Genomic DNA, 115,343 nt, shown 5'->3' with positions numbered 1-115,343 from the left:
GAATGAGGAATATTCCTATGTTGGTATTTATCAATAAACTCGATCGCGAGGGTAAAGATGCCTTTGATTTATTAGATGAAGTTGAACAAAAGTTACAATTAAGGGTTACACCATTATCTTGGCCCATCGGTATGGGATTAGATTTTCAAGGAATCTTTAATATGTGGGAGAATAATTTTAAATTCTTCACCGAAGAAAAAAAACAAAAAGTAGGAGAGAGTATTGAAATTAAAGATATTAATGATCCAATAGTCAATGAACTTATTGGCGACCAAGCAGCAGAAAATCTAAGGAATGAACAAGAATTAATACACTCGGTTTACCCAAAATTTTCAAAAGAAGAATATTTGAACGGAACCTTACAGCCGGTATTTTTCGGTTCCGCATTAAATAATTTTGGAGTTCAGGAATTATTAGATGCATTCGTTGAAATTGCACCCAATCCGCTACCTAAAATGAGCGATATACGATTAGTTAAACCGGAAGAAACGAGTTTTACGGGATTTGTATTTAAAATTCATGCCAATATGGATCCTAAACATCGGGATCGTTTAGCTTTTGTAAAAATTGTATCCGGAACTTTTAAACGAAATACCAATTATCTGCATGTACGTCAAAATAAAACCATGAAATTTAGCAGTCCTGCAGCCTTTTTTGCCGATAAAAAAGAAGTTGTCGAAGAAAGTTTTCCCGGAGATATTGTTGGTTTGCACGATACCGGTAATTTCAGGATCGGGGACACCTTAACAGAAGGAGAAAAATTAAATTTCAAGGGAATTCCATCGTTTTCACCGGAACATTTCCGTTATATAAATAATGAAGACCCTATGAAAACTAAGCAGTTGGCAAAAGGTATTGATCAATTAATGGATGAAGGAGTTGCACAATTATTCACGTTGGAAATGAATAACAGGAAAATCATAGGAACAGTGGGTGCGCTGCAATTTGAAGTAATACAATATCGTTTAGAACATGAGTATTCAGCAAAATGCAGTTATGAACCAATTCATATACATAAAGCATGTTGGGTTGAAACAGAGGATGAAAAATCATCGGAATTTTTAGAATTTAAGCGGGTGAAACAAAAATTCTTAGCTAAAGATAAGTTTGGGCAATTAGTCTTCTTAGCTGATTCTGCATTTAGTATAACCATGACTCAAGAAAAATTTCCATCGGTAAAACTTCATTTTACGAATGAATTTTAGGTAAAATATATAAAAAGCATTGTAAAAGAGAGCTAAATTTTTTTTAGCTCTCTTTTTTTAACGAACAATAGTATCCGTTACTATTATCTTAAAATATAAAATGCTATGCCTTCATATTGATATTTATTATTGAAAATTAAATTAGGCTTAATATTATCGGTTGTATAAAAATGGTCTGCTTTATAACGATTTTTATAATAACGGTGTACAGGAATTGTGTTAGGTATCTGGGTATTATAAGCATAACCGATTATTCCTTCATAAATCCATCCCTTTTGACCACCACTTTGTAATTCATTCCAATTTATTGTATATAAATGATCTCCATCTTTATAATTATAATATCTAAAAATAGGATAGGCTCCATTAGATGGATTTGATAAAATTTTTCCAAGTATTCCTTGATAATATTTTTTATTAAATTCCTTATAATTAGTACTATAATAATGATGCCCATTTATATAATTATAAAACATGTAGAAATTTTTTGTTTCTACATATACATACCTGCCGGGATACTGTTCAGATATAAATCTTTTATCCATTTCGGAAAGTACGGTATTCCAACCGCTTGACCACCCATTTAAAGTTAAAGATGCAGGAATAGAATATAGCATAATTGATTGACTGTCAAAGGAAGAATAATTAGTTGTAGTTGAATTATATTTATTAAAAACATTACTATCCACATACGCTTGGCTCCAATAATTAGGTTCTCCGGCATAATATTCATATACTTTCTGTCTATTCCACTGAATATTAGCAGCGGGGCTTTGATGCTCATGTTGTAATCCAAGTGCATGTCCGAATTCGTGAATTATTGTCCTTGAAAACTCGTAATCAGGAGTTGAATCTGTAAACCACCCGAAATTCATGGTAGGAATACGTTGGGTAATATATTTAGCATCTGTTCCAACATAAGACCAAGACTGACCACTATTATCAAAATTTATTTTTATATCAGCATATTGATAAGCAGGAACATATTCAAAGTTTAAATTAGCATATTTCAACCATTCACCGGCAAATTGTTTTACTTTATTCTGTAAATAAGAGTTTCCGTTTAAAAATTTAATTTTTATAGTTTGTCCTGTATTCCATTTATTAAATTTATTAATTACTCCATTAGCAATAACTTCTTGAGTTGAATCTTGGGCTTGAATAATGTCATCCGGTAAATAAGCATCTAAACAAAAATGTTCTTTTTGAGCTATATTTTTATCCGGCACAATGTCAGAATTTAATGAATCTTCAGTACAGGAAACCATATATACAAATAGGCTTGCAATTATTAAAAATAAATAGGTAAATTTTTTCATATTTTAAATTTTTTAAGGTTTTATAAATTTTAGATAAATATTTAGGAATATTACTTTGAATAAAGTAATAGGAGTTATATAAAGTGATTTTAAAAATTTATTTACTTCTTGGATATTGCTTAGCAATAAATTTCTTGTCAGTAGAAGATAATTTATAATTGGGTTGACTATGCCAATGATTCAAAGTGAATGAAGCAGGAAATGAAATAAGCATGATAGAATGTTTATCAAAAGCCGAATAATTAGTTAATGCCTTGCTGTATTTATAAAAAATTTCAAAATCCACTTTGTCCTTATTCCAATAATTAGGTGCACCTTCAAAATAAGCATATACTACCGGTTTATTCCATTTTATATTTGAATTAGGGTTTTGATGTTCATGATGTAATCCAAGAACATGACCGAATTCATGAAGAATTGTTTTAGATAATTCATTTTCAGGAGTAAAATCCGTAAACCAACCAAAGTTTAAAGAAGGACTTTGTTGAGAAATGTATTTTGAATCGGTGCCCACATAAGACCATGATTTTCCGCTGTTATCAAAATTGATTTTAATATCGGCATATTGATCCGCAGTAACAAATTTGAATGTTAAATTAGCGAACTGAAGCCATTCACTTGCATATGTTCTGACTTTATCTTGCAAATACGATGAACCATTTAAAAATTTGATTTTAATGGTATCTCCGGGATTCCATTTTTTTATAATGGTGGTTACACCATAACCGGAAACTTCTTTATCCAATTCTGGGGTCTGAAAATTATCTCCGGGTAGAAAGACATCTACACAAAATTTTTCATTTTCTGAGGATTTATTCTCAGGATAAATGTCAGAAGTTAATGATTCCTCATTACAAGAAACCAAGAAAGCAGATGAAAATAATAGTAAAAAAAAAGTAAAATTTTTCATAATCATAATATTTATAAATTTATCAAATATAGGAAAAAATATTTAATTTTATATTCTGAATTAAAATTAAAAGTATATATAATATTGTGATTATGTGATATAATTTTGTTTTTAAATTATTATATGATAATTATATTTGATTAACCAATTGTCTTTTATAAAATTTTAAATACTGCAAAAAGCAGAAGTTGAATAAAAATTTAATTATTTAGATTTTATAAAAAGATAAAAAAATAAGTTTATTATAATTCAAATAATAAGTAAGTTTGCCTATCAGTTTAATAGGAATTAAATTTTGTTGTTTTTTATATTGAATAAAATAATATTGCTTGTGAATAATCAATTATTTAAAATAGATCTTCGATTTTACACTTTGTTTTCTAAATATGTATACGTGCTAATCTTTCTATTTAGTACAACGATTTATCAATCACAAACTCTAAAAAAAGGCGAATTAGCGGTTGGTATTGACCTAACTTATGCTCCTTATGCCTATTTAGAAGGAATTCCCAGAGGGTTTGACCCTGACTTAATGAGATTAATAGGAGAAAAATTAAATCTTAAAGTAGTCTTTAAAGATACCAGAATAGAAAATATAATTATGGGCTTAAATGCAGGACATTATGATCTCATAGCATCTGCATTGTATATTAATCCGCAACGAGCTCAACAAGTTTCGTTTTTACCCTATTTACAAACCGGTGGTGTATTGGTTGTTAGAAAAGACGAATCCTACCGACCGTTATCTTTACAAGACTTATGCGGAAAGAAAATTTCTTCCATGAAAGGGGCGGCATGGATTCCTAAATTGAATGATGTTACCAAGAATTTCTGTTTTAAGAATAATAAACAAGGAATTGAAGTTAAAGAATACCCCAGCGCTCCCGAGGCTTCACATGCGCTATTATCCAAAGGCGTGGACGTACAATATGAAGATGCGGCAGTAGCTAAAATGTTAATTGACAGATTAGGAGATAAATTGATAATTTCTACACACGAAATGATAGATCCCGTATTAATAGGTTTAGCATTTAAAAATGAAAACATAGCCTTAAAAAATAAAATCGCACAAGTTATACAAGAACTAAGGAAATCGGGAGAATATCAGCAGCTGTTGGACAAATATAATTTGGCTTATCCAAGTCAAGAATTACTACATAAATATAAGATAGAAGAAGAATCGATTTCATCTCAAAAAAAGAATACAATTTTCAATTGGAAATATTTTAAAAATCAATTTATTAACACAGATTTTTGGAAAGCTTGTTTAACTGTAATCGAGTTAAGTACATTAACTTGGTGTATAGGAGTAGTTTTAGGCTTTTTAGTAGCATTAATGAGACAGAGTTCTCATTCATTTATAAGAACTATTTCCAAAGGTTATATTTGGTTTTTCAGGAGTTTACCTTTATTGGTATTATTAATATTTATATATAATCTACCTCAAATTTGGCCTCAAAGCTCGATAATACTATCCAATCCCTTCATATCCGGTTTAATAGCTTTAGTTTTAAGTGAAACAGCCTATATAGCGGAAATACATAGAGGAGCATTACAAGCGATACCCAAAGGACAATATGAGGCGGGAAAAGCACTGGGGTTATCCTACTGGGGAATCATGAGATTGATTGTTGCCCCGCAAACATTTAGGATAGCCTTACCGTCACTCGCTAATCAATACGTAACAATAGTTAAGTTAACCTCACTGGTATCGGTGATTTCCTTGACCGAAATATTGATGGTTGGACAGCAATTGTATACACGTAACTTTCTGGTTATGGAAACCCTGTTAGCAGTTGCTATCTATTATATACTAATAGTTACTTTGGTAACATGGATTATTAACAAATTTGAAGCAAAATTTGATGTCCATAAAAAAAGCACAGACATTGATAGTTCAATAAAAGTTGATTTTGAAAAATTAAGAGAATATTCGAACATAAAAAATACGAATAAAGGTTCAACCGCTTTAGAATTAAAAAATATAACAAAAACATTTGGAACTACTTTAGTATTAAATAATATAAGTTTAAGCGTTCCTTGGGGGAAAGTAATTAGTATTATAGGTCCATCTGGATCCGGGAAAAGTACCTTAATAAGATCCATAAACGGTTTAGAAACAGTAGATGAAGGAGATATTGAAATGGGAGAAGTTTCTTTTATATCCAAAAATAAAAGTAAATTTCGTAAATCAAAAAAGAAACTTCAGGAAATGAGGATAGGTATGGTTTTTCAATCGTATAATCTTTTTCCACACAAAACGGTATTAGAAAATGTTATGTTGGCCCCTTTATATCATAAAAAAAGTAAAGATAAAGAACTGCTGCGTATGTATGCATTGGCAATGTTGGATAAAGTAGGCATGTTGCTTCATGCCAATAAATACCCTCACCAATTATCAGGAGGGCAGCAACAGCGGGTAGCCATAGCAAGAGCATTGGCTATAGAGCCCGATATTATGTTATTTGATGAACCAACATCCGCTTTAGATCCCGAATTAGTTCAAGAAGTATTGAAAGTTATAAAAGAATTATCTACTGAAGGCATGACTATGATAATTGTTACTCATGAAATGAAATTCGCATTTGAAGTATCAGATAAAATTGTTTTTATGGAATCAGGAAAAATTTTATACAATGAAGAACCTCAACAAATGAAAAAATCCAAGGATGAAAGATTACTAAAATTCATTGGAAATATTGCTCCCATCGATTATACTATTTAAAATAAACATAAGTAAATACAAGTATGAAGAATCAAAAAGAAGAAATAGGTATTTTACAAAGACGAAAAATTGAAGCAGAAATAATAAAACCTATATACGATATATTAAAGAGAGAGTATGGACTTGAACAGGCAAAATCGATTATTGAAGAAGCCGTAGCTAATGCAGCCATTCAGGCCGGAAAAGATTTTGCCCAAAAAGAAGATGGGCCAACCTCAGTACAAAGCTTTGTAGCTCTCCAATATTTATGGGAAAAAGATGATGCACTTGAAACTGAAGTGGTTGTTAATAATGAGAACCAATATGATTATAACGTGAAAAGATGTCGATATGCAGAAATGTATCATGAAATGGGATTGGGCGAAATTGGATTTTTACTCTCCTGCAACAGAGATGCTAAATTTATTGAAGGATATGCTCCAAATGTAAAATTAACCCGCCCCCATACCATAATGAACGGAGACGGTTTTTGTGATTTTCATTATAAACTAGAAAATGGGAAAACAGATATTTCCAATGAATGATAACTTACATATAAATTCAAAGAGACTACAATCGTGGTTAGCCGATTTCGCTACTATAGGAGCTACACCAAATGGAGGGGTACATCGTTTAACGCTCACAGATTTAGATAAACAAGCTCGTGATTTGTTTGTATCTCTGGCGAAGAAAGCCGGATGTACAATAAAAATAGATGCAATGGGAAACATTTTCGCCAGACGATCCGGTGAAGATAGCCGTTTGAGTCCTGTACTTATTGGTTCTCACATAGATAGTCAGCCCTTAGGAGGTAAGTACGACGGGATATATGGGGTATTAGCAGCCCTGGAAGTTGTTTACTCATTGAATGACCATAATATAAAGACTGATCGCCCCATAGATGTTGTAAGCTGGACCAATGAAGAAGGTTCACGATTCGCTCCTGCCATGATAGGTTCGGCCGTTTTTTCAGGTTTAACTTCTTTACAAGATGGTTGGTCGTGTAGAGATAGTGAAGGAAATACCATTAAACAAGAATTAGAAAGAATCGGATATGATGGAAAAGATAATTTTTCAAATTATAAAATCCATGCTTCACTGGAACTGCATATTGAGCAAGGGCCGATATTAGAAAACCATAATGAATTAATAGGAATAGTTACCGGCGCTTTAGGTCAAAAATGGTACGATGTTGAATTCACCGGGATGGCTTCTCATGCCGGAACAACTCCTATGGAAGTACGCCAAGATGCCTTACTAGGTCTTGCCGAGGCAGTGCTTGAAGTCAACACGATAGGAAAAAATGAAAAACCCGAAGGAAGGGCAACCGTTGGAATGGTAAAAATTACACCCAATTCAAGAAATGTAATTACCGATAAAGCTTGGTTTTCAGTTGAATTTAGACATCCTTCAGAAAAGGGATTACAAAGGATGGATCAACAATTGTTCGAAAAAATTCATCAAATAGCAGAGAAATTAAATCTAACCTATAGCATCCGTCCTATACTATCCTTTCCTCCCTTACCTTTTGATGATACCTGCATTGAAGTGGTACGCCAAGTAACTAAAAATCTAAACTATCCCCATAGAACAATGGTTTCAGGAGCCGGGCATGACTCGTGTAATATTTCTAAAATAGCCCCGACTTCCATGATTTTTATACCTTGTATTAAAGGAATAAGTCATAATGAAAAGGAAGAAATTAAACCGGAATGGATGAGTGCCGGTGCTAATGTTTTATTAAATGCAGTAAAAAATTTATCTAAAAGACAATGAATAAACCAATTTATAGATTAAATAGATTAAGTGGTTAAGGTAGAGTATTAAAGTTCTACCTTTTCAATTATCATTATAGATGAAATTGTAAGGTGAAGTAAAAATGCTTAGACAATATGTCAGCTTGCAAAAAATTAATTATGACAAATGTTTATATAATGCTTCATGGCATAATCATTGAAATTGCATAAACAATTATATAAGTAATAGTAGTATTTAGTATAATTAATAACCATAAGTAATTAAAGAAAAAATATAAACATGAGTAAAATTATAGGAATTGATTTAGGAACAACAAATTCTTGTGTAGCTGTAATGGAAGGTAGCGATCCTACCGTTATTACTAATGCTGAAGGAAAAAGAACTACTCCATCCGTAGTTGCTTTTATGGAAGATGGAGAAATTAAAGTGGGGGACCCTGCTAAAAGACAAGCAGTAACCAATCCACACAATACCGTATATTCCATAAAAAGATTTATGGGTACTAGATTTTCATCAGATGCTGGTGAAATTTCCAGAGTTCCTTATAAAGTAGTAAAAGGTGATTCCGATACTCCAAGAGTAGATATTAACGGAAGATTATATACTCCGCAAGAAATTTCAGCTATGATTCTTCAAAAAATGAAGAAAACAGCAGAAGATTTCTTAGGAGAAACTGTAGATCGAGCAGTAATTACAGTTCCTGCTTATTTTAATGATGCGCAAAGACAAGCAACGAAAGAAGCAGGTGAAATTGCCGGTTTAAAAGTAGAAAGAATTATAAATGAGCCTACCGCGGCAGCCTTGGCTTACGGATTAGATAAAGCTCATAAAGACCAAAAAGTTGCAGTATATGACCTAGGAGGAGGTACTTTTGATATTTCTATTCTTGACTTAGGAGACGGAGTATTTGAAGTATTGTCAACTAATGGAGATACACACTTAGGAGGGGATGATTTTGATGATGTAATAATTAATTGGTTAGCAGAAGAATTTAAATCTGCAGAAGGTGTTGATTTAAAAGCAGATCCAATTGCATTACAAAGATTGAAAGAAGCCGCTGAAAAAGCTAAAGTAGAATTATCTTCATCTACTCAAACAGAGATAAATTTACCTTATATAACCGCTACAGCTTCCGGTCCAAAACATTTGGTAAAAACGTTAACCAGAGCAAGATTTGAACAATTAGCAGCCGATCTTGTTAAAAGATCTATGGAACCTTGTAAAAAAGCGTTAGAAGATGCAGGATTAAAAACTTCAGATATTGATGAAGTATTATTAGTCGGAGGTTCAACACGTATCCCGGTGATCCAAGAAGAAGTTGAAAAATTTTTCGGTAAAAAACCTTCCAAAGGAGTAAACCCTGATGAAGTGGTTGCTATTGGAGCTGCAATTCAAGGAGGTGTATTAACGGGAGATGTAAAAGATGTTTTATTATTAGATGTTACTCCACTTTCCTTAGGAATTGAAACTTACGGAGGTGTATTTACCAAATTAATTGATGCCAATACCACCATTCCAACAAAAAAATCTGAAACATTTTCAACTGCAGCAGATAATCAACCGGCAGTTACTATTAGAGTAGGGCAAGGAGAAAGACCTATGTTCAACGATAATAAAGAAATAGGAAAATTCGATTTAGTGGATATACCACCGGCACCAAGAGGAGTTCCACAAATTGAAGTAACCTTCGATATTGATGCTAACGGTATTTTAAGTGTATCGGCTAAAGATAAAGGAACCGGAAAAGAACAATCCATAAAAATTCAAGCATCTTCCGGATTAAGTGAAGCAGAAATTGAAAAAATGAAGAAAGAAGCAGAAGCTAACGCTGAAGCAGATAAAAAGAGAAAAGAAGAAGTTGAGAAATTAAATACTGCAGATGCAATGATTTTCCAAACAGAAAAACAATTAAAAGAATTTGGAGAAAAATTACCTTCAGAGAAAAAACAACCAATTGAAGATGCGTTGGCAGACTTGAAAAAAGCCCATGAAAGCAAAGACATTCCGGCAATTGAAACAGCAATGGAAAAAATTAATGCTGTATGGGCTTCCGCTTCAGAAGATTTATATAAATCCGGTCAAGCAGCTGAAGGAGCAAATTCGGGAGCTCAAGGCGGAGCAGAAGGATCATCAAGTGGTTCTAATCAAGGAGGAGATAATGTTGAAGATGTAGATTTCGAAGAAGTGAAATAAAAACAAGAATAATACACAGTATAATTGGAAAACCTCAGAATTTTAATTTTGAGGTTTTTTATATATAGGGGAAAAAACAAATTGTATATTATTAATAAATTAAAAAAAGTCGGAAATCCAATCTAGTAAAGGGATTGAATGATTTTTAAAATATTGGCTAGAAAAACAAAATGTACATTTACTACCATTTAAAATGCTTAATACCTCATCTATATTAATAAACATTCTAAAAACCCTTGAATCCTGTAAAGACTAATTTAAAAGGGTTTATTTAATATTTAAAACTAAATAAGAGTATGTTTTATCATAATCTCTCTTTTTTTATTTGTTTTATATGCTAAAGAAAAGTTGGTTAGTCAGATAGTTATTCAAAACATAAAAAACATTATATTAATGCATATTTATTGCTTTAAAATGGTAAAAAAAGCAGAATAATAAATTCTCATCTCATTATTACTATATAAAGTCATAAAACTTTATCTAAAATACAAAATATATTATACAAAAAAAGCCTTTTATTTTTAGGCTTTTTTAGTGTTTTTATGTACAATTTGTTTTTGTAAAATGACACAGTTTGTTTTTCCAATTATAAATTAAAACAAATAAAAAAATGTTAAAAATTGAATTTGGTATATAATCATTTAAAAATGCAGTAATTTTTGTTAAAAAAAATCATTTTAAATTTTTATTTACAAATATTTTTACTTAAAAAATTAATATTAATTTAATAGAAAAAGCAAAATTTGCATGTAAAAAAATAAATTAAGTATCAAATTACTTTATAAGAGAGTATTTATTTATATTTGCATGCTAAATTTAGATATCGTTTATAAAATTATAACTGAATAATTATACAAAGTTAATTTATTTGTATATTGATCCAACATAAATTAATAGAAAATAAGATGTTTTTTTAACATAATGTTAACTTTGGCACGGTATTTAGTATAGTTTTAACACGAAATTAGATAAATTTAGGTTCTACTACGTTTCAAGTGGAAGAATTAGAATTAAATAAATTTTGAATTAAATTATTTTACAAAAAAGAAAATTATGAAAAAGTTAGTGTTGTTTGCAGCAGTAGTTTTTGGATTATCAACTATGAATGCACAAAAAAACAGTATTTTATTAGGAGGTAATGTAGGTTACAACCACACCGAAAACAAATTTGGAGGAAATTCAGGAAAACAAAAATTGGACACTTACGAATGGGCTCCTTATTTAGGATATCAATTTACTGATCATTTAACTATTGGAGCAAAAGTAGCTTTTACAAAAGCGGATTTAGATAGTAAAGCACTTCAAGAATCTAATTTACTTGATGGAGATACCAAAACTTCAAAAATCGGAGGTTTTATACGTTATTCACAACCATTAAGTGAAACTTTTGCAGTATATGCTGATTTGGGTGCAGGTTGGCAAGAGCAAAAAACCAAAGGACACGATGATTTAGCAAAATATGAAAATAAAGCAGATGGATTTTACATAGGATTTAACCCTGCCTTATTCATTAACTTCAAAAATAATTTTGGATTGAATTTTAGCATTGGTGGAGTTGAATTCAACCACTTAAAAGAAAAAGGAACAAAAAATAAATCTAATGGGGTTGATGTAACTTTTGGAAATGCTTTCAATATTGGTATTTCTAAAAACTTTTCACTATAATTTAATTATAGTATAAAATTATTTAACGCAAGTTAATATAACTAATTAAAAAGAAAAAGCATGAAAAAAATTATAATAGCAACCCTTACCCTTTTTAGTGTGTTGTCTGCCCAAGCTCAAAAGAATTCTATCCTTTTGGGTACAGATTTTAGCCTTAAAAGAGTTAATGGTTATAATGACGAAAAAACCAATAATGTTACATTTACACCTGTAATAGCTTATGAAGTAGCTGATAATTGGTTTGTAGGAGCCAAAACCAGCTTATCTTATGATAAACATACTTATGAAAAGCTACCAAATTACAGTGTTCAAGATAAAGCATACGAAAGTAGAATTGGCGGTTTTGTTCGTTATTATAAACCTTTTAGTGAAATTTTTGGTATATACGCAGATTTAGGAGCCGGGTATCAACAATACCGTTCTGACAGCAAAAAAACTCCAAGTAATTCTATCTACAATGAGGCAGATATGTTAGTTGAAAATAGAGTTAGAGGATATGGATATTACATCGATTTTGCCCCTGCTTTATTTATAAACTTTAAAAATAATTTTGGTTTAAATGTTTCTTTTGGAGGAGTTGAATGGAGCGATACAAAAGAAAACGTAGCCTTGGATTACAAAAATTATAACAAGAGCAAAGATTTTGACCTAACGTTTGGAAAATCTATTCACGTAGGAGTTACTAAAAAATTCAGTTTTTAATTTTATAAATTAAAAAAAATAATATAAAAACCTCTGATTTATTTCAGAGGTTTTTTTGTTGATTAAAAGTGATAAATAAGTAAATTTGCTAGTATTATAAATAAATGTATTATGGCATTATCTAAGATTAATCCAACAGAAACCCGCGCTTGGCAATTATTAAAAGAACATTACGACCAAATAAAAGATAAACACCTTCGTCAATGGTTTAAAGAAGATCCTCAAAGATTTGATAAATTTTCAATACAATTTAATGATATTCTTTTTGATTATTCTAAGAACAGAATAGAAGAAAAAACATTAAAATTATTAATTCAACTGGCTGAGGAAACCCATGTTAAAGAAGCAATTGAAAAGCAGTTTAGTGGCGATAAAATAAATGAGACAGAAAATAGAGCAGTTTTACACACAGCATTAAGAAATCGAAAAAATACACCGGTTATAGTTGACGGAGAAGATGTAATGCCTAAGATAAACAAAGTCCTTTTGCAAATGCAAAAATTTTCTGAATCAGTAATTTCAGGCGAATGGAAAGGGTATACAGGAAAAGCAATTACTGACGTGGTTAATATTGGTATCGGCGGTTCTGACTTAGGCCCTTTAATGGTTGTAGAAGGGCTAAAATATTACAAAACCAGGCTGAATTTACATTTTGTATCCAATATTGATGGAACTCACATAGTAGAAACATTAAAACCGTTAAATCCGGAAACAACAATGTTTATTGTGGCATCTAAAACATTTACTACTCAAGAAACTATGACCAATGCTCAAACAGCAAAAGATTGGTTCTTAAAATCAGCAAAATTAGAATCTGAAGTAGCTAAACATTTTGTTGCCCTATCAACCAATCAAGAAGCCGTAACAAAATTTGGAATTAGTCAAGAAAATATGTTTGAATTTTGGGATTGGGTAGGTGGAAGATATTCTATTTGGTCAGCTATTGGATTGAGCATATGTTTAGCTGTAGGATATGACAATTTTACCGAATTATTAGAAGGAGCAAATGAAGTTGATTTACATTTTAGAAATACGGAACTAAATAAAAACATACCGGTAATTTTAGCCCTATTAGGTATTTGGTATAATAACTTTTTTGGCGCGGAAGATGTTGCTTTACTTCCCTATGAACAATATTTACATCGGTTTGCAGCCTATTTTCAACAAGGAGATATGGAATCCAATGGTAAATATATAGACCGAAGCGGTAAAAAAGTTGATTATCAGACCGGACCAATAATTTTCGGAGAACCGGGAACCAATGGACAACATGCATTTTATCAATTGATACATCAAGGAACAAAACTTATTCCTTGTGATTTTTTTGCAGGTGCCCAAACACTAAATAAAGTCTCAGATCATCATGAAAAACTTATATCCAACTTTTTCGCTCAAACAGAAGCTTTAGCTTTTGGTAAAACGGAAGAAGTAGTTTATAAAGAATTAAAAGATCAAGGCAAAAATGAAGAGGAAATTAATAAATTAAAACCATATAAAATATTTGAAGGAAATCGTCCAACCAATTCCTTTTTGTATAAAATTCTAACACCTAAATTACTAGGAAAATTAATTGCTATATATGAGCAAAAAATATTTGTACAAGGAGTTATCTGGAATATTTTCAGTTTCGATCAATGGGGCGTAGAATTAGGCAAACAATTGGCTAACAAAGTGCTGCCTGAATTATCAGGAGATCAAGAAATAACTACACATGATTCATCAACTAATGGGCTGATAAATGCCTATAAAAAAATGAGATAATTTTATATCTGTTTAAATAAAAAAAGATCGTCTCATCAGACGATCTTTTTTTATTCGTAAAATCAAAAGTTTACAGTTCACTATAAAAAACATAATACAGCTTTATCATAGGTTTTTAAAATAATATAGAGTTAAACGCTTTAGGTCTGATATTTGCATTTTATAAGTACAAATCAAATATTAATAAATAGAAGACTAAAAATTTAAAATTATGATCAAAGAACAAAACGTAGTGAAAAGCACGTACAACGACTCTTCAAAAAACAAAAAATTAGGTAAATTTTTTGGTGAAATTTTTTCATATAACAGCAGTTTAAAACTATATCATTGGCAAGTAACCGGCAAAGGAAGTTATGCAACACATATTGCTTTAGATCAGGCTATTGATTCAGTATTAGATGTAATTGACCGCTTGGTTGAAACAGCCTATGCTCAATTTGGAGATATTGAAGTAACTATCAAAGAAACTCCTACGCCTAAAGATATTATTAAACATTGTGAGAATTTTTACCTGTTACTTCAAGACGGTAGAGAATTATTTGTTGATGACTATGCGTTGTCCATTTTTGATGATTATCAAGAAGCCATTCAACAATTATTGTTTAGATTGAAAAGGTTACAATAATCAATTATTTATTATAGAGTACGAAAAACGTATATAACATAAATTTATTTTGAAAACAAAAACCAAAAAACCTGTGTCTGAAAAAGTAAGGCACATAGAAGCCAACATAGGGCTTAGTGAAGAAAATAAACAATTAGTGTCCGATGCACTAAACAGATTGTTAGCCAATGAATATTTTCTTTATACCAAAACCAGAAAATTTCATTGGAATGTAGAAGGTCCACATTTCAGATCTATACATTTATTATTAGAAGAGCAATATAAAGAAATTGCGGAAATTATTGACGAAGTGGCAGAAAGGATAAGGAAATTAGGTCATTATGCGCTGGGATCATTTAAACAATTCAGTGCAGTGGTAGACTTATTAGAACATGACGGGGAAGAAGTGGATGACGAAAAGACTATATTGGTAGAATTATGTCAGGATCATGAAACGATTATCCGTTTAATCCGAGCAGAATTCATACCAACTGCTGACAAAAATAAAGATGATGGAACCAGTGATTTTTTAACCGGAGTTATGGAACAGCACGAATCTATGGCATGGATGCTACGTGCTTCAGCTAAATAATTATAAATTGAGTACAAAAAACCTCTTTTAAAGAGGTTTTTTTTGTTATAAACCCGAATATTTAGCTATAATTTTTTCAAACCACAATTGTGGAATTATGGTTTTAACCCAAATAGATAATTTTTGGATAGTTGTACCAAAATAATAATGGGGTTTTAATTTATTTTTTTGAGTAAATAATTTTTCAATAAAGGGAGCAATAGTTTCGGGGGATAGACCATTTGAAACATCCGCATTCATATGATCATACACCTTATCAAAAACTTTAACATAGTCAACCGAAATATCACTTTTAATCCTATGAGCTGCTATATCTGTTCGTATATCCCCTAAATTTACTGTACAAACTTCAATACCCGAATTTTTTAATTCATAACGTAACGATTCTGTAATCATGTCTAATGCAGATTTAGAACCGGAATAAAAACCTCTGAATGGTAAACCCATTTCACTTCCAATCGATGATATATTAAAAATTTTACCTTTATTACTTTTACGCATAATTGGTAAAACCTTTGAAATCAGATAAGAGGGTGCTACAATATTTAGGGTAAATAAATTTATAATTTCATTTTTTTTAGCGTTTTCAACAGGTCCGACCATACCTTTTCCTGCATTATTGATTAACAGATCAATGGTTGAATTTTTAGCAAGAATTTGATCTAATGCATCATCAACTTCTTTTTCATTAGTTATATCAGTTGGAATAGTAGTAAATTTAGCATTTATAGGTACTGAACGACTCAAACCGTATACGTTGTAACCCTTCTGAAATAAATAATCTCCCAATGCCAATCCCACGCCGGATGAGGTTCCTGTAATTATAATTGTTTTAGACATTTTTATAGTTTAATACTAAACAAAAATAAAATTAATTTTAAAATCTAGCTACCCAAAAAGAAAAAAGGAATGACATACTCATTCCTTTTAAACCAATTAAAATTCAAATTTTAAGTAAGTCTATGAGTACAGATATAGTCAATCAGACCATCAATAGGTCTTCGTAAAGCTATACCTAATTTCATTCCATTTTCAGATAATTTTTTCTCTAATTCATCTTTTAAATAAAAACCGATAGAACCATTAAAATTGATTGGGACTTGAGTACAATTATCGTATTGTTTTATATATAAATCGATAAAGGTTTGAATTTGTTTATCAATGATTTGCTGAATAAATTCATGATCTTTGTTTTGAATAATAAATTTAGCAAATGTGGCTAGATAAGCATTGGGATTAGGTTTTTTGTATAGATTTTCTTTTATAAAATCTATATCCATATTATATTCTTTCGACAATTTTATTGATAATTCATGAGGAAGAGTTTTGAAATTATAGGCACGAATCAAATCTGCTCCTAATTTATTACCGCTGCAATCATCCATTAAAAGATATCCTAGAGATAAAACTTTTTGATGTAAAAGTTCACCGTCATAATAACTGCAATTGGATCCGGTACCTAAGATACATACTATGGCTTGAGTTCCCGGAGGTGTGGTTGCATAAACGGCTCCATAGGTATCTTCTTCAACCACAATTTCTTCAGCATTAGGAAAAGATTCTGTTAAAGCATTTCTTACAATATCTTTCATATTATCAGTTCCACATCCTGCCCCATAAAAAAATATTTTTTTTACCGCGGGTTTATTTTGGTAAATGTCAAAACGTTCATTTAATCTTTTGATCATTTCCTCTTTATTTATGGCTTCGGGACTTAAACCTTTAGTTTGTGTTGAGAATATACGATTGCCATTATTATCAATGGCTATCCAATCGGCTTTAGTAGCACCTGAATCTGCTAGAAGAATCATATTTTTTGTTTTTAATTTTAGTTATGTTTCAAAAGTACAAAATAAAAATATTTATAATAAAAATAAATATTCAATAAATGTTGGTAAAATTATCTTATTAGTAATGGTTAATGTGCTCAATTTATTACAACTAATAAGTATATATACTAATGTTTGAAATAGTTTAACTATCTCTTTACAGACTAAAATTAATAAAAGATATCATTGAAACAGTAAATATTTATCAATAGTTGATTTAAATCATACGATTAGGTATAAAAAATAAAATAAATTTAATTTATACGTATTAAATTTATGGATATCCTGTTCTGCCAATAGAATATAGAGAAATTAAAATTTTGTTAAAAAATTAACATTTACTTCAAATAAGTCAATGAAATGGTAAGATATCCTAGTATCAAAATCACCATTTTAACCTTAATATTAGATAAAATTAGTCATTTCTAAATATGATATTAATCAATTATAATATTGTTAATTATATGATAATGATATATTTAAATATATAATTATTTAAGGTGAGCTTACGTCTCTTTGATAATTTATACTATAATAGGATATTTAATTTATATTTGTATAAACACGTTAAACTTACATGTTTATAGTAATATTTATAAAAAATAAATTAAAAACTACATATATGAGAAGAAAGATTTTTACTACTTTAACAATCTTGTCTCTTTTTTTTTCAAAAGCGCAGCAAAAAGAATTTATTTTAATCGATAATGGAAATGGAGTCAATTTAGGATATTCCCCATTATCAGGTGTAAAAATTATAACTGTTGACGGTTTGAAATTCAAAGACCTTAATAGAAACGGAAAACTTGATAAATATGAAGATTGGAGACTATCCGCAGATGAAAGGGCTAAAGATTTAGTTCAAAAAATGTCCTTGGAACAGATCGCAGGATTAATGCTTTATAGTAATCATCAAGCTATACCTTCAAACGATAGTGGATTCGCATCTGGAACCTATAATGGAAAAATCTTTTCTGCCAGTGGTGCACAACCTTGGGAACTATCAGATGCACAGAAAAAATTTCTGCAAAAGGATAATTTAAGACATATATTAATAACTTCGGTTCAAAGCCCTGAAGTTGCAGCACGATGGAACAATCAAATGCAAGCATACGTGGAGGGGGTGGGATTAGGAATTCCGGGAAATACAAGTTCAGATCCCCGACATTCTGACCAAGTTACCGGAAATATAAAATCTGAATTTAATGCAGGAGCAGGAGGTGCCATATCTCTTTGGCCGGATGGGTTAGGCTTAGGAGCAACATTTGATCCGTCACTTGTACAAAAATTTGGTAATATAGCAGCACAAGAATATAGAGCTTTAGGAATAACTACAGCTTTATCTCCTCAAATAGATTTAGGAACAGAACCCCGATGGTATAGAATCTACATGACATTTGGAGAAAGCCCGGAACTAACTACAGATATGGCCAGGGCCTATATAGATGGTTTCCAAACTTCTTTTGGTAAAGATGAAATTGCAGACGGATGGGGATATAAAAGTGTTAATACTATGGTTAAACATTGGCCGGGTGGAGGACCGGAAGAGGGCGGTAGAGATGCACATTGGGCGTTTGGAAAATATGCAGTATATCCAGGAAATAATTTTGATACACACATGAGCCCTTTTGTTAACGGAGCTTTTAATCTCAATGGAAAAACATCCAAAGCTTCAGCAGTTATGCCTTATTACACCATTTCATATAATCAATCAAAAGACGGAAGTAATTATGCAAATGGCTTCAATAAATATATCATTACCGATTTACTTAGAGATAAGTTTGGGTATGATGGGGTATTATGTACAGATTGGCTGATAACAGCCAATGAGGGTAAAACTCCGGATGAATTTAAAGGTAAGCCATGGGGAGTGGAAAATAAAACCATAGCTCAAAGACATTATATTGCCTTAATGGCCGGAATGGATCAATTTGGAGGCAACAATATTATGCAACCCATATTAGAAGCCTACAAAATGGGAGTAAAGGAATACGGGAATAAATATATGAGAAATCGTTTTGAGCAATCAGGAATACGATTATTAAAAAATATTTTCAGGTTGGGATTGTTTGAAAATCCGTATTTAAACGTTGAGCAAAGCGTTAAAACAGTTGGAAATCCTGAATTTATGCAAGCGGGTTATGAAGCACAAATAAAATCAGTGGTTTTGCTTAAAAATAAAAAACGTATACTACCTATAAAAGATAAAAAAACGGTATATATACCAAAAAACTATCAACCTTCCATAAAAGATTGGTGGGGAAAATGGTCTGAACCAAAATTAGATTATTCGGTTAATATCGAATTAGTTAAGAAATATTATCATGTTACAGAAGATCCTGAAAAAGCAGATTTTTCCATAGTCTTTGTTTCAAGCCCTCAAACTAACAACGATGGAGGGGGATATGATATAGCCGATAGAAATAATGGAGGGAATGGATACGTTCCCATCTCCTTACAATATAACAGCTATACGGCTACAAATGCGCGTGAGCACAGTATAGCAGCAGGAGACCCCGTAATAGACCCTTCAATTAAAGATCGAAGTTACAAAGATAAAACAGTGACCGTTTCCAATTCATCCGATCTATCTACCATATTAACTACTAAAAGTCAAATGGGAAATAAACCGGTCATAGTAGTAGTAAATATCAGTCGACCTATGATTTTTAATGAATTTGAATCTAGAGTGGATGTGATAATAGCAAGATTTGGAATTGGAGAACAAGCCATAATGGATATTATTTCCGGGAAATACGAACCCTCCGGATTATTACCCCTTCAAATGCCTGCAAATATGAACACAGTTGAAAAACAGAAAGAAGATATTCCTTTTGACATGGAATGTCATCAAGACAGCGAAGGGAATGTCTATAATTTTGGTTTTGGTTTAGATTGGAAAGGTGTTATCAAAGATTCTAGGACCGCAAAATACGGTATAAAAAAATAAATATAAATTTAGGTTAATAATATGCTATAAATAAAAAAAACAAATTATAATGATATAAAATATAAAGTCATAATTAAACTAAAACCACAAAAAGATTAATTAAGTATGAGAAGAGCAGTTAAGTCTCTTAGTGCTATTATGATTGTTTCTACTATGAATTTGATACAGGCACAAGAGAATAAATCTGATAGTTTAAAAACTAAAACAGATTTGAAAAAAGATCAGAACACTTCCGTGATGTTAAATGCCTCAGCCGATAACGGGCCAAGAAATGTAAACATTGGTTTACCGGCAAGTGTGGGAGGAACTACTATTTTAGAAAATGGGTTACCGGTTGTGATGGACTACGTCGTACAAATGCCCGTGAGGGCATGGAGGTCAGATTCCAGTTTTGAAAAGATGGACGTATTAGATGTTGCAAAGACCGCTATAAGCGTAGGGGATGTGGGAGTATCAGTAAATACTTATACCAATAAAGGAACAGATAAATTACAAGGTAAAGGTGAATTTGTCACCAATTCTTACGGATTATTAAGAGGAAGCTTTAATGTAAGCGGACCGATGAAAAACGGATTTTATTATTCGGTTAGTGCTTATGCTAATATGGATCCCGGAACATTTACATCTGCCTTTTCGCAATTTTTAGATAAAACTCAAATTTATAAAGTATTTATAAATAAAAAATACAATGACGGAAAAGGAGAAATTGGAGTACAATATAAATTTATCAGTTCACAAGCGATAACAACTAAACAAAATCCTTATTATTATCGTTCCAACGGAAAAGTAGATGCAGTAGAAGGATTCAAATTAGGCAGAGATTCCTATCTGGAAAAATCCGGATTGGTGCATTATATAGATCCGCTTTCAGGAGAATATACTACTCGAGATATAATGAAAGGAAGTGGAGGAGAAAATCATATTTTCGATATCATCGGAAAAAATAGCCTTACAAATGGGATGAAGCTGGATTACATTTTTAGATATCAATATGCTGAATCCGGATATTTTAATCCGTACTATTCATCAATAAGTAACCCGGTTGAAGGTAAGACACGTTTCCGTTATATAGGTTCCGATAACATTTATAATGGAAAAGTACAATCGGTTTTAATGCTTTTCACCCCCCGAGCTCCATTCAATACTTATATGAGCCGCGTGGAATTAAGCAAAAAAACGTCTAAACACAATTGGAATATCGGATTTAATGAATGGTATTACCACATAAACAATTATAATACGGCTTCTTATTCCTATTACCATGAAGTGACTCCAAATCCGTCACTGTTAATTCAAGAAAATTACGATCCACTTACCGGCACTTGGACGCCAAGAAAAGGTTCAGACGAATTCGGAGGATATAATCATAACGGCGCTATGCAATACTATACCGGTGGAGAAAACAAAATGGCTGTGTATGGTACTGAAAAATGGACGCCTTCCGATAAAATACAAGTGGGAGGAGGTGTGAGATTAGAATGGCAAAATATTAACGGAGAATGGTATAAAGGGGAAGACAGAAAATTAGCCGGAACAAATTGGGTATCCGGAAATAAAACAAAAGTTAAAAAAGATTGGATTAATAAAACTTTTACAGTCAATGCACTGTGGAAAATCATGCCTTCATTTGGACTTCAAGGAGAAGCAACCTATGGAGAATTAGGTGGAAAATTAAGTAGTTATGCAGGTGCAGATGATCCGGGAATTAAAAAGTCAAAAATACCAGGAGCTTCTTTCGGAGTATACTTTAACCATGCTTTGGTAAGAGTAGTATCTAAAGTTACTTACATTCAGAGAAGTAATTTTACGAATAATTCCACTTTTACCAATCCAAAAGATCCAACCGATTACATGAAAAAAACTATTAGCTATGATGTTAAAACCATAGGATGGACAACCGATGCTTTAGTTTCACCATTTAAAAATTTTCAATTTCATATGTTACTTACCTTACAAAATCCCGAATACAAAAATTACAAATTTGAAGCGTATGATGTAAAATATGATTACGATGGGAATATAGCAAGAAGCGTATCAAAAACCATAATAGAATTAGATCCAAGCTATAATTGGAAGAAATTTAAATTTTGGGGAAGTGCGAGATATTTCAGTAAAGAATATGCTAATTATACCAATTCATTGTTTTTTGCAGGAAGATGGGAAACGTTTGCGGGTATAGATTTTAAATACAACAGTAACCTGAGTTTTGGAGTAAGTGCGGTTAACTTATTAAATCAAAGTGGAGCACAAGGCTCTATATCTGGAACTAATACAGCTATAGATCCTACTCCTTATTATAATAAACCGGTAGCAGGAACTTACATTCGACCTTTTACTCTGGAATTTAAAACTAAGTTTAAATTTTAAAAAATAAAAAATGAGCAAGTATTGGATTTATTTTAAATATAGGTTGGTTTTCTTTTTATTCCTTCTAATTCCTTTAAGCCATATTCATGCACAAGGCAGTACCAAAAAGAAAATAATAAAGCTGATTAGCTATAATGTATACTGGGGAATGAAACAGGACTCAACTAAAGATAAATCCAAATTTGCTGAATGGATTCGTAAACAAGATCCGGATATTTTAGCCTTACAGGAAATGAATGGATTTACTGCAGGAATTTATGAGTTTGCCCCTGAAGGAGCGAATCCAAAAAATTTAAGAAAATTAGCTGAAAGTTATGGTCACCCTTATTGTGTTATTGTCAGAGAACCTTCTACCGATGGCTCTGTAACTTTTCCGGTGGCTATAACTTCAAAATACCCGATTGTAAATATTCATCGGGTATTAGATAATAATATTCATGGATATATAGAAGCTGAAATTGAAGGATATCATTTTATAGTTACTCATTTTCACCCATTTTCATCTGAGAAAAGAGGCTATGAAGTGGATCAAATTTTAGCTACCATCCAATCCAAACCATCTAATGATAAATGGTTGTTTATGGGGGATTTAAATTCAGTTTCTCCATTGGATAAAAGTGCATATAAAGATAATAAACTCAGAAATTTTATACGGGAAGACACAAAGAAAAGACCGTTTAATTTGAATTTAGGCAAAGACAATGAGTTAGATTATACTATCCAGCAAAAAATTCTTGATTTTGGATTTATAGATGCACTTCGTTTATTCCATCCTGAATTTGAAGCGACCGCGCCAACAAAATTATTTTATGATCAATCTAAATCTCCCGTAAGATATGATTATCTCTATGTAAGCGGAAATATGAAAAAAGATCTTGTAAAATGTGATGTAATTAAAGATGAATTTACGGATATCTATTCAGATCATTATCCGGTGGTGTTGTATTTTAATAATTAAATAAATAAAATGTAAATAAATGAAAAACTCTGTACTACTAAACGTTAAGTTGATAGTTTTCATGCTATTGACCGTATCAATTAACCCAAAAGTTTATGGGCAAAATAAAAAATCAACGAAACAAGATAAGACGGTAATCTTATATGTTACTCGCCATGGTAAGACTATATTGAATACCATGGATAGAGTGCAAGGTTGGGCAGACACCCCTTTAACACCCGAAGGAGTGGAAGTGGCTAAGTTTCTAGGGGAAGGAATTAAAGATGTAAATTTTAAAGCAGCTTATTCCAGTGACTTAGGACGGGCCAGACAAACAGCTCGTATAGTCTTAGATACTAAAGGTCAAGAAAAATTAGCAATAACAGAAGTACCTCAACTAAGGGAAACCAATTTTGGTAGCTACGAAGGTGATTTAAACTCGAAAATGTGGGGGGATGCGGCTCTCTACTTACATTATAAATCATCAAAAGAACTTTTTGCCGATATGGCAAAAAATCCTGAAATATTAAAGAAAGCCATGAACACATTTAAAACGTTAGAAACCTTAGGAATAGGAGAAAATTATGAAGATGTTAAAGCGAGAGGACAGAAAGCCATTCGTGAAATAGCAGAAAAAGAGGCTTTATCAGGAGGAGGAAACATATTATTAGTCGCTCATGGAATGGCAATTAGCGTTTTTCTTTCAGATTTAGACAGTAGCGGTAAAAAAATAACAGGTACACATATGGGAAATGCAGCAGTTTCCAAGGTAATCTACAAAGACGGAAAATTTACGATTGAATCTTTTGGAGATATGAGTTATGTGGAAAAAGGAAAAAAGGTATTAGGCAATTAAAAATAAATCAAGTAAGAAGTTAAAGAACAACTAAAATTTACTGCATTCTAAATAATTGAATAAGATGTTTTATACGCATTTACATAATAGTATAAATACTTTAATTTATTTGTAATATATGGTTTTCATGAAAAACTATCATTAAGTCGGCTTAAAAAATTTTTAGTGTTTGATACTGTTATAATTCATCAATTTCAAAGAACATAAAACTCTGTGTATATAAAAAAGAGCAGAGCACGTAACCACTGAAATAAAATTTATAAAAGATGAGAAATAAAAATAGTATATATTCATTGTCAGTACTTTTATTACTGATTAGTACCAATGAAATATATAGTCAAAATCAAACGAAAAATGATACGATAAAAGTAGACATAGAACAGAAAAATGATAGGAATGTCATGTTAAATGCAGCAAATAGTACCGGTCCCAGGGATGTAAATATCGGTTTACCTGCTTCAGTAGGAGGTACTACTATTCTTGAGAATGGTCTGCCGGTAGTATTCCACTATTGGCCGGAACTACCTACTAAAGCATGGAGATCCGATGTTACGCTTAATCGTACGGGTTTGTTTGACTTAGGACAAACCTTTATCAATATTGGAGATGTAGGTTTTTCCTTAAATACGTTTGATAATCTAGGCACAGATAAGCTTCAAGGTATAATTAACCTGGAATCCAATCATTTTGGATTAATGAGAGGAAGTGCAAATGTGAGCGGACCTATAAATACTAAGGGACTTAAATATTCAGCCGGTGCTTATCTGAGCTTTGACCCGGGAACTTTTAAACCATCAATTATAGATAAATATTATGCCGATAAAACTCAAATGTATAAAATGGCCTTAACTCAAGACTATAAATACAGAGGAGGAGAAGGCTCTGTTTCAGTATTATATAAATATGTTAATGTTAAAAATCTAACGTATAATTACAGCCCTTTTATGTATGGAAAAGATGGGGATGTAAGTGAAATATCGGGATTTAAAATTGGGCGGAAATCGTATCATGAAAGATCCGGAAAAATAACATTAATGGATGCTTTTACCGGAAACTTGGTAGAAAAAGATATATTAGACGATTTCGGAACAGAATCTCATACAGTTGATCTACTGGGTAATAACAAATTTGATAATGGATTTTATTTAAATTACATGGTTCGTTACCATTCATCCAAAGTGGGAATTTACATACCTATTATGGCAGGAGTTTCCGAAGCGAAACCGGGAGAGTATGTATATGCTGATACGGGAGAAGCTTATATGGGAAATAACGCACAAGGAGTATTAATATTAGCAACCAGAAAAACTCCTGTTAAATCTATAACGGGTACTGTTGAATTAGGTAAAAAGATAGGAAACCACGATTTGAAAGTTGGTTTAAACGAATGGCATTATAAAGTGGATAAATATGCTACAGAATCTGCTATGTATTTTCAAGAGGTGGCACCGAATCCAAGAAAATTAATTCAAGTAGGAGGTACGGCAAATGCCAATGGAGATTTTAATTTAAATCAAGGATTAGAATATCATAATGGAAATGAAAATAAATTAGCATTATATATATTAGATAAATGGTTATTGGCCGATAAATTAGAATTAAATTTGGGTGGACGTATTGAGTATCAAGCATTACGGGGAGATTACCAGGACAGAAATTTAGGATTGCAAACATTAACAGGACCTAAAATTGATATTGATAAAGATTGGGTTAATCAATCCTACATGTTAAATGCGGTATATAAAATGACCCCTAAATTTGGTTTACTAGGTGAGGTTAATTACAATGAACAAGCCGGACACCTAGAATATTATAACATTGGAGTTGATCCTAAAATCAAAAAATCTAAAATACCAACTGCAGGGTTTGGAGTATATTTCAATCATCCATTAGCAAGTATAGTTTCTAAGGCAACCTATATCACCCGTAATGAATATCGTTCAACAGTAAATTTTTCCAATCCTAATAATCCGGGAGAAGTGAAAAGAGAAACCACTAATTATGATATTGAAACCATAGGATGGACTACAGATATCATATCAAAACCCATAAAAAACTTTGAATTACACTTTTTGATCACTTTACAAAGTCCAAAATATAAAAATTTTGTCGGAGAAGTTAAATTTAAAGACGGTGCAGCAGCTAAATACGATTTCACAGACAAATATGTAACGGGTATTTCTAAAGTTTTATTAGAGATTGATCCGAGTTATGTTTGGAAAGATTTAAGGATTTGGGCGAGTGCAAGATATTTTAGTAAACAATATGCCAATAGACCGAATACAATATATTTTGCAAGTCGTTGGGAAACTTTTGCCGGTTTACAATATGCTATTACCAAAAACTTAAGTTTCTCTTCAACTGTGATAAATTTATTCAATCAAAGGGGAGCTAAAGGAGATATGGGGGATTCTGATTTGATCTTAACTTCCGAAGAAGCTAAAAAGAAGGAAGGAACTATTCTTTCAGGAACATACATCCGTCCTTTTACAGTTGAGTTTGGTCTTAAATACTCTTTTTAACCTATAATAATAATTAAAAATAATACTAAATATGACTAATAAAGAAAAAAATTACGCATTACCTATAGCAATGATGTTTGCCCTGTTTTTTATGATTTCATTTGTAACAGGCTTACAAAATCCGATGGGAATAATTGTCAAAAATCAATTTGGGGCATCCAACTTTATGTCTCAACTAGGTAATGCTGCAAACTTTATAGCCTATGCATTTATGGGTATTCCGGCGGGTATGCTGTTACAAAAAATAGGATATAAAAAAACAGCCTTAGTAGCCATTGTGGTTGGATTTTTAGGCGTTGGAATTCAATACTTATCCGGAGGAATGGAAAGTTTTGTTGCCTATTTAATCGGAGCTTTTGTTTCCGGTTTCTCTATGTGTATGTTAAATACCGTTGTAAATCCTATGTTAAATACGTTAGGAGGAGGAGGTAAAAAAGGGAATATTTTGCTACAATTAGGCGGTTCAATAAATTCAATGGGAGCAACTATTGTACCTGTGTTGGTAGGATATTTAATCGGAAATGCATCTCGAGCAACCATAAAAGAAGCGAATCCCGCTCTTTTCTTGGCTATGGGGATTTTTGTCCTTGCCTTTATCGTGTTGTTGTTGGTAAATATACCGGAACCTTTTTTAGATAAAAAAGAAAAAATTGAAGGAAAATATAGCGCATTTTCATTTAGACATTTTTGTTTAGGAGTAGTAGCCATATTTATATATGTAGGTATTGAAGTAGGAATTCCCAATACCGCCAATTTATTTATGACTTCTGCACCAGACAAAGGAGGTTTAGGTATTGATACAACTGTGGCTGGAACGGTGGTAGGAACCTATTGGTTTTTAATGCTCATTGGTCGATTAATAGGAGCATCACTTGGGGCTCGTATATCCAGTAAGGCTATGTTGGCCTTTACCTCACTTCTAGGGTTAATATTCATAATTTTAGCAATTATTAGTCCTATTTCTTCTACGGTAAGTATGCCAGTATTTAAATCGGATATATCTATAGGTTTTGCAGAATTACCTATTACCATCGTATTTTTTGTACTGTGTGGTTTGTGTACTTCCGTAATGTGGGGAGGTATATTTAATTTAGCGGTAGAAGGATTAGGAAAATACACATCAGCAGCATCCGGAATTTTTATGATGATGGTATGTGGAGGAGGAATTTTGCCCCTCATACAAAATTATTTTGCTGATTTATTCGGCTTTTTATCCAGTTATTGGTTAATTATCATAGAATTTGCTTATATCCTTTATTATGCATTAATCGGAAGTAAAAATGTAAATAAAGATATACCCGTCAACTAATCATATTTTTATATAAAGATCAATTCCCCTAACATTTTAGGGGAATTTTTTATAGGTAAAACCGCATATTTTAAACTACAGAAATTAAAAAACCTACGAACATTCCACTAAATACTAAAAGTAATTTTTGCCAATTTAAGGAATGCTTCTCATTACTTTCAAATATAATCACAGAAGAAATATGTAAAAAAATTCCGGCTACGATACCCAACAATTTAGGATAAATATGAGGATCTAAGAATGAACCAAAGAAAGCCCCAATAGGAGCTGAAACGGCAAACAAAACGAGAATAGAGAAAGAATATATCCTTTTAATAGGTAAAGAAAATAAAAAAGTAGATAAAACAATGGATTCCGAAACTTTATGGATGCTTAGCGCCCATAAAATATTTGATGAATGCATGGAATGATCATGAGCACCATGATTATGTAAATGATTAACTTCCAATGGAGTTCCTTCTAAAAATGAATGAATAAACAAACCCAGCATTACACTAATCGGAATAACGCTGTCCGTATGATGTTCTGAGCTGTGTAAGTGACCGTGTTCGATTCCCTTAGATAATCCTTCTAAGATTAATTGTATGGAAACCCCGATAATAATCCATATTCCTGCATTTATCCCTCCATCTATATACAAAGAAGGAAACATGTCTAATACAGTAATTGCTAAAAGCAATCCCGCACTAAACATTAAAAGTTGTTTATTAAATTTTGAATTATTTTGGAAAAAATAAGCTATTCCTGCTCCGATGATTACAGCAGAAATCAATACGACATAATCCATTTATTTTTCAAAAATTAAAATTAGACGGGGGGAATTTTTTTCATCAAATGGGAGGAGTTGATAATCACCGAACACATTTTTTAAAGTAAATCCTACTTTTTTGGCCAGACTTTCAAAATAATTCAGTTTAAAAGTTCTTACTCTTTCTTGAAAATGAAAATTTTTACCTTTATCTTGAAATGTAATATCTTTTATAATAAAACCATCTTCAATTTTCCTCTGCAGATGAAATAAAATACCGTCTACTTCTTTGTCCTCTTGTTTAACTAGTGTATCCATTGCTAAGGAAACATTCATAAAATCCATCACAAATATTCCTTTACTTAACAATTGTTCAAAAACAGATTGAAAAACTTTTAAATTATCTTCATCATCACTAAAATAGCCAAAACTGGTAAATAAATTGAAAATGGCATTAAAATGGTTTGGGAAATTAATTCTTCTCATATCTGCAACAAAGAATTTAAGATGTTCATTTTCAAAACTCTTTGCATAAGCAATGCTTTCCGGTGCAAGGTCAACGCCGATAACATCGTATCCCAATTTATTTAAAAAAATACTATGTCTACCTTTACCACAAGCCAAATCTAAAATTTTACTTTCCTTACGTAAGGCAAGATATTTTAATAAATTCGTTATAAATTCTTGAGCTTCCTGATCATCACGATTTTTATATAATATATGATAATAAGGAGTATTAAACCATTCTGCAAACCAATCCATACCTCAAATTTAATACAATTTTTTTACCTATTAATAACATTATTCCTAGAATTAGTAAGATTTTTTATTATAATAGATAAGTCTTATTTTAACTTATTTTAATTTTAAAAACCAAAAGATCATTATAGTATATCTAGTATAAATTGTATTATAATTTAATAATTGAACTGGAAATATAAATTTATATGGCTTTGCGTTCAGAATACACGAATTCATGAGTTTACAAAAACTTATTTGGAGTTATCATTTGATTTTATTTTAATGGTTAGTTTTTTTTACTTAGGATTTTTGAAAAGGAAATTAGTTTTTTATATAATAGTCTTTTGAAATATAGTTGGTTAATAAATTAAATAAAGGTATAATAAACTATTTTTTAATAATTTATATTTCTATGAGCTAAAAGGAGGTAATTTTTAATAAATATTGATTAACTTAAAGTAAATCAGTAAAAAAGAAGATAAAAATTAAGTTAAATTAAAATATTTTTAGTATATTTGCGCCTCGATTTGGCGAAAGTAAGAAAATCGTAATAACATCAAGTATAACCACTTCCTGAGCATCAATTTCGCCTTTATCTTACATTGAAAAGCAAAGGAATACAATATTTATAAAAATATGTCCGAAGAGACTAAAAATTTAGTAGAAGAGCAAGAAACTCTTAAAAATGCAAATGTTGCTCCTGAGCAATTTGACTGGGATTCTTTTGAATCCGGATTAAATGCTGAGGATAGAAAAGAAAAGTCTGAGTTAGAAAAAATGTATGATACTTCTTTGAGAGAACTTGACGAAAATCAAGTTTTCAAAGGTAAAGTTGTTCGTATTACTGACAAAGAATCAATCGTTGATATAAACTTTAAATCAGAAGGAGTTATCTCTTTGAATGAGTTCCGTTACAATCCAAATCTTAAAGTTGGAGATGAGGTCGAAGTTATGGTTGCTCAAAGAGAAGATAAAACCGGTCAATTACAACTTTCTCATAGAAAAGCAAGAATGCTTAAAGCATGGGATAGAGTTAATGAGCTTCATGAGACCGGCGAAATCGTTGAAGGTTATGTAAAATCAAGAACTAAAGGAGGAATGATTGTAGATGTATTTGGCATCGAAGCTTTCTTACCGGGTTCACAAATTGATGTAAAACCTATCCGCGATTACGATCAATACGTAGGAAAAACTATGGAATTTAAAATTGTTAAAATTAACCACGAATTTAAAAATGTAGTTGTTTCTCATAAAGCATTGATCGAAGCAGATATTGAAGATCAGAAAAAAGAAATTATCGGACAACTTGAAAAAGGTCAGGTATTAGAAGGAGTTGTTAAAAATATAACTTCTTACGGAGTATTTATTGATTTAGGAGGCGTAGACGGATTAATCCACATTACAGACCTATCTTGGAGCAGAATAAATCATCCATCTGAAGTAGTTCAATTAGATCAAAAAGTTAATGTGGTAATTCTTGATTTTGATGATCAAAAATCTAGAATCCAATTAGGAATGAAACAATTAGAACCACACCCTTGGGATGCATTAGATCCAAACTTACAAGTTGGAGATAAAATCAAAGGTAAAGTAGTTGTTTTAGCAGACTATGGAGCTTTTGTAGAAGTTGCACCGGGAGTAGAAGGATTAATACATGTTTCTGAAATGTCTTGGTCTACTCATTTAAGATCAGCTCAAGATTTTGTTAAAATCGGGGATGAAGTAGAATGTGTTATTCTTACCTTAGATAAAGAAGAAAGAAAAATGTCTTTAGGTATGAAACAATTAACTCCGGATCCATGGACTGATATAACAGCAAAATATCCAATTGGTTCTAAACACAAAGGAACAGTAAGAAACTTTACCAATTTTGGAGTATTTGTTGAATTAGAAGCAGGAGTAGACGGGTTAATTTACATTTCAGATCTATCTTGGACTAAGAAAATTAAACATCCTTCCGAATTCTGTTCAGTTGGTGACGTACTAGATGTAGTAGTATTAGAATTAGATACAGATGCTAGAAGATTGAGCTTAGGTCACAAACAATTAACAGAAAACCCTTGGGAAAAATACGAAGTTAAATATGCTGAAGGAACTGTACACACAGGTAAAGTAGTTCAGCTATTCGACAAAGGAGCTACTGTTCAATTTGAAGACGCTGAAGTAGAAGGTTTCTGTCCATCTAGATTATTAGAAAAAGAAGACGGTTCCAAAATTAAAAAAGGTGATGAAACTGAATTCAAAGTAATTGAATTTAATAAAGAATTCAAAAGAATTGTAGTTTCTCATACAGGAACTTTCCGTGAAGAAGAAAATAGAGAAGAAACAGAAAAACAAGTTAAATCACAAAATCAAACTGTTGAAAAATCTACTTTAGGTGATTTAGACGAATTACAAGAATTAAAAAGAAAAATGGAAGAAGGACAATAATCCTTATAATAAAACCATTTCCTAAAATAATTCATAAAGAACCGTATATATTTACGGTTCTTTTTTTATTTAATATAACCAATATGTAAATTTGTTATTTAGATTAACTTATTGAATATAAATTTATTACCTATTATACCGTCTGTTTATATTTTATCTTTAAAAAAATAAACTTTATACCGGAAAAAATTTATATATAATTTTGTACAATATTTGTAATTATATAAAATTAAGTTTAATGATAAAAGTTTAAATATGAAGGTATCATTTTTTTCAACACAGCCCTATGATATAAAATTCTTTAATGAATGTAACAAAAATTTTAATTTTGATTTAGAATATTTTGAACCCAATTTGGATGAACATACAGTCAATATAATTGAAGAAGGAACCGATGCCATTTGCGTTTTTGTAAATGATAAATTAAACGAAGGGGTAATTAAAAAACTAAAAAAAAGAGGAATTAAATATATAGCATTAAGAAATGCAGGATTTAACAATGTAGATTTAGAAGCTGCTAAAAAATATGAAATAAAAGTATGTAGAGTTCCTGCATATTCTCCTCAAGCAGTAGCAGAGCATACCTTGGCGATGCTTTTAACCTTAAACAGAAAAACACATAAGGCATACAATAGAGTAAGAGAGCAAAATTTTTCCCTTAATGGATTATTGGGTACCAACATCTATAAAAAAACGGTGGGTGTTATAGGAACAGGTAATATTGGTAAAGTATTTTGTAAAACAATAAAAGCCTTAGGGACAAACGTATTAGCTTACGATGTCTATCCCAATGAAGAACTAAAAAAAGAAGGATTTCAATACGTTACCTTAGAAGAGTTACTAAAACAATCCGATATAATTTCTTTACATTGCCCTTTAACCCCTGAAACGCATCACATAATAAATAAACATACGATAAGCTTAATGAAAAACGGCGTGTATTTAATTAATACCAGTAGAGGAGGTTTAATTAATACACAAGATATTATTGACGGATTAAAATCTAAAAAAATTGGTGCATTAGGAATTGATGTTTATGAACAAGAAGATAAATTATTCTTTAGGGATTTATCTGAAACCATCATTGAAGATGACAAAATACAATTATTACTTTCGTTCCCTAACGTTTTAGTAACGGCGCATCAGGCATTTTTCACAGAAGAAGCATTAACACAAATAGCATTAGTAACATTAGATAACTTAAGACAGTTAAGCAATAACAACAGTATTGAAAATAAAGCGGCAGAATTAGTATAAGTAGCGAAACTTTATTTTCATTTTTGAAAGCTTAAAAGAAAATAAAATCGAATTTCAACTTCGTAAAGAGTAAAAAATAAATTCAATATATATTATATTTCTTTATAAAATAAAATATATTTTAAGTTTTTTTTTTAAAATTATAAATAATTTGATAAATGTTTGATATATAAATAAAAAAAACTTGATTTCATCATGTGATTTTAGATAAATAAAATAAAATGTTATTTTTATTAATCAAATTTTATTTTAATAACTTATAATTCAAAAAAAGTACTTATTTTTACCGATGTGAAGATAAAATGAGAATCGATACTAAATTTTTTCAAAAAGAAGCATTTTTTGTAGCGCAGGAATTATTAGGGAAAAAAATCGTAAGAGCTTATGATTCCGGAGAAATAGTAAAATATACTATTACGGAAACAGAAGCATACGGAGGAGAAGAAGATTTAGCCTGTCATGCAAGTAAAGGTAGAACCAAAAGAACAGAGATTATGTACCATGAAGGAGGAAAAGTATATGTTTATCTGATATATGGAATATATTGGATGCTAAACTTTGTTACGGGTAAAAAGAACCAACCTCAAGCAGTATTAATAAGAGGCGTTGAGGAATGTTCCGGTCCGGGACGAGTTGGCAAATTATTACAGTTAAATAAAGATTTTTATGGAGAAGATTTAGCTTCTTCTAAAAAAATTTGGGTTGAAGATTCTCAAATTAAACCAAATTTTATTACCACCGTACGAGTAGGAATAGACTATGCAGGAGAAATTTGGAAGAATAAACTTTGGAGATTTATAATAACTTGAAACTAACAATACTTATGAAGATATTAACATCAACGCAAATAAAAGAATGTACAAGTCAATTCATTGAAAGTGAAATGACAACATCCTTAGATTTAATGGAAAAATCAGCTTTAGCTTGTTTTGAATGGCTAAAAAGCAGATACTCAAACGAATATACCTATTACATTTTTTGTGGAAAAGGAAATAATGGAGGAGATGGTTTAGCTTTAGCTAGATTGTTGAATAATGAAAATTATAATGTCGAAGCTTTTATTATACAATCCTCTTCTGACTTTACAGAAGATACTCAGATCAATTTTGATAAATTTCCAAAATCAGTAGATTTTATTGAAGGAGACGATTTTGAAGTTAATGAAGAAAAAGCGATTATTATTGATGCTTTATTTGGTATAGGATTAAATAACAAATTGAAAGGAGAAGCTGAAAAAATAGTTTCAAAATTAAATGAAATCAATGCTATAAAAATTTCAATTGATATACCTTCAGGATTATTTACAGATTCACTTCCCGAAGAAAACCAAACGGTGTTTAGGGCAGATGAAACCTTGACTTTTGAATTTTATAAAAGATCTTTTTTACATCCTGAAGCAGCACAATATGCCGGTAAAATACATGTACTGGATATAGGTTTGGATAAAAAATTCATTGAAAATGAACAAACCGATAATTACCTTATAGAAAATGATTTTTTTGAAAAAAATTATAAAAGAAGAAGTCCGTTCAGTAATAAAGGAACTTTCGGAAAAGCCATTATAATAGGTGGGAGCTATGGAAGAATGGGATCTATTACCTTTTCTACATTGTCAGCCTTACGCGTGGGTACCGGATTAGTATTTACCGGAGCTCCTGAATACGGCAGTTTAGTACTTCAAACCGTTGCTCCCGAAGCTATGTTTTTCTCATGCGGAGATAAATACATAGAAGACATACAAATTCCATTTAAAAATTATACCATAGGTATAGGCCCGGGGCTAGGTACAGAGGTTTTAACAAAAATGGCATTTGAAAAAATGCTGCAAAATGAAAAAAATCCGATGGTTTTGGATGCTGACGCACTCAATATAATTTCAGAAAGCAAAGATTTATTAAATTTAGTTCCTAAAAATTCTATAATCACTCCACACCCTAAAGAATTTGAGCGATTGTTTGGTAAAACTAACTCTACTTTAGAGCAATGCGAACTTGCCAGGAAAAAAGCAAAAGAGCATGAAATTGTTATAGTCATTAAAGGACATAACACAGCAATTTTATTACCGGATGGTCTTTGTTATTATAATGCTACAGGTAATGCCGGAATGGCAAAAGGGGGAAGTGGAGACGTATTAACAGGTATTATCACCGGATTATTGGCACAAGGTTATGACTCGAAATTGGCAGCTATTTTAGGAGTTTACATTCATGGTAAAGCAGGGGATTATGCCTCAGAGAAATTTTCTCAAGAAGCTATGACAGCTCAAAGTATTATACAGTGTCTTTCCGATGTTTTCTTGGAATTAAATAAGTAAACACAAATAAAAATAATTTTTTAGTAAACATTACCGGCATTACACTTAATACTTAGCGACATAAGAAATCTATTATTCCAATAGTTTTTAATTCCGGTAATGTATTATTAAATAAATAACTTAATCTTCTGAAAAATCTACGATTAATTTTCGGTATTTATCCAATAATTTAGATTTAGAAAGCATTCCGATAAATTGATCATTTTCAACAACCGGTAGATACAAAGATTTTGACTTATCGAAAACTCTAAAAATAGTTTCATTATCATCAAGTAAAGAAATACACTCAGACGGTTGGGTTATAAGATCAACAATATGTAAACTTTCATAACGTTCCTTGTGAAGCAAAATATTAATAAGATCATCCAAAATGATATATCCTTTAAATTTCTGATCCGAATCTTCAACGATAAAAAACTTTTTACTTGAAGAAGGAATTACCTCATTTATAAACTCAGAAAAAGATAAAGATAAAGAAATTTTAACGAAATTCTTTTCTATAAGATTTTTAATATTCATTCTACGAATAGCTTCTTTGTCTTTATTATGAGTAATCATCTCATTATTTCTTTTTAAATTATAGGTATACACAGAATGTTTATCAAAATGATATTTCACAAGATAAGAAATGGTAGAAGTAATAATTAAAGGAAATAATAAACTATATCCGCCTGTAATTTCAGCAATAAGGAAAATCGAGGTCATGGGAGCATGCATGATACCTGCCATTACACCCGCCATTCCCACTAAAGTAAAGTTATGTTCAGAAAGCTTGGTGAAGCTAGTAAGATTAATAATTTTTGTAAATACAAAACCTAAAATTCCACCGGTAAAAAGAGCAGGAGCGAATACTCCGCCAATACCCCCGGACGAAGTAGTAAAGCTACTGGCAACCACTTTTATAAACAAAATGCCTACTAAAAAAAGAATAAGAAAATAATCATTTTCTCTCAATATATAAAAGAAAGAATTTTTGGCTATACTTTCCGGGTGAGAACTCATTAAATGTTGCAGCCCAATATACCCTTCACCAAAAAGCGGTGGAAAAATAAAGATCAAGATACCTACTGCTAAACCGCCCAAAATAGCTTTTAAATAGATGCTTTTACTGGTTGAAAATTTCTTCTCAATTAAACGACCGATTTTTATAAAATACAATGAAAAAAAACCACAAATAACACCTAAAATTATATAGTAAGGAATTTTCGATTTATCGAATGGCTCAAAAATCGCAAAATAAAACGATATATTATCACCTAATAAAAAATAAGAAATTAAAGCCCCTGTGGTTGAAGAAATTAAAATAGGTATTAATGACCACATACTTAAATCGATCATAATAACTTCAAGCGAAAAAATAATGGCAGCTATCGGTGCCTTAAAAATACCTGCAATGGCTGCGGAACATCCACAAGCAATGAATAAAGTTCTTAATTTTAAGTTAAGCTTAAATTCCTGGGCTATATTAGATCCAATGGCTGCTCCTGTATATACAATGGGAGCTTCGGTACCTACAGATCCTCCAAAACCGATGGTTAAACAACTGGCTATAATCGAACTGTATGTATTTTTTTTATCTATTATACTACGTTTCTTGGAAATAGCAAATAAGACTTTTTCAACTCCATGACTTATATCCATCTTAACCCAATATTTAATAAAAATAACGGTCAAAATAATACCGATGGTAGGGAAAAAAATAGTCCAATAATTAAAATTAAAATTTTTATTATGATAAATCAGTTCTTCAGTTAAACTAACTAAATTTTTTAAAATTACCGCACTTATTCCTCCAATTATTCCAATTAATGTACTTGCTAAGTATATAAATGCTTGAGGATTTTGATTCCTAAATTTTCGAATTACGATATTATATTTTACTCGTAATTTTTTAATTGAATCCCAATAGGACTCAAAATATTTTTTTAAAATTGATTGATTAATTTTCATTTATTTCATCGTCAACATCTATTGAGCCAACAGTGTTTTTATACAGAGAATAAACCATGGCATGAGAAAAAGAATACGTGAAAATAATACCTACAACACACAAAAAGATACCTAAAACTTTACTAATAAATGAAGAAATTACTAATAATAAAAATACTTTTCCAAATTTCATATTTACGATTCTAAAACTATAAGTAATAGCTTGAATTAAGGGGGCATCATCAATAATTATAAAAGCTCCGGCTAAAATAAAAGCAGGTATAAAATAAAGAGAAGGAATAAACAAAAGGAAAAAACTAATGCAATGTAAAATTAGTACGATTAAAGCTAATAAATAAAGTTTAAGAAACTTAGTGCCTTGATAGCCACTTATAAGCTCTTTAAAATTTGCTTTACCGTTTCTATCGATTAGATAGGCACAGTAAACAATGCCAGCAGTTAAGGGATATAAAAGAATGCCAATAACCGAAGACAATAAAGTTTTTACAATTATTAAAGGATTTGATAAATAGTTTTGAACTAATGGGATAATTTTGTTGAACGCTTGCGAATTATTTAATTTATTAATCGCTTTAATAAATTCAAGATCAATTATATTAGTTCCTAAATAACTGCCCAATAAATTATTAATTAAGCTAGTAAAAAGATAGGTAAACAAAACACAAAATACTCCATAAAAAATAATATTTTTCCAAGCAGTAAACCCATCCTTAATTACTTTATTCACAGTTAAATTAAAACCGTTTTCCTTTAATTTTTCAAATTTATTTTGTAAAATACTATTCATAAATAATTTATTAGCTTACAAAATTAAACAAATATTACCTATAATAATATATATTAAGGCGCATTTCGTAAAGATAACTCTGTAAAAAATAAATATCTGAAAAATAAAATATAAAAACTATTGGAAATGCTAAGTAAGTATATTATTAAGATATAATTAATAGGATTATATATTTTAAAAAAATATAAATTCATGGATATGTAACATTTAATTTAAAAATATACTAATTAAGTGATTGTCTATAAGTTTATAAATTATCAACCCTATATATTTTTATCATATAAACAATAGGTGAAAAATAGTATCTATGTTATAAAATAAAAATATTTACTTTTGTATGTCAAAATATAATTAAAACAATGTCACGAGAAAAAAATTTAAGAGAAGCTGCTTTAGAATATCATAGTTCCAAACCAGAAGGTAAAATAGAAGTTATACCTACCAAACCACATTCAACCCAAACAGATTTATCATTAGCCTATTCTCCGGGAGTGGCGGAACCCTGTTTAGAAATACTAAAAAATAGTGCAGATAGTTACAAATACACCTCAAAAGGAAATTTGGTAGCAGTAATTTCCAACGGAACCGCCGTGTTAGGATTGGGAGATATTGGTGCAGATGCTTCTAAACCGGTTATGGAAGGTAAAGGTTTATTATTTAAAATTTTTGCCGGAATCAATGTTTTTGATATTGAAGTAAATGAAAAAGATCCGGACAAATTTATTGAAATAGTTAAATCGTTAGCTCCAACCTTTGGAGGTATTAATTTAGAAGATATAAAAGCTCCTGAAGCTTTTGAAATCGAAAAACGATTAAAAGCGGAATTAAATATTCCGGTAATGCATGATGACCAGCATGGAACAGCAATTATATCAGCCGCTGCCTTATTAAATGCATTGGAAATTTCCAAAAAAAATATAGCAGAGGTAAAAATTGTAGTCAGTGGCGCGGGTGCAGCGGCTATTTCTTGTACCCGATTATATAAAGCTTTAGGAGCCAGCCCACAAAATATATTAATGTGCGACAGTAAAGGGGTGATTTATAAAGGACGAACCGGATTGAATGAAGAAAAGCTTGAGTTTGCTGTAGATACTCCGGATAGAACTTTGGAAGATGCTATGAAAAACAGCGATGTATTTATTGGATTATCTAAAGGAAACTTGGTTTCTCCTGATATGCTTTTGTCTATGAATGAAAATCCGATTGTTTTTGCCATGGCTAATCCAACTCCCGAAATTGATTATAATTTGGCGGTTGAAACTAGAAAAGATGTTATTATGGCTACCGGTAGAAGTGATTATCCTAATCAGGTAAACAATGTTTTAGGTTTCCCATATATTTTTAGAGGAGCATTAGATGTTAGAGCAACTGACATAAATCAAGAAATGCAATTAGCTGCAGTAAAAGCCTTAGCTGATTTGGCTAAACAAAACGTTCCTGAGCAGGTGATACAAGCCTACAATGTTAAAAATATGAAGTTTGGAAGAGATTACATCATCCCTAAGCCATTTGATAGTCGATTAATAACTAAAGTTTCGATGGCAGTGGCTAAAGCTGCAATTGATAGTGGGGTAGCACAACACATTATTACTGATTGGAATGCATATGAAGAAGAATTATTAGATCGAATGGGAAGTAACGATGAAAAAATTATAAGACAATTTAAGGCAAAGGCTAAAAGTAATCCAAAAAGAATAATTTTCGACAATGCTGAAGAATACAATGTATTAAAAGCTGCGCAAATCATTGCTGAGGAAAAGATCGCTCAACCAATTTTGTTAGGTAAAAAAGATCTCATTGAAAAAACAAAGCAATACTATAATTTAGAAATTGAGGCAGAAATATTGGATATTGATACGGTTTCGTCTACTCATAAATTTGACAAATATGTAGAGTATCTTTATGATCTAAAACAAAAAAATGGAAAAGGAATAACCTCTCAACAACAAGCCGCTCAATTATTAAATAACAGCGAATATTTGGGAGCCATTGCTGTTGAAATGGGTGAAGCAGATTCATTTTTAACCGGATTTACTAAAGATTATACGGAAGCTTTAAATCAAATTATAAAAGTAGTAGATTATTCTGAATCATCAAATATAACAGTAGCATCTGCTATGGTTCTTCTTTCTAAAAATGGACCGATATTTATTTCGGACACTTCATTAAGCAGAAATCCTTGCAGTAATGACTTAGATTTAATAGTTCAAATTACAGCCGATTTCGTAAAGAAAATGGGTATTGAACCTAGAATAGCTATGGTATCTAATGAAAATTTTGCTGGAAATTCAGTAGCATCTAAAAGTGCTGATGCAGTGGTTAGGAAACTTAACCAAACGAATCCTGATTTGCTGATTGACGGAGAAATTCAGCCCGAATATGCATTAAATGAACAATTAATAAGTGAATTTCCTTTTAGCAAATTAGGAGGTAAATCGGCAAATGTTTTAATATTCCCTGACATAACCTCAGCTAATTTAAGTGCAAGTTTAGCAAAAGGTATAGGAGCTATAAAATCTATCGGTCCGGTTCTATTAGGATTAGATAAATCTATTCAAATAATTAGAGAAAATTCTAAGGTAGAAGATATAGTAAATCTGGCAACCCTTGCTGCCCTTGCTGCTCAAGAAAAAAAATAATTACTATTTCCGTAAAATAAGCAAAAATGATAACCCATTTGTCAGGAATTATTTTTGAAATATCCCCTTCCAGTGTAGTTATAGACTGCAATGGAGTGGGGTATTTTGCCACTATAAGTTTACAAACCTATAAAGACATTCAAAACGAAAAAAAAGCCCTAGTATATATTCAAGAAATTATACGGGAAGATTCCCATTCGTTATATGGCTTTTCAACTAAAACCGAGCGATCCTTATTTAATCTTTTAATAAGTGTTAATGGAGTAGGTCCGGCTTCCTCCATTATGATGTTGTCCTCAATGTCTGTATCGGAAATAACCTCGGCTATTTCCGGCGGCAACAACCTGGCACTTCAAAAAATTAAAGGAATAGGAGCTAAAACCGCTCAAAGAATAATAGTTGATTTGCGGGATAAAATTTCTATATTTGAAACGTCTGAAATATTAGATTATAATTTAGGCAATAAAAACAAATCTGAAGCGTTAAGTGCATTGGAGGTGTTAGGTATTTCTAAAAAAATTACCGAAAAAATAATTGATAAAATTTTAAAGGATAATCCGGATATCGAAGTAGAAGAGCTTATCAAGGATACTTTAAAAAAACTATAAACGTTGAAAGTGTTAAGGTATATTCGTGACTATTTGCTATTGGCAACCATATTTTGTTTAAGTGGTAGTGTTTTATTTGCTCAGGAAAATGATGATGAACAAGTTTTGCAATTGGATGATCCTGTAAAATATGAGGCGTATTATGATTATAAAAGTGGAAATTACATATTATATCCCAAGCTGGGCGGTGTAGTTGTCGGTACTCCGATAACTATGACAGCCGAGGACTATACCCAATATGTAATGCAACAAAAGTTTGATGAATATTACAAAGAACGTTCACGTTTACAAGATGAAATTGGAAGAGCGAAAAAAGAAGGAAGAGAAGTAGAAAAAAAAGGCTTTATTCCGGGAATTACGGTTAAATCCAAATTATTTGAGCAAATATTCGGAGGTAATAAAATTGAACTAAAACCTTCAGGATTTGCATCCTTTGATTTAGGAATATTGCATCAAAAAATTGACAATCCACAAATTTTACCACAAAACAGAAAGAACTTTACCATCGATTTAAGGCAAAGAATACAAATGAGTCTTATAGGAAATGTTGGTAATAATGTACATTTAGGGGTAAACTATGATACTCAGGCAGGTTTCAACTTCGAAAATAAATTAAATTTAGCATGGATTCCGGGCTCGGGAAGTGGGGCGATCTTACCCAATGGGACAAGCGGTGGAGAGGATAATATAATTAAGAAAATCGAATTTGGTAATGTAAATATGCCCCTAAGCACCAGCTTAATTACAGGTGCTGAATCACTTTTTGGAATCAAAGGGGAATTTCAATTCGGGAGAACATTTTTGACTACCGTATTTTCAGAACAACAATCCGAAGCACGAAATATAACAGTTCAAGGAGGAGGAGTAATCAATACATTTAAAATTAAAGCAATTGATTACGATGAAAATCAACATTATTTCTTAACGCACTATTTTAGAAACAATTACGATAAAGCTCTGGAGAATTATCCGGTAATAGGTTCAACCATTAATATCACTAAGATGGAAGTGTGGAGAATCGATTTAGGAAACTCAAACCTTCAAGAGCAGCATCCCGTTATAGCATTAAGAGACTTAGGAGAAAGTGCCACGGGACAACTTCCCGATAATTCAAATTTAAATTTATATAGTACCATTTCAAATCTATCGGGAATCAGGGACGCTTCCACAGCATACAATAGCGTGAATGGTGTTTCTTTACCGGTTGTACCCACCTCAAGTTCTTCAGCAACTATGAAGAATTATGAAAGTGGAAAAGAATTTGTTGTTCATAAAAGAGTAAAAAAACTTTCTGAATCAGAATATAATTATAATCCACAATTAGGATATATATCATTAAATCAAAAACTAAATAATGATCAACTTTTAGCGGTAGCATTTCAATATACAGATTCCAAAAATCCGGGCAAAATATATAAAGTTGGGGAATTTTCCAATGAAGTGACCGGAGTATTGATCTTAAAATTGCTAAAACCTAATCAAATCGTTTCTCCCGAATCACCTATGTGGGATTTGATGATGAAAAACATCTATTCAATGGATGCATCTCAAATTTCTCCTGATGGTTTTATGGTTAATATTATGTACCAAGACGCCTCTCAAGGAAAAATCAATTATTTACCGGATCCCAATGTAAGAAATTTACAGTTATTGCAATTATTAAATTGGGACAGGTTAAATCAAAATAACGATGCTACCAATACAGGTAAAGGGGATGGTATATTTGACTTTGTAGAAGGAATTACCATAAACTCAGAGAAAGGTAAATTGATATTTACTAAAGTAGAACCATTCGGGGAATTCTTAAAAAGTAAATCAGTAGACGAAAAATTTATATTTGAAAATTTATACAAAAATCTAAAAGGAGGTAATATAGTCACATCAGATCCTCTAGCCAATCGATACACCATTGAAGGTAGATTCAAAGGAAGTATAGGTAACGGCATATCCCTGGGAGCATTTAACGTTCCGAGAGGGTCAGTTAAAGTTACGGCAAATGGTCAAACATTAAATGAAGGAATAGATTATGTAGTAGACTACCAAATGGGAATGGTAACCATTATCAACGAAACCTACAAAAATTCAGGAGTTCCAATCAATATAAGCCTGGAGAATCAATTTGCATTCAACATGCAGAAAAAAAGGTTCATGGGATTAAACGTGGAACATAAATTCAGTGATGAATTTATAGTGGGAGCTACCTTTCTTAATTATAAAGAAAGACCGTTAACGCAAAAAGTACAATTTGGTTCTGAACCGGTTAATAATTCAATGATCGGATTTAACATGATGCTGAATAAAGAATTTCCTTTTTTAACAAAGCTTACCAACTGGATTCCGGGAATTAAAACGGAAGCAGAATCCAATGTAAGTTTTAAAGTAGAAGGAGCAGCTTTATTACCGGGTGAAAATAAAACAATCAATGATAACTCTTACATTGATGATTTTGAAACAACTGCATCAAAAATAAGTCTCAAAGAACCCGGCTATTGGGGAATCGCAAGTAAGCCCGAAAAAGGTGGATTTGGTAATACTTATAAGAATGACATAAGAAATGGCGATGGAAGGGCATTGATTAGTTGGTATAATATTGACCCTAGATTTTTTGGAATTGGTGGAGGTCAACCGGCGGGTATAGATAATAATGCATTATCCTTACACTTACAACGAAGAGTTAAATATCAAGAAATATTCACGGATAGAGATTACATTGCCGGAGAACAATTATACATGAATACGTTTGATGTATCTTTTTATCCCAAAGAAAGAGGACCGTATAATTTTAATACACATAATGAAGATCCTGAATCAGAACGATGGGGAGGTTTAATGAGACCCATATCGGTAACAAATTTTGCTGAAGCGAATATAGAATATCTTGAATTTTGGATGATGGACCCGTATGCTGACAGTAAAACACCCGGATCAAATCCATTAGGAAATAAGCCTGAATTAATTCTTCAGTTAGGAAATGTGTCTGAAGATGTTTTAAAAGACGGTTTTATGCAATATGAAAATGGTATTACTGACGATATAAGTCAAATGACAACTACTAATCTTGGGAAACAACCTAAAAATTATCCGTTAGTATATGCTTTTGATACAGAAGGAGAAGCCAGGAGAAAACAAGACGTTGGATATGACGGATTAACAAGTTTTGAAGAAGCAGATTATTATAAAAATAAAGGATACGATATAGGGAGTAACGCCAATTATGTAAATCCTATTACAGGTGAAGTTGACCCGTCTGCAGACGATTACGTATTTTATTTACATGGCGCTTGGGATTCTTCCAATGAAAAAAATTCAATCATAGGAAGATATAAATACTACAGAAATTTAGAGGGCAACTCACCTTCAAACTCTATGGATGCTTCTTCAGCGTCTCCGGATACAGAAGACTTAAATAAAGATTTTAACTTAGATGAAACAGAAAATTATACACAATATCGTCTTTCTTTACTAGATTCCGATTTAAGAAATAATCAAAATCCATTGGTTGTTGATAAAAAAGAGGTTGAAGTATCACTACCCAACGGAAAAAAAGGAAATACAACTTGGTATTTGGTTCGAATTCCCGTGAGTGCATATGAATCGGGTTCCGCTGAAATTTTAAATAACGTACGATATATACGTATGTTAATGAAAGGATTTTCCAATACTGCAACGTTGCGTTTTGCAACTCTAGATTTAGTTAGAAGTGATTGGAGAAAATACGAAAAAAATATTTCCTCAGTTAGTGGAGAAAGCAAACAAGATACAGACGAAGGAAATGCAACCCTTTTACCTGTATCAAATGTCATCATCAGCGCTGTTAACTTAGAAGAAAATTCTACATCGCGTCCACCGTATGTATTGCCTCCGGGAATAAGCAGAGAAATTTTAGGTAATACTACCGGAACTCAAATGCAAAATGAATCCTCATTAAAGTTAGAAATAAAAGATTTAAAAAATTCAGAACCTAGAGGTATTTATAAAAATATTGCATTAGACATGAGACGTTACAAAACATTAAAAATGTTTGTACACGCTGAAAATATGCAAGATGCCTCAAGTAATATAGTTGACAAAGAAGCTAAGTTTTTCATCCGTATCGGTAGTGATTTGTCAGATAATTACTACGAATACGAATTCCCATTAAAATACACACCGAATACCGCTACGTCTGCTATTGATATATGGCCGATTGAAAATACGATTGAATTAAAATTAAAAGATTTAGTAGCTGTAAAAAATGAAAAAGATAAAAATAACTTATATAATAGTACTGTTCGATATCGTAGTTATGTAACCGGTAGTGATGATAAAATCATCTATGTTAAAGGTAGACCTTCCATAGGAAATGTTAATTCCATAATGATGGGGGTAAGAAATACTTCCAGCATAGATAAGCATGTTGTTTTATGGCTGGATGAACTTCGTTTATCTGATATTGATAACGAAGGAGGATATGCAGCCAATGCAAGTATCAATTTTAATTTGGCCGATTTTGCTCAAGTATCCGCATCCGGAACGTATCAATCGGTTGGATTTGGAGCAATCGATAGTAAACCGAGTGAAAGAAGCCAAGACGAAACCAAACAATATATGGTAAGTGCTGCCGTAAATGTAGATAGAGTTCTTCCGGATAAATGGGGAATGAAAATACCGGTTAGCATTAGTATGTCTGAAACTTTTATAGATCCAAAATATAATCCGTTGGATAATGATGTGAAATTAAAAAATGATCCAAGAAAAAATGAACTTAAAAAAGTGGTGAGAAGCTATTCCTCACAAAAAAATATTTCTATTTCGAATTTAAGAAAAGACAGAACTACCAGTAAAACGCCTAGATTTTATGATGTAGAAAACTTATCGGCTTCTTTTTCTTATTCCACTGACTATTTTAGAGATATATATACAACTTATAACATATACCAAAATTTACAAGCCTATATTGATTATAACTTCTCACCTAAAGGTGTTTATTATCAACCATTTAAAAAAATGAGAGCGGTGCAAGATACCAGCCGATTTGCTAAATATTTAAAATGGTTAAAAGAAGTTAACTTTAATCCGGTTCCTTCTCGTTTATCTTTTAAAGCTGATATTGCGAGAACTTATAATGAATTCCAATACAGAGATATTAATGCTTATCTCAATAATAATCCTAACAGTTATACTCCTATTTTTGCCAATAATTTCTTGTTCGGTTGGCAATACAATATAGGATTTAATCTAACACGTTCGCTTAAATTAGATTTCTCTTCAGGAACAAGAACCATATTAGATGATATAGGAAACGGAGTACCGGATGACGGAATGATCTGGAATGGATTGTTTACTGCAGGAAGACCTATCAATTTTAATCAAAGATTCCAATTAAATTATAGAGTACCTATACATTTACTTCCTTATTTAGATTTCACGTCTATGGAAGTTGGATATACAGGTCAATACGATTGGCAAGCGGGTTCTAATTTCCAAACTTCATACGATCCTACAAATGCCGATCCAAGAAAAAGAAGTTTGGGAAATACCGCACAAAATGCTCAAACTATAACAGTCATAGGAAATGTTGATTTCAGTAAATTCTATAATTATTTTTCAAACTATAAAAAATTTGAAGAAAAAAAACGTAAGAGACAAAGAGAAATAGATTCTTTAAATAGGGCTTATGAAACAAATTTTGCCTTAAAAAAACCTAAATCCTTTAAAAAGTATACTATTAAAAATAAGTATAAGGCTACAGATTATTTATGGATGATTGCAAGTAGTTTTAAAAGAGGTCAAATTCAGGTAAACGAGAATAAAGGAACAATTTTGCCGGGATTCTTGCCTGAACCGAGTTTTTTTGGGGTTGGTAGATATGCCGGTTCAACAAGTGGTCCTACATTCGGATTTTTATTCGGTTCTCAATTCGATTTAAGGAATAAAGCAGTAACAGAAGGTTGGGTTTCTTTAAATGAATATATGACCAGTCCATATGTGAAAACAAATAATTCGCAATTGTCTGCTACCCTGCAATTAGAACCAATTAACCATTTGCAAATTGATTTAAATATCATGCGTAATCATCAAAAGACATTATCTCATTCAGGGTTTAATTCTATAGATCCATTAACAGGACAAATTGCTAATACATTTGTCAATCGATCTGCTATGTTCAGTTCTTCAGTTATATCTTTTGCGACTGCATTCAAATCAGGAGATTATGTATATAATAAAATGATTAGCAATTCAATGATTTTATCACAAAGAGTGGCTGCAAAACAGGGGCAACCTATAGTCGATACTAATAATGACGGATATGTTGATGGTTATGGGTTAACCAATTCAGAAGTTTTATTGCCTTCGTTTGTGTCTGCATTTTCAGGAAGAAGTGCAGGAAGTCAAAAGTTAGGTTATAAACGCAGTATGCCGGTTCCAAATTGGAAAATTACCTATGGAGGATTAAAAAACATTCCATTTATTAATTATTGGTTCAAAGAATTTAGAATTAATCATAGTTATATTTCAAACTATACCGTTAATGGGGTACAAACCAATCCCGATTATTATTTGGCACAAAACGATTCAACAGCACCTGAACGAGATTTAAACGGGAACAGATACAACTATTACACCTACGGAACAGTTGTCATGTCAGAAGGGTTCAGTCCACTTGCAGGAGTAGATGTTACTATGAGAAATAATATCCAAATTAGAATAGCTTACAATAAAGATAGAATCTATTCTTTAGGATTAACAAATTACACCCTACAAGAAGATTATGGCGATGAAGTAGTTTTCGGACTGGGATATATTGTAAAAGATGTTAAGTTAAAATTGCGTTATCGAGGTGCTACTAAACCGGTAACGGGCGATTTAAATATTAGAGGAGACGTTTCTATTAGAGATAACAAAACTACCGTTAGACGATTGGTAGAGTTGGATTCTCAAGTAACGGGAGGACAAAAGCTAGTTTCATTGAAATTTTCTACAGATTATAGCTTTACTAAGAATTTTAATCTTAAATTTTTCTATGAGCAAATGATAACTAAATATAAGGTTTCAACTGCATATCCGCTTTCAACGATAAGAGCAGGATTAAGTGCTACATTTACTTTTGGAAATTAATTATATTTGCAAAGATTAAACTTTTATATGAAGACTCCATTGGATTTACTTTATAGTTCTAATCATGTTTGGATAAAAATTGAAGGTAACACAGCACTTATCGGTATAACTGATTACGCACAACAACAATTGGGAGATATTATTTATATAGATATAAATAGCCTCGGTAATCAACTAAAGTTGGATGAAATTTTTGGAACTGTGGAAGCTATAAAGACCGTATCAGACCTTTTTATGCCTGTTGATGGAAAAGTGCTTGAAATGAATCTTGAGCTTGAAAATATGCCGACTTTAGTAAACACCGATCCTTATGGAAAAGGTTGGATTATAAAAGTTCAAATACAAAATAACACTTTACTAGATCAACTATTGAATGCTAAAGACTATAAAAAACTGCTTACTTAAACAGTATAAAAAAGTACGTATTATACTTTTCTTATATTTTGGGATATTGACATGGTTATTGTTACGAGCCCCTCAAGGAAATAAAAATTTATTAATCTTTTTTCCTCATTTTAGTGATAAATTACTTCATACTCTAACATTTTTAGGATTAGCTTTTTTAGCTAAAATTTCATTTCCTAAAAAAAATCAATTGCTAATAATAGGAATTTGTACTTTCTATGGGATTTTGATCGAATTTTTACAAGAATATATGAAATTGGGAAGAACCTTTGAATATTCTGATATGGTGGCTGATTGCATAGGTTGTATAATTGGTTATTATATGGCAAAAAAAATAATTGAAATATTATAAACAATTTTTTTATTTGAAATCAATGATTATTCGAAAATATAATTGTAATAGAAGTCAAAATTTCATAAATCAATAGAAATTATAGAAATTTAAAAATACAGCTGCTCTTAACATATAGCGGTTTTACTATAAATAAGATAAAATTAGAATATTATACATTTAAATTTTATAATAAAATACTCTTAAAACTTAAGATAAGTGTAAAAAGTAAGTATGAAAAGCATTTTTTTATTCTTATAAAAAATAAAAAATAAAATTAGAGTTTATTGATAAAATTGTGTAAATTAGCACGTTGAGATTGTTATTATACTTCCTTCTACTTTTTAATTTGAATAGCTAGTTTTTAGTCTGATTTCTTCTCAATTAATTTTTTACCAATTTTTTAAAATTTTTATATGAACATTTTTATTTCAAACCTGAATTACAGGTTGACCAACGAAGATTTACATGACTTATTTTCAGAGTACGGAGAAGTTGAATCAGCAAAAATAATACAAGATCGTGAAACCGGAAGATCCAGAGGTTTTGGATTTGTTGAAATGGCAGATGCAGAAGCTAAAACAGCTATTCAGGAATTAAATCAAAAAGAATTTGACGGTAAAGTTATTAATGTCTCAGAAGCTAGACCAAGAGATGAAAAACCAAGAAATAACTTTAGAAGAAGTTATTAATTATGGGTTACTAATTAATAAGTAAAATAAAAAACGACTGAATTCTATTCAGTCGTTTTTTATTTACAGATCAATGTAAATGATTTTTATAGTTTAAAATCAAATCCCAAATAAAACATTGAAGATACAATAGGAGCATAAATTATAGAAGTATCGAAATAAGAACCAAAAGGGTTTTCAGGATTTATAATTGGATTTCTTTGTTTATAGCCTCCCAAATTTTCTACTCCTAGATAAGATCTAAACTTATCTGTAAAATATCTGGATAATTGAGCATTCATTAAAGTATAATTAGGCGAAAACGATTTTCGCTGATATTCTATCGGATTTTTAGAGGTGTCCGGAAGTCTTTGTTTTCCTATATATTGCAATGTAAAGTCCAATGCCCATTTACTTTTGTTTTCAGTTTCTAGAGTAGAATATGATATAGAAAATAAGCCTCTGTTTTTAGAAGTAAAGGGAACTTGTCGCCTGCCATCCACATAATCGGCTTTAATATCATACCATTTATAAGCAAAATGCAATTCCAGATTGGAAATAGGAATAATATCCCATACTGCCTGAAAAGTATTTGAAAAAGATTTTCCATCTAAATTATAAAACCAAAGCGCTTGAGACGATCGATCCAAGTCTATAAGAACTTGTTTTTTAAAATCCGTTCGGTAAAAATCAATAGTAAATGTATTCTTGATAGCTCCAATTTTAAAATCCTGGATTAAACTACCCCCATAGTTCCATGCAATTTCAGGTTTTAAACCATAAATATCGCCATGGTTTGATTGAATATGTACCTTACGAGAAGAGGCAAAATACTGTATATTTTCTGCAAATATATTGGCTGTTCTCATACCTTTTCCCGCAGCTAATCGAAGGGTTGTTTTAGGCAAGAAAGAATATTTAATATTAATTCTTGGTAACACTTGGTTTCCCGCCAAATTATGAAAATCAGTTCTGGCGCCCAACACTAAAGTTATATTTTTGATTGCTGTAGTGGTATATTCGGCAAAAATCCCGGGTACATTTTCAGTTCTTTTATAATTGGAATTTTCAAAATCCTCATTGAAAGCATCATGAAGATAACTTGCACCTAAGGTATATTTGTGATTCGTGTTACCAATGATACTTTCAAATAATAAATTAGTGAAAAATGAATTTTCATTACCATTATATATTCTTTGACCGAAATAACTATCAATAGTATGATGGATAAATTTAGTTTGTAAACCTATGCTTTGATAAGGTTTAGTAAGAAAGACAAATCCGGTTTTATTCCAAATTTCAAAATGTGTATTTTCAATACCTAGTCCATAATGATTTTGAGTCAAACGGTCAGTTGATTCTCTAAATTTTTTTTGACCTCCGATTTGTTTATCATAAAGCGCCTGAATACCTATTTGAGAACCCCATCCGTTTTTTTTAATACCGTCATAATGGATGATATCCATTACATTTAATTGTTTGGAAAGAGGACTATCAAGATATCCGTCATGATTCATATCTTCTTTAGCAAACCTTCCGCTCAAATGAGTTAATGTGGTATTACTCCAATTATTGGAAATAGAAGATGCATTGACAACATTAAATTCCAAACGAGCATTTTGATTTGCAAAAAAATTGATAGTGGTAAAATTTTTATCTTTATACTTCATCAATTCAGTATTTATTTGACCGGTTATAGCCTCGTAGCCATTAGTAACTGTGCTGCCTCCTTTAGTAAGTTGAATGCTGTTTATCCATGTGCCTGGTATAAAATTTATACCACTGGCGGTGGACAATCCTCTTACCTCCGGCATATTATCAACAGTTAAGGAAGTATATTTCTGATCTAGTCCTAACATTTTAATTTGTTTTGAACCCGTTACTGCATTGGTTGTAGAAATATCCACAGTAGGATTTGTTTCAAAACTTTCAGCCAAATTACAACAGGCGGCTTTCAACAATTCCGTTTTATTAATTGTAAAGGTAAGAGCAGCAGAATTGGCTTTTATACTTACCGCCTTGGCTCTTTGTCGGACAACAACCTCATCCAATACTTTCTCTGAAGAAGAAGGTTTGGGTTCTAAAAAAATATCTAGGGGATGATCAACATCATCGATTTTAATTTCTTGAGAAATAAAGCCGTCCTTTGCAGCTTCAATAGTATAGAGACCGTCGTGGTACATCAGCTCAAAATTGCCTAAGCTGTCGGTAACAGTTTTCATAATCGGGTGTTCTTTCCAATTTACATCAGCTCCCCGAACGGGTATATTTTCTCCGTTTTCCAAAGTAGTTAGTATACGACCTTTTAATGTTTTATGCTGGGCTACAGCCAATAGGCCATAAACGAGTAAAAACATACTTATATATTTTTTCATTTTTTGTTATTTAGTTATAAAAAATTGATTTTTAAACCGGCATTACTGAACATGGATTACATACAATAATGCATCTTATCCTATCTTATATAAAATAGAATAAACTGAACCATGAAAAAATATACATTATCCGTAGTAGGTGTAACGACAATAAAATTTATATAATTGATAAACAGAGGGAGGAGGGTTACAATAAAGTTGTGCTATACCCTCTTGTTGAGAAGATGCCCAATTAAATAGATTCCAATTTACATTGGGAATAATTCCTAAAACTGTAAAAATTAAATGTTGAAAATTGGAATCAAATGAAAAAAAGCTGTTTTCGTTCGATTTTATTAGGATGTCCTTACAGCAAAAATCTCTTTCAAAAGAAGGATAATCCTTTTTCTCAGAATGTTTTAATTCGTTGGAAAATTTTTTGAAATTAATGGTATAGCCAATATTTTCTCCGTGACACCAATTTTGGTATATGAAGAGATTAAGATTTGCAAATAAAACTAAGCAAATCAAAAGTATAGACTGAATTAATTTCATTAAGTAAAGATAAAAAAATTATTTGGATTGGCCGGTTGAAATTAATTGCATGATATAAAAATCAATGATACTAATGCTTAAAATGACGTATTCCCGTAAATATCATAGGAATATTGTATTCATTACAAGCCTCAATGCTTTCTTTATCACGTATGGAACCTCCGGGCTGAATAATAGCTGTTATACCATTCTTTGCGGCGGTATCTACTACATCTCGAAAGGGAAAGAATGCATCAGAAGCCAAAACCAAATGATCGGTTCTTTTTTCTTTGGCGCGTTCAATTGCTTCTTGAGCCGCCCATATTCTATTAGTTTGTCCCGAGCCAATACCCAGGGCTTGGAAATCAGAAGCAACCACAATAGCATTGGATTTGGCATGTTTTACTATTTTTTGAGCAAAAATCAAATCTTCCAATTGTTTTTTGTCAGGAGCTGAATTTGTTACTTGTGTAAAATCAGTAGCTGAAGCATGATCCACGTCCTGAACTAATAAACCGCCATCGACCTTAACGAATTCAACTGAATCCGATACAGGGTTGTTTACTTTTATAACGCGCAAACTTTTTTTAGAAGATAATACTTGTAAAGCTTCACCCGTAAATGATGGAGCAATAACTATTTCTAAAAAAACGGTTACCAATAAACGAGCTGTTTCCTCATCAACAGTTCGATTAAAAGCGATGATCCCTCCAAAAATTGAAATTGGATCACATTCAAATGCTTTTTGATAAGCTTCAACTATAGTATTTCCCAGAGCTACTCCACAGGGAGTAGAATGTTTTATCGCACAACAGGAAATTTCTGAAAATTCATTAACAACTTTATACGCCATATCCATATCTCGGAAATTATTAAATGAAAGTTCTTTACCTTGTAATTGTTCAAAGTCCTTCATAGCTCCGTTTTTGGATTTATCTATATAAAATGCTGCTTTTTGATGGGGATTTTCTCCATACCTTAAATTTTCGACTTTTTCAAAAGAAGTGTTCAAATACTTAGGATAATCATCCTGCAAAAGATATGCGGATATGGCTGCATCATAAGAAGATGTCAGGTTAAACACTTTACCGGCCAATTTTTTTCGTGTAGCTAAAGAAGTATTTCCATCTTTTTTTAACTCTTCTATTACTAAACTATAATCTTCAATTTGAGATATAACCGTTACAGAGTGAAAATTTTTTGCAGCTGATCGTAGCATAGTAGGTCCGCCTATATCAATAAATTCTATCATTTCCTGCTCTGATAATCCTTTATTTAATTTATCGAAAAACGGATATAGGTTCACAATAACCAGATCTATAGTTTTTATATCAAGATCATGAATGGATTGTAAATGTTCTTCTTTTGTCCTGGAAGCCAGTATACCCCCATGAATAGAAGGATGTAATGTTTTAACTCTTCCATCCAATATTTCAGGAAAACCGGTATATTCACTAACTTCGGTGACATTAAGGCCGTTGGATATTAGATGCTTATAAGTTCCACCGGTTGAAATAATTTCATACCCTTGAGATTGTAAAAAAATTGAAAAATCAATTATATTGGTTTTGTCTGAAACACTTATTAAAGCTCTTTTCATTACTATGATTTTACATTTATTCGGTAATTAAATAAAAGGCTTTTCCTTTTACATCATCATCTACAGATTGAGGGATATCCTGATATTCTTCCCAGTAACTATTTTTTAGTTTAACTCCATTTTCTTTAGCATATTTATCTAAAGTGTAACGGGTTTTAAAAAGGGTATGTACGTTTTCATTTATAGGAGTAGTGATTGCTTTTCCGGCAGGTAGAGTTATCAAGCTCATAACAGAATTAGGAGGATTTATATTAGATTCCACGGGATAACCTGTATAGAAAATGGTACTTTTAGCCAATGTGTCAAAAGTACTGTAATAAACAATAGGATTATCAATATCTTTATAAGAATATTTTAAACTATCTGTTAAATAATTTGATATTTCATGTAAAGATTTATACATAGCTTTATAAACATCCTCGGCATTTGTGGATGTTTCATTTTTAATGGCTAACATTTGAATTCCTTTAAAATCAATATATTCAGCATCACCTTCGTGGAGTTGTTTATTGGATCGTCCATTCTGCAATAATATAGAAAGTTTATCAAGACTTTTATTTAAGCTTTCTTCCAATTTATGAGAATATAAATAAGCAAAAATGCGAGTAAAATAAGTAAAATTTTCTGTTGTGAGGTGGATGGTTACATCGGTCACTCCTCCGTTTGATTGAAAATTTATATCCTCGATACAAACTACACCGTTTTCTACAAAAATTATTTGAGATTTTATGGTGTTATTTATTTTACTTTTTAAAATTTTATATTCTCCTTTACCTATGGAATGATCCTTAGCATTATTCCAAGTTAAACTGCTTCCTGTACCTTTATAAGGGGCAAAATAATTAATACGTGTATTTACAGAATCTTCATTAATTAATAACCCCCAAGAAGCGTAATTTTCAAGATCATTAAATTCCGCAAAGACTTCACTCATTGGATTGTTAAATTCTTTAGTAGTTATAATTTCTATTTTTTTGGGAAGAAAAGATGGCATTATGCATCCGGCAATAATTATCAAAAAAACTAAAAAAAGAAAAATATTAACAATCTTTTTCATGTAAATAAGAAGTTATTAGACGTAAATAATGAATTTAGTGTGAAAACACAAAGCTACAAAAAACATATATACAGACGTATAAAAAGACTATTAATTTTAAAAAGAAAGGACACTGAACTATGCAATGTCCTTACTTTAAGTATTATAAATTATTACAATTATTTATCGTTACCAGGATTGGTTTCAGGAGCTAAAACAACACCTTCTATTCTTACCGGTAAATTTGGTTTTTTCTCATCATTAGAAGATATGGTAATGGTTCTGCTGAATCTTCCTACATTAGAAGTATTGTAGGTAACCGTAATTTCTCCTTTTTTTCCGGGAGCGATAGGTTCTGTAGTCCATTGAGGTACCGTACATCCGCAAGAAGTGTTTATATTGGAAATAATTAACGGTTTATCTCCCACATTTTGAATTTTTATAATTCTTTTGCCATTAGATCCTTTGTTAACATTCCCATAATCTACCGTATTATTTTCATAATTGGTAATTTTAATTTCCTGAGCATTGCTGAAAATGTATGCTCCCAATAGGAATGCCGAACTTAAAACGAACTTTTTCATGTTTGATATATATTTAACTATTTTTTTAACTATTGAACTTCCCCTTTAATTTTTAAAAGTTTTCTTGAAATTTTAGGATCATTACTGAATACCTCAATTGATTTGGAAAATTTACCAAGATTCTTTGTATTATACTTAACGTTTATCTCACCTGATTTACTCGGTAAAATAGGAGTTCTGGTCCATGAAGGTACAGAACAATCACATGATGATTTAACGTTGGAAATAATCAAAGGTTTGTCACCTGTATTGGTAAATTTGAAAATTTGATTACCGTCAGAATTTTTTTTAATTATTCCATAATCTATTTGATCTTGACTGAATGTTATAGATTGAGCGGAAATGAAACTTCCTAAAAATAGGAGAAAAACTAATATAGCAGTTTTTTTCATACTTGTAAAGATATAAAATTTTAAATTCACTTTAGCTTAATTTTATTTTCAAAAATAATACCATCTAATAATATAATTGGTAATAAAAATGAATTTTTTGAAATCATAAACAGAAGGTCTTATCTAAATTTAGCTCTTTCATAGGGTAGGGGCCATAAGGTGTCTTTTTCTAAAATATGGGCGGCTTCTAAAGCAAAGTATGGATTACGTAACAGCTCTCTACCCAGGAAAATTAAATCAGCTTCGTTATTTTCGAGTATTTCTTCTGCTTGAACAGCTTGGGTTATCAATCCAACCGTTCCGGTTATTATGGCAGAATTATTTTTTATTTTATTGGCAAAAGGCACTTGGTAATTAGGTTTATTGGGTATTTTAGCATGGGGAGTTAAACCACCGGATGAGACATCTAAAACCTCTACACCTAAATTTTTTACTATTTCGGCCAATTCTACAGATTCATCTACACTCCAACCGCCTTCTATCCAATCGGTAGCAGAAATTCTAACCCATAGAGAAATTCTTTTAGGAAGTATTTGTTTAATTGCTTCTATAATTCTAACCAACAATCGAATTCTATTTTGAAAATTACCTCCGTAATCATCTTTCCTTACATTACTAAGAGGAGATAAAAATTCATGAATAAGATATCCATGAGCAGCGTGTATTTCAATAATATCATAACCTGCTTTCACAGCTCTTTCTGCTCCTTCTTTAAAATCATTGATAATGATATTTATTTCATCAATAGATAGTTCTCTTGGTTTTTGTGAATTGCCGTCGAAAGGAACAGGAGAAGGCGCTACTATAGCCCATTTCTTATATCCTTCATCCAGTTTTTCATTAGGAAGCCAGGGAATAGGAGTACTGGCCTTTCGTCCTGCATGAGCTAATTGGATACCCGCTAAACAGTTATTATCGTGAATTGATTGTACAATTTCACTTAATTTAAGAATATGTTCGTCTTTCCAAATACCCAAATCTTTATAGGTAATTCTACCTTGAGGGGAAACGGCAGTGGCCTCTTGAATAATTGCCGCAACTCCTCCCACCGCACGGGTTCCATAGTGTATTAAGTGCCAATTATTGGCAAAACCATCATGAGCAGAGTATTGACACATGGGAGACATTATGATTCTGTTTTTTAGCGTGTTACCTTCTAAAGATAAAGGTTTAAATAATTTTGACATACTATTTTTAGGTTTTTATTGTTTTTTTAGATAATATATAATAACTATGATGTTGTTTTTAAAATATATACAAATCAAAGTTAATAACTTTACAATGGATACCCCAATTAAAAATAAATTATATTAAAAAATATTATATTTTTGTAATTATAATATTTATAAAAGTATGATAGGATATATCAGAAATTCCTTGACATTAGTGTTAACTTTTAGCATATCTTTAAGACTCTGTTCTCAATCACTATCATTTTCTGAATCTCAGATTATTATGTATAAAGAAAATAATCTGATTAAAGCAGCCGAGAAGCAAGAAGAAGCCTATCAATTTGACTTAAAATCTTACAAAGGATTACGTTTTCCTCAATTAGACATTTTTGGAGCCGGTATATATCGAGATAAAAAAATTGGAACCAATTTAAATGGTGCCAGATCAGAAGTTGCAGATGCTTTAAATATTTCAGATCCTGAAGAATTAGGAAATTGGGATGTAAATCTCCTCAAAAGAGATATAGCCTTAGGAGGAGTTAAATTTACTTGGCCATTGTTCACAGGAGGAAAAATTAATGCCGCAATTGAAGCTTCAAAATTAAAGGCAGAAATAGGAAATAAAGAGTTAGTAAGTACTAAAAATAAGCTGATTTCGGAATTAGCCGAAAGATATTTTCAAGTTAAATTAGCTGAAGATGCAGTGTTAGTAAGAAAACAAGTGTTGGACGGAATGAATCAACATTTGTATAATGCAACTAAAATGGAACAACAAGGGTTGATAGCACCTGTTGAAAAACTTCAAGCAGATGTTGCCGTATCAGAAGCTAATCGACAATATCTTGCCGCTCAAAAAGATGCTGAATTGGCAAGGGTAGCATTGGCAAATACCTTAGGGATAGATCAAGTTAATGAAGAATTAACAACTCCATTTTTTATTGTTCCTTATTTACATCCGTTAGATTATTACCAGGATTTCGCCGTTGAAAATTATCCGGAATTACAAAAGCTTCAACTTCAAGTTGAATTAACCGAACAATCAATTAAATCTAAAAAATCAACCTATTATCCAACCATATCAGCCTTAGGAAATTCAATTTTAATTCATAATAACCCGATAGGGGGTATGAAAAAAAATAGAAAACCCTGGTCTTTGGGTGTAGGAATGACCTATACTATTTTTAATGGTCTGCAATACAAAAATGAAATAAAATCAGCAAAAGCAACCAAAGAAAGTGTGTTATATTCTCAAGATAAAGCTAAAAAAGACATTCGGACTCTAATTGAAAAAATATTTCAAGACATACAAAAACAAGAAGAACAAATACAAAACTTAGATGTTCAAATAGTTCAAGCAGAAGAATTACTTCGAGTGAGAGTAAAAGGATTTTCAGAAGGTGTTCAAACCTCAACAGATGTGGTCGATGCTGAAGTTAATTTATCGGGTATAAAGCTGCAAAAAATACAAGCCAGTTATAATTATGTGGTCGATTTAGCATCTTTATTAGAATATAGCGGATTAAGTCAAGATTTTATAAAATATACTAATCAATAATCATTTTATATGAAAAGTAAACTTATAAGTTCCATCATAAGTATCATAATAATTGTAGCCATAATAGGCCTTTCTATATGGTTTATGAATAAACCGACGCAAGTAACCATTCAAGGTCAAGTAGATGCTACCCAAATTAATGTATCACCTAAAATTGCAGGAAGACTCGAACAGGTATTAATCAAAGAAGGAGATATGGTAAAAGAAGGTGATTTGTTGGCTGTGTTAAGTACGCCGGAATTAGATGCTAAATTAATACAAGCAGAATCTGCAAAAGCTGCAGCAGAAGCTCAAGATAAAAAAGCCAAAAAAGGAACTCGAACAGAACAAATACAAGGAGCTTACAATCAATGGCAACAAGCAAAAGCATCAGCAGAGCTGGCAGATAAGACTTATGAAAGAATGCAGAATTTATATAACGATAAAGTAATATCTGCGCAAAAAAGAGATGAAGCGTACACTCAAAGTAAGGCTTCCAGAGAATTAGAGAAAGCAGCCTATGCAAATTATAAAATGGCGATAAATGGGTCAAGAAGTGAGGATAAAGAAGCAGCATCTGCACAAGTTAATCAGGCACAAGGAGCAATAGAAGAGGTATTAGCTTATAAAAAAGAAGCTAAAGTACTTTCACCTTCAAATGCCGAAGTATTAAAAATAATTCCGAATAGAGGAGAGGTTGTGAGTGCGGGATATCCAATTGTAAATCTGGTTGATTTAAATGATGTTTGGGTGGTGTTTAACATCAAAGAGAATTTAATGTCAAGTTTTAAAAAAGGTTCCACTTTCGAAGCACAAATTCCCGCGTTAAACAATAAAAAAATTAAATTACAAGTTCGATATATTGCAGCACAAGGAGACTTTGCTACATGGAGTGCTACCAAAACTCAAGGCGATTTTGATATGAAAACTTTTGAGATTAAAGCATATCCCATGGAAAAAGTGGAAGGCTTAAGACCCGGTATGAGTGCATTAGTTGATGAAAAATCATTGAAAAAAGATTAATGCAAAAAGGCTTTTTTTCCATATTTTTAAATGAGGTTCAAAGGCTTTTAACCAGTCCAAGATTAATGTTTTTGGCTGTAATTTTGCCTTGTGGATTGTTTTTATATTATGCTAGTCTTTTACAGGAAGGAGTACCTCGAAAATTTCCCGTTGTTTTATTAGATCAAGACAAATCGAATACATCCAGAGAATTGGGAAGGATGCTGAATGCAACATCTTCTATGGATATCGTGGCTGAAGTGGAGAATCAACAAGATGGGGAGAAAATGATACGAACGGATAAGGCTTTTGCCTTAATAATTATTCCGACAAATTTTGAAAATGATATTTATAGAAATATCGATACTCAAGTAGCTTGTTATTACAATAATAACTATCTCTTAGCCGGAGGATTGATTAATAAAGCCTTTCAATCAACGGTAGGATCTTTTGCTGCCGGAGCTCACATCAGTGGCTTATCACAAAAAGGACTTACTCAAAAACAAGCTTTAGCAGCTACATCTCCCATAAATTCAAAACAACATATACTTTTTAATCCCTACACGAACTATTCCTATTATCTTACTATTGCTTTAATGCCTATGGCCTTGCAAATAATAGTTATGGTAGTATCAATCTATGTGTTAGGATCAGTTCTGAAAGACCGAAAAGGCAGAGAACTTTATGTAAAAAGTAGAGGAAATGTATGGGTTTCATTTTGGGCCAAAACTTTACCGTATACCCTTTTGTTTTCTTTAATCGGTTTTTTTATGAATAGTTTATTGTACTATAAAATAGGAATTCCTTTAAGAGGTAATTTTCTTATTGTGAATATTTATTTTATAGTATTCGTAATCGTTTGTCAGTTATTTGGATTATTTTACGTCAGCTTTAATAAAGATTTGCGTTCGGCCTTGACCCTAGGCGGTTCCTATTCAGCCATAGCATTTTCATTTACCGGATATACTTTTCCTAAGGAAGGCTTACCGGATGTGATACAATATTTGAGTTATACTTTTCCATTTACTTCTTATTTAAGGTTTATTATTGATTATGCCGTAAGAGGAATTGCGATAGGTAGTCTTAACTACGGTTATATAATAGCTTTTATGATATTTTGTTTGATAGGATTTGCGTCCATGCCCGGCTATAATCGATTATTAAAAAAAGGAGGATATTATGTTTAAAGATTTAGTAGAATATATATCGGTAATAGGCAAAACATTTGTAAAAGAAATTCGTCTTATATTTTCAGATGCAGCCGTAAAATCATCCTATCTTATTAGTCCCATAATAGTTGGCTTTTTATATTCATATATTTATTCTAATGAAATAGTTACTAAAATACCTATAGCTGTTGTAGACCAGGACCAGTCACAGATGACTCATACCATTACACGAATGTTAAATTCATCTCAACAGGTAAAAATAGATCATTCTGCTACCAGCTTATTAGAAGCTGAAAATCTTTTTAATTTAGGAAAGGTTAAAGGTATTATTCTTTTTCCTAAAGATTTTACCAGAAAATTACAAAGAGGGGAAGTACCTTCCATTTCTGTATATTGTGATGCATCATACATGCTTTATTACAAACAGTTTTTAACTTCTGTAACCGCTTCTATAGGAACTTATAGTGCTCAAATTGAAGTTAATAAATTGATGGCGGGTGGAACGCCTCAAAAACAAGCAGTTGCCTCAAGAAGACCTATTGATACGGTATCTGTTCCGTTATTTAACATAGATTCGGGATATGCAACTTTTGTTATGCCGGTTGTATTTTTAATTGCCATACAAACCCTGCAAATTTCTGCTATGGGAGTTTTGGGAGGAACACAAAGAGAACGAAAATCATATACAAAATTATACCCTTTTATTAAAAAGCCGTTGGGAACTATTCCGGTATTATTGGGTAGATCAGGTGCTTATTTGTTAATATCAATGATCTTGATGGTAATACAAGTAGGATTGGTTATGGGACTTTTTAAATTTCCACAACGGGGTAATCCTTTTGAGGTATTTGTATTTTTAATTCCCTTTATCTTCTCCGTTACATTTTTAGGAATATTTTTGATGAACTTTTTTAAAAAACGAGAAGATGCCATTATGATCGTCACTATATTTTCTATCCCCTCATTATTTTTATGCGGGGTATCTTGGCCAACATTGGCATTTCCTGAATGGATAAAAGTAATATCCTATATATTTCCGACAACGTTAGCCGTAAAAGGCTTTTTGGAAATAACCCAATCGGGAGCTTCACTTATAGAAATAAAAGAACTATGGTTTCAAATGTGGATCATGTGTCTGATTTATTTTGTAATTGCTGCGTTAACATTAAAAAGATTAGCTTATGTGAATTTAAGCAAATAAGATAAAAATAAGCCACTTTAAAACATAATACTCAAACTAAGCAGGGATCTGTTATTTTAATATTCTGATAATTTGCCATAAATTTTAATTTTTTAATAATTACATTTTTTCGACTAGTGAGTTATATCATATATAAGAGAAAAAAATATGTAGATTTATATTGTTAGATTTGTATATACAAAAAAAAAGAAATTAATTTATTTTAAATTATGGAAAACTTAATAAAATCACTAGAGAAACATGGAATCTCAGGTATTAAAGAAATTGTTCACAATCCAACCTATGAACAACTATATCAAGCGGAAATGGATCCTAAAAATGAGGGGTATGAAAAAGGAGAATTAACTACTTTAGGAGCCGTAGCCGTAAAAACAGGAGTTTTCACCGGACGTTCGCCAAAAGACCGATATATTGTAAAAGATTCAGTAACCGAAAATACTATATGGTGGGATGGTAAAATTAATGTACCAACAACTCCACAAACTTTCGATAATCTAAAAGGTTTAGTAGCTAAACAACTTTCTAATAAAAAATTGTACGTTGTTGATACTTATTGTGGAACCAATAAAGATACAAGAATGAAAGTCAGATTTGTTATGGAAGTAGCATGGCAGGCACATTTTGTTACCAATATGTTTATACGTCCATCTCAATACGAACTTGAACACTATGGAGAGCCTGATTTCTTTATTATGAACGGATCTAAGGTTACCAATCCAAACTGGAAAGAACAAGGGTTGAATTCAGAAAACTTTGTTATGTTTAATCTTACCCAAAAAGTTCAAATTATTGGAGGAACTTGGTATGGAGGAGAAATGAAAAAAGGTATGTTCTCCATGATGAATTACTATTTACCTTTAAAAGGAATGGCCTCTATGCACTGTTCAGCAAACGTTGGAGAAGCCGGAGATGTAGCCATTTACTTTGGTTTATCAGGTACAGGAAAAACTACTCTATCTGCTGATCCGAAACGTTATCTAATCGGTGATGATGAACACGGATGGGATGATAACGGAGTATTTAACTATGAAGGAGGTTGCTACGCAAAAGTAATTGACCTTTCCGAGGAAAAAGAACCGGATATTTGGAGAGCTATCAGACGAGATGCTTTATTAGAAAATGTAGTTGTAAAATCAAATGGAGAAGTAGATTTCAAAGATAAATCTATTACAGAAAATACTCGTGTATCTTATCCTATTTACTATATTAATAAGATTGTTCTTCCATCTAAAGCAGGACATGCTAAAAAAATAATTTATTTATCTGCAGATGCCTTTGGAGTATTGCCTCCGGTTTCCATTTTAGATGAAGAACAAGCACAATATCACTTCCTATGTGGATATACTTCCAAATTAGCAGGAACTGAAAGAGGAATTACAGAACCTCTACCATCTTTCTCACCGGCTTTTGGTGAAGCATTTCTTTCGTTACACCCAACTATGTATTCAAAAACATTGGTTTCTAAAATGAAAAAACATGGAGCTAAAGCATATTTAGTAAATACCGGATGGAACGGAACAGGAAAACGTATATCTTTAAAAGATACTCGTGCAATAGTAGATGCCATAATCGATGGATCAATTGAGAAAGCAGCTACTAACAAAATTCCATATTTAAATCTTACTTTCCCTACTAAATTGCCAAACGTATCCGATATATTAGACCCAAGAACTACCTATTCTAATGTATCAGAATGGGAAACAAAAGCTAAAGACTTAGCAGCTAAATATATTGCAAACTTTAAGCAATATACGGATACTGAAGAAGGTAAAAAATTAGTAGCAGCAGGACCGAAATTATAAATAACAAACATAATCACATTATTAAATTCTCTGATTAGTTAAAATCAGAGAATTTTTTTTGAATTAAAATTGTTAACACTATAAATTGAAAAACTTTGAAATTTAATTTACCATCAAAATCACTATATAGAAATTTAATGAATAATTCCTAACTTTGACTTCGTATGAAAGATTTATTTGCAGATTTAAACGAAGTTCAAAAACAGGCAGTTAGTACAACAGAAGGCCCCTTAATGATAATAGCAGGTGCAGGTTCAGGTAAGACCAGGGTTTTAACTTACAGAATTGCCCATTTAATAGATAAAGGAGTAGATTCCTTTAATATTCTTGCGCTTACATTTACGAATAAAGCAGCACGAGAAATGAAAGAAAGAATAGCTGCATTAATTGGAGGAACTGAAGCTAAAAATTTATGGATGGGAACATTTCATTCCGTTTTTGCGAGAATTTTACGTGCAGAAGCAAATAAATTAGGCTTTCCTTCTAATTTCACTATTTATGATCAACAGGATTGTCTTAATGTTATAAAAAAAATAATAAACGAACTACAGCTTGATACTGATATATATAAACCCAAACAAGTTTTAGGACGCATATCAAGTTACAAAAATAATTTAATCACGGTTCGGGCATATTTTAATAACCCGGAATTAATTGAAGCAGATACTGCCGCTATGCGACCAAAAATTGGTCACATATATCAAGCCTATGTAGATCGTTGTTTCAAATCGGGAGCGATGGATTTTGATGACCTTTTGCTTCGAACCAATGAATTGCTTACCCGTTTTCCTGAATCCTTAGCAAAATACCAAGACCGTTTTCGCTATATTATGGTGGATGAGTATCAAGATACGAATCATTCACAATATTTAATTGTAAAAGCACTTGCATCCAGATTTGAAAATATATGTGTAGTTGGAGATGATGCGCAATCTATATATGCATTTAGGGGAGCAAATATTAGAAATATTCTAAATTTCAAAAAAGATTATCCGGATGCCAAAATAATTCCTCTGGAACAAAATTATCGATCCACACAAATTATTGTGGAAGCAGCGAATGAGGTGATTGCCAAAAACAGGGATCAACTTGAAAAAAATGTATGGACGCAAAATCCTTCTGGAGATAAAATTCCTGTTTATAGAGCTCTCTCGGATGCGGATGAGGCAAATTATGTAGCATCAGAGATATTTTCATTGAAAATGTCTCAACAGAAAAAAAATAAAAATTTTGCCGTACTTTATCGCACCAATGCCCAATCAAGAGCTATAGAAGAAGCCTTACGAAAGAAAAATATATCGTATAAAGTATTTGGAGGACTTTCCTTCTATCAAAGAAAAGAAATTAAGGATCTCTTAGCCTATTTAAGAATATTAGTGAATCCAAAAGATCAGGAGGCCCTATTAAGAATTATAAATTATCCTGCCAGAGGTATAGGAGATACAACTGTCAATAAGCTCATTGTAGGAGCAGATCAGCAGCAAAAGTCTTTGGATGAAATTCTGGAACAGATTGAGTTTTTAGGAAATTCTTTAGGTTTAAACAAACCAACCATTGATAAATTAGTCAACTTTTGGACTATGATTAAAAGTTTTCAGGTTTTACTGAAGACGGAAGACGTATATGAAGTTACCATGAAAGTTGCCGTTACCTCAGGAATTCTAAAAACATTAAAAGAAGACGACACACCTGAAGGAATTTCAAGAGTAGAAAATATACAAGAATTATTAAACAGTTTACAAGGATTTGTAGATGAACAAAGACAGCTGGATGAAGGAGATCCTAGTTTAAATTTTTTCCTGGAAAATATAGCTTTAGCTTCAGATTTAGATTCAGGTGAAGAAGATGATGATAAAGTTTCATTAATGACGATCCATTTAGCCAAAGGGTTGGAATTTCCGGTGGTTTTTATAGTTGGTTTAGAAGAAAATTTATTTCCTTCTCAAATGTCATTAAACACCCGTCAGGAATTAGAAGAAGAAAGAAGATTATTTTATGTAGCATTAACCAGAGCTGAAGAAAAAGCCTATTTCACGTACGCTACCACACGTTTCAGATGGGGTAAAATAGTAGATGGAGAGCCGAGTAGATTTTTGGAGGAAATCAGTGAAAAGCATTTGGAAGTTTTAAATATCAGTTTTACGAATTCGATAAGAAATAATTCGGGATTGAACTCGGATATCTTTGCCGATGATTTTGCACCTAGATATCCTAAAGGACCCAATCCTATTTATCAGAAGTCGAAAGATCCGATCAAATCACCGCAAAACTTAAAGCCTATATCTAATGCAAAATTAGCTAATCCGGTAGGTGGTTCGGTTGCCAACTTAAAAATAGGAGATCATGTTTTGCATGACCGTTTCGGTAAAGGTACAGTAGTATCTATTGAAGGAGATCCCGAAAATGCTAAAGCACTTATAAATTTTGAAAATGAGGGAGATAAAAAATTATTGTTAAAATTTGCTAAACTCAAAGTTTTAGAATAAATAACTGTTTTCAAAAATATACTTAATCTTTTTGCACAAAAAATTCATTCCATTGGAAAAAAAATAAATAATAATTAATAATATGTAATTAAAGAAAACGGTTGATAAAACCGTTTTTTTTGTTTAATCGTTTTGAATTTTATTTTCACTCTATTTAAAGTAGCGGATTTCAATAAAATATCTATGAATGTTTACTTACCTAATTTTAAAAACTAATACCTAAATAATTCAAATTACCTATTCTTATGTCTTTATAAAATATTAAAAATGAAATATCTAATATAAAAATGGGTAAGATTGTAAAAATTATTTTTTTAATTTTTAAAGGAAATTGAAAAATTGATTTATTTAAACGTTAAAATTTTATATTACTAACAAAAATCATATAATTTTTATTAATTATTATAATATCGTGTTTTATTATTATAATCAATATAATATTTGTTATATGTGTTTTAATATGTTAATTATACTGTTAATATTTTTTTATATACACAATGTTATAATTTATAAGTGAAAATAATATTGGAAATTATTTGTAATTTGGCATAGTAATAGCTATATTGCATATAAATATTATAATATGAGGAATATTTATACTATATTAAAGTCAATCAATTGATTTGATGTAAAGGTTTATTAAACACTCAAAAAAAACTTTATTAACACTTAAAGAGCAATTCAAATGAGCAACGAGAAGTTGACTACTACTGCTGGAAATCCGATAGCTAATAATCAAAAATCATTGACGGCAGGCTTAAGAGGTCCGGTTCTAATACAAGATTATCAACTAATTGAAAAATTAGCCAATCAAAATAGAGAACGTATACCGGAACGAGTAGTTCACGCTAAAGGTTGGGGGGCTTTCGGGACCTTTACGGTGACTCATGATATTACCCGCTACACACGGGCAAAAATCTTTTCAGAAATCGGGAAAAAGACCAGGATGTTGGCACGTTTTTCTGTAGTTGCAGGTGAATCAGGAGCATCAGACTTAGATAGGGATGTTAGAGGTTTCGCACTGAAATTTTATACAGAAGAAGGAAATTGGGATATGGTTGGAAATAACACACCGGTATTCTTTATTAGAGACGGTTATAAATTTCCTGATTTTATACACACACAAAAAAGACACCCTAAAACAAATTTAAGATCAAGTGAAGCCATGTGGGACTTCTGGTCATTAACTCCGGAAAGCTTACATCAAGTTACCATATTAATGTCAGACCGAGGTATACCTAAAAGCCCGATGCATATGCATGGATTCAGTTCACATACTTTTTCGTTTTGGAATAATAATGGAGAACGTTTTTGGTTTAAACTTCATTTCAAAACTCAACAAGAGATACAAAACTTAACCAATCAAGAAGCACAAGATATTACCGGTAAAACCAGAGAATATTATCAAGAACAATTATTCGGGGCAATCGAAAAAGGAGACTTTCCCAGATGGACCGTTTATGCTCAAATCATGCCGGAAGAAGATGCCTTAAAAACTCCTTATAATCCTTTTGATTTAACAAAAGTATGGCCTCATTCAGACTATCCGTTAATTGAAATTGGAGTTATGGAATTAAATGAAAATCCGAGCAATTATTTTCAATACATTGAAAATGCAGCATTTTCACCATCTAATATAGTTCCCGGAATATCCTTTTCACCGGACAAAGTTTTACAAGCCAGAATTTTCTCTTATGCTGATGCGCACCGTTATAGATTAGGAACTCATTATGAGTTTTTACCAGCAAATCATCCTTTATCAGAGAACAATCCCTATTATAAAGACGGACAAATGCGTTTTTTTGAAAATTTAAACGAAAATCCGGATGCCTATTATGAGCCAAATTCTAAAAATGGACCGGTTGAAGATCGCTCGTTTCAAGAACCGCCTTATAAAATCCATGGTGATATAAATCGTTTTGAGGAAAATGATACTTATGGTGATTTTAAGCAACCCGGAGACTTATTTAGATTATTTACGGAAGAAGAAAAACAGAGGCTTTTTAATAATATCAAAGATGCTATGCAAGGTGTATCCAGAGAAATAATTGAGAGACAATTAAAATTATTTGATCAAGCAGATCCTGAATACGGAAATGGTGTTAGAAAAGCACTTGGAATTTAAAAAAAATACACTAAAAATTAATATTCACTAATAAACTTTTATTCTGCCGAAATACTATTCGGCAGATTTTTTTTAATATTTTTTATATGGGAAATCCAGAAGTATTATTTCAAGCAATAAGAGATAACAATTTAGATCTTGTAACTGAAATTTTGAAAAAAGATTTATCTCTATTAACCTATAAAGACAGACGCGGTTATAATCCTTTACTTTTGGCTACTTATTATGGTCATGAGGAAATCGTTGATTATTTATTGGAATTTGATTCTAGGGTAGATGAAAAAGATGCTTCGGGTAATACCGCATTAATGGGAGTATGTTTTAAGGGGTTTGATACCATTGCAGATAAATTAATAAATGCAGGCGCAAACGTTAATGAAACTAATTATAGCGGAGCTACTGCATTAATATATGCTGCATCGTTTAATCGGCCTTCTATAGTTAAATTATTATTAGAAAGTGGGGCAGATCCATCGATCGCAGATTTAAGAGGAAATACTCCGGCCATTCATGCAAAAATTCAAGGTTTAAAAGAAATATCCGCTTTATTGGAAAAGATATATTAACTTTATAGATTCAATATATTTATTTTTACTTGTATATCGTTATAATTAATTTATGACGATATGCACTTGTTCATAGAGTATACAGATAAAAATACAATATATAAAATGAGATATTAAAGTTAGTCGGAAGATAAAGATGGAAGAAAAATTAATTAAGATTTTAAATAATAGAGAAGAGCGTAATTTTTTACTAAGTTTACTAAAATACGGTAGAAAAAATTTTGATAACTCTATTGATTTTATAGACTATATTACCAACTTATTATATACTAATGATTCCATAAAAGAAAAATTTATCGGGCGTCTTATTCCTTTATTCAGGAATATATACATGCAGAAATTTTTAACGGATTTTGGAATATTTACTAATGATAAACTGATATCTTTATTTTTCAGACAAATAGGTAATAAAATTTTACCTCAAATTTCTGATGACCAAACGCTGCTCTCATTAGCTAATGAAGTTCTTTATTCAAATGTAAACCATAATTTCATGAAATTGATTCCGCTGGACCGATGGGAAAAATTTTATGAAGTTTTATTTAACGATGATGTAATTATTTGTAATAGGGGATATGTAATTAAACAAATCAGAGAAGGAGCTCTCATATTAATTGACAGGGTTATAGGTGGTGCTGCGGATACTGAAGTTTTTAAAATGAGTTACATAAGAAATATTGAAGAAAACCCATTTCAAAAATTAACCAGCAGTCTTATAAAGATATTACAAGATCATGAAATTATAAATCAAGAAAAAATAGATACTTTATCCGATCAAATTAAATTATGTAAAATTTACTTAGATAATATCATTGATCAAAAAGAAAGTAAAGGTATTTCTTTACCGATTACGATTAAAGTAACCTGTTTAAGACAACAATTGGATCGTATACTTATACTTTTAAATGCTCTGTATCTACTGGATAATAAATCTTTATCCCTCGCAATGGCTAACATTACTAAAAAATTATTGGGTATATACTCAACAAAAAGTAGTGTTACGAACTCATTTCAAAGTACACTTTATGTAGTCGCTTCTTTAGTTACATGGCACAATAGACAAGCGGGTAAAAAATACATAACCAATACATCAAAAGAATACATCCAAATGCTTTATTCTGCAATGGGAGGAGGTTTTTTGGTGGCTATCTTGTGTTTTATAAAAGCCCAAATAGGTATGCGTACTTATACGCCTTTTATCCAAGCCTTATTGTACAGTCTAAATTATTCCTGGGGATTTGTTTCTATATATTTAATTCATTGGACCTTAGCAACCAAACAACCCGCTATGACAGCGGCTACATTGGCTCATGCTCTAAATCAAGATGAAAAATCGGCCAATGATTATACAGAGTTCGGATTGTTATTTTCAAGAATATTCAGAAGCCAGTTTATCGCTTTTATAGGTAATGTTTTTGCAGCTTTTATTGTTGGCGTAGGATTATATTACTTTTTGTCGTATTTTACTGGAATTCAGTTATTAAACTTACATAAAGCAACCGATTTTAGAGATGAAGTGGTTCACCTTGATTTTAAAATTTTTTGGTTTGCTTCCATTGCCGGACTATTTTTGTTTATATCCGGTTTAATATCAGGAATCACAGAAAATTATACCCGTTATCATAATATACCTGAAAGGCTTTATAATCATCCTTTACTAAAACGTTTTGTCAAAGAAAAAAGAAGAAGGAGCTGGGCCAATTGGTATAATAAAAAAATAGGAGGTATTTCGGGAAATGTTTTTTTAGGTTTTTGTTTGGGGAGCGCATTTCTGATCGGTAACTTTTTAGGCGTACCTTTCGATATTCGCCATATTACATTTTCAGGAGGTAATTATGCAATGGCCTTATCATTTTTTAACTTTGATATTTCATGCGGAGACTTTATTTTAGGATTTGTAGGAATTTTCGGGATAGGATTATTTAATTTTCTGATAAGCTTTTCGTTATCATTATGGGTTGCTATGAAATCCGTTAATGTGCCGACTAAAGAAATGGGAAAAATACTTTATTCTGCATTAAAATTATTTATAAAAAATCCGGCTCGTTTTTTCTTACCGATAGAATAAAAAAACAACTTTCAGATATCTACCGAAAGTTGTTTTTAAACCCATAATCGCTTAGGATTTATTTTATAATACTTATTTTCTTGGAAATTTTTTTACCGTCATCTAATTGAAAATGTATAAAATATATTCCCGGTTGGGAGATATAAAAGCTATCACTAGTCAATCCGTTAATAGTTTTAGATTGAATAATCTGTCCCAAATTAGTAAAAATGGTAATTTGTGTAGTATTTGAAGGAAAATCACAAGTAAATTTATATTTAGCCGGATTGGGATATATTTTTACGCTTTTTTTATTTAAATCATTATTTTCATCAATAATTTTTTCTGAAAGAGCACGATAAGCATTGATTCTTCCATATCCGTAATACTTATCCCAACCTGGAGTATCCTCTAAAGGATTGCCCATTTGGTCGTCAGCTGTATTTTCAATAATAGCTTTAATATCGGCAGGAGTTCTGCGTGAATCTTGAGCCAAAAGTAGAGAAGCCAATCCTGCTACATGAGGAGTAGCCTGTGAAGTGCCACTTAAGCAATTATTTAGATTAAATATTGAATTATCATGTATACTGCAAATAACATCTCCGGGAGCTACAACAGAAATATGATTTCCATAATTACTTCCGGTATTCCATGTGCGAAAAAAAGGTTTAGAACGATTAGATTCAGCATTTATAGCTCCAACCGCAATTACACCGGGATAGGCTGCGGGATAGTTTTCTTGAATGCTATTATCATTTCCCATAGCTGCTACTACGACTACATTATTTTTTATGGCTTTTTCAATTGCCGTGCTCATTAATTGGGAATAATTTCTACTTCCCAATGACAAATTAATTACTCTTGCGCCATTATCAACGGCGTAATGTATTGCATTGGCAATAGCAGTTGTATACCCGGAACCGTCGTTATCCAAAGTTTTTAGAATCATAAGCTTACAATACCAATCAATTCCGGCAAACCCCATACCATCATTAGCATTTGCTGCGATAATACCCGCAATATTGGTTGCATGGTCATTGGTGGAAGATAAGTCGTTTGGGTTTTGATTCTCGATAAAATTCTTACCTATATTAGACCAGAATCGGTTTTTAAGTTCCGGATGATTTACATTTAATCCTGTATCAATTATTGCCACAATTATAGAATCGCTACCTTTTTCAATTTCCCAGGCTTTTTCCATATTTATATCCGCACCTATTTTGGAAGGATAATTATTTATAGCGGTTGAAATCGATCCGTCATTATGTAATCCCCATTGATATTTATAATACGGATCATTTGGGCGAACAGTTGTAGATTGAACTTGAGTAGTATAAATATAGTCCGGTTCGGCGTATTCAATTTCTCCGGTTTTATAATATTCTTCAATAATTTTTTTTAAATCAGAATGTTCCGGAAATTCTACGGTGTAAATGGTATTATGGTCTTTTTCGCTCAGTACGATTTTCTCTGCTTTACTCGACGAAAATAATCTATTTATGCCGGATACTTTATTCGCGCGATTCAATTCTCCATGAGAACTATCTTTCAGCTTAACAATAATTTTGTTACCTGTTTGAGCATTTATAAAAAGTAGAGAAAAAAGGTAAAAAAGAACAGCATATTTTTTTTTCATACGGAGTGAATTTTAATTTTTACTTTATATTTTGAGAAATCTGTATTATTACTTGAGTTGCTTTAACCATAGATTCTAAAGGTACAAATTCATAAGGTCCGTGAAAATTAAGACCTCCGGCAAATATATTCGGACAAGGCAATCCCATATAGGAAAGTTTAGAACCATCCGTGCCTCCTCTGATTGCTTTAATGTTAGGGGTAACTCCAACCTTTTCCATTGCGGTTTTTGCAATGTCAATGATGTACATTTTATCTTCAATTTTTTCCTTCATATTGAAATATTGATCTTCAATTTCAATTTTAAAAGTTCCTTCGCCGTATTTGGAATTAAGTTTCGTGCTAACATCCTTCATAAAGGCTTTTCTTGATTCATATTTTTTAAAGTCATGATCTCGAATGATATATTGCAATTGAGCTTTTTCAACGTTACCGGTAATTTTCGTCAAATGATAAAATCCTTCATAGCCATCGGTATTTGCCGGTGTTTCATCTGAAGGCATGGCACTTGCAAATTCAACAGCCAGTAAGCCCGCGTTAATCATTTTTCCTTTAGCAGATCCGGGATGAACGCTTTTACCGGTGATTGATATGACAGCTCCTGCGGCATTAAAATTTTCAAATTCCAGTTCACCAACTTCACCGCCATCTACAGTATACGCCCATTTAGCACCAAATTTTTTTACATCGAATAAATCGGCACCCTTTCCAACTTCTTCATCGGGAGTAAATCCAATGGCTATTCTTCCATGTTTAATTTCGGGATGCTGTAATAAATATTCCGCAGCAGTAACTATTTCTGCAATTCCGGCTTTATCATCAGCCCCTAGTAAGGTGGTTCCATCGGTAGTTATCAAAGTTTCTCCCATGTGATCTTTAAGCTCAGGAAATTCAGTAACTTTTAATGTAAAACCGGTGACTTCATTTAAAAGTAAATCATTACCATCATAATTCTTCCAAATTTTAGGTTTCACGTTTTCTCCTGAAAAATCAGGTGAAGTATCATAATGAGATATAAATCCCACGGTTGGTATTTCTTGAGAACTGTTTGAAGGAATAAAACCCATAACATAACCGTTTTCATTAATGGAAACATTTTCCAATCCTATGGATTTTAATTCATTGAAAATGTAGTTGGCTATATTCCATTGTTTTTCAGTACTGGGTGTTTTTTCTATACCTGCTTCGCTAGTAGAATGAAAGCTAACATATTTTAAAAAACGATTAAGAAGTTTATCTTCCCAATGTGAGGTTAAATTTGTTGACATTATTTAATAGATAGTGATAATTTCATCAAATTTATAAAAAAATATATTTGTTATTAAAAGATTTAATAAATGATATAGATGAACTCTAAACTTTTTATTGGGTCTAATGGAATTAAATAATTTAATTAGTTACATTTTTAATTAAAATCTTTGGATTTCAATTTGAATGAAAACCCATATTCCCTAAAATTTAGTATAAAATATAAAAAATAATATAAATACTTACGTTGTAAATAATTTTCCTTTAATGGAGTAAATATATTTTTTTAAGAAATATTATTCAGAAAATGACCGAAGAAATCCTTTTTAGTTTTTAAATATTCCAAATTTTCTTTTTCCGGATTAATTTCAAGAGGGATTCTATGAACTAATTTAATCGAACTATCTTTTATAAACGATATCTTTTCCGGATTATTAGTTAATAAATTTACAGATTGGATACCCAAGTCCTCCAAAATTTCCACGGCAATTTTAAAATCTCTTGCATCGGCAGGAAATCCTAATTCAATATTAGCTTCAGCAGTATTGAGACCTTTATCTTGAAGATTGTATGCTTTAAGTTTGTTAATAATTCCGATATTTCTACCTTCCTGTCTTAAATAAAGGAGAACTCCTCCATTTTCATGGATATATTTCATGGCCGCATCTAATTGTTTTCCACAATCACATCGTTTCGAATGAAATAAGTCCCCTGTAATGCATTCAGAATGTATACGAATATTTACGGTTTTTTTTAAATCCGTATTTTTACTGATCATTGCCAGATGAGGCATCCAATCGTTTTCATTTTCCGAATATGCTATTATTTCGAATTCTCCCCATTCGGTGGGTAAATTAGCTTCCGCTTGTCTTTTCATCTTCATTATTTACAAATAGCAAAATTAATACAATTATTGATATGTGAAATTGGCAGTATTCATTAACTTTATTTAGGATAAATCTAAATGAGTAACTATATAGCAATCAATTTTTAACCTAAAAGCAGTATCTTTGTATGTACAAATAAATTAATTTATGACAAAAATTTTAATTGTTGAAGATGAGGAAACTATACGAAGAGTTTTAAAAAACATACTGCTTGATGAAAATAAAAAATTTGAGATTGATGAAGCTAAAGATGGATTGGAAGCTAAGCAATTAATTGACAAGAATGAATATGACCTCGTAATTTGTGATATCAAAATGCCAAAGATGGACGGTGAGGAATTATTATGTCAGGTCATGAAAGAAAAACCTTTATTGCCCTTTATTATGATTTCAGGACACGGTACTATTGAAATTGCAGTTGATTGTATTAAAAAAGGGGCTTTTGATTATATTTCCAAACCCCCGGATTTAGGCAGGTTATTAAGTGCAGTAAGAAACGCATTGGATAAGAAAAATTTGATCACTGAAAACCAAAAGCTATTTTCTCAGAATAAAATACTAAAGAAGAAAGTAAGCAAGAAGTATGAAATGATCGGAAATTCTAAAAAGCTAAACGAAATTAAAGAAATAATTGATAAAATAGCTGCAAAAGATGCCAAGGTATTAATTACCGGTCCCAATGGTACAGGTAAAGAATTGGTAGCTCATTCCATACATGAAAAAAGTGATCGAGCCGCAATGACTATCGTCGAAGTAAATTGCGCTGCTATCCCTTCTGAATTGATTGAAAGCGAGCTTTTCGGTCATATGAAAGGATCTTTTACGGGAGCAGTAAAAGATAAGCAAGGTAAATTTGAATTAGCAGACAAAGGAACCCTTTTTTTGGATGAAATAGGTGATATGAGTTTATCAGCTCAGGCAAAAGTTTTAAGAGCTTTACAAGAGGGAAAAGTTAGCAGAGTGGGTAGTGATAATGAAATTTCTGTAGATGTACGTGTAATTGCTGCAACGAACAAAAATTTAAAAGAAGAAATTAAACAAGGAAGATTCAGAGAAGATTTATATCATAGATTGTCTGTTATCGAACTAAAAGTTCCGGCATTGAAAGACAGAATTGAAGACATCCCTCTGTTAATTGAACATTTTTCAGGAATTATTGCAGAAGAACAGGGTTCTAAAGTTAAAAAGTTTGATAAAGAAGCTATTGAATTATTAAAAACTTTTGAATGGACCGGAAATATCCGAGAATTAAGGAATGTTGTGGAGAGATTAATTATTTTGGGAGGAGATACAATCACTAAACAAGATGTTATAAATTTTTGTTAATACTAATCAAGCTAAAAAGACTTTTATTTTATAAAATCTATAATTTTATTTTCTTTTACTAATTTTAAATTGTATAATATAAATTAAAATATATTTATATAAATATATTTAATAGGGCTGAATATTGAATTATTTATGTTATTTTAAATAATTATTTGGTTTTAATTAATTGTAAATAATAGTACTATTAATTAAATGCATTTTACCATAATTTAACATATATTTATTATATGGAGTAAATATGTTATAAAGCCATAAATGCTGAATGTAGAGATCTATTATAAATTTTTTAAATTTGCAAAATTTTAAAAATAAAACTCTGTTTAATTTAAAATTCAGCCGGAACTCATTTTGAAATATTTAAACCAATGATTCAAAAATATATACATTAATTTCAGTTTAGTATAAACTGATTTTAAGTACACATACATATAATAAGGTTTTTAATTTAAATAAAGTTCATCGGTGGCATTAAAAATATATTTATACGATACTTAATGAAAAATGGAATTATCATTTTGGATTTCGGTTCCCAATATAATCAATTGATTGGACGTCGAATCCGCGAATTTGGTGTATACTCTGAAATTTTACCCTACTATACTCCATTAGAAGAAATATTATCACACAAGCCTAAAGGAATTATACTTTCCGGAGGACCTTCGTCCGTTAATTCAAAAGATGCTCATCTGGTTGAAAAGGAACTATACGAGCAAAATATACCGGTTTTGGGAATTTGCTACGGTATGCAGGTTACGGCTAAAATTTTAGGAGGCGAAGTATCGGAAGGAATAAAAGGAGAGTATGGGAAGTCTGATTTTAAAATTGTTAAGAATACTCCGTTACTGACTAATTTACCTGAAAACTCTACAGTATGGATGAGTCATTTTGATGAAGTAACTAAATTACCCGAGGGTTTTGAACTTATTGGAACATCCACTAATTCTATAGCATGTATTGCTCATGAAAATATAAAAATATATGCTGTTCAATTTCATCCTGAGGTTTCTCACAGTGACTATGGAGAGCAAATATTAAGAAATTTTGTTTTTGATATTTGTCAATGCAGTAAAAACTGGGAGATTTCTGATTTTATAGAAACAGAAGTCAGAAAGATCAGAGAGAAAGTTGGCAGCAAAAAAGTAATGCTCGGACTTTCCGGAGGGGTAGATTCTTCTGTTGCAGCTGTTTTAATACATAAAGCCATAGGAAATCAGCTTACCTGTATTTTTGTAGATACGGGCTTATTGCGTAAAAATGAAGGAGACAAGGTGATGAAAGTGTATGGAGAGCATTTCCATATGAATATAAAAAGAGTAAATGCGGAAGAAAGATTTTTCTTTAAACTTAAAGGTGTAGATGAGCCGGAAAGAAAAAGAAAAATTATAGGCAATGAATTTATACGAGTTTTTGAAGAAGAAGCTTTTAAAATGGAAAATATAGATTTCCTTGCTCAAGGAACTATATATCCCGATGTAATAGAATCCAAATCTATAAAAGGACCTTCAGCAGTAATTAAATCACATCATAATGTAGGCGGTCTACCCGATGAGCTTAATCTCCAATTATTAGAACCTTTGCGAGAATTATTTAAAGATGAAGTTAGAAAAGTGGGTATTGAATTAGGCATTCCAAAAGAATTGGTATACCGTCATCCATTCCCCGGACCCGGTTTGGGAATACGTGTGATAGGTGAAGTTGATGAAGAAAAAGTAAAAATTTTACAAGAAGCAGATGATATATTTATTGAGGAATTAAATAAACACGATTTATATGATAAAGTAAGTCAGGCATTTGTAGTTCTTTTGCCCGTGAAATCGGTTGGAGTTATGGGAGATGAAAGGACTTATGAATATACAGCAGTGATACGCTCAGCCAATACTGTAGACTTTATGACGGCTACTTGGTCAAAATTCCCTTATGAATTTTTAGAATTAGTTTCTAATCGTATTATCAATGAAGTTAAAGGTATAAATCGCGTGGCCTATGATATTTCTTCTAAACCACCGGCTACTATTGAATGGGAATAATAAAATAGTATATATAAAAAAACGTCCTGAATTAATTCAATTCAGGACGTTTTTTATTTTAATATTTCATGCATAAACGACAAGATAAATAAATGTTCTTATTTTTGTAATTAAATATAATGTTTATTGATATATTTGTATATAGTAAATAAAATGGCATGTTACATAAAGAATCTATAAATTTCTTATCAGAATTAACTAAAAATAATAATAGAGAATGGTTCACTGAAAATAAAGACCGGTATGAAAATTCACGAAAAGATTTTGAGCAATTAGTGACTGAGTTGCTTCAATCAATTTCTCAATTTGATATCCAAACTAGATATTTAAATCCTAAAAAATGTATATTCAGGATTTATAGAGATATACGATTTTCAAAAGACAAAACTCCTTATAAAACTCATTTTGGAGCGGTATTCAATGAAAAAAAAGGATCAGGATTTTATATACACATACAACCGAATAATAATTTTCTAAGCTGCGGATTTTATGATTTGACTTCGAAACAAGTAAAGAACGTTCGAAAAGGTATTGAAGAGAATTTTGAAGAATTTAAATCGATTCTATCTGAAAGCAAATTCAAAAAAGAAATAGGCGATTTATCCAGAGATTCCGATGTTTTAAAAAGAGTACCTGCAGGATTTGATATAGAAAGCCCGGCAGTTGAATATTTGAAGTTAAAACGATTTTATGTAACCAAACCCTTCGCCCAAGAAAAATTATTTTCTAATAGCTTTATAGATTATACTACGAATCTATATAAAATTATGCATCCGATTTATGAATTTTTAGAAGAATTCGCTCACGAATAAATCTAATTAAGGTATAATGATTGATGATTAATTCATTATGATGGAAAAAAAATCTTATACCTCAGAAAAACATTATGTTCATAAGATCGGTTGGTTGCGTGCAGCAGTTTTAGGAGCAAATGACGGCATACTTTCTACAACCAGTTTAGTAATAGGAGTTGCAGCAGCTAGTACCAATAGAGAATTTATTATTTTATCTGCCGTATCGGGGATAATTGCCGGAGCCATGTCTATGGCTTCAGGAGAATATGTTTCGGTAAGTTCTCAGGAGGATATTGAAAAATCAGATTTAATTAGAGAGCAAAGAGAATTAGATGCGACACCTGAGGTAGAATTACAAGAACTAGCTAAAATTTATCAAAAACGAGGATTAGATAAGGAATTATCAATTAAAGTAGCTGAACAACTTACGAATCATAATGCGTTAGCAGCCCATGCGAGGGATGAGCTGGGAATTAATGAAATATCTAAAGCTCGTCCTTTGCAAGCAGCTTTAGCATCCTTATTTTCTTTTTTATCGGGTGGAACTTTACCATTACTTCTTTCGATTTTTGCACCTCTCAATCATATGGTATTAATGCAATATTTGTTTTCAATTATCTTTCTTATTATACTTGGAGCCATATCTGCAAAGACCGGAGGGTATAGCATGCTAAAAGGTATGTTCAAAATTGCTTTTTGGGGCACTCTTTCGATGGGATTAGCAGCCTTCGTTGGGCATCTTTTTGGCGTTCAAGTCGGATAGTTTAAATTTTATAAGAATTAATCTGTTAAATTGTTTTTATCTAATGGAATGTTTCTAAAATTAAGTGTATTATCTATATTTTAGTTTAGATACGATTAAACCTTTAAATCATTAATGATTACATTAAATACTAACTAAAAATAATATGGAACGATTCAATTTAAAGAAAATATATATACACATAAATTTAAAAGCCACGATTATATAACGAAATAGGCTAAAAAAGGTTAAAATAGTAAACAATTATTTATATTTGAAAAAAATTTCCGAGTTGAATTTTACCTGGTTTATATCCAAAAAAATAGCTTTATCAAAAAGTAATAAAAATAATCTTTCGCAAACCATCATTCGTATCGGTCAAACAGCTATTGCAATAGGTATCGTAGTGTCTGTTTTAACTATGGCTATAGGGCTTGGATCTAAAAAAGCCATTAAACAAAAAATGGCCGATTTCAACGGTCATATCACCATTAGAAGTTACGACAGTAACAATTCATTCAATAGTTCCAAACTAAATAGAAAAAATGTACTGCTTGAAAAAATAAAAAATAATCCTGAGGTTTCCAATATTCAAGAATATGCTACCCGAAGCGGCGTAATTAGAACAAATATAAGTTTTGCCGGGGTTATTTTAAAAGGAGTTTCGGAAGATTTTGACCGCAAACGATTTAAAGAGTTCATGATTAAAGGGGAAATTCCCAACTATTCTAAAAATTCGATAAGTAATGAGGTGATTTTGTCTGAAAAAATTGCCAAAGAAATGAAGCTGGATATAGATTCAACCTTTGTCATGTTTTTTGTAAGAGAAAATCAAACACCTATTTACAGACGATTTACGTTGAAGGGGATTTTCAGAACAGACATAAAACAAATTGATGATGTCTTTTTGATAGGAGATATACAACATATCCAAAAATTAAATCATTGGAACGGAGATGATATAGGAGGATATGATATTTTTATAAAAGATATTGAAGATTTAGACACGGTTTTCCCTAAAATTGAAGAATGTGCCGGATTTAATAATTATGCAGAAAAGGCAACAACAACATTTTCACAAATCAATGATTGGATACGTATTTTTGATACTAATATTTTCATAATCATGTCGATTATGATGGTTGTAGTTGTCATAAATATTATCATGGTGCTTCTTATACTGATAATTGAGAGAACCAATTCAATAGGAATGTTAAAAACATTGGGAGCATCAAATAAACAAATTAGAAAAATTTTTATAAATTATACTCTTTTCATAATGATTCCGGGATTGTTGGTGGGAAATTGTATTGCTATTGCATTGTTATATATTCAAAAGTATTTTGAGGTTATAAAATTGAATCCTGATAATTACTATGTAAGTTCAGTACCGGTTTACATAAATTTCTTTTATATTTTTATTATATCTTTAGTTTCTTTAGTTATTAGCGGAATAGTATTACTTTTACCTTCTTATTTAATAACTAAAATATCTCCTATAAAAGCTATAAAATTTCAATAAATATGTTAAATAAGAAGAAAATAAAAGTAAGTATAAGCGGTTTATTATCTTCACTTTTGTTGCAATTTTTCATATTTCAAGTTATAAAATTGAGTTTAAATCCGACGGATAGTTGGTATTATCGTTTTATAATAAAAGTAAAGTTTTTTTTAAATTCAGTATTCGGAAATATTTCAATTTCAATAGGAGATATATTTTATATAATTTTAGCCGTATTTATCTTAGCATGTTTGATACAAGCATTCGTTTTTTTTATAAAAAAGAAGAAAGAAAAAATAACAGCATGTTTTATAAAGATCTTACTTCTTTTAAACATTTTATACGGATGGTTTATGTTGTCGTTTGGGCTTTTATACAACTATAGAAATTTCTCCCAATATGAAAATTCTCAAGAAAAATTATTTCTAATTGATTATAAAATTGTTGCGGGTCATTTGTTGAATGAATGTGTTAAACTAAAGGAGGAAGTTTCCAACAATAAAAAAGGAGAATTTACGGTCAACCGTGAAAAGATGATTCAAATAATTAATCAAGAACAAAGTGCTTTTTATGGTATTCCGAGGCAAAGTGAAAACGTTAAAAAATCAATCTTTAATTCCATTTTAATTAAATTGGGAATACTGGGATATTATAATCCATTTACAGGAGAAGCTCAAGTTGCTAAAGGAATTCCCGATACATCGATCCCCTTTACCATAGCACATGAAATAGGACATCAGGTAGGAGTAGCCAGAGAAGATGAAGCAAACTTTTATTCCTTTTATATGGGAGAATCTTCACCCAATAAAGATTTTCAATATAGTGTTAAATATAAAGCTTTAAATTATCTATTACGAGAAATCTATGTAAATGATTCTGCATTTGTGCATTTACTTTTAAGAAATTATTCGGAAGGAATGAAATTGGATCGAGAAAAAGAAAAAAAATATTATCTGGGAATGTCAGGTTTAGGATCAGATGTATTTTCTTATATGAATAATGTATACCTTAAATCAAATTCGCAAAAAGAAGGAATTATTGCTTATAATCTTGTATCTCAAATGATTGTCAGCTATTATAAAAAACAATATCCCTCCTTGTTTTTAAAAGAAAACCCTTTAGTTCAGTAAAATAAAAATTAAGAGAAGCAATAGTTTATAGTTATATAAATTTTTATCTTCACTAAACTCATAAACTTTGTATATAATCAACCGGTTATAGTTGAATCATATCCGGTTCATCCCTTTACTTTATTGACCGGTCATACATCAGATTATCCTGATTTATTGAATCAATAAAATCAGGTATTTTCAAGTATAAAACAAAAATTTACATCGATGAAGATAAATTAAGAATTAAATACTTGACAATGGGACACAATAAGTATATTTGTAAACACTATACTAAACTTTGTATATGTATAAAATAATTAAAATTCTTATAGTAAGCAGCCTAATAATTTCATGTGCACGAGTTGGGAGTCCAAGCGGAGGTCCTAAAGATATTACACCCCCTAAATTTTTAGGCTCTAAACCGGATACATTAGCTACAAATGTTAATCCTAATACTAAAGAAATTGTATTAAATTTTGATGAATATGTGATTTTGAGAGACATAGCACAGCAGGTCATCATTTCACCACCTCCCGCAATTACCCCAACCATTTCTCCGGTTGGTACGGCTAGGAAATATGTAACCGTTCGTTTTTATGAACCGTTACTTCCGAATACTACTTATACTATCAATTTTGGATCGAGCATTCAAGATAATAACGAAGGAAATAAATTAAACAATTTTTCCTATACATTTTCTACGGGAAATACAATTGATAGTCTACAAGTTAATGGTACGGTTAGGCAAAGTTTAAAAAAAGAATTGGCAAACCCGACGATCGTATCCTTGTATAAGATTGAAAAAGATAAATCAGGTAAAGATTCCGTAAATTTAAAAAATAAACCCTATTACATTTCAAGAGTAGATTCTGCAGGAAATTTCAAATTAAAACATTTACATGAAGGAAAATATAGATTATTGGCATTTAATGATCTAAATTCAAATTTAATTCCTGACACGGATAAAGAAATGGTAGGATTTGCCGCAAAAGATATTAATCCCTTGTATCCGGAAACTTATTCATTAGTATTGTCTCCTGTAAAGCAATCGTACAAATTTTTAAAAGCAGAACAAGAGGGTCAAGGCATAATAAAAGTTAAATTTAAAGGACACCCCGATAAATTAAGTATAACTCCTGTTGATCGTGATTTTCCTTCTTATAAAATAGAACATCAGCCCTTTGCCGACAGTTTATATGTATATTTTAATAATGCAGAATTCAAAAAAACAGAGAAGAAATTTAGAATAAAATTACTTTTAAAATACCTTCAAAAAGTTGATACGCTTAATTTATTATATGATAATACCTTAAAGTCAGAGTTGTCAATTACACCCATCGAAAAAGAAGTTTCACCCACTGCCTGTTTTATGTTAAAAGCTTCCAATTATATTGATCGGATTGACAAAAACAGAATTGAAGTAAGTAAAAATAATGAACCCATAAATTTTAATACGGAAATAGATTCTTTAAATGCTAAAAATATTGCTATTAAATTTCCTGTAGCTTATGATACGGAATACAAGGTAACCATTAAAGATCAATCATTTAAAGATTTTTTAAATCAAACTAATAAAGATACGTTGTCATATGTGATTAAAACCAAAAAGCAGAATGAATTTGGAAATTTAAGTATCAGATTACAAAATAAGCCTGATTCAAAATTTTTCTTTCAACTGGTAAATGAAAAATACGAAGTATTGGAAAATATTTATGGATCTCAAGATACTTTTGTATTTCAAAACATGAAACCGGGAAAATATTTGATTCGTATATTGGTGGATGAAAATAATAACGGAATTTGGGATCCGGCAGATCTGGAAAATTTCAAACCGGCAGAACCAACCTATTTATATCCCAATGTTATCGATGTCAGGCCCTTATGGGATATTAATGAAGTTTGGATTTTATAAATTCAGTATCCATATTTAAACTATAAACGATAATTCATTACTGATGAAAAAAATATTGCTTTATGGAATTATCATTTTTTTATCTTTCCAATTAATTCAAATAGATAAAGAAAATCCATCGGTTAACAAAAAAATAGACTATAACCGGGTAACACATGCAACTCCGGAAATACAAAAAATTTTAAAAAAAGCCTGCTACGATTGTCATTCTAATGAAGTAAATTATCCATGGTATTCTTCCATTGCTCCTATATCTTGGTTTATTAAAGAACATGTAAATCAAGGAAAAGAATATGTTAATTTTTCAGAATATGGAAAATATAATCGTTATCAAAAAGAACATATTAATTCATCCCTATACCGAGTAATTGAAAATAAAACCATGCCCCTCAACAGTTATCTTTGGATGCACAAAGAGGCAAATTTATCGGAAAAAGATTATATCCTTTTACTCAATTGGTTTCAGACACAATGTAGCATAAAAAATTAAAAATGCATACATTTTGTAGATACCTGTTAGATGGAAAATGTAAAAGGAAAATTAAATCAATCAACAGAACAGGATAGTAATGAGTTTATATCATAATTTTATGAAACCTATTAAAAAAGGAGATACTATTTTAATTGTAGCACCGGCAGGAGCAGTTAAAAAAGAGGACATTCAACCGGCGATAGATATAATTACAAAACAAGGCTGGAAGTATGAAATAGGTAAAAATACATTCAATCATTATTATTTCGGATATAATTATTCGGGAACAGTAAAAGAAAGGTTGGAAGATTTGCAATGGGCATTAGATCATCCCCGTGCTAAGGCTATATGGTTTGCCCGAGGCGGCTATGGAGGTGTACAACTAGTGGATTTTTTAAAATTGAATAAATTTAAAGAAAATCCTAAATGGTTAATCGGATATTCGGATAATACGGTTTTTCATCAGCATTTTAATAGAAGAGGAATTCCTACTTTACATTCAACCGTTTGTAAATCATTACCGCAAGGACAGTCAAATGAAACCTATACAACCCTTGTGGATGCCTTAGAGAATAGAAAACTTGAATATGAAATAGAAAGCACTTCTTTTAATAAACCAGGAAAAGTTGAAGGAATTTTGACAGGAGGCAACCTATCGATTTTATACAGTCTGTTAGGAAGTAGATCCTTAGATCATTGGGAAGATAAAATTATATTTATGGAGGATTGGTATGAAAATTATTATCATATTGATCGAATGCTGATCGGATTGAAAAGAGCGGGAGTACTTAATAAAATTAAAGGATTACTGGTAGGAGCTTTTACGAAAATGGATTCAAAAGATGAAAATAAATTCTATGATGAACCGTTTGATCAAGAAGCCTATAAAATTATTGCTTTACGATTTCAAAAATACAATATTCCCATGGCATTTGGTTTTCCCGGGGGACATATTTTCGATACACGCGCCTTAATGATGGGAGGAAACATAATTCTAGATATACAAAAAGATAAGGTTTTTCTTAGAAATACAATGTAATGAATAGATATAGTTTATAGAAAATAAATATATCAGATCCGAAATACGATCTTTTTTCAATATATATAGGCAGTATTAAAACTAACCTCAAAGCATGAAAATCCTAAATACAGTAAATATTATACTGTATTTAGATTATAAGATTATAAATTTTTATTAATTAGAAAATACTATTTTCTTTTTTGCGATATAATTGATTATAGATACTGCGAAAATAGCGGCAGCTTTACAAAATACTATGTCTCCTATAGTATAAAAGTAAAAATTAATGGGTTTGTTAACGAAAAAATGAAAAAACGCAAATGCTCCCCAGCTCATAAACATAGTAATTATAGAAAGGCTAAAAAATAATACAAATTCCTTTCTTCTGGAATGTTTACCTCGTTCAAAAACATAGCGAATGCTAAAAAAATAATTGCTCAAAATACCCGCTCCGGTAGATAAAAGATTGGATAATGGGTAGGCGTTGGACTTGTTTTCAAAAGAAAAAAAATGAGGCAGCATATTAGGCAAGCTTAGTAATTTCATACAAAAAATTTCAATTACGGCACTTAAGGCTCCTGCTAGAAAAAACAAAACTAATTGTTTTTTGTGCTTATTTATGGAAGTGATCACTTAATAGAAATTATTAAAAATTTTTACAAAAATAGATTAATTTTTTTTATTTCTGTAATTTTGGATTAAATAAATAATAATTTAAAACATAGACTGAATATGTCAAGCAAAGATTATATGAAATATACTCCGCAAGAATTTTTAAATAAAACTCCTAAAGAATTGGGATTCTTTTTTCCGGCTGAATTTTATCCTCATAAATCTACTTGGTTATCTTGGCCGCATAAAGAATTATCATGGCCGGGTAAAATAGAAAAAATCTATGCCCCATATGCGCAATTTATTGCAGAAGTATCTAATGGGGAAGAAGTTAATATAAATGTGGTTAGTGTTGAGATGAAAGACTTTGCCATGAGTTATATAGAAAAAACAAATGCTAATTTGGATATGATCAATTTTTATATTCATCCTACTAATGATGCTTGGTGTCGCGACCATGGTCCCGCGTTTGTAATTAATCCCCATTCATTAGAAGATAAAAAAGCCATTGTAAATTGGAATTATAATGCCTGGGGTGATAAATATCCTCCCTATGATTTGGATAATGAAATACCTCTTCATATAGCCAAAGAAGAAAGATTACCTGTTTTTAATCCGGGCATAGTGATGGAAGGTGGTTCCGTTGAATTTAACGGTAAAGGAACGGTACTAACATCTAAGTCATGTCTACTTAATAAAAACAGAAATCCTCATTTAAATCAAAGTCAAATCGAAGAATATCTGAAAAATTATTATGGAGTAAATCAAGTCCTTTGGATCGATGAGGGAATTGTTGGAGATGATACAGATGGTCATATAGATGATACCGTACGTTTTATAAATGAAAATACCGTACTTGCTGTGGTAGAAAATAATAAAAATGATGAAAACTATCACATATTACAACAAAATCTAAAACAATTAAAAGCTATGAAACTTTCCGATGGTTCTCCTTTACAAGTTATAGAATTACCTATGCCAGAACCGGTATATTACGATGGATGTCGTTTACCTGCTTCTTATGCAAATTTTTACATAGCTAATATATCAGTGATCGTACCAATTTTTAATGGTGAAAATGATAAACGAGCGTTGGATATCATAAAAAAATGTTTTCCGAATAGAAATGTAATAGGAATAGATTCCACTGATATCATTTGGGGATTAGGTAGTTTCCATTGTTTGAGTCAACAGGAACCGGCGATTTAATAGCTATAATTAAAAAAGTGGAATGGATCTCTTTAACGATTTAATTATAACCCAAATTATCTGAAACAAAGAACTCTTTGTATTTTATAAATGAAGAGATAAAAAAATACTAGTTTTTAGCAAATTAAAGTAAATAAAAAAGTCGCAAATATATTGCGACTTTTTTTTATTTATATGATATATTATTATACGAATCTTTTTTAAATGATATTGTTGATCTGATCTTATAATGCTTAACATTAAAAACTGTTTATTTCTTAATTAGCTAAAGCTAAACAAGAAAACACTGGTTCAGGATAAACTCCCAAAAGGATTATTAAAATTACCAATATAACAGCTATAACATTGTAAATAATTGGAGCTTTTTTAGCTTCATTTAATTCTTTATAACCCGGTTTAAAATACATGGCAATGATAAGCTTAAGATAGTATCCAATACTGATTGCAGATCCTATAATAGCTATAATGACTAATATCGGTTGAGTATATAATGCTTGTGAAAACAACGTAAATTTAGCAATGAATCCGGAAGTTAACGGAATACCTGCCATAGATAATAGAGAGATTGTAGTTACCAAAGCTAAGATGGGTTGTTTCTTGGCCAGCCCGTTGAAAGCATTTATATCGGTAATACCATTTGAAATTCTTTCGATGTAAATAAGGCTGATAAAAGCACCTATAGTTGAAAGTGAATAAGCTAATAAATAGAATGCTAATGTATAGATAGAATTAGCATCTGTATTAAAATAAATTAGCAATAAATAACCGGCATGCGAAATACTGGAATATGCCAACATTCTTTTAGCATTTTTTTGCAATACACCTACAATATTGGCAGATAGTAATGTTAAAATTGCTGCATAGAAAATTATATATTGCCATTGGTTTAGTTGACCGATAAAAGCTGTTTCAACTAATTTATATAAAGCAACAAAACCTGATATTTTTACCACAGAAGCCATAAAAGCCGTGATTAGGGAAGGAGAGCCTTCGTATACGTCCGGAGCCCAAAAATGAAAAGGAACTATGGATATTTTAAACAGTAATCCGACTAACAATAAAATTATTCCGGTTATGTACATAGTAGGGTAGTGAGACGCTTGTATACTGTACAAACGAATAGTTTGTAAATCAAAAGATCCGGTTATACCGTATATTAATGCAATTCCGAAAAGTAAAAATCCGGTTGCAAATGCTCCTAATAGGAAATATTTGATGGAAGCTTCATTGGAACGTAAGTCATTCTTATTGCTTCCTGCTAATACATATAAAGGAATAGATAAAATTTCTATACCTAGAAATAAAGTAATTAAATTTTGGTAGGAGAAAAGGACTATACCGCCACAAAGTGCAAAAAGCATTAAGCTATATACCTCTGCCTGATGATGATCTATGAGACGAAATGCATATTTTCCTAAGAATACGATTAGCAAAGTGGTCAAAATAGATATTTGAGTAAATATTTTAGCTGTTTGATCAAAAGCAAACATGGACGCATATCGTGTGAAAAAAGGACTATCTCCGTAAAAAGAGACGATCAAAGCGATAAGTAATCCTAAAATTGCAAATGGTTGAGAGTATTTTCCTTGCCCGAAAACACCTGAATATAAACTCAGAATGGCTGCTGCGAAAATAATGATGATGATGCTCATTATATTTTTAGTATTTTTTGTAAAGTTTTGCTGCCAAAGTTACAATTTTTGATTAAACTGTGAAATTAAAAAATGAAAATAGTATCGTATTATAATAATGCCGATATATTTGATAAATTTATGAAATATAATAAGTTGTTTTAAATTTCAGATGCCTTGCCAATTTATAGATTTTATCTTAACACTTAGTAATAGTATTATTTATTAACCCATTTTTAATCAGTTTTCCGACAATATTTTTATGCTATATAATAGGTAGGATATTAAGATATAGTACCAAAAAGTAAAAAGATTGTTTTTCAACAATCTTTTTACTTTTTTTAAAGCTATAGTAGTTTAAAAAATTTATTTACTTACTAAGGCAAAATGTCCGGGAGATACGCCGGTTGATTTCCACCATTGTAAGTCGCCATTTTTTGAGAAATGATATATTTTTCCATTGGAAACAAAATCCATAGCATCTCCAATATAAAAGCTGCCATTTTCAGGATCGGCAATTATCCCATATGGAGACATAATTTCAGACTTTGAACCCTCTTTGATTAATTCGGAACTTATCACTTTTTGCGTATCTATATTTATAATACCATAATTATTTATAGTTTTTCCTGAAGAATATTCCGATCCATAAAAATAAAGTTTATCTTTATAAAAAGTGAAGTCAGAAACCGCTAAATTCAGTTTATTAATGACTTGATCAGTCGATGGATCAATAACAGCAACGAAAGGCTTTAAATTAGCATAATCGCCTCTAGAAGTAACCCATATATGATTATTCTTATCTTTACGTATTCTATGTAAGTTCTTACCGACTTCGATATCGTTAATTTTTGTAAAACTGTTCATGTCAATTACAGAAACCGTTGTATCATAATCCGGAGAATAATATCCTCCTGAATTAGCAACATAAAGCTTATTATTTACAATAGTCATTTCTTCCGGATTGCGTCCGACAGTAACTTCATTTACAATGGTGCCGTTAGTAAGATCAACTTTGGCAACATATCCTTGTCCATTGGGAGTAGAACTGGCATATGAAGACACATACGCATAGTCGCCGTTAAATGTAATGTATCTGCAATTTGGAATAGTTATTTTTCCTATATGCTTGGCTGTTTCAGCTTCCATAATTTCAACATAATTAGAACCGTTGATTACGGCATACATTTTATCTTTATAAATTTTTAAATCATTACCGGTATCGCCCAATCCACCTTGATTAGGGTTGATTTTAGTAAAATAGTTATTAAAAAAATCAGCTGTGTCATAATCAAAATAGGATAGAGAAGAGTTATTTTGTTGATAATTACCTTCATTCAAAATATATAACCCTTTTTTGGCATCCGGTTGGGATATAATGTTTGAATCATCTTCAGACCATGAATCGTCATTACTACAAGAAACAATGAACCCTGTAATAATTACTAAAATTGGTACTAAAAATTTCCTTGCTACCATAGTTTCTAGTTTTTTCATATGTTTAATTTAATGATGATCGTATAGTTTCTACCCGGCATGGGATAATTGGCTACAATGTCGTAATATTTATTAAAAATATTATTGATTTGTAAAGATGCTTTGCATTTGATATGAGTGAAAAATAATTCTCTTGAAAGTTGTATATCATGAGTATACCAAGCTTTTACATGATTTTCAGGATTATTAGAAGGAGAATTGTACCGTTCTCCTGTATACATAAAGCTATAACTTAGATTCCAAGCTCTGTAAGCAGCCTCTAGAGAAACTGTCCCACTGTGCCAAGGTATATAAGGAAGTTGATTTTTATAATTTAAAATAGGAGAAGATAAATTTTGTGCATCTTCATACGTATAGGTTATCAGGGTTGAAACTAAAACGTTTTTTATTACTATTGAAGTCTTAGAAGATAAGTCTAACCCTTTTATACGTGCTTTACCAAAATTTAACATGGTCCAACGAAATTGTTGTCCTTTGGGATAAGCTATAATTTTATCTTTGACCGTATTATAATATGCATCAATAGTAAAATCAAAATGAGTAAAACTACCGGAAGTAAAGTTTTTATTTATACGAATACCCGCATCAAACTGATTAGTATATTCCGGTTTTAAATTTGAATTTCCAAAATCCGTATAGTATAAATCATTAAATGTTGGCATTCTAAAAATTCTCTTGTAAAAACCATGAATGCTAATATCTTTAAAATGTAAAGGTTGGTAATTTAAGAAAACAGCAGGAGTAAATTCATTTTTGTCTGAAGCTGTACCCATGCTGTTCATGTGTTTCGTTTTATCTTGTACAAATGTACCTAAAACGCTTGTTTGAATTTTAAGTTTATCCCAATAAAAAGCTGTAGCTAAAGCGATCATTTCTGTATTTCTCGAAGGAGAAGCGAAATTTTTTAAATCGGCATTCATTCCGTTATGTTGGTAATCTGCAGATAAAGAAATATCCCAAAAAGAAAATAAAGTAACCAGTTGTGAGGATGAAATATATAGTTCATCTTGCTTATAAGTATTATTAATACGATTGGAAAATTTATTTCCCCAAATAGGGTCATTAAAAACTTCTAAATTTTTATAATGGGTAAAATCATGAGCATATTTAGCGTTTAATGCTATTCTGTATTTTGTGCTGATTATTTTTTCAAAAGATCCCTGCAAAAAGTAATTACGATCCCATTGTTGAGCAAACTGATACCTTTTATAAGAATTTTTTAAAACGGCACCGGGTATTCCTCTGCTTGAATCATAATAATATCCTTTCAGATTCCATTTACCATGAGGTAAGATGCCAAATAAATTTCCTTCTGTTCGAAAAGCACTTATGTTACCATTTTGTCTTACAGCGATCGTATCCCAATTACCTTTCTTTTGTAGAAATTTATATTTTCCATCTGAATTAATATATTCTATAGTAAGAGAAGATGAAATTAATGAGGATAATTTTTGTTCCCATAGGAGGGAAGGGTTACTTAAATGAAACGATCCGGAATGATAGGTAGCACCTATATTAGTTTTTTTTTCACCCGTAAAAACAGGGCGTTTGGTAGTTAAATAGATACTTCCGGCAGAGCCGAAATCTTTAGCGGGTTGGAAAATTTGACTTTTTTGTCCGTTGTATACTGATATTGATTCTAAATTATCCATGGAAAATTTTCCTAAATCAACCATACCATTTTGAGCATTTCCTATGGCTATTCCATCATAAAATACCCCCACGTGTTCGCTTCCCATTCCTCGAATGTTAACAGTTTTCATTCCTCCTACACCTCCATAATCTTTAAGTTGAATTCCTGAAAATAATCGTACAGCATCAGCTACCGAAGAGCTGTTTCGATTTTCTAATTCTTTTCCTTTCAATTCTTGGAAAGGAATTATTCCTTTATCATTTCTTTTTCCCGTTGCCAGTATTTCCTGTAATTCTGTAACAGTAATGCTGTCTTTTTTTTCTTGGGAATAAGATATTGGACTCATCAGGCTTATTAAAAAAGCAAATACACTATATTTATGATTGAAGTTCATCATGGAGTCGAATATCTTAAATTACAGATATAGTAAACTAGTTTCCGGAAAAGTAAACAGGAAAAGTGAATATGAAATGCTTTTAATGTTTCAGCCTTGTTCCACGAAAGCTTGTAAAACTATAGTTAAATTTGGCAGGTATTCTGACTTACTTCATTTTAAGAACCTTCCCAAGAAAGCAACTCCTCAGTGGTATATCTCTTAAAACGTACTAGAAGATTACAGCAGCGGGCCTGTTTCGGATTTTCACCGAATTCCCTTTTAAGATTGCATATTTACCGGTAAATAGCGATCACCAAATTTAGGCAAATATAAATAAATATTTTTAGGGCATCCGTATTGATTATTTGGGTAGTATTAATTAATTCTAAAAAAAGATCAATTTTTTAAACGAACTATAGTAAGTTGAATTAAAAAATCATTAGATTTGAATGATGAACGTACAACTTCCTGAAAAATTATATTATTCTATAGGCGAAGTAGCGCAGGCTTTTAATGTTAATACTTCACTTATAAGGTTTTGGGAAAAAGAATTTGATAGTATTTCACCCAAAAAGAATAAAAAAGGAGATCGTTTTTTTACCCCAAAAGATATTGAAAATTTTAAAATAATTTTTCATTTAGTAAAAGAAAAAGGATATACCTTAGAAGGAGCAAAAGTTGTTTTACAATCACAAAAAAATTTATCCAAAAAAGTTGAAATCATTACTCGTTTAGAGTTGGTGAAGGCAGAATTAATTAAGTTAAAAGAATTATTAGACGAATAAAAATTTAAATAAAGACAATATGAAATTACCTAAGTTTTTAATGGCAGACAATTCGGATTTTCCTGAAGATTTATTTGTTGTGCATACAGAGTTTCCTAGATTTATATTAAATGTAGAAGAAGAAGAGGTTGAATGGTTCGACGATTTGGAAGGAGAAGAAGAAGAGGTAGCTAATGAAGTAAATTCATTGATTCAACAAGCATTTGATTTTTGCGATGCAGAAATCGAAAAATACGAAAATGATGAGGAGGAGTAATGACTTCTTAGATTTATTTATGATATTAAAAAAAGTAAGCAGTTAAATCACTGCTTATTTTTTTATAATTTATCTATTTTGCTTTTAATCATCAATTTCACAACCTTGAATTCGATATTGATGTTTAAACTTTTCTGCCCATTTTTTCCATTCTTCCGGTTTTATTTTTTGATTATTATCATTTTTCAAAAATGATAGGATGTAATCTTCTGAAAAATCCTTAGGAAAGTTTTGCATGGGATCAAATTCATCATTATACCATTTTTCATTGATTAGATAGTTATATTTATTTACATCGAAATTAAATCCATATTTATGATAAGAATTAGTTGCCGATGAAGTGAAAGTTGTTTTCATAACCTCCTCATTCATTTGAGCGATTAGATTTTTATTATGTTTATTTTTTCTAAAATACATTGCTGCATTTAACAATTGTTTTTTTTCATTAACACCATCAATATCATTCCATATTTCAAGCCAATACTCTTTTTTATACATCCCCATAAGAATTGAATTAAGTATCCAATATTTTGCTCTAGTACTATTATTTGCTAATTTTAATCTATATAATATACTGTATAATTTATATTTATTATAAAAAAAAGATTTCATAATAAAATAGGGGGCCGTTATAAGTTTTGGACAAATTGAAGATATGTAGGAGTTAATTTTAAATTGTTCAAATTTATGATATTCCATAAAATTATGATTTCCCAACCATCCAAGTCTGAGTAAAGAAATATTTTCTTTATTCATTATTTCATTTAATTCATTTACATTTATTTTTTTAGTAAACCAAACATCCTCTTCAGTAATTATAAAATAAGGAGTTGATTCTTTAACTGAGTTTATCCAAAGTTGAGTAGGAATTTTAAAACCATTAATATCTTTTCCTGACCTTAAATTTTCTTTGATTGCTTCTTCTTTTTCTTTATAATTTTCAGATTTTATAATTTTAATAAATGGATATTTATTTTTTATTTTGTTTAGATACTTTTCAGGTGTTCCATCATCTAAAACTTTGATAGTATAATCTCCTATAACATATTTCTGAATGCTAGTTAAACATCTATCAAGGTAAAAAGGACGATTGAAAGACTTAATTAATATATCCATGGTTTATAATTTTGAATAAATTTTATATAAAAAAGTAAAAATATATTGATTTTTGGAAAAAAGGAAATAAAGTAAATATTTAATAGAAATAGGATAATTGTTACGATATTTTTTTACTAAAAATTTTAATTGATCTGCATCTTTTCTGTAAAAACAAATTTTCATGGCATATAACAAATCATTTTTATTAATTGGAAAATCTATATCTTCTATATTAATAAATGATTGTGGATTAAACGCATCATAACTGTCTTTACCATTATCTAGATTTTCTCGATAAAATTCACGGGCTTTATAGATAAACAACCATTGCACTAGTCTGTTTTTGGTTTTTGAAAGTGAATGATTGGTTTGTCTGTATGAAATTAAAGTATCAGGTATATTTACAATTTTTTTACCTTCTGAAAATAACCGTAAAATGAGATCATAGTCTTCCGTATAAATCATTTTTTCTCGATAAAAAACTTTTTCATTTCTAAACATTATAGAAGAATGATAGAATAAATTGTTTTTGAGAATGTTTCTTTTTAATTCATGATAATCGGTTAAAGCTATAAAATCATTACAAATAGTATTGTTTTCATCAATTATATGAGCACTGCTGCCTATTAAAAATACATCCGGATTATTCTCCAGATATTCAACTTGTTTTTCTAATCGATTGGGTAATGCAAGATCATCAGCATCTAATATGGCCAAATATTTACCTTTAGCATTTTCAATTCCGATATTACGGGATTTTATAACAAATAGGTTTTTATCGTTGTTAATAAGTATGATTCGGGAATCTCTTATACAGAATTCTTCTACAATCGATTGAGTTTTATCGGAAGATCCATCATTAATAACCAGCAATTCAAAATTTGTATACGTTTGATTGATCAATGATTCAATTGATGCAGATATATGTTTTTCTGCATTGTAAGCAGCCATAATAACTGATACGAGGGGAGTCATAAAATTATATATAAATACAAAAGTAAAATATTTTTAATTAAACCGTGTATAGCGGCTTTTTTTTAATAAAAAATTTTGGAAATTCATTCTTACGTCAACTATAGGATAACAGAACAATAAATGAATATTGATTATTAAAAATGTAAATAAAATTCGATAAAGTATTAATAATTAATTTAATAATTTGAGTTAAATTCAAAGAAAATTTTTAATTTAGCAAAAAATTTAGGGCGTTCATATATAATAGAGATTCTGATAATTAAAGTTCAGGTTTTTATAACTGTATGTGGTGCACCTGAATATAACTTTTTTAAAGTTTAGTGTTTTAATTAATTCAGAAAAAAATAAAAAGATCATGGTACAAATTCTCTTTAAGATGGTGTTAGTTATTATGGATTACATAATGTCAATGTTCAGTTAATTAGAAAATTATATACATGTGAAAAGTTCAGTTAATGTAAATTAACTGAACTTTTTAATTATTTTTAATAAGTAATCAAATTATGAAAAAATTACTAGGAAGGTTAATGCTGTTAGTAATGGGATGGAAATTTAAAAATGAAGTGCCTGTTAATGAATTAAGAAAATGCGTATTAATTTGTGCTCCCCATACCTCGAATTGGGATTTATATTATTGTTTAGCCAGTTTTTGGTGTTTAAAAATTCCTTATAAAGTAATGATTAAAGATGCTTATACCAAGCCATGGTATGGATTCTTTTTCAAAGCACTCGGATGTTTAGGAGTCGATCGAAGTCAATGGAATAATTTGGTTCAGTATTCATCGGAACTAATAAAAAATTCTGATTCGATGGCTTTAATAAATACTCCGGAAGCCACTCGCTCCCGTGCCTTACAATGGAAAAAAGGTTTTTACTATATAGCTAAGCAAGCGAACGTTCCGATTGCTCTAGCCTATGCCGATTATAAAAACAAAGTAACCGGTGTTTCCAAATTAATTTATATTGGCGATCAAACGATTGAAGAGATATTTGATCAAATAGAAGACTTTTATAAACCGGAAATGGCTAAACTTCCTGAAAACTATAATCCTAAAATTTATTAAATTAGATTATCTAAATTCTTAGGTATAAAAATATTTTTTGACTTCTTATATTGCCGAAACAAGCCGGCAACTTTAAGATTTTATTTGTAAAAATCAGATTTCAGGCAAGAATATTTTGTTTATAAATATTGCCTGCAATTTTGATGGATATATAACATATATCAACGTTATGGATGATCGTAATAATACTCATAATCTGGATAATTGCACCGCATTAAAAGTCATTAATTTCTATGTCCTTCCGCATTATATAGAAGAACCTTTTACTGATTCTGTGCTGCAAATCTATTCTATATGATGTATAAAAATAACTTAAAATTAGTAACCATCAATAATCAACAGTACATAATTGTTGATAACAATGGTTATACAATTGTTTGAACAAAACATTCAAACAATATATAAGTTTAATTACATGTTTGATCTTGAGGACAAACTTTATACAATTCAAAATTTAAAATGAACGTAGCATCTTTACTGTTTATATAATTGGATTCTCTACCGTATGCCAATCGAGAAGGCACGATGATTAAACCTTGTAAGACATGGTAAAGGTCATTTTTAGATTTATTAGTTGGTTTGAAATCCTTTAATCCGTCAACAATACCTTTAATTACATAATAGTTTTCACTTTGAATCGTATCGTTTTTGGGCTTTTTGTAAAAGAAAGGGTCTTCTTGTGCAACCCCTGAATTATCAATTGTACTTGATGAAGTATTCAGGGTTGAATATCCATTACCTCCTTCAGTTGCAACAAAATATTTTAAAGAATAATGAATAAGTATATTGTTTTTACCGTCAGCTATATTGGAGGTGTTTATGCCCTGATCCGCCTTTGGATTTTTAACTACCCAGTATCCTAAAGGAGATTTTATTGCATTTTTGCTCAAAGGCTCTTTATCATTTGGAGTAACCGTATCAGAAAATTTGGTTACTTTCCCAAGATCATCAAAATAATAGTTATTTAAAAAATTAACAATAGCCATATCATCAGCTGTATTTTGCTCATCAACGGATAAGGTTGAGGCGTTATTATCATCGCTCCCACACGAAACAAAAAATAAAAGTGAAAAGATACAGGCGGCTAAAAGGGATTTTTTAATCATGTAAATAAAATATGTTAATTTAGTTGCTAATTTACAATTAAATTTAATTTTAAAGACCAATTTTTTCAACCAATGAGAATAGATAAATTTTTATGGTGTGTGCGTTTTTATAAAACGCGGGCAATTGCTACCGAAGAATGTAAGAAAAATCGAGTATTTTTAGATGATGCTCCCTTGAAGCCTTCAAAAGAAATATTAGTTGGTGAAACGTATAAAATTAGAAAAAATCAGATTGACTATACGATCCAAGTTATACAAATTCCTCCCAATCGGGTAGGAGCAAAACTGGTTCCTTTATATATTAAAGACCTGACAGATCCTGAGCAGATTGAAATGATGAAATCAAGAACACAAACGCAAAACTATTATAGACAAAAAGGGTTAGGCAGGCCCACCAAAAAGGATAGGAGAGAGTTAGACGATTATACTCTGGAATGGGAGGATGAATAAATACACTAAAAGTTTATTTAGTATTTTTTAGTACGGTAATGATTTCATTGCTTATTTCTTCCGAAGTTTTTTGGTTAACCGCTATCTTATAAGCTGCCGACTCATAAAATGTTGAACGTTCAAATAAATGCTTGGCAATAAATTCCGGTAAAGATTCGTCTTCTAAATGCGCAATAAGAGGGCGGTGTTCTTTTTCTTTACTTAACCTTTTTGCCAATTCCGAAGCATTCATTTTTAAATAGAACGAGAAGCTTTTTTCTTTGATCTTATCCATGTTGCGATGATAAATGGGAGTACCTCCTCCTAAACTCAACACTATATTGTCACCGTTTAATAATTCATTCAGATAAAAATTTTCTTTTTTACGAAAATAAATTTCTCCATAGATGGAAAAAATTTCTTGAATGGACTTATTTTCTTGAACTGAAATATACTCATCTAAATCAATAAATGTTATGTTGAGAGATTTCGCAAGATATTTGCCAACAGTAGATTTTCCACTTCCCATATAACCCAATAAAGAAATAATCATACGTTCAGATTTTTTACAAATATCATATATTTTTATCAAATATATTTGCATACCCAAAAAAAGTCATTATATTTGCACTCGCTAAACGAAAATGCTTAGCAAACACTAAATAAAGACCTGGTAGCTCAGTTGGTAGAGCACAACACTTTTAATGTTGGGGTCCTGGGTTCGAGCCCCAGCCAGGTCACAATCTATTCAAAAAATAGATTATATATACATTTAGGGAGACCTGGTAGCTCAGTTGGTAGAGCACAACACTTTTAATGTTGGGGTCCTGGGTTCGAGCCCCAGCCAGGTCACATTTTGAAAATTCGCGCTTGAGATTCTCAAGCTTTTCTTGTTTATGACTCCGTAGCTCAGTTGGTAGAGCAATTGACTCTTAATCAATGGGTCGAGAGTTCGAGCCTCTCCGGGGTCACTTAAAAATCAATGAGTTACAAATTTTTTGTAGCTCTTTTTATTTCGCGTACGTAAACAAATCATAAACATCTCCTTTTTTTTCGTATATGCCTTGCTAATTTATAAGCATTTCTTCATATTTATTTAAGGTTATGATCAAAACTTGAACCTTGATTGCGTATTTTTATTTTTAAAATTACGAAAACTTTAATTTAAGCCATAAACTTATATTTTTTAAAATTTTCAAAGTAAATATCTGAATAGTGTTGATAATTCAACCAATTAGATTATAAATTCAAAATGATTTACTTTTTGGTGTAATGGTATAAAAATTAATTACATATTTATAGAGGATTTCATATATAATGGTGTTTTTTCATTATTGCAAAACTTAAGTTTTAAAAAGTTAATTGTAAATTATTTTATAGAGATATTTCTAAAATAAAGTGTTTTTATGATTATATAAAATAAAAAATTCGATGGATAGTTATTTATATGAATTTTTATATAAATGTGTAATAAGATAAAATTATAACCTAACTATTTAATTTCATTATATCAAAAAATATTATTCTGATAAAAATATAAAGCGTATTCTTTTGCTTCATTTGAATATTAATCTTAATTCAAATAATAATTTTATTGGTAAAATAATAAGTTACTAATAAAAATTATAAATTATTTAATAAAGAATATAAAATAATTGAACAATAAACCGTGATAAAATTTAATTTAAATCAATTTAAAATTTAATAATATGCTTAAATTTATTCTGTAACAATGTATATTGTAGTAAAAATATTTTATATTCGCATTTTAAATTTTTAAAATAAAAATCATAATATGAAAAAAAATGTACTTATTGTTTTAGTCGGAATCTTTATCAGCTCACGAGTTTTCGCTTTAGATCATCAACCTGAACAAGAAATTCAATTAAAAAAAAGCTCAGTAGCTTCCGCTAATTCAAATTATGATTCCATGGATGTCTTTGGGATCATGACTTTTCTTATGCAATATTCGGATCTATCCAAAAAATGGAATTATGAATTGGTTGGCTTAAGTTGGAACGAAATGTCGGAAGCTATTTATGGTAGTCCGGATAATGTTTTAAGTAAATTATCTTATTTATTTACATGGAAAGAAATAAATAATAGTAAAGTTTTACAAAAATTAAATTTAAATAGTAAATCATTTAGCGGAGTTTTTGATGGGAAATATTTTAAGAATTTAGAATATTTATCTTGTTCATCTAATAAATTTAATGATTTAATCCTAACGAGTAATAATAAATTAAAAGAGCTTAATTGTTCTAATAATTTAATAAATAAACTGAATATTACCAAAAATACTAATTTAGTTTATTTAAATTGTTCAAAAAATTTATTAGAAAATTTGGATCTAACGAAAAATTATTATTTAAAAGAATTGAATTGTAATAATAATAAATTGAATACAATAGATGTATTTAAAAATGTTAATTTGACTGTTTTATCTTGCGATAATAATTTCCTGAATAATTTAGATGTTTATAGAAATTTTAATTTAAAAGAATTAAGTTGCAGTAATAATCAATTATCTAATGTAAATGTATACTATAATTCAAGTTTAATTAAATTAAGTTGCGGATATAATAAATTAACTACATTAAATGTTACGAAAAACATTAAATTAGAGAATTTGTTGTGTTATAATAATCAGATAAAATCCATAGATGTAACCAATAATGAAAATCTTAAAGAATTAATAATTTATAATAACCAGTTGAAAGACTTAGATCTAACTTATAATGTTAATTTAATTACGTTATATTGTTCTTCCAATCAGTTAACCCAATTAGATGTATCTAAGAATAGTAAATTAAGAAATCTTTATTGTCATTACAATCAGTTAACTTCATTAAATATATCTAATAACTCAAATTTAGATCTTTTATATGCTTATTACAATCAACTCAAATTTTCTACTTTACAAGGAAATTTTCTTAAAATTAAGGATAATTATATAAATCCTCAATCCATAATAAAAGGAGGAACGAAAGGTTTTCTAGAATTAATCGATCTATCCTCTGAATATATAATTAATGGTAAAAAAACCTCATTTGTTTGGTTCGATAGAGCAACTAATAAAAAAGTGAATATTTTTGCATCTAACGGTATGTTTTATGCCGGACCCGAAAATATTGGCAGAACTTTAATTTGTTATATGGAAAATGATTTTATTCCCGGATTTAAGCAGGAATATGAAGTTACAATTTCAAATTCTATGATTCTTACAGCTAAAAATATGAATGCTTCTATACCTGAAGGTTTCAAAATGGTAGGAGTAAATGAAGATTTATTAAATTCTTTCCATGTTTCTCCCAATCCTTTTATAGACAACCTTAAGATTAATACATCATCTAAAGTTCAATCCGCAGATATATTTAATTTTTCCGGTAAAAAAGTAAAAACAATACCAATTATTAATAATAACATAATAAATTTAGAAGATCTCATCGCTGGAGCTTATTTTATAATATTTAAAACAGATCAAGGGTTTGTGTCCAAAAAAATTGTAAAAAAATAATATAAAGAATTAAAAGAGTAAAAACCTGCTATGTATAGCAGGTTTTTTTTACGTGGAAAATAGTGGGTTTGATATTGAAAGCGATAAATTTTAATATTAAAGATTGAATTTGTTAAAATAATTTATAGCATAAATAATTTAATTATTTATTTTTAAATAATGTTAAAATAAAAATATATTTATTAAATTAGCATATATAAATAATTAAAAAATTAAAAAATGTTATGAAAAAAAATCTACTTTTTATTTTATTGTGGTGTTTTACAGCAACACCACTGTTGGCAACAATTGATATTTCTAAACAAGAAAATTACTTGAGAGAACATTTTGTAGCATCCACCACCACCAATTATGACCCTATGGATGTGTATGGAATATTGAATTTTTTTATGCAATATTCGGAAAGTGAAAAAAAATGGAATTATGAACTGGCGGGGTTAACCTGGGAAGAAATGGCTAAGGCTATTAATGGAAATCCGGAGGTTATTTTTACAAAATTATCCGGTAAATTTGGTTGGAAAAATATCAATGGTTTAAAAGTTTTAACTCAATTAAATTTAAACTATAAAAATTATAATGGAGTTTTTAATGGGAATTATTTTAAGAACTTAGAAACATTGTATTGTACTGGCAATCAACTAACAACTATAGATATTTCTAAAAATGTTAATTTGAAAGGTTTATATTGTAATTCGAATCAATTAACAACCTTGGATATCTCTAAAAATCTTGATTTAACATATTTAAATTGTTCTTCCAATCAATTAACAACCTTGGATATCTCTAAAAACTTTAATTTGAAAGAATTATATGGTTATTCCAATAAGTTAAAAGCTTTGGATGTATCTAAAAATGTTAATTTGATGCTTTTAAATATTTATTCAAATCAACTAACAACCTTGGATGTATCCAAAAATGTTAATTTATTAGTTTTAAAGTGTTTTTCGAATCAATTAACAACCTTGGATATCTCTAAAAATGTTAATTTGTATAGTTTAAATTGTAATTTCAATCAATTAACAACCTTAGATGTCTCTAAAAATAGTAAACTAACATTTTTAGATTGTTATTCCAATAAGCTAAAAGCCTTAGATGTCTCTAAAAATGTTAATTTGACAGAATTATATTGTTATTCCAATCAATTAACAACTTTGGATGTCACTAAAAATGTTAATTTAATAACATTACATTGTAATTTGAATCAATTAACCACCTTAGATGTCTCTAAAAATGTTAATTTAACAACATTAAATTGTTATTCCAATCAGTTAACAACTTTGGATGTCACTAAAAATGTTAATCTACTATACTTATATTTTAGTGATAATAAGATAGACCAATTGCTTATTCCGACAGTTCATAAGATAAGTGAATTAAGTGGAATTAATAACAATTTAAAGTTATCCACCTTAAAAGGAAATTTTCTTACAATTAAATCTTTAACATTAAACCCACAAGCAACGCTTCAAGGAGGAGCTAAAGGTATTTTTGAATTGTTGGATTTATCATCAGAATATAGTATTGATGGAAAATATACCACCTATACCTGGTATGATAAAACAACTCAACAAGAAGTCGGTGTCTATGCGCTAAAAGGTAAATTTTATGCCGGTCCGGAAAATGCAGGCAAAACTTTAATTTGTAAAATGAAAAATGAATTAATTCCCAACTTTGTTTTAGAATATGAAGTAACGATAAAAAATACCGTATCATTTGCTTCAAGAAATATAAATGAAAACATACCGGAAGGATTTGTATGGGTAGGTCCACAAAAAAGTGAAACAGAATCAATACAACTAACTCCAAATCCGGTAATAGATGTATTAAAAATAAATACAGTAGCAAAAGTAACATCAGCAAGCGTTTACAATTATGCAGGAAAAGAAGTTAAAAGATATCCAAAGGTAATAAATAACGAATTGGATTTACAAGATTTACCTGCGGGAATTTATATCGTAAATCTTACAACCGATCAGGGAATACTTTCTAAGAAAATTATTAAAAAGTAAATTATAAAAATAAAAGAACCTGCTAAAGAGCAGGTTTTTTATAAGAAAAATATTGCGTTGGATGTTGTAAGAGATAAAATTTTTTAATAGAAAATAGAATTATTTAAAATATTTTATAGAATAAATAATTAACTATTTATTTTTAAATAAGGTTAAAATAAAAATAAATATATTAAATTAGCATATTTAAATAATAAAAAATAAAAAAAATGTTATGAAAAAAAATCTACTTTTTATTTTATTGTGGTGTTTTATAGCAACGCCACTGTTGGCAACCGTTGATATTTCTAAACAAGAAAATTACTTGAGAGAACATTTTATAGCATCCACCACCACCAATTATGACCCTATGGATGTGTATGGAATATTGAATTTTTTTATGCAATATTCGGAAAGTGAAAAAAAATGGAATTATGAACTGGCGGGGTTAACCTGGGAGGAAATGGCTCAAGCTATTAATGGTAATCCGGAGATTATTTTTACAAAATTATCCGGTAAATTTGGTTGGAAAAATGTCAATGGTTTAAAAGTTTTAACTCGATTAAATATAGGATACAGAAAATTTAATGGAGTTTTTGATGGAAGATATTTTAAGCACTTAATAGATTTAGATTGTGATGGGAATTACTTAACTGCTTTGGATCTCTCTAAAAATATTAATTTAACAACTTTAAGTTGTAATTCGAATCAATTAACCACCTTGGATATCTCTAAAAATGTCAATTTAACAAATTTGTATTGTTGTTCGAATCAATTAACCACCTTGGATGTCTCTAAAAATGTTAATTTAATATATTTGTTTTGTTATGAGAATCAATTAACCACATTGAATGTCTCTAAAAATGTTAATTTAACAAATTTGTATTGTTATAGGAATCAATTAACAACTATAGATGTCTCTAAAAATGTTAATTTAACATATTTATATTGTTTTAATAATCAATTAACCACCTTGGATGTGTCTAAAAACATTAATTTGAAAAGTTTAGGGTGTTATTACAATCAATTAAAAACATTGGATATATCAAAAAATGTTAATTTAAAAAATTTACGTTGTTTTGAAAATCAATTAACAACTTTGGATATCTCTAAAAATGTTGATTTGAGAACATTAGTTTGTGATTCGAATCAATTAACCACCTTGGATGTATCCAAAAATGTTAATTTGGTAGAATTATATTGTAATGTCAATCAATTAATAACCTTGGATGTATCTAAAAATGTTAATTTAACAACATTAAATTGTGATTTTAATCAATTAACCACCTTAGATGTATCTAAAAATGTTAATTTAGAATACTTTTATTTTAATAACAATAAGATAGCTCAATTGTTAATTCCGAAAATAAATAAGATAAGTGAACTAAATGGAATTAAAAATAATTTAAAATTATCCACTTTAAAAGGGAATTTTCTAACAATTAAATCTTTAAAATTAAACCCACAAGCAACGCTTCAAGGAGGAGATAAAGGAATTTTTGAAGTGTTGGATTTATCATCAGAATATAGTATTGATGGAAAATATACCACCTATACCTGGTATGATAAAACAACTAAACAAGAAGTCGGCGTCTATGCGCTAAAAGGTAAATTTTATGCCGGTCCGGAAAATGCAGGCAAAACTTTGATCTGTAAGATGAAAAATGAATTAATTCCAAACTTTGTTTTAGAATATGAAGTAAAGATAAAAAATACAGTTTCATTTTCATCAAGAAATGTAAAAGAAAACTTACCGGAAGAATTTGTATGGGTAGGTCCTCAAAAAAATGAAACAGAATCAATACAACTATTTCCAAATCCGGTAATAGATATATTAAAAATAAATACTGCAGCAAATGTAACATCAGCAAGTGTTTACAATTATGCAGGTAAAGAAGTTAAAAGATATTCAAGGGTAATAAATAATGAATTGGATTTACAAGATTTACCTGCGGGAATTTATATCGTAAATCTTACAACCGATCAGGGGTTACTTTCTAAGAAAATTATTAAAAAGTAAATTATAAAAATAAAAGAACCTGCTAAAGAGCAGGTTTTTTTATAAGAAAAATATTGCGTTGGATATTGTAAGAGATAAAATTTTTTAATAGAAAATAGAATTATTTAAAATATTTTATAGAATAAATAATTAACTATTTATTTTTAAATAAGGTTAAAATAAAAATAAATATATTAAATTAGCATATTATAAATAATAAAAAATAAAAAAAATGTTATGAAAAAAAATCTACTTTTTATTTTATTGTGGTGTTTTATAGCAACACCACTGTTGGCAACCGTTGATATTTCTAAACAAGAAAATTACTTGAGGGAACATTTTGTAGCATCCACAACCACCAATTATGACCCTATGGATGTGTATGGAATATTGAATTTTTTTATGCAATATTCGGAAAGTGAAAAAAAATGGAATTATGAACTGGCGGGGTTAACCTGGGAAGAAATGGCTAAGGCTATTAATGGAAATCCGGAGGTTATTTTTACAAAATTATCCGGTAAATTTGGTTGGAAAAATATCAATGGTTTAAAAGTTTTAACTCATTTAAGTATAGGCTCCCAATACTTTAATGGAGTTTTTGATGGAAGATATTTTAAGCACTTAGAATATTTAGGTTGTTATTATAATCGATTAACAGCCTTGGATGTATCCAAAAATGTTAATTTGGAATATCTAAATTGTTTTTCCAATAAGTTAACAACCTTGGATGTGTCTAAAAATGTTAATTTAACATATTTGTATTGTTATGAGAATCAATTAACAACCTTGGATGTGTCTAAAAATGTTAATTTAACAAATTTGTATTGTTATAGGAATCAATTAACAACTATAGATGTCTCTAAAAATGTTAATTTAACATATTTATATTGTTTTAATAATCAATTAACCACCTTGGATGTGTCTAAAAACATTAATTTGAAAAGTTTAGGGTGTTATTACAATCAATTAAAAACATTGGATATATCAAAAAATGTTAATTTAGCACATTTAAGTTGTTTTGAAAATCAATTAACAGCCTTGGATCTCTCTAAAAATGTTGATTTGAGAACATTAGTTTGTGATTCTAATCAATTAACCACCTTGGATGTATCCAAAAATGTTAATTTGGAAGAATTATATTGTAATTTGAATCAATTAACCACCTTAGATGTCTCTAAAAATGTTAATTTAACAACATTAAATTGTGATTTTAATCAATTAACCACTTTAGATGTCTCTAAAAATGTTAATTTAAAATACTTTTATTTTAATAACAATAAGATAGCCCAATTGCTTATTCCGAAAGTTCATAAGATAAGTAAATTAAGTGGAATTAATAACAATTTAAAGTTATCCACCTTAAAAGGGAATTTTCTTACAATTAAATCTTTAACATTAAACCCGCAGGCAACGCTTCAAGGAGGAGATAAAGGAATTTTTGAAGTGTTGGATTTGTCATCAGAATATGCTATTGATGGAAAATATACTACCTATACCTGGTATGATAAAACAACTAAACAAGAAGTCGGCGCCTATGCATTAAAAGGTAAATTTTATGCCGGTCCGGAAAATGCAGGCAAAACTTTAATTTGTAAAATGAAAAATGAATTAATTCCCAACTTTGTTTTAGAATATGAAGTAAAGATAAAAAATACCGTATCATTTGCTTCAAGAAATATAAAAGAAAACATACCGGAAGGATTTGTATGGGTAGGTCCTCAAAAAAATGAATCAGAATCAATACAACTATTTCCAAATCCGGTAATAGATATATTAAAAATAAATACTGCAGCAAATGTAACATCAGCAAGTGTTTACAATTATGCAGGTAAAGAAGTTAAAAGATATTCAAGGGTAATAAATAATGAATTGGATTTACAAGATTTGCCTGCGGGAATTTATATAGTAAATATAGATACCGAAATAGGAAAATTATCCAAAAAAATTATAAAAAAATAAGTTAAACAAAAATAAAGTAAAAAACCTGCTAAAGAGCAGGTTTTTTTTATTTATGAGTTGATAAAATTATAAACGTTTAATGATAAAACACTTCATTAAAGACCGATTTAAAATAAAGTTTATAGTTCAATTGCACATATAATTCCCTGCTTATTACGTATGTTTTTTTTGCTAAAAATTACCTGTGCCAATTTCTATAGATAATCATGGAAATAATTGATTCTCAAAAATTAAACGGGATCCATGTTAGAATCTACAAATAAAAAATATTTTATTTTTAATAACTAATTATTTAAATAATTATTGATATATTAGCATATTAAAATTTATAAAATAATAATATTATGAAAAAAAATTTATTTTTTTATGTTGTTATGCGCCTTATTAAGCGTAACAATGCTGGCTAAAGATCCTGTTTTGGAAAAAAGACATTATTTAGTAAGTAATTTTGATGTTTCAAAAATCTCTGTTTATGATCCAAGGGATGTTTTAGGAATTTTGAATTTTTTAATGCAATATTCTGAAGAGGATAACAAATGGAATTATGAACAGTTAGGGTTGACCTGGAAAGATATGGTTGATGCCATAAATGGTAAACCTCACTCCATTCTCTTAAAATTTTTTAACAGATTTGGGTGGGAAGACAAAAATGGTATTAAAGTTTTAACTTTTCTTGATTTAAGTAATTACAGACATTTAATTGGAACTAAATTTTACGGTGAATTTGATGGGAAATACTTTAGAAATTTAAAAGAATTATCTATAAACTCAACACAATTAACCTCAATTGATTTATCTAAAAATTTAAAGTTAACAAGATTAGTTTTTAAAGAAAATTATTCAGCTTCATTAGATGTATCAAAGAATATTAATTTAAAATTTTTAGATTGTAGCGAAAATTCATTAAATAATTTGGACTTGTCAAAAAATGTGAAATTAGTAGATTTGTATTGTTCTAATAATCAACTTATCACTTTAGATTTATCACAAAATGTGGAATTAGAAGAATTATACTGTGATAATAATCAATTAACATCATTGGATTTATCAAATAATTTTAAATTAAAAGAATTAAATTGTTCTAAAAATAAATTAAATACTTTAGATGTATCGAATAATAAACTTGAATATTTATTCTGTTATAAAAATGAACTAATAACTTTAAATGTTTCCAATGCTATTAATTTAAAAAATTTAAATTGTTCTGAAAATAAACTAACTAATTTAGATGTATCAAATAGTACAGAGCTAAAAGAATTAGATTGCAGTTTAAATAAGCTTACTTCTTTAAATACATCTAAAAATAGTAAATTAAGTATACTCACTTGTAACTATAATCAATTAGGCTCATTAGACTTAACGGCTAATAAATTATTTGTATTAATTGCAAATAATAATCAATTTAAAATTTCAACCCTTAAAGGTGATTACGCTAAAGTAGCAATTGTCGCATTTAATCCACAATCAACTCTACAGGGAGGTACAAAGGGTTACTTAGATATATTGGATCTTTCTTCTGAATATAATATTCGAGGAAAGAAAACAACCTATGTTTGGTATGATAAAGCTACTAAAAAAGAGGTAAAAGTGAATGGAAGTAGAGGTAAGTTTTATGCAAATCGAAAAAATGCAGGAAAAACATTGATTTGTGAAATGAAAAATGATTTAATTCCCGATCTAAATTTAAGGTACGAAGTAACCATAGCCAATTCAGCAAGATTTGTTGAAAATAATACGAATGCGTTTGCTATTGAAGAAATTAAATCAGAAAATCCTTCAAAAAATTGGGCTGAATCAGTTTTAATATATCCTAATCCGGTTGTTGATATTGTAAAGATCACATCACCTTTTAAAACTTTATCTATTGATGTGTATAATTATTCTGGAAAATTAGTAAAAACTTTTCCATCGCTTAAAAATAACGAAATAAATGTGCAAGACCTGGCTCCCGGAATTTATATAGTAACACTTACAACCGATCAAGGTATAGTTACTAAAAAAATCATAAAAAAATAATTTACAAAAATGTAAAAAAACCTGCACTTGATGCAGGTTTTTTTATTTTGAAATATTATTTAAAACTATATAATAGATAACTTATACTACTGTTTAAAATCCTTTTTACTCAATGAATAAATTTAGAATTTACCGTTTTTATTTTTATGATCAGCATTTGCAGGTATGGTTTCCACAATATCCCAATGTTCAGCAATTTTGCCATTTTCAATTCTGAATAAATCATAGAATGAAGTGGGTTTATTGGCCATAACGCCTTCAGAAACTACTAATACAAAATTTCCTTCTCCTAAGATTTTATGAATTTGAGTGTATTTGAAAGTAAGTCCCATTTTAGTCAATTTCTCTAAGCCGGCTTTTAATCCGTCTAACCCGTCACCAATGAGTGGGTGGTGTTGAATGTAATTATTTCCGTTAAAATAATTTTCCAAGTTGGAAGGATTTTTACCCATCAATACATCCGTTACAAAACCTTCGGCTAACGCTTTGTTTGCTTTCAATCCGGCCTCATCGGTTTCTTTGATAGTAGTATCACCATCTATCAATGTATGTCCGCTTGGATTTTTCGGTTTTTCAGCTTGTAAATTGTCCCAATGTTCTACAATTAATCCGTTTTCAAAACGGAAAATATCAAATCCAACGGTTGGAGTTTTATACCCATATTCCGTTTGGGCAACAACATAATCCCCGTCACTCAACATACGTACAATGTTAACACTCGGTTTAGAGGCTGATAAACTTTTCATAAGGCTCTTAAACCCTTCAACACCGTCAGCCGCTTCCAAATTATGTTGAATATATTTATTCGGATTAATGTATTTCAACGGTTCTTCATTTCCTGTGCTAAATGAAGAAAGTAACTCCCTAACTTTTTCTTTATTAGAAGGTTCTTTGTTTTCTGTGGTAGGATCTTCTACCTTTTCAGTGTTTGTTTGATCCGTAGCTTCAACAGGTTCTTTTTTAGTTTGGTTGCAAGAAACTGCCAACAAAGCTATTCCGACTACCGCTGCTAGATAACTTATTTTTTTCATATTATTATAAATTAATTATTTATTATTCATAAATTCACTTATAGGTATTTTTAATTTATTATGTTTATAAAAACAGGCGTATTCAGTGTTTTTCAACTGTTGTAAGAATTTTATTCGTGTAAAGGTAAGTGTGGATTTTATGAGTATAATGATAAAAAGTATGCCAAAGCTGATAAATTTAGGACAGGTGTTGCTTTTTAAAATCGATAGGGCTAATACCTACCCACTTTCTAAAAAATTTGCTGAAATTGGTGGGTTCGTCAAATCCCAGTTCAAAAGAAATTTCCTTTATATTGAGTTCACTGTAAACCAAAAGTCTTTTTGCTTCTAATAAAATTCGTTCATCAATATATTCTTTGGGACTTTTACCGACAGTGTTTTTAAGAGCTTTTGATAAAGCTTTGGGCGATATACCCAAACTGGAGACATAATCGTTTACTTTTCTCAGGATCTTGTAATTTTTTTCTACAGCGAGTGAAAACTCTAAAGTAACAGGATAACACGAAGAAGAAAGAATATTTAACGAATGACTAGTAATTTTTTTTGAATAAATAAGAAAACTACTCAGTAAATGATGTAAAATATCGGGAATATAAGGATCTTGTTCAGGAGAATAGATTTTTTTCATCAATTCCCAAATGGAATCTAAATATTCATGCGTTTCAATAGGAATATTTTTGGTAAAAGGGTTGAAAAGCTCTGATTGCTTAATTAAACGCCTTTCGTATTCATTACGAATATAAAAATCATCGGTAAACAAAATAATTTCACCCGTATAGGCAGATTCCACATCAAAAGATAAAACTTGATCTTTGCCGATAAATAAAATTTGTCCTTCCCTGACTTCAATCGGACTAAAATCTACTTTTTGAATTGTTTTACCGCTTGTAATCCGTATAATTTGATAAAAATTTGTTCTATGCGGCTTACTGGTTATAGAACATGCCCTTTGATTCATCTGAGTCAAATTTTTTATTTCAAATCCAAAAGGTAAAAGTTCATTAAAGGTGTAAGATATCAAAAGAAAATTTTATACAAAGATAAAAAAATCGAAGTCATATAAACAAAGCATTATTTTATACACATTTTTATGATACTGTTTATGCTTTTGCATAAAAAATATCTATGTTTCGAAATACTAATTGATTATCTTTTATAATTTAAAAATCGTTTACGTAGCCATTCTCGAATCGGCATATCATAAAATTTCATGGACAAATAAGCAACAATGATGGAAATTAAAACGACCAGCAATCCATATTGCCATGATTGCTCCAAGGAAAGTTGATGATTGGCAATATAAGCCATATAAATATTAATAAATGGAAAATGGGTAATATAAATAGGGTAGGAGATGTCTCCCAGAAATTTACATACTGTCATTGCTTTCGGATTTTTTATTTTTCCTCCTGCGCCCAACCATATAATCAAAGGAAAGAAAATCATTAAACATATGCATTCATACCAGCGATTCCATAAATTATTTTCACCTCCTAAATGAGGTACGGATAGAAGTATGATCAACAAAAGAGAAGTTATCAAAAAAGCATGATTAATAAAACGAAGTTTTCCAATCCTGGCTAACAATAATCCGGCTAAAAAAGGAAAAGCTAAACGGGTAAAACCGATTCTTAACTGAATAGGGTCATCAATAGACCATCCCCCAATGATGTCACCTATCGGATTTGTAAACGCATATTGAATCGTAACTCCGGCAGCAACAAGTACCAAAATAGAAAGTATTAATTTGCTGATTCTTCGTAAAATAAGGGCATAAATGATATTGGCTATATATTCAAGAAATAGAGACCAGGCAGGACCGTTCAGAGGATACATTTCATTCCAACCGCGAATGTCTAAGCCTTTTCCGACAGGAATTAAAAACATGCCGATAATCATCAATAGAACTAATTTCAAAAGAGAAACATCAGAAGTAGCTTTCCATCCCAATGAAGGAGCATCCTGGAAATAATATAATAAAGCCCCTAAAAGCATCCCGGCAATAATCATAGGATGAAGTCGAATGATACGGCGTTTAAAAAAATCTTTTAAAGTCATACTTCCCCACCGATCATCGTATGCATATCCTAAGACAAATCCGGATAACATAAAGAAAAAATCTACAGCCAAGTATCCATGGTTTATAATTTGCAAGCTGTGATCACCGCCCGTATAAATTTCAAGAACATGGAATAAAACCACCATAATAGCAGCAACTCCTCGTAAACCGTCAAGAATTACATAATGTGGCTTGGAAGCTTTTAAATCCGTTATATTTTTCATCATTTGAAGATATTGATTTCTTATTCGGATAACAAAAGTAAACTAATGATTAGTTGAACTATTGAAATATATTCTATTATTATTGTCTTATATTTGTATACAAATAATGCGTAATATTAGTAAGTGTATAAAAACATCAAATACATTCACTTGCCAACATTTGAAAATCAATCTTTTCGATTTGATCATGTAAAAATATATTGGAATGAACAGGTAACTTTCCATGAACAAAAAACATGGGAATTATCCTACATAATAACCGGCAGTGGAACCAGAAAAATGGGGGATCGGCTCGAACCCTTTCAATGCAACGAAATCGTTCTTATCCCCCCTCATATCCCTCATTGTTGGCTTTTTGAAGAATCCGATTATGATGCAGAAGGTAAGATTGAGAACATTACCCTTACATTTTCTGATCGATTTCTTGATAATTGTAAATTAACTTTTAGCGAATTGCAACCATACATCCAAAAAATACAAAATTATAAACAAGCAATATCATTTATAGGAGCTCATTTGGCGAAACTTCAAAACATTTTGAAACAGATGATTGATCAATCGGAGATTGAAAGGATTTCATCTTTCATTCAAATATTAACACTTCTAGGTAATTCCGATCATAGAATATTAGCAGGTAACCGAATAGAGGAAGATAAACAAATCCTTCGGTTGCAAAAAATACAACTTTATATAATGAACAATTATCAAAATACCATTACTTTAGAAGAAATGTCCCAATTAGTGAATATGAATAAATCGTCATTTTGTATTTTCTTTAAAAAGATGATGGGTAAATCTTTGATGACTTACTTAAATGAATTTAGGGTGGAATCTTCCTGTCAAATGATTCAAAAAACCAATATGACCATTGCAGAAGTATGTTATTATTCAGGTTTCAAGGATGTGCCTTATTACAATAGAATTTTTAAAAAAATTAAAAATTGCACACCCAATGAATATCGAAAAAGATTTTTTCAAACTGGAAGGTAAGTAACTGTCGAAAGATTACACTATAAAAAAATTGCTTATCTAAGTGTGGAAAAATTTAAAATTACCTTAGAGGTGAAATACTAATATTAGTATATTTGCAAAGCTAAAAATAAATAATTTTTAAACTCACGTGGTGGAATTGGTAGACACGCCATCTTGAGGGGGTGGTGTCCATAGGATGTGCCGGTTCGAATCCGGTCGTGAGTACTTATTTTGAAATCTTTTATTTACTGTTATAATTTGATTATTCATATTATTTATTATGAATATATTTAAGGTATTAGATAAAAAGTTGATTAAAGTAAAAACGAATTTTTAAATTTTAATTTCTTTAATTAAATTAAAAAGTAATTTTATACAAATTTTTTATTTCTAGAATTTAGATAAATTTTTTGGTTGGTTATAATCAAGGGAAGATGTGTAAATATATTATTACTAAGTTT

84 protein-coding genes, 4 tRNA genes and 1 riboswitch (1 of these 89 only partly in view) are annotated in these 115,343 nt (G+C 30.4%); of the genes, 59 read left to right on the top strand and 29 right to left on the bottom strand.

The features are described from left to right. A protein-coding gene (locus tag GYM72_RS06545) for a peptide chain release factor 3 (protein ID WP_220263848.1) crosses the window boundary here: on the top strand, positions 1–1,205 show its 3' portion. It extends 388 nt beyond the left edge of the window; 1,205 of the gene's 1,593 nt are visible here — the last part of the coding sequence; its start codon lies beyond the left edge, outside the window; it ends in the stop codon at positions 1,203–1,205. An 83-nt stretch (positions 1,206–1,288) separates the two neighbouring features. Here the strand turns inward: GYM72_RS06545 and GYM72_RS06540 are convergent, their stop codons facing one another. Together GYM72_RS06540 and GYM72_RS06535 are read right to left on the bottom strand one after the other, a co-directional pair. Continuing rightward, complete coding sequence (locus GYM72_RS06540) at positions 1,289–2,524, bottom strand: matrixin family metalloprotease (protein WP_220263847.1); 1,236 nt, start codon at positions 2,522–2,524, stop codon at positions 1,289–1,291. A 97-nt stretch (positions 2,525–2,621) separates the two neighbouring features. Beyond that, entirely contained in the window at positions 2,622–3,434 is an 813-nt protein-coding gene (locus tag GYM72_RS06535; protein WP_220263846.1) for a M12 family metallopeptidase, read from the bottom strand. Between the two features lie 394 nt (positions 3,435–3,828). Here GYM72_RS06535 and GYM72_RS09955 point away from each other — a divergent pair, with 394 nt between their 5' ends. The 9 genes from GYM72_RS09955 to GYM72_RS06490 all read left to right on the top strand — a co-directional run bounded on the left by GYM72_RS09955 (position 3,829) and on the right by GYM72_RS06490 (position 15,413). Next, positions 3,829–6,159: an ABC transporter permease subunit gene (locus GYM72_RS09955; RefSeq protein WP_220263845.1), complete on the top strand. Its 2,331-nt coding sequence runs from the start codon at positions 3,829–3,831 to the stop codon at positions 6,157–6,159. A gap of 23 nt (positions 6,160–6,182) precedes the next feature. Then, positions 6,183–6,683 carry an L-2-amino-thiazoline-4-carboxylic acid hydrolase gene (locus tag GYM72_RS06525; RefSeq protein WP_220263844.1) on the top strand — a complete coding sequence of 167 codons (501 nt, stop codon included), beginning with the start codon at positions 6,183–6,185 and terminating at the stop codon, positions 6,681–6,683. Further along, positions 6,655–7,914 carry a M20 family metallo-hydrolase gene (locus tag GYM72_RS06520; RefSeq protein ID WP_220263843.1) on the top strand — a complete coding sequence of 420 codons (1,260 nt, stop codon included), beginning with the start codon at positions 6,655–6,657 and terminating at the stop codon, positions 7,912–7,914. Before GYM72_RS06525 ends, GYM72_RS06520 begins: the two co-directional genes overlap by 29 nt. 261 nt (positions 7,915–8,175) lie before the next feature. Next, the gene (gene dnaK / locus GYM72_RS06515) at positions 8,176–10,089 is read left to right on the top strand and encodes a molecular chaperone DnaK (RefSeq protein ID WP_220263842.1); all 1,914 of its coding nucleotides are present in this window, start codon (positions 8,176–8,178) and stop codon (positions 10,087–10,089) included. Between the two features lie 1,053 nt (positions 10,090–11,142). Beyond that, positions 11,143–11,754, top strand: a complete 612-nt coding sequence (locus tag GYM72_RS06510) for an outer membrane beta-barrel protein (RefSeq protein ID WP_220263841.1) — start codon at positions 11,143–11,145, stop codon at positions 11,752–11,754. A gap of 60 nt (positions 11,755–11,814) precedes the next feature. Continuing rightward, positions 11,815–12,456, top strand: coding sequence for a hypothetical protein (locus GYM72_RS06505; RefSeq protein ID WP_220263840.1), 642 nt, complete (start codon positions 11,815–11,817; stop codon positions 12,454–12,456). Between the two features lie 111 nt (positions 12,457–12,567). Further along, a complete protein-coding gene (gene pgi, locus GYM72_RS06500) occupies positions 12,568–14,217 on the top strand; it encodes a glucose-6-phosphate isomerase (protein ID WP_220263839.1) in 1,650 nt (549 codons plus the stop codon). 211 nt (positions 14,218–14,428) lie between these two features. Beyond that, positions 14,429–14,842 carry a hypothetical protein gene (locus tag GYM72_RS06495; RefSeq protein WP_185150282.1) on the top strand — a complete coding sequence of 138 codons (414 nt, stop codon included), beginning with the start codon at positions 14,429–14,431 and terminating at the stop codon, positions 14,840–14,842. A gap of 49 nt (positions 14,843–14,891) precedes the next feature. Beyond that, positions 14,892–15,413, top strand: coding sequence for a Dps family protein (locus GYM72_RS06490; RefSeq protein ID WP_185149979.1), 522 nt, complete (start codon positions 14,892–14,894; stop codon positions 15,411–15,413). 45 nt (positions 15,414–15,458) lie between these two features. Here the strand turns inward: GYM72_RS06490 and GYM72_RS06485 are convergent, their stop codons facing one another. Then, a complete protein-coding gene (locus GYM72_RS06485; protein ID WP_220263838.1) occupies positions 15,459–16,253 on the bottom strand; it encodes an SDR family NAD(P)-dependent oxidoreductase in 795 nt (264 codons plus the stop codon). A gap of 110 nt (positions 16,254–16,363) precedes the next feature. Then, positions 16,364–17,224: an N-acetylglucosamine kinase gene (locus tag GYM72_RS06480; RefSeq protein WP_160541998.1), complete on the bottom strand. Its 861-nt coding sequence runs from the start codon at positions 17,222–17,224 to the stop codon at positions 16,364–16,366. A gap of 640 nt (positions 17,225–17,864) precedes the next feature. On the opposite strand from GYM72_RS06480, the gene GYM72_RS06475 reads away from it, so the two are divergent. From GYM72_RS06475 to GYM72_RS06450, 6 genes are all read left to right on the top strand, one after another. Then, positions 17,865–20,192, top strand: coding sequence for a glycoside hydrolase family 3 N-terminal domain-containing protein (locus GYM72_RS06475; protein WP_220263837.1), 2,328 nt, complete (start codon positions 17,865–17,867; stop codon positions 20,190–20,192). 105 nt (positions 20,193–20,297) lie between these two features. Continuing rightward, positions 20,298–22,559: a hypothetical protein gene (locus tag GYM72_RS06470; RefSeq protein ID WP_220263836.1), complete on the top strand. Its 2,262-nt coding sequence runs from the start codon at positions 20,298–20,300 to the stop codon at positions 22,557–22,559. Between the two features lie 10 nt (positions 22,560–22,569). Beyond that, positions 22,570–23,517 (top strand): endonuclease/exonuclease/phosphatase family protein, encoded by a 948-nt coding sequence (locus tag GYM72_RS06465; RefSeq protein ID WP_220263835.1) that lies wholly within the window; start codon positions 22,570–22,572, stop codon positions 23,515–23,517. A gap of 19 nt (positions 23,518–23,536) precedes the next feature. Then, complete coding sequence (locus GYM72_RS06460) at positions 23,537–24,352, top strand: histidine phosphatase family protein (protein WP_220263834.1); 816 nt, start codon at positions 23,537–23,539, stop codon at positions 24,350–24,352. Positions 24,353–24,618: 266 nt separating this feature from the next. Further along, positions 24,619–26,874, top strand: a complete 2,256-nt coding sequence (locus tag GYM72_RS06455; RefSeq protein ID WP_220263833.1) for a TonB-dependent receptor — start codon at positions 24,619–24,621, stop codon at positions 26,872–26,874. 31 nt (positions 26,875–26,905) lie between these two features. Then, positions 26,906–28,183 (top strand): MFS transporter, encoded by a 1,278-nt coding sequence (locus GYM72_RS06450; protein ID WP_166004261.1) that lies wholly within the window; start codon positions 26,906–26,908, stop codon positions 28,181–28,183. Positions 28,184–28,253: 70 nt separating this feature from the next. On the opposite strand, the gene GYM72_RS06445 is transcribed toward GYM72_RS06450, so the two are convergent. Next, entirely contained in the window at positions 28,254–28,970 is a 717-nt protein-coding gene (locus tag GYM72_RS06445) for a ZIP family metal transporter (RefSeq protein WP_220263832.1), read from the bottom strand. Continuing rightward, positions 28,971–29,693 (bottom strand): bifunctional 2-polyprenyl-6-hydroxyphenol methylase/3-demethylubiquinol 3-O-methyltransferase UbiG, encoded by a 723-nt coding sequence (locus tag GYM72_RS06440; RefSeq protein ID WP_220263831.1) that lies wholly within the window; start codon positions 29,691–29,693, stop codon positions 28,971–28,973. A 615-nt stretch (positions 29,694–30,308) separates the two neighbouring features. On the opposite strand from GYM72_RS06440, the gene rpsA reads away from it, so the two are divergent. From rpsA to GYM72_RS06420, 4 genes are all read left to right on the top strand, one after another. After that, positions 30,309–32,102, top strand: a complete 1,794-nt coding sequence (gene rpsA / locus GYM72_RS06435; RefSeq protein WP_220263830.1) for a 30S ribosomal protein S1 — start codon at positions 30,309–30,311, stop codon at positions 32,100–32,102. Between the two features lie 255 nt (positions 32,103–32,357). Beyond that, positions 32,358–33,359: a 2-hydroxyacid dehydrogenase gene (locus GYM72_RS06430; protein WP_160542006.1), complete on the top strand. Its 1,002-nt coding sequence runs from the start codon at positions 32,358–32,360 to the stop codon at positions 33,357–33,359. A 302-nt stretch (positions 33,360–33,661) separates the two neighbouring features. Next, complete coding sequence (locus GYM72_RS06425) at positions 33,662–34,168, top strand: DNA-3-methyladenine glycosylase (protein WP_220263829.1); 507 nt, start codon at positions 33,662–33,664, stop codon at positions 34,166–34,168. Positions 34,169–34,182: 14 nt separating this feature from the next. After that, on the top strand, positions 34,183–35,673 hold the full coding sequence (locus GYM72_RS06420) for an NAD(P)H-hydrate dehydratase (RefSeq protein WP_220263828.1): 1,491 nt from the start codon (positions 34,183–34,185) through the stop codon (positions 35,671–35,673). Positions 35,674–35,793: 120 nt separating this feature from the next. Here GYM72_RS06420 and GYM72_RS06415 read toward each other — a convergent pair whose 3' ends face one another. Both GYM72_RS06415 and GYM72_RS06410 read right to left on the bottom strand, forming a co-directional pair. Continuing rightward, complete coding sequence (locus tag GYM72_RS06415) at positions 35,794–37,623, bottom strand: chloride channel protein (RefSeq protein ID WP_220263827.1); 1,830 nt, start codon at positions 37,621–37,623, stop codon at positions 35,794–35,796. After that, complete coding sequence (locus tag GYM72_RS06410; protein ID WP_220263826.1) at positions 37,613–38,410, bottom strand: hypothetical protein; 798 nt, start codon at positions 38,408–38,410, stop codon at positions 37,613–37,615. The genes GYM72_RS06415 and GYM72_RS06410 overlap by 11 nt, the downstream gene beginning before the upstream one ends. 359 nt (positions 38,411–38,769) lie before the next feature. Here GYM72_RS06410 and GYM72_RS06405 point away from each other — a divergent pair, with 359 nt between their 5' ends. The 6 genes from GYM72_RS06405 (at position 38,770) to GYM72_RS06380 (ending at position 50,183) form a co-directional block, all read left to right on the top strand. Further along, positions 38,770–41,049: an NADP-dependent malic enzyme gene (locus tag GYM72_RS06405; RefSeq protein ID WP_220263825.1), complete on the top strand. Its 2,280-nt coding sequence runs from the start codon at positions 38,770–38,772 to the stop codon at positions 41,047–41,049. A gap of 26 nt (positions 41,050–41,075) precedes the next feature. Beyond that, positions 41,076–41,657, top strand: coding sequence for a Holliday junction branch migration protein RuvA (gene ruvA / locus GYM72_RS06400; RefSeq protein ID WP_105297951.1), 582 nt, complete (start codon positions 41,076–41,078; stop codon positions 41,655–41,657). Positions 41,658–41,666: 9 nt separating this feature from the next. After that, positions 41,667–48,755 carry a cell surface protein SprA gene (sprA, locus tag GYM72_RS06395; RefSeq protein WP_255571602.1) on the top strand — a complete coding sequence of 2,363 codons (7,089 nt, stop codon included), beginning with the start codon at positions 41,667–41,669 and terminating at the stop codon, positions 48,753–48,755. Between the two features lie 27 nt (positions 48,756–48,782). Beyond that, a complete protein-coding gene (gene gcvH, locus GYM72_RS06390) occupies positions 48,783–49,160 on the top strand; it encodes a glycine cleavage system protein GcvH (RefSeq protein ID WP_220263823.1) in 378 nt (125 codons plus the stop codon). A gap of 46 nt (positions 49,161–49,206) precedes the next feature. After that, positions 49,207–49,512 (top strand): VanZ family protein, encoded by a 306-nt coding sequence (locus tag GYM72_RS06385; RefSeq protein WP_220263822.1) that lies wholly within the window; start codon positions 49,207–49,209, stop codon positions 49,510–49,512. A 395-nt stretch (positions 49,513–49,907) separates the two neighbouring features. After that, positions 49,908–50,183, top strand: a complete 276-nt coding sequence (locus GYM72_RS06380; RefSeq protein WP_105297947.1) for an RNA-binding protein — start codon at positions 49,908–49,910, stop codon at positions 50,181–50,183. Between the two features lie 86 nt (positions 50,184–50,269). Here the strand turns inward: GYM72_RS06380 and GYM72_RS06375 are convergent, their stop codons facing one another. From GYM72_RS06375 to GYM72_RS06345, 7 genes are all read right to left on the bottom strand, one after another. Further along, entirely contained in the window at positions 50,270–52,519 is a 2,250-nt protein-coding gene (locus GYM72_RS06375; protein ID WP_220263821.1) for a TonB-dependent receptor plug domain-containing protein, read from the bottom strand. Between the two features lie 144 nt (positions 52,520–52,663). Next, the gene (locus GYM72_RS06370) at positions 52,664–53,071 is read right to left on the bottom strand and encodes a hypothetical protein (RefSeq protein ID WP_220263820.1); all 408 of its coding nucleotides are present in this window, start codon (positions 53,069–53,071) and stop codon (positions 52,664–52,666) included. A 70-nt stretch (positions 53,072–53,141) separates the two neighbouring features. After that, a complete protein-coding gene (gene purH / locus GYM72_RS06365; RefSeq protein ID WP_220263819.1) occupies positions 53,142–54,650 on the bottom strand; it encodes a bifunctional phosphoribosylaminoimidazolecarboxamide formyltransferase/IMP cyclohydrolase in 1,509 nt (502 codons plus the stop codon). Between the two features lie 16 nt (positions 54,651–54,666). Further along, positions 54,667–55,707: a hypothetical protein gene (locus GYM72_RS06360; protein WP_220263818.1), complete on the bottom strand. Its 1,041-nt coding sequence runs from the start codon at positions 55,705–55,707 to the stop codon at positions 54,667–54,669. Between the two features lie 158 nt (positions 55,708–55,865). Continuing rightward, positions 55,866–56,270, bottom strand: coding sequence for a DUF1573 domain-containing protein (locus GYM72_RS06355; RefSeq protein ID WP_220263817.1), 405 nt, complete (start codon positions 56,268–56,270; stop codon positions 55,866–55,868). Between the two features lie 29 nt (positions 56,271–56,299). Then, a complete protein-coding gene (locus GYM72_RS06350; protein ID WP_220263816.1) occupies positions 56,300–56,662 on the bottom strand; it encodes a DUF1573 domain-containing protein in 363 nt (120 codons plus the stop codon). A gap of 119 nt (positions 56,663–56,781) precedes the next feature. After that, the gene (locus GYM72_RS06345) at positions 56,782–57,849 is read right to left on the bottom strand and encodes an NADH:flavin oxidoreductase/NADH oxidase (RefSeq protein ID WP_160564015.1); all 1,068 of its coding nucleotides are present in this window, start codon (positions 57,847–57,849) and stop codon (positions 56,782–56,784) included. Between the two features lie 166 nt (positions 57,850–58,015). On the opposite strand from GYM72_RS06345, the gene GYM72_RS06340 reads away from it, so the two are divergent. From GYM72_RS06340 to GYM72_RS06300, 9 genes are all read left to right on the top strand, one after another. Beyond that, positions 58,016–59,389, top strand: a complete 1,374-nt coding sequence (locus GYM72_RS06340) for a TolC family protein (protein ID WP_220263815.1) — start codon at positions 58,016–58,018, stop codon at positions 59,387–59,389. A gap of 9 nt (positions 59,390–59,398) precedes the next feature. Beyond that, positions 59,399–60,391 (top strand): HlyD family secretion protein, encoded by a 993-nt coding sequence (locus GYM72_RS06335; RefSeq protein ID WP_166004228.1) that lies wholly within the window; start codon positions 59,399–59,401, stop codon positions 60,389–60,391. After that, positions 60,391–61,557, top strand: coding sequence for an ABC transporter permease (locus GYM72_RS06330; protein WP_220263814.1), 1,167 nt, complete (start codon positions 60,391–60,393; stop codon positions 61,555–61,557). The genes GYM72_RS06335 and GYM72_RS06330 overlap by 1 nt, the downstream gene beginning before the upstream one ends. After that, positions 61,550–62,740, top strand: a complete 1,191-nt coding sequence (locus GYM72_RS06325; RefSeq protein WP_220263813.1) for an ABC transporter permease — start codon at positions 61,550–61,552, stop codon at positions 62,738–62,740. The genes GYM72_RS06330 and GYM72_RS06325 overlap by 8 nt, the downstream gene beginning before the upstream one ends. 209 nt (positions 62,741–62,949) lie before the next feature. Further along, positions 62,950–64,542 carry a phosphoenolpyruvate carboxykinase (ATP) gene (pckA, locus tag GYM72_RS06320; RefSeq protein ID WP_220263812.1) on the top strand — a complete coding sequence of 531 codons (1,593 nt, stop codon included), beginning with the start codon at positions 62,950–62,952 and terminating at the stop codon, positions 64,540–64,542. Positions 64,543–64,706: 164 nt separating this feature from the next. Next, positions 64,707–67,028: an ATP-dependent helicase gene (locus GYM72_RS06315; RefSeq protein WP_220263811.1), complete on the top strand. Its 2,322-nt coding sequence runs from the start codon at positions 64,707–64,709 to the stop codon at positions 67,026–67,028. A gap of 685 nt (positions 67,029–67,713) precedes the next feature. Continuing rightward, on the top strand, positions 67,714–69,153 hold the full coding sequence (locus tag GYM72_RS06310; protein WP_160564003.1) for a catalase: 1,440 nt from the start codon (positions 67,714–67,716) through the stop codon (positions 69,151–69,153). Between the two features lie 86 nt (positions 69,154–69,239). Further along, complete coding sequence (locus tag GYM72_RS06305) at positions 69,240–69,719, top strand: ankyrin repeat domain-containing protein (protein ID WP_105297932.1); 480 nt, start codon at positions 69,240–69,242, stop codon at positions 69,717–69,719. Positions 69,720–69,855: 136 nt separating this feature from the next. Beyond that, the gene (locus GYM72_RS06300; RefSeq protein ID WP_220263810.1) at positions 69,856–71,787 is read left to right on the top strand and encodes a site-specific recombinase; all 1,932 of its coding nucleotides are present in this window, start codon (positions 69,856–69,858) and stop codon (positions 71,785–71,787) included. Positions 71,788–71,845: 58 nt separating this feature from the next. Here GYM72_RS06300 and GYM72_RS06295 read toward each other — a convergent pair whose 3' ends face one another. The 3 genes from GYM72_RS06295 to ribA form a co-directional block, all read right to left on the bottom strand. After that, positions 71,846–73,402: a S8 family serine peptidase gene (locus GYM72_RS06295; RefSeq protein WP_220263809.1), complete on the bottom strand. Its 1,557-nt coding sequence runs from the start codon at positions 73,400–73,402 to the stop codon at positions 71,846–71,848. Between the two features lie 19 nt (positions 73,403–73,421). Beyond that, positions 73,422–74,669, bottom strand: coding sequence for a peptidase T (gene pepT, locus GYM72_RS06290; RefSeq protein WP_220263808.1), 1,248 nt, complete (start codon positions 74,667–74,669; stop codon positions 73,422–73,424). A 266-nt stretch (positions 74,670–74,935) separates the two neighbouring features. Next, complete coding sequence (gene ribA, locus GYM72_RS06285; RefSeq protein WP_220263807.1) at positions 74,936–75,526, bottom strand: GTP cyclohydrolase II; 591 nt, start codon at positions 75,524–75,526, stop codon at positions 74,936–74,938. A gap of 157 nt (positions 75,527–75,683) precedes the next feature. Between ribA and GYM72_RS06280 the strand changes: the two genes are divergently transcribed. The 9 genes from GYM72_RS06280 to GYM72_RS06240 all read left to right on the top strand — a co-directional run bounded on the left by GYM72_RS06280 (position 75,684) and on the right by GYM72_RS06240 (position 86,464). Further along, the gene (locus tag GYM72_RS06280) at positions 75,684–76,862 is read left to right on the top strand and encodes a sigma-54 dependent transcriptional regulator (RefSeq protein ID WP_160542034.1); all 1,179 of its coding nucleotides are present in this window, start codon (positions 75,684–75,686) and stop codon (positions 76,860–76,862) included. A 497-nt stretch (positions 76,863–77,359) separates the two neighbouring features. Then, a complete protein-coding gene (gene guaA / locus GYM72_RS06275) occupies positions 77,360–78,892 on the top strand; it encodes a glutamine-hydrolyzing GMP synthase (protein ID WP_220263806.1) in 1,533 nt (510 codons plus the stop codon). 158 nt (positions 78,893–79,050) lie between these two features. Further along, on the top strand, positions 79,051–79,704 hold the full coding sequence (locus tag GYM72_RS06270) for a DUF2461 domain-containing protein (RefSeq protein ID WP_220263805.1): 654 nt from the start codon (positions 79,051–79,053) through the stop codon (positions 79,702–79,704). Positions 79,705–79,744: 40 nt separating this feature from the next. Then, entirely contained in the window at positions 79,745–80,449 is a 705-nt protein-coding gene (locus tag GYM72_RS06265) for a VIT family protein (protein ID WP_220263804.1), read from the top strand. 271 nt (positions 80,450–80,720) lie between these two features. Then, on the top strand, positions 80,721–81,950 hold the full coding sequence (locus GYM72_RS06260) for an ABC transporter permease (protein WP_220264963.1): 1,230 nt from the start codon (positions 80,721–80,723) through the stop codon (positions 81,948–81,950). A 2-nt stretch (positions 81,951–81,952) separates the two neighbouring features. Beyond that, entirely contained in the window at positions 81,953–83,059 is a 1,107-nt protein-coding gene (locus GYM72_RS06255) for a DUF3810 family protein (protein ID WP_220263803.1), read from the top strand. A 286-nt stretch (positions 83,060–83,345) separates the two neighbouring features. Further along, the gene (locus GYM72_RS06250) at positions 83,346–84,953 is read left to right on the top strand and encodes an Ig-like domain-containing protein (protein WP_220263802.1); all 1,608 of its coding nucleotides are present in this window, start codon (positions 83,346–83,348) and stop codon (positions 84,951–84,953) included. A 43-nt stretch (positions 84,954–84,996) separates the two neighbouring features. Further along, entirely contained in the window at positions 84,997–85,443 is a 447-nt protein-coding gene (locus GYM72_RS06245; protein ID WP_160557237.1) for a heme-binding domain-containing protein, read from the top strand. Between the two features lie 100 nt (positions 85,444–85,543). Beyond that, entirely contained in the window at positions 85,544–86,464 is a 921-nt protein-coding gene (locus tag GYM72_RS06240) for an LD-carboxypeptidase (protein WP_220263801.1), read from the top strand. Between the two features lie 156 nt (positions 86,465–86,620). On the opposite strand, the gene GYM72_RS06235 is transcribed toward GYM72_RS06240, so the two are convergent. Further along, entirely contained in the window at positions 86,621–87,079 is a 459-nt protein-coding gene (locus GYM72_RS06235; RefSeq protein ID WP_255410613.1) for a GtrA family protein, read from the bottom strand. Between the two features lie 99 nt (positions 87,080–87,178). Between GYM72_RS06235 and GYM72_RS06230 the strand changes: the two genes are divergently transcribed. Then, complete coding sequence (locus tag GYM72_RS06230; protein ID WP_255571460.1) at positions 87,179–88,267, top strand: agmatine/peptidylarginine deiminase; 1,089 nt, start codon at positions 87,179–87,181, stop codon at positions 88,265–88,267. Between the two features lie 257 nt (positions 88,268–88,524). Here GYM72_RS06230 and GYM72_RS06225 read toward each other — a convergent pair whose 3' ends face one another. The 3 genes from GYM72_RS06225 to GYM72_RS06215 form a co-directional block, all read right to left on the bottom strand. Continuing rightward, the gene (locus GYM72_RS06225) at positions 88,525–89,919 is read right to left on the bottom strand and encodes an NADH-quinone oxidoreductase subunit N (RefSeq protein ID WP_160557241.1); all 1,395 of its coding nucleotides are present in this window, start codon (positions 89,917–89,919) and stop codon (positions 88,525–88,527) included. Positions 89,920–90,264: 345 nt separating this feature from the next. After that, positions 90,265–91,395 (bottom strand): DUF5074 domain-containing protein, encoded by a 1,131-nt coding sequence (locus GYM72_RS06220; RefSeq protein ID WP_220263800.1) that lies wholly within the window; start codon positions 91,393–91,395, stop codon positions 90,265–90,267. Further along, positions 91,392–93,374: a TonB-dependent receptor gene (locus tag GYM72_RS06215; protein WP_220263799.1), complete on the bottom strand. Its 1,983-nt coding sequence runs from the start codon at positions 93,372–93,374 to the stop codon at positions 91,392–91,394. The genes GYM72_RS06220 and GYM72_RS06215 overlap by 4 nt, the downstream gene beginning before the upstream one ends. A 163-nt stretch (positions 93,375–93,537) precedes the next feature. Beyond that, a riboswitch (cobalamin riboswitch) is annotated at positions 93,538–93,737 on the bottom strand. A 119-nt stretch (positions 93,738–93,856) separates the two neighbouring features. On the opposite strand from GYM72_RS06215, the gene GYM72_RS06210 reads away from it, so the two are divergent. Together GYM72_RS06210 and GYM72_RS06205 are read left to right on the top strand one after the other, a co-directional pair. Then, entirely contained in the window at positions 93,857–94,189 is a 333-nt protein-coding gene (locus GYM72_RS06210) for a MerR family transcriptional regulator (protein ID WP_160564774.1), read from the top strand. 19 nt (positions 94,190–94,208) lie between these two features. Continuing rightward, entirely contained in the window at positions 94,209–94,445 is a 237-nt protein-coding gene (locus GYM72_RS06205) for a hypothetical protein (protein WP_160563970.1), read from the top strand. An 84-nt stretch (positions 94,446–94,529) separates the two neighbouring features. Here GYM72_RS06205 and GYM72_RS06200 read toward each other — a convergent pair whose 3' ends face one another. Then, positions 94,530–95,561 (bottom strand): glycosyltransferase family 2 protein, encoded by a 1,032-nt coding sequence (locus GYM72_RS06200; protein ID WP_220263798.1) that lies wholly within the window; start codon positions 95,559–95,561, stop codon positions 94,530–94,532. A gap of 3 nt (positions 95,562–95,564) precedes the next feature. Then, complete coding sequence (locus GYM72_RS06195) at positions 95,565–96,518, bottom strand: glycosyltransferase family 2 protein (protein ID WP_220263797.1); 954 nt, start codon at positions 96,516–96,518, stop codon at positions 95,565–95,567. Positions 96,519–97,021: 503 nt separating this feature from the next. On the opposite strand from GYM72_RS06195, the gene GYM72_RS06190 reads away from it, so the two are divergent. Continuing rightward, positions 97,022–97,582 carry a 1-acyl-sn-glycerol-3-phosphate acyltransferase gene (locus GYM72_RS06190; RefSeq protein ID WP_220263796.1) on the top strand — a complete coding sequence of 187 codons (561 nt, stop codon included), beginning with the start codon at positions 97,022–97,024 and terminating at the stop codon, positions 97,580–97,582. 407 nt (positions 97,583–97,989) lie between these two features. Here the strand turns inward: GYM72_RS06190 and GYM72_RS06185 are convergent, their stop codons facing one another. Then, on the bottom strand, positions 97,990–98,688 hold the full coding sequence (locus tag GYM72_RS06185; protein WP_220233324.1) for a hypothetical protein: 699 nt from the start codon (positions 98,686–98,688) through the stop codon (positions 97,990–97,992). 72 nt (positions 98,689–98,760) lie between these two features. Here GYM72_RS06185 and GYM72_RS06180 point away from each other — a divergent pair, with 72 nt between their 5' ends. Further along, on the top strand, positions 98,761–99,138 hold the full coding sequence (locus tag GYM72_RS06180) for an RNA-binding S4 domain-containing protein (protein ID WP_105297909.1): 378 nt from the start codon (positions 98,761–98,763) through the stop codon (positions 99,136–99,138). Between the two features lie 13 nt (positions 99,139–99,151). Here GYM72_RS06180 and GYM72_RS06175 read toward each other — a convergent pair whose 3' ends face one another. Then, positions 99,152–99,670, bottom strand: a complete 519-nt coding sequence (locus tag GYM72_RS06175) for a shikimate kinase (protein WP_220263795.1) — start codon at positions 99,668–99,670, stop codon at positions 99,152–99,154. 114 nt (positions 99,671–99,784) lie between these two features. Between GYM72_RS06175 and GYM72_RS06170 the strand changes: the two genes are divergently transcribed. The 8 genes from GYM72_RS06170 to GYM72_RS06135 all read left to right on the top strand — a co-directional run bounded on the left by GYM72_RS06170 (position 99,785) and on the right by GYM72_RS06135 (position 110,596). After that, positions 99,785–99,857: transfer RNA gene (locus tag GYM72_RS06170), tRNA-Lys, on the top strand. A 39-nt stretch (positions 99,858–99,896) separates the two neighbouring features. Beyond that, positions 99,897–99,969, top strand: a tRNA-Lys gene (locus GYM72_RS06165). 46 nt (positions 99,970–100,015) lie between these two features. Beyond that, positions 100,016–100,088, top strand: a tRNA-Lys gene (locus tag GYM72_RS06160). Between the two features lie 824 nt (positions 100,089–100,912). After that, the gene (locus GYM72_RS06155; protein WP_220263794.1) at positions 100,913–102,634 is read left to right on the top strand and encodes a T9SS type A sorting domain-containing protein; all 1,722 of its coding nucleotides are present in this window, start codon (positions 100,913–100,915) and stop codon (positions 102,632–102,634) included. A 224-nt stretch (positions 102,635–102,858) separates the two neighbouring features. Beyond that, positions 102,859–104,643, top strand: coding sequence for a leucine-rich repeat domain-containing protein (locus GYM72_RS06150; protein WP_220263793.1), 1,785 nt, complete (start codon positions 102,859–102,861; stop codon positions 104,641–104,643). A gap of 214 nt (positions 104,644–104,857) precedes the next feature. Then, positions 104,858–106,642, top strand: a complete 1,785-nt coding sequence (locus GYM72_RS06145) for a leucine-rich repeat domain-containing protein (RefSeq protein WP_220263792.1) — start codon at positions 104,858–104,860, stop codon at positions 106,640–106,642. Between the two features lie 216 nt (positions 106,643–106,858). Next, positions 106,859–108,580 (top strand): T9SS type A sorting domain-containing protein, encoded by a 1,722-nt coding sequence (locus tag GYM72_RS06140; protein ID WP_220263791.1) that lies wholly within the window; start codon positions 106,859–106,861, stop codon positions 108,578–108,580. Positions 108,581–108,946: 366 nt separating this feature from the next. After that, on the top strand, positions 108,947–110,596 hold the full coding sequence (locus GYM72_RS06135) for a T9SS type A sorting domain-containing protein (protein WP_220263790.1): 1,650 nt from the start codon (positions 108,947–108,949) through the stop codon (positions 110,594–110,596). Positions 110,597–110,718: 122 nt separating this feature from the next. Here GYM72_RS06135 and GYM72_RS06130 read toward each other — a convergent pair whose 3' ends face one another. The 3 genes from GYM72_RS06130 to GYM72_RS06120 form a co-directional block, all read right to left on the bottom strand. Next, positions 110,719–111,627, bottom strand: a complete 909-nt coding sequence (locus GYM72_RS06130; RefSeq protein ID WP_255571459.1) for a nuclear transport factor 2 family protein — start codon at positions 111,625–111,627, stop codon at positions 110,719–110,721. 178 nt (positions 111,628–111,805) lie between these two features. Then, positions 111,806–112,648: an AraC family transcriptional regulator gene (locus GYM72_RS06125; protein WP_220263789.1), complete on the bottom strand. Its 843-nt coding sequence runs from the start codon at positions 112,646–112,648 to the stop codon at positions 111,806–111,808. Positions 112,649–112,773: 125 nt separating this feature from the next. Next, entirely contained in the window at positions 112,774–113,913 is a 1,140-nt protein-coding gene (locus GYM72_RS06120) for an acyltransferase family protein (RefSeq protein ID WP_370626007.1), read from the bottom strand. Between the two features lie 147 nt (positions 113,914–114,060). Here GYM72_RS06120 and GYM72_RS06115 point away from each other — a divergent pair, with 147 nt between their 5' ends. Continuing rightward, complete coding sequence (locus GYM72_RS06115; RefSeq protein WP_220263788.1) at positions 114,061–114,900, top strand: AraC family transcriptional regulator; 840 nt, start codon at positions 114,061–114,063, stop codon at positions 114,898–114,900. 124 nt (positions 114,901–115,024) lie between these two features. Continuing rightward, a tRNA-Leu gene (locus tag GYM72_RS06110) sits at positions 115,025–115,107 on the top strand. Positions 115,108–115,343: the final 236 nt, after the last annotated feature.

This window comes from Apibacter sp. ESL0404, from assembly GCF_019469245.1.
Taxonomy (GTDB): Bacteria; Bacteroidota; Bacteroidia; order Flavobacteriales; family Weeksellaceae; genus Apibacter.
The sequence above is the reverse complement of the archived record's forward strand: the minus strand, read 5'-3'. Positions and strand labels throughout refer to the sequence as shown.

Coding starts and splice junctions, on each gene's coding strand:
- GYM72_RS06540 (WP_220263847.1), bottom strand. CDS start 2,524: ATGAAAAAATTTACCTATTTATTTTTAATAATTGCAAGCCTATTTGTA.
- GYM72_RS06335 (WP_166004228.1), top strand. CDS start 59,399: ATGAAAAGTAAACTTATAAGTTCCATCATAAGTATCATAATAATTGTA.
- GYM72_RS06265 (WP_220263804.1), top strand. CDS start 79,745: ATGGAAAAAAAATCTTATACCTCAGAAAAACATTATGTTCATAAGATC.
- GYM72_RS06375 (WP_220263821.1), bottom strand. CDS start 52,519: ATGTTTTTACTCGTTTATGGCCTATTGGCTGTAGCCCAGCATAAAACA.
- GYM72_RS06155 (WP_220263794.1), top strand. CDS start 100,913: ATGAAAAAAAATGTACTTATTGTTTTAGTCGGAATCTTTATCAGCTCA.
- dnaK (WP_220263842.1), top strand. CDS start 8,176: ATGAGTAAAATTATAGGAATTGATTTAGGAACAACAAATTCTTGTGTA.
- GYM72_RS06535 (WP_220263846.1), bottom strand. CDS start 3,434: ATGAAAAATTTTACTTTTTTTTTACTATTATTTTCATCTGCTTTCTTG.
- GYM72_RS06130 (WP_255571459.1), bottom strand. CDS start 111,627: ATGAAAAAAATAAGTTATCTAGCAGCGGTAGTCGGAATAGCTTTGTTG.
- GYM72_RS06180 (WP_105297909.1), top strand. CDS start 98,761: ATGAGAATAGATAAATTTTTATGGTGTGTGCGTTTTTATAAAACGCGG.
- GYM72_RS06410 (WP_220263826.1), bottom strand. CDS start 38,410: ATGAATAGTATTTTACAAAATAAATTTGAAAAATTAAAGGAAAACGGT.
- GYM72_RS06440 (WP_220263831.1), bottom strand. CDS start 29,693: ATGGATTGGTTTGCAGAATGGTTTAATACTCCTTATTATCATATATTA.
- GYM72_RS06205 (WP_160563970.1), top strand. CDS start 94,209: ATGAAATTACCTAAGTTTTTAATGGCAGACAATTCGGATTTTCCTGAA.
- GYM72_RS06190 (WP_220263796.1), top strand. CDS start 97,022: ATGAAAAAATTACTAGGAAGGTTAATGCTGTTAGTAATGGGATGGAAA.
- GYM72_RS06250 (WP_220263802.1), top strand. CDS start 83,346: ATGTATAAAATAATTAAAATTCTTATAGTAAGCAGCCTAATAATTTCA.
- GYM72_RS06185 (WP_220233324.1), bottom strand. CDS start 98,688: ATGATTAAAAAATCCCTTTTAGCCGCCTGTATCTTTTCACTTTTATTT.
- GYM72_RS06120 (WP_370626007.1), bottom strand. CDS start 113,913: ATGATGAAAAATATAACGGATTTAAAAGCTTCCAAGCCACATTATGTA.
- GYM72_RS06325 (WP_220263813.1), top strand. CDS start 61,550: ATGTTTAAAGATTTAGTAGAATATATATCGGTAATAGGCAAAACATTT.
- GYM72_RS06200 (WP_220263798.1), bottom strand. CDS start 95,561: ATGGATATATTAATTAAGTCTTTCAATCGTCCTTTTTACCTTGATAGA.
- GYM72_RS06425 (WP_220263829.1), top strand. CDS start 33,662: ATGAGAATCGATACTAAATTTTTTCAAAAAGAAGCATTTTTTGTAGCG.
- GYM72_RS06430 (WP_160542006.1), top strand. CDS start 32,358: ATGAAGGTATCATTTTTTTCAACACAGCCCTATGATATAAAATTCTTT.
- GYM72_RS06450 (WP_166004261.1), top strand. CDS start 26,906: ATGACTAATAAAGAAAAAAATTACGCATTACCTATAGCAATGATGTTT.
- GYM72_RS06140 (WP_220263791.1), top strand. CDS start 106,859: ATGAAAAAAAATCTACTTTTTATTTTATTGTGGTGTTTTATAGCAACA.
- GYM72_RS06420 (WP_220263828.1), top strand. CDS start 34,183: ATGAAGATATTAACATCAACGCAAATAAAAGAATGTACAAGTCAATTC.
- GYM72_RS06150 (WP_220263793.1), top strand. CDS start 102,859: ATGAAAAAAAATCTACTTTTTATTTTATTGTGGTGTTTTACAGCAACA.
- GYM72_RS06230 (WP_255571460.1), top strand. CDS start 87,179: ATGTCAAGCAAAGATTATATGAAATATACTCCGCAAGAATTTTTAAAT.
- GYM72_RS06465 (WP_220263835.1), top strand. CDS start 22,570: ATGAGCAAGTATTGGATTTATTTTAAATATAGGTTGGTTTTCTTTTTA.
- rpsA (WP_220263830.1), top strand. CDS start 30,309: ATGTCCGAAGAGACTAAAAATTTAGTAGAAGAGCAAGAAACTCTTAAA.
- GYM72_RS06525 (WP_220263844.1), top strand. CDS start 6,183: ATGAAGAATCAAAAAGAAGAAATAGGTATTTTACAAAGACGAAAAATT.
- guaA (WP_220263806.1), top strand. CDS start 77,360: ATGAAAAATGGAATTATCATTTTGGATTTCGGTTCCCAATATAATCAA.
- GYM72_RS06240 (WP_220263801.1), top strand. CDS start 85,544: ATGAAACCTATTAAAAAAGGAGATACTATTTTAATTGTAGCACCGGCA.
- GYM72_RS06520 (WP_220263843.1), top strand. CDS start 6,655: ATGGGAAAACAGATATTTCCAATGAATGATAACTTACATATAAATTCA.
- GYM72_RS06405 (WP_220263825.1), top strand. CDS start 38,770: ATGTCACGAGAAAAAAATTTAAGAGAAGCTGCTTTAGAATATCATAGT.
- ribA (WP_220263807.1), bottom strand. CDS start 75,526: ATGAAAAGACAAGCGGAAGCTAATTTACCCACCGAATGGGGAGAATTC.
- GYM72_RS06270 (WP_220263805.1), top strand. CDS start 79,051: ATGTTACATAAAGAATCTATAAATTTCTTATCAGAATTAACTAAAAAT.
- GYM72_RS06345 (WP_160564015.1), bottom strand. CDS start 57,849: ATGTCAAAATTATTTAAACCTTTATCTTTAGAAGGTAACACGCTAAAA.
- GYM72_RS06350 (WP_220263816.1), bottom strand. CDS start 56,662: ATGAAAAAAACTGCTATATTAGTTTTTCTCCTATTTTTAGGAAGTTTC.
- GYM72_RS06175 (WP_220263795.1), bottom strand. CDS start 99,670: ATGATTATTTCTTTATTGGGTTATATGGGAAGTGGAAAATCTACTGTT.
- GYM72_RS06485 (WP_220263838.1), bottom strand. CDS start 16,253: ATGTCTAAAACAATTATAATTACAGGAACCTCATCCGGCGTGGGATTG.
- GYM72_RS06145 (WP_220263792.1), top strand. CDS start 104,858: ATGAAAAAAAATCTACTTTTTATTTTATTGTGGTGTTTTATAGCAACG.
- ruvA (WP_105297951.1), top strand. CDS start 41,076: ATGATAACCCATTTGTCAGGAATTATTTTTGAAATATCCCCTTCCAGT.
- GYM72_RS06360 (WP_220263818.1), bottom strand. CDS start 55,707: ATGAAAAAGATTGTTAATATTTTTCTTTTTTTAGTTTTTTTGATAATT.
- GYM72_RS06295 (WP_220263809.1), bottom strand. CDS start 73,402: ATGAAAAAAAAATATGCTGTTCTTTTTTACCTTTTTTCTCTACTTTTT.
- GYM72_RS06415 (WP_220263827.1), bottom strand. CDS start 37,623: ATGAAAATTAATCAATCAATTTTAAAAAAATATTTTGAGTCCTATTGG.
- GYM72_RS06300 (WP_220263810.1), top strand. CDS start 69,856: ATGGAAGAAAAATTAATTAAGATTTTAAATAATAGAGAAGAGCGTAAT.
- GYM72_RS06310 (WP_160564003.1), top strand. CDS start 67,714: ATGAGCAACGAGAAGTTGACTACTACTGCTGGAAATCCGATAGCTAAT.
- purH (WP_220263819.1), bottom strand. CDS start 54,650: ATGAAAAGAGCTTTAATAAGTGTTTCAGACAAAACCAATATAATTGAT.
- GYM72_RS06305 (WP_105297932.1), top strand. CDS start 69,240: ATGGGAAATCCAGAAGTATTATTTCAAGCAATAAGAGATAACAATTTA.
- GYM72_RS06505 (WP_220263840.1), top strand. CDS start 11,815: ATGAAAAAAATTATAATAGCAACCCTTACCCTTTTTAGTGTGTTGTCT.
- GYM72_RS06330 (WP_220263814.1), top strand. CDS start 60,391: ATGCAAAAAGGCTTTTTTTCCATATTTTTAAATGAGGTTCAAAGGCTT.
- GYM72_RS06315 (WP_220263811.1), top strand. CDS start 64,707: ATGAAAGATTTATTTGCAGATTTAAACGAAGTTCAAAAACAGGCAGTT.
- pepT (WP_220263808.1), bottom strand. CDS start 74,669: ATGTCAACAAATTTAACCTCACATTGGGAAGATAAACTTCTTAATCGT.
- GYM72_RS06215 (WP_220263799.1), bottom strand. CDS start 93,374: ATGAGTCCAATATCTTATTCCCAAGAAAAAAAAGACAGCATTACTGTT.
- GYM72_RS06380 (WP_105297947.1), top strand. CDS start 49,908: ATGAACATTTTTATTTCAAACCTGAATTACAGGTTGACCAACGAAGAT.
- GYM72_RS06195 (WP_220263797.1), bottom strand. CDS start 96,518: ATGACTCCCCTCGTATCAGTTATTATGGCTGCTTACAATGCAGAAAAA.
- GYM72_RS06255 (WP_220263803.1), top strand. CDS start 81,953: ATGTTAAATAAGAAGAAAATAAAAGTAAGTATAAGCGGTTTATTATCT.
- GYM72_RS06480 (WP_160541998.1), bottom strand. CDS start 17,224: ATGATTCTTCTAGCAGATTCAGGTGCTACTAAAGCCGATTGGATAGCC.
- GYM72_RS06455 (WP_220263833.1), top strand. CDS start 24,619: ATGAGAAATAAAAATAGTATATATTCATTGTCAGTACTTTTATTACTG.
- GYM72_RS06220 (WP_220263800.1), bottom strand. CDS start 91,395: ATGAAAAAACTAGAAACTATGGTAGCAAGGAAATTTTTAGTACCAATT.
- pckA (WP_220263812.1), top strand. CDS start 62,950: ATGGAAAACTTAATAAAATCACTAGAGAAACATGGAATCTCAGGTATT.
- GYM72_RS06210 (WP_160564774.1), top strand. CDS start 93,857: ATGAACGTACAACTTCCTGAAAAATTATATTATTCTATAGGCGAAGTA.
- pgi (WP_220263839.1), top strand. CDS start 12,568: ATGGCATTATCTAAGATTAATCCAACAGAAACCCGCGCTTGGCAATTA.
- GYM72_RS06280 (WP_160542034.1), top strand. CDS start 75,684: ATGACAAAAATTTTAATTGTTGAAGATGAGGAAACTATACGAAGAGTT.
- gcvH (WP_220263823.1), top strand. CDS start 48,783: ATGAAGACTCCATTGGATTTACTTTATAGTTCTAATCATGTTTGGATA.
- GYM72_RS06355 (WP_220263817.1), bottom strand. CDS start 56,270: ATGAAAAAGTTCGTTTTAAGTTCGGCATTCCTATTGGGAGCATACATT.
- GYM72_RS06135 (WP_220263790.1), top strand. CDS start 108,947: ATGTTGTTATGCGCCTTATTAAGCGTAACAATGCTGGCTAAAGATCCT.
- GYM72_RS06340 (WP_220263815.1), top strand. CDS start 58,016: ATGATAGGATATATCAGAAATTCCTTGACATTAGTGTTAACTTTTAGC.
- GYM72_RS06225 (WP_160557241.1), bottom strand. CDS start 89,919: ATGAGCATCATCATCATTATTTTCGCAGCAGCCATTCTGAGTTTATAT.
- GYM72_RS06495 (WP_185150282.1), top strand. CDS start 14,429: ATGATCAAAGAACAAAACGTAGTGAAAAGCACGTACAACGACTCTTCA.
- GYM72_RS06370 (WP_220263820.1), bottom strand. CDS start 53,071: ATGAAATTAATTCAGTCTATACTTTTGATTTGCTTAGTTTTATTTGCA.
- GYM72_RS06460 (WP_220263834.1), top strand. CDS start 23,537: ATGAAAAACTCTGTACTACTAAACGTTAAGTTGATAGTTTTCATGCTA.
- GYM72_RS06245 (WP_160557237.1), top strand. CDS start 84,997: ATGAAAAAAATATTGCTTTATGGAATTATCATTTTTTTATCTTTCCAA.
- GYM72_RS06475 (WP_220263837.1), top strand. CDS start 17,865: ATGAGAAGAAAGATTTTTACTACTTTAACAATCTTGTCTCTTTTTTTT.
- GYM72_RS06510 (WP_220263841.1), top strand. CDS start 11,143: ATGAAAAAGTTAGTGTTGTTTGCAGCAGTAGTTTTTGGATTATCAACT.
- GYM72_RS06470 (WP_220263836.1), top strand. CDS start 20,298: ATGAGAAGAGCAGTTAAGTCTCTTAGTGCTATTATGATTGTTTCTACT.
- GYM72_RS06445 (WP_220263832.1), bottom strand. CDS start 28,970: ATGGATTATGTCGTATTGATTTCTGCTGTAATCATCGGAGCAGGAATA.